107 protein-coding genes, 2 tRNA genes, 1 other RNA gene and 1 pseudogene (2 of these 111 cut by a window edge) are annotated in these 112,261 nt (G+C 65.2%); 51 read left to right on the top strand and 60 right to left on the bottom strand.

Annotated features, from left to right (window positions below; translation table 11 throughout):
* Positions 1-950, top strand: the 3' portion of a protein-coding gene (locus tag ACOQOU_RS13190; protein ID WP_306025229.1) for a permease. The gene continues 94 nt to the left of window position 1, outside the view; the window shows 950 of its 1,044 coding nt (coding positions 95-1,044); its start codon lies off the left edge, out of view; its stop codon occupies positions 948-950.
* A gap of 190 nt (positions 951-1,140) precedes the next feature.
* Complete coding sequence (locus ACOQOU_RS13185; RefSeq protein WP_306025228.1) at positions 1,141-2,016, top strand: hypothetical protein; 876 nt, start codon at positions 1,141-1,143, stop codon at positions 2,014-2,016.
* Between the two features lie 6 nt (positions 2,017-2,022).
* On the opposite strand, the gene ACOQOU_RS13180 is transcribed toward ACOQOU_RS13185, so the two are convergent.
* Positions 2,023-2,724 (bottom strand): RlmE family RNA methyltransferase, encoded by a 702-nt coding sequence (locus ACOQOU_RS13180; protein ID WP_306025227.1) that lies wholly within the window; start codon positions 2,722-2,724, stop codon positions 2,023-2,025.
* A gap of 10 nt (positions 2,725-2,734) precedes the next feature.
* On the bottom strand, positions 2,735-4,261 hold the full coding sequence (locus ACOQOU_RS13175; RefSeq protein ID WP_306025226.1) for a Ppx/GppA phosphatase family protein: 1,527 nt from the start codon (positions 4,259-4,261) through the stop codon (positions 2,735-2,737).
* A 212-nt stretch (positions 4,262-4,473) separates the two neighbouring features.
* Between ACOQOU_RS13175 and ACOQOU_RS13170 the strand changes: the two genes are divergently transcribed.
* Positions 4,474-4,547: transfer RNA gene (locus tag ACOQOU_RS13170), tRNA-Gln, on the top strand.
* 74 nt (positions 4,548-4,621) lie between these two features.
* Here the strand turns inward: ACOQOU_RS13170 and ACOQOU_RS13165 are convergent.
* Together ACOQOU_RS13165 and ACOQOU_RS13160 are read right to left on the bottom strand one after the other, a co-directional pair.
* Positions 4,622-5,626, bottom strand: a complete 1,005-nt coding sequence (locus ACOQOU_RS13165; RefSeq protein ID WP_306025225.1) for a transketolase family protein — start codon at positions 5,624-5,626, stop codon at positions 4,622-4,624.
* A gap of 11 nt (positions 5,627-5,637) precedes the next feature.
* Positions 5,638-6,564 carry a transketolase gene (locus ACOQOU_RS13160; RefSeq protein ID WP_306025224.1) on the bottom strand — a complete coding sequence of 309 codons (927 nt, stop codon included), beginning with the start codon at positions 6,562-6,564 and terminating at the stop codon, positions 5,638-5,640.
* A 251-nt stretch (positions 6,565-6,815) separates the two neighbouring features.
* Here ACOQOU_RS13160 and ACOQOU_RS13155 point away from each other — a divergent pair, with 251 nt between their 5' ends.
* The 5 genes from ACOQOU_RS13155 to ACOQOU_RS13135 all read left to right on the top strand — a co-directional run bounded on the left by ACOQOU_RS13155 (position 6,816) and on the right by ACOQOU_RS13135 (position 13,363).
* On the top strand, positions 6,816-7,361 hold the full coding sequence (locus ACOQOU_RS13155; protein ID WP_306025223.1) for a DUF924 family protein: 546 nt from the start codon (positions 6,816-6,818) through the stop codon (positions 7,359-7,361).
* A 205-nt stretch (positions 7,362-7,566) separates the two neighbouring features.
* Entirely contained in the window at positions 7,567-9,276 is a 1,710-nt protein-coding gene (locus ACOQOU_RS13150; RefSeq protein WP_306025222.1) for a long-chain-fatty-acid--CoA ligase, read from the top strand.
* Between the two features lie 66 nt (positions 9,277-9,342).
* Positions 9,343-9,789: a DMT family transporter gene (locus tag ACOQOU_RS13145; RefSeq protein ID WP_306025221.1), complete on the top strand. Its 447-nt coding sequence runs from the start codon at positions 9,343-9,345 to the stop codon at positions 9,787-9,789.
* A 76-nt stretch (positions 9,790-9,865) separates the two neighbouring features.
* A complete protein-coding gene (gene pgi, locus ACOQOU_RS13140; RefSeq protein ID WP_306025220.1) occupies positions 9,866-11,518 on the top strand; it encodes a glucose-6-phosphate isomerase in 1,653 nt (550 codons plus the stop codon).
* A gap of 45 nt (positions 11,519-11,563) precedes the next feature.
* Positions 11,564-13,363, top strand: a complete 1,800-nt coding sequence (locus tag ACOQOU_RS13135; protein WP_306025219.1) for an IlvD/Edd family dehydratase — start codon at positions 11,564-11,566, stop codon at positions 13,361-13,363.
* A 69-nt stretch (positions 13,364-13,432) separates the two neighbouring features.
* Here the strand turns inward: ACOQOU_RS13135 and ACOQOU_RS13130 are convergent, their stop codons facing one another.
* The 5 genes and pseudogenes from ACOQOU_RS13130 to ACOQOU_RS13110 form a co-directional block, all read right to left on the bottom strand.
* Complete coding sequence (locus ACOQOU_RS13130; RefSeq protein WP_306025218.1) at positions 13,433-14,551, bottom strand: ABC transporter ATP-binding protein; 1,119 nt, start codon at positions 14,549-14,551, stop codon at positions 13,433-13,435.
* Positions 14,552-14,586: 35 nt separating this feature from the next.
* The gene (locus tag ACOQOU_RS13125) at positions 14,587-16,257 is read right to left on the bottom strand and encodes an alpha-glucosidase family protein (protein WP_306025372.1); all 1,671 of its coding nucleotides are present in this window, start codon (positions 16,255-16,257) and stop codon (positions 14,587-14,589) included.
* Positions 16,258-16,287: 30 nt separating this feature from the next.
* A complete protein-coding gene (locus ACOQOU_RS13120; RefSeq protein WP_306025217.1) occupies positions 16,288-17,445 on the bottom strand; it encodes a carbohydrate ABC transporter permease in 1,158 nt (385 codons plus the stop codon).
* Positions 17,445-18,677 (bottom strand): carbohydrate ABC transporter permease, encoded by a 1,233-nt coding sequence (locus ACOQOU_RS13115; protein ID WP_306025216.1) that lies wholly within the window; start codon positions 18,675-18,677, stop codon positions 17,445-17,447. Before ACOQOU_RS13115 ends, ACOQOU_RS13120 begins: the two co-directional genes overlap by 1 nt.
* Before the next feature lie 109 nt (positions 18,678-18,786).
* Positions 18,787-20,144: pseudogene (locus ACOQOU_RS13110) on the bottom strand (ABC transporter substrate-binding protein).
* Positions 20,145-20,415: 271 nt separating this feature from the next.
* Here ACOQOU_RS13110 and ACOQOU_RS13105 point away from each other — a divergent pair.
* Both ACOQOU_RS13105 and ACOQOU_RS13100 read left to right on the top strand, forming a co-directional pair.
* Positions 20,416-21,474 (top strand): LacI family DNA-binding transcriptional regulator, encoded by a 1,059-nt coding sequence (locus ACOQOU_RS13105; protein WP_420578729.1) that lies wholly within the window; start codon positions 20,416-20,418, stop codon positions 21,472-21,474.
* A 65-nt stretch (positions 21,475-21,539) separates the two neighbouring features.
* Positions 21,540-21,614: transfer RNA gene (locus ACOQOU_RS13100), tRNA-Gln, on the top strand.
* 144 nt (positions 21,615-21,758) lie between these two features.
* Here ACOQOU_RS13100 and ACOQOU_RS13095 read toward each other — a convergent pair.
* Entirely contained in the window at positions 21,759-22,052 is a 294-nt protein-coding gene (locus tag ACOQOU_RS13095) for a PepSY domain-containing protein (RefSeq protein ID WP_306025214.1), read from the bottom strand.
* 126 nt (positions 22,053-22,178) lie between these two features.
* Here ACOQOU_RS13095 and ACOQOU_RS13090 point away from each other — a divergent pair, with 126 nt between their 5' ends.
* The 4 genes from ACOQOU_RS13090 (at position 22,179) to ACOQOU_RS13075 (ending at position 24,783) form a co-directional block, all read left to right on the top strand.
* On the top strand, positions 22,179-22,526 hold the full coding sequence (locus ACOQOU_RS13090; protein ID WP_306025213.1) for a PepSY domain-containing protein: 348 nt from the start codon (positions 22,179-22,181) through the stop codon (positions 22,524-22,526).
* Positions 22,526-23,191 (top strand): response regulator transcription factor, encoded by a 666-nt coding sequence (locus tag ACOQOU_RS13085; protein ID WP_109768744.1) that lies wholly within the window; start codon positions 22,526-22,528, stop codon positions 23,189-23,191. Before ACOQOU_RS13090 ends, ACOQOU_RS13085 begins: the two co-directional genes overlap by 1 nt.
* A complete protein-coding gene (locus ACOQOU_RS13080; RefSeq protein ID WP_306025212.1) occupies positions 23,188-24,531 on the top strand; it encodes a sensor histidine kinase in 1,344 nt (447 codons plus the stop codon). Before ACOQOU_RS13085 ends, ACOQOU_RS13080 begins: the two co-directional genes overlap by 4 nt.
* Positions 24,532-24,621: 90 nt before the next feature.
* Positions 24,622-24,783, top strand: coding sequence for a hypothetical protein (locus ACOQOU_RS13075; protein WP_306025211.1), 162 nt, complete (start codon positions 24,622-24,624; stop codon positions 24,781-24,783).
* A gap of 37 nt (positions 24,784-24,820) precedes the next feature.
* Here ACOQOU_RS13075 and ACOQOU_RS13070 read toward each other — a convergent pair whose 3' ends face one another.
* Positions 24,821-25,666, bottom strand: a complete 846-nt coding sequence (locus ACOQOU_RS13070; RefSeq protein ID WP_109768746.1) for an LOG family protein — start codon at positions 25,664-25,666, stop codon at positions 24,821-24,823.
* Positions 25,667-25,819: 153 nt separating this feature from the next.
* Between ACOQOU_RS13070 and dapD the strand changes: the two genes are divergently transcribed.
* Together dapD and ACOQOU_RS13060 are read left to right on the top strand one after the other, a co-directional pair.
* Positions 25,820-26,674 carry a 2,3,4,5-tetrahydropyridine-2,6-dicarboxylate N-succinyltransferase gene (dapD, locus tag ACOQOU_RS13065; protein ID WP_306025210.1) on the top strand — a complete coding sequence of 285 codons (855 nt, stop codon included), beginning with the start codon at positions 25,820-25,822 and terminating at the stop codon, positions 26,672-26,674.
* A 5-nt stretch (positions 26,675-26,679) separates the two neighbouring features.
* Positions 26,680-27,066, top strand: a complete 387-nt coding sequence (locus ACOQOU_RS13060; RefSeq protein WP_109768748.1) for a DUF805 domain-containing protein — start codon at positions 26,680-26,682, stop codon at positions 27,064-27,066.
* 10 nt (positions 27,067-27,076) lie between these two features.
* Here the strand turns inward: ACOQOU_RS13060 and ACOQOU_RS13055 are convergent, their stop codons facing one another.
* The 3 genes from ACOQOU_RS13055 to ACOQOU_RS13045 form a co-directional block, all read right to left on the bottom strand.
* On the bottom strand, positions 27,077-27,661 hold the full coding sequence (locus ACOQOU_RS13055; RefSeq protein ID WP_109768749.1) for a transglutaminase-like cysteine peptidase: 585 nt from the start codon (positions 27,659-27,661) through the stop codon (positions 27,077-27,079).
* 171 nt (positions 27,662-27,832) lie between these two features.
* Entirely contained in the window at positions 27,833-28,129 is a 297-nt protein-coding gene (locus tag ACOQOU_RS13050) for a hypothetical protein (protein WP_306025209.1), read from the bottom strand.
* Positions 28,130-28,169: 40 nt separating this feature from the next.
* Positions 28,170-28,466, bottom strand: a complete 297-nt coding sequence (locus tag ACOQOU_RS13045) for a hypothetical protein (protein WP_306025208.1) — start codon at positions 28,464-28,466, stop codon at positions 28,170-28,172.
* 510 nt (positions 28,467-28,976) lie between these two features.
* On the opposite strand from ACOQOU_RS13045, the gene dapE reads away from it, so the two are divergent.
* Both dapE and ACOQOU_RS13035 read left to right on the top strand, forming a co-directional pair.
* Positions 28,977-30,173 carry a succinyl-diaminopimelate desuccinylase gene (dapE, locus tag ACOQOU_RS13040; RefSeq protein WP_306025207.1) on the top strand — a complete coding sequence of 399 codons (1,197 nt, stop codon included), beginning with the start codon at positions 28,977-28,979 and terminating at the stop codon, positions 30,171-30,173.
* Positions 30,170-30,751, top strand: coding sequence for a hypothetical protein (locus ACOQOU_RS13035; protein ID WP_306025206.1), 582 nt, complete (start codon positions 30,170-30,172; stop codon positions 30,749-30,751). Before dapE ends, ACOQOU_RS13035 begins: the two co-directional genes overlap by 4 nt.
* A gap of 9 nt (positions 30,752-30,760) precedes the next feature.
* Here ACOQOU_RS13035 and ACOQOU_RS13030 read toward each other — a convergent pair whose 3' ends face one another.
* Complete coding sequence (locus tag ACOQOU_RS13030) at positions 30,761-31,981, bottom strand: lytic murein transglycosylase (protein ID WP_306025205.1); 1,221 nt, start codon at positions 31,979-31,981, stop codon at positions 30,761-30,763.
* 69 nt (positions 31,982-32,050) lie between these two features.
* Positions 32,051-32,659 (bottom strand): recombination mediator RecR, encoded by a 609-nt coding sequence (recR, locus tag ACOQOU_RS13025; protein WP_306025204.1) that lies wholly within the window; start codon positions 32,657-32,659, stop codon positions 32,051-32,053.
* Positions 32,660-32,786: 127 nt separating this feature from the next.
* Between recR and ACOQOU_RS13020 the strand changes: the two genes are divergently transcribed.
* Entirely contained in the window at positions 32,787-33,719 is a 933-nt protein-coding gene (locus tag ACOQOU_RS13020) for a DMT family transporter (protein WP_306025203.1), read from the top strand.
* A gap of 2 nt (positions 33,720-33,721) precedes the next feature.
* On the opposite strand, the gene ACOQOU_RS13015 is transcribed toward ACOQOU_RS13020, so the two are convergent.
* From ACOQOU_RS13015 to ffs, 4 genes are all read right to left on the bottom strand, one after another.
* Positions 33,722-34,744: an agmatine deiminase family protein gene (locus ACOQOU_RS13015; RefSeq protein ID WP_306025202.1), complete on the bottom strand. Its 1,023-nt coding sequence runs from the start codon at positions 34,742-34,744 to the stop codon at positions 33,722-33,724.
* Positions 34,745-34,838: 94 nt separating this feature from the next.
* Positions 34,839-35,162: a YbaB/EbfC family nucleoid-associated protein gene (locus ACOQOU_RS13010; protein ID WP_109769304.1), complete on the bottom strand. Its 324-nt coding sequence runs from the start codon at positions 35,160-35,162 to the stop codon at positions 34,839-34,841.
* A gap of 13 nt (positions 35,163-35,175) precedes the next feature.
* Positions 35,176-37,071, bottom strand: coding sequence for a DNA polymerase III subunit gamma/tau (locus ACOQOU_RS13005; protein ID WP_306025201.1), 1,896 nt, complete (start codon positions 37,069-37,071; stop codon positions 35,176-35,178).
* A gap of 76 nt (positions 37,072-37,147) precedes the next feature.
* Positions 37,148-37,245, bottom strand: an RNA gene (gene ffs, locus ACOQOU_RS13000) — signal recognition particle sRNA small type.
* A gap of 71 nt (positions 37,246-37,316) precedes the next feature.
* Here ffs and ACOQOU_RS12995 point away from each other — a divergent pair.
* Both ACOQOU_RS12995 and nudC read left to right on the top strand, forming a co-directional pair.
* Positions 37,317-37,721 carry an HIT domain-containing protein gene (locus ACOQOU_RS12995; RefSeq protein WP_109769305.1) on the top strand — a complete coding sequence of 135 codons (405 nt, stop codon included), beginning with the start codon at positions 37,317-37,319 and terminating at the stop codon, positions 37,719-37,721.
* 42 nt (positions 37,722-37,763) lie between these two features.
* Positions 37,764-38,705, top strand: a complete 942-nt coding sequence (gene nudC, locus ACOQOU_RS12990) for an NAD(+) diphosphatase (protein ID WP_109769306.1) — start codon at positions 37,764-37,766, stop codon at positions 38,703-38,705.
* Here nudC and ACOQOU_RS12985 read toward each other — a convergent pair.
* Positions 38,702-39,568 carry a prephenate dehydratase gene (locus ACOQOU_RS12985; RefSeq protein ID WP_306025200.1) on the bottom strand — a complete coding sequence of 289 codons (867 nt, stop codon included), beginning with the start codon at positions 39,566-39,568 and terminating at the stop codon, positions 38,702-38,704. The two genes, nudC and ACOQOU_RS12985, sit on opposite strands and share 4 nt — an antisense overlap.
* Positions 39,569-39,592: 24 nt before the next feature.
* Positions 39,593-40,318: a 3-deoxy-manno-octulosonate cytidylyltransferase gene (locus tag ACOQOU_RS12980; RefSeq protein ID WP_109769308.1), complete on the bottom strand. Its 726-nt coding sequence runs from the start codon at positions 40,316-40,318 to the stop codon at positions 39,593-39,595.
* Between the two features lie 154 nt (positions 40,319-40,472).
* Between ACOQOU_RS12980 and ACOQOU_RS12975 the strand changes: the two genes are divergently transcribed.
* The 9 genes from ACOQOU_RS12975 to ACOQOU_RS12935 all read left to right on the top strand — a co-directional run bounded on the left by ACOQOU_RS12975 (position 40,473) and on the right by ACOQOU_RS12935 (position 50,549).
* Positions 40,473-41,072 carry a c-type cytochrome gene (locus ACOQOU_RS12975; protein WP_109769309.1) on the top strand — a complete coding sequence of 200 codons (600 nt, stop codon included), beginning with the start codon at positions 40,473-40,475 and terminating at the stop codon, positions 41,070-41,072.
* A 122-nt stretch (positions 41,073-41,194) separates the two neighbouring features.
* Positions 41,195-43,039, top strand: coding sequence for an extracellular solute-binding protein (locus ACOQOU_RS12970; protein WP_306025199.1), 1,845 nt, complete (start codon positions 41,195-41,197; stop codon positions 43,037-43,039).
* Positions 43,036-44,913, top strand: a complete 1,878-nt coding sequence (locus tag ACOQOU_RS12965; RefSeq protein ID WP_306025198.1) for an extracellular solute-binding protein — start codon at positions 43,036-43,038, stop codon at positions 44,911-44,913. The genes ACOQOU_RS12970 and ACOQOU_RS12965 overlap by 4 nt, the downstream gene beginning before the upstream one ends.
* A 49-nt stretch (positions 44,914-44,962) precedes the next feature.
* A complete protein-coding gene (locus tag ACOQOU_RS12960; protein WP_109769312.1) occupies positions 44,963-46,075 on the top strand; it encodes a microcin C ABC transporter permease YejB in 1,113 nt (370 codons plus the stop codon).
* Position 46,076: 1 nt separating this feature from the next.
* Positions 46,077-47,237, top strand: coding sequence for an ABC transporter permease (locus tag ACOQOU_RS12955; protein WP_109769313.1), 1,161 nt, complete (start codon positions 46,077-46,079; stop codon positions 47,235-47,237).
* Positions 47,238-47,285: 48 nt separating this feature from the next.
* A complete protein-coding gene (locus ACOQOU_RS12950) occupies positions 47,286-47,549 on the top strand; it encodes a type II toxin-antitoxin system VapB family antitoxin (RefSeq protein ID WP_109769314.1) in 264 nt (87 codons plus the stop codon).
* Positions 47,546-47,938 (top strand): type II toxin-antitoxin system VapC family toxin, encoded by a 393-nt coding sequence (locus tag ACOQOU_RS12945; RefSeq protein WP_109769315.1) that lies wholly within the window; start codon positions 47,546-47,548, stop codon positions 47,936-47,938. The genes ACOQOU_RS12950 and ACOQOU_RS12945 overlap by 4 nt, the downstream gene beginning before the upstream one ends.
* Complete coding sequence (locus tag ACOQOU_RS12940; RefSeq protein ID WP_306025197.1) at positions 47,935-49,563, top strand: ABC transporter ATP-binding protein; 1,629 nt, start codon at positions 47,935-47,937, stop codon at positions 49,561-49,563. Before ACOQOU_RS12945 ends, ACOQOU_RS12940 begins: the two co-directional genes overlap by 4 nt.
* Positions 49,564-49,589: 26 nt before the next feature.
* Complete coding sequence (locus ACOQOU_RS12935) at positions 49,590-50,549, top strand: 2-hydroxyacid dehydrogenase (RefSeq protein WP_306025196.1); 960 nt, start codon at positions 49,590-49,592, stop codon at positions 50,547-50,549.
* A 6-nt stretch (positions 50,550-50,555) separates the two neighbouring features.
* Here the strand turns inward: ACOQOU_RS12935 and ACOQOU_RS12930 are convergent, their stop codons facing one another.
* The 3 genes from ACOQOU_RS12930 to ACOQOU_RS12920 form a co-directional block, all read right to left on the bottom strand.
* The gene (locus ACOQOU_RS12930; protein ID WP_306025195.1) at positions 50,556-51,419 is read right to left on the bottom strand and encodes an NlpC/P60 family protein; all 864 of its coding nucleotides are present in this window, start codon (positions 51,417-51,419) and stop codon (positions 50,556-50,558) included.
* The gene (locus ACOQOU_RS12925) at positions 51,416-51,766 is read right to left on the bottom strand and encodes a MarR family winged helix-turn-helix transcriptional regulator (RefSeq protein WP_109769320.1); all 351 of its coding nucleotides are present in this window, start codon (positions 51,764-51,766) and stop codon (positions 51,416-51,418) included. The genes ACOQOU_RS12930 and ACOQOU_RS12925 overlap by 4 nt, the downstream gene beginning before the upstream one ends.
* Before the next feature lie 75 nt (positions 51,767-51,841).
* The gene (locus ACOQOU_RS12920) at positions 51,842-53,221 is read right to left on the bottom strand and encodes a leucyl aminopeptidase family protein (protein WP_306025194.1); all 1,380 of its coding nucleotides are present in this window, start codon (positions 53,219-53,221) and stop codon (positions 51,842-51,844) included.
* Between the two features lie 132 nt (positions 53,222-53,353).
* On the opposite strand from ACOQOU_RS12920, the gene ACOQOU_RS12915 reads away from it, so the two are divergent.
* The gene (locus tag ACOQOU_RS12915; protein WP_109766879.1) at positions 53,354-54,169 is read left to right on the top strand and encodes a tetratricopeptide repeat protein; all 816 of its coding nucleotides are present in this window, start codon (positions 53,354-53,356) and stop codon (positions 54,167-54,169) included.
* Between the two features lie 94 nt (positions 54,170-54,263).
* Here ACOQOU_RS12915 and ACOQOU_RS12910 read toward each other — a convergent pair whose 3' ends face one another.
* The 8 genes from ACOQOU_RS12910 to ACOQOU_RS12875 all read right to left on the bottom strand — a co-directional run bounded on the left by ACOQOU_RS12910 (position 54,264) and on the right by ACOQOU_RS12875 (position 62,901).
* Positions 54,264-55,274, bottom strand: coding sequence for a type II secretion system F family protein (locus ACOQOU_RS12910; RefSeq protein ID WP_109766843.1), 1,011 nt, complete (start codon positions 55,272-55,274; stop codon positions 54,264-54,266).
* A gap of 9 nt (positions 55,275-55,283) precedes the next feature.
* Positions 55,284-56,297 carry a type II secretion system F family protein gene (locus ACOQOU_RS12905; protein ID WP_375567831.1) on the bottom strand — a complete coding sequence of 338 codons (1,014 nt, stop codon included), beginning with the start codon at positions 56,295-56,297 and terminating at the stop codon, positions 55,284-55,286.
* A 40-nt stretch (positions 56,298-56,337) separates the two neighbouring features.
* Positions 56,338-57,828 carry an ATPase, T2SS/T4P/T4SS family gene (locus tag ACOQOU_RS12900; protein ID WP_306025193.1) on the bottom strand — a complete coding sequence of 497 codons (1,491 nt, stop codon included), beginning with the start codon at positions 57,826-57,828 and terminating at the stop codon, positions 56,338-56,340.
* Between the two features lie 31 nt (positions 57,829-57,859).
* The gene (locus ACOQOU_RS12895; RefSeq protein WP_306025192.1) at positions 57,860-59,137 is read right to left on the bottom strand and encodes an AAA family ATPase; all 1,278 of its coding nucleotides are present in this window, start codon (positions 59,135-59,137) and stop codon (positions 57,860-57,862) included.
* Positions 59,138-59,202: 65 nt separating this feature from the next.
* Entirely contained in the window at positions 59,203-59,877 is a 675-nt protein-coding gene (locus ACOQOU_RS12890; protein ID WP_306025191.1) for a CpaD family pilus assembly protein, read from the bottom strand.
* Between the two features lie 17 nt (positions 59,878-59,894).
* Positions 59,895-61,394 carry a type II and III secretion system protein family protein gene (locus ACOQOU_RS12885; RefSeq protein WP_306025190.1) on the bottom strand — a complete coding sequence of 500 codons (1,500 nt, stop codon included), beginning with the start codon at positions 61,392-61,394 and terminating at the stop codon, positions 59,895-59,897.
* 74 nt (positions 61,395-61,468) lie between these two features.
* Positions 61,469-62,263, bottom strand: a complete 795-nt coding sequence (gene cpaB / locus ACOQOU_RS12880; RefSeq protein WP_109766875.1) for a Flp pilus assembly protein CpaB — start codon at positions 62,261-62,263, stop codon at positions 61,469-61,471.
* Between the two features lie 128 nt (positions 62,264-62,391).
* Complete coding sequence (locus tag ACOQOU_RS12875) at positions 62,392-62,901, bottom strand: A24 family peptidase (protein ID WP_306025189.1); 510 nt, start codon at positions 62,899-62,901, stop codon at positions 62,392-62,394.
* A gap of 163 nt (positions 62,902-63,064) precedes the next feature.
* Here ACOQOU_RS12875 and ACOQOU_RS12870 point away from each other — a divergent pair, with 163 nt between their 5' ends.
* Entirely contained in the window at positions 63,065-63,547 is a 483-nt protein-coding gene (locus ACOQOU_RS12870) for a pilus assembly protein N-terminal domain-containing protein (RefSeq protein WP_306025188.1), read from the top strand.
* Positions 63,548-63,583: 36 nt separating this feature from the next.
* On the opposite strand, the gene ACOQOU_RS12865 is transcribed toward ACOQOU_RS12870, so the two are convergent.
* Complete coding sequence (locus ACOQOU_RS12865) at positions 63,584-64,483, bottom strand: phosphate/phosphite/phosphonate ABC transporter substrate-binding protein (protein ID WP_306025187.1); 900 nt, start codon at positions 64,481-64,483, stop codon at positions 63,584-63,586.
* A gap of 135 nt (positions 64,484-64,618) precedes the next feature.
* Between ACOQOU_RS12865 and ACOQOU_RS12860 the strand changes: the two genes are divergently transcribed.
* From ACOQOU_RS12860 to ACOQOU_RS12820, 9 genes are all read left to right on the top strand, one after another.
* Entirely contained in the window at positions 64,619-65,857 is a 1,239-nt protein-coding gene (locus ACOQOU_RS12860; protein WP_306025186.1) for a phosphopentomutase, read from the top strand.
* Positions 65,850-66,743 carry a bifunctional DNA-formamidopyrimidine glycosylase/DNA-(apurinic or apyrimidinic site) lyase gene (gene mutM / locus ACOQOU_RS12855; protein ID WP_306025185.1) on the top strand — a complete coding sequence of 298 codons (894 nt, stop codon included), beginning with the start codon at positions 65,850-65,852 and terminating at the stop codon, positions 66,741-66,743. The genes ACOQOU_RS12860 and mutM overlap by 8 nt, the downstream gene beginning before the upstream one ends.
* A 36-nt stretch (positions 66,744-66,779) precedes the next feature.
* Positions 66,780-67,553, top strand: a complete 774-nt coding sequence (locus ACOQOU_RS12850; protein ID WP_109766837.1) for an enoyl-CoA hydratase — start codon at positions 66,780-66,782, stop codon at positions 67,551-67,553.
* A gap of 165 nt (positions 67,554-67,718) precedes the next feature.
* A complete protein-coding gene (gene rpsT, locus ACOQOU_RS12845) occupies positions 67,719-67,985 on the top strand; it encodes a 30S ribosomal protein S20 (RefSeq protein WP_109766836.1) in 267 nt (88 codons plus the stop codon).
* A gap of 998 nt (positions 67,986-68,983) precedes the next feature.
* The gene (dnaA, locus tag ACOQOU_RS12840) at positions 68,984-70,480 is read left to right on the top strand and encodes a chromosomal replication initiator protein DnaA (RefSeq protein ID WP_281004517.1); all 1,497 of its coding nucleotides are present in this window, start codon (positions 68,984-68,986) and stop codon (positions 70,478-70,480) included.
* A 232-nt stretch (positions 70,481-70,712) separates the two neighbouring features.
* On the top strand, positions 70,713-71,831 hold the full coding sequence (dnaN, locus tag ACOQOU_RS12835) for a DNA polymerase III subunit beta (RefSeq protein WP_109766835.1): 1,119 nt from the start codon (positions 70,713-70,715) through the stop codon (positions 71,829-71,831).
* Positions 71,832-71,870: 39 nt separating this feature from the next.
* The gene (gene recF / locus ACOQOU_RS12830) at positions 71,871-73,022 is read left to right on the top strand and encodes a DNA replication/repair protein RecF (RefSeq protein WP_306025184.1); all 1,152 of its coding nucleotides are present in this window, start codon (positions 71,871-71,873) and stop codon (positions 73,020-73,022) included.
* Positions 73,015-73,776 carry a molybdopterin-synthase adenylyltransferase MoeB gene (gene moeB, locus ACOQOU_RS12825; protein WP_306025183.1) on the top strand — a complete coding sequence of 254 codons (762 nt, stop codon included), beginning with the start codon at positions 73,015-73,017 and terminating at the stop codon, positions 73,774-73,776. Before recF ends, moeB begins: the two co-directional genes overlap by 8 nt.
* Positions 73,773-74,708 carry a helix-hairpin-helix domain-containing protein gene (locus tag ACOQOU_RS12820; RefSeq protein WP_420578728.1) on the top strand — a complete coding sequence of 312 codons (936 nt, stop codon included), beginning with the start codon at positions 73,773-73,775 and terminating at the stop codon, positions 74,706-74,708. The genes moeB and ACOQOU_RS12820 overlap by 4 nt, the downstream gene beginning before the upstream one ends.
* Before the next feature lie 42 nt (positions 74,709-74,750).
* Here the strand turns inward: ACOQOU_RS12820 and ACOQOU_RS12815 are convergent, their stop codons facing one another.
* A complete protein-coding gene (locus tag ACOQOU_RS12815) occupies positions 74,751-75,938 on the bottom strand; it encodes a 2-hydroxyacid dehydrogenase (protein WP_109766832.1) in 1,188 nt (395 codons plus the stop codon).
* A 40-nt stretch (positions 75,939-75,978) separates the two neighbouring features.
* Between ACOQOU_RS12815 and ACOQOU_RS12810 the strand changes: the two genes are divergently transcribed.
* Positions 75,979-76,530 (top strand): SH3 domain-containing protein, encoded by a 552-nt coding sequence (locus ACOQOU_RS12810; RefSeq protein ID WP_109766831.1) that lies wholly within the window; start codon positions 75,979-75,981, stop codon positions 76,528-76,530.
* A gap of 48 nt (positions 76,531-76,578) precedes the next feature.
* Here the strand turns inward: ACOQOU_RS12810 and irrA are convergent, their stop codons facing one another.
* Positions 76,579-77,019, bottom strand: coding sequence for an iron response transcriptional regulator IrrA (gene irrA, locus ACOQOU_RS12805; RefSeq protein WP_109766830.1), 441 nt, complete (start codon positions 77,017-77,019; stop codon positions 76,579-76,581).
* Positions 77,020-77,226: 207 nt separating this feature from the next.
* Here irrA and fabA point away from each other — a divergent pair, with 207 nt between their 5' ends.
* The 4 genes from fabA (at position 77,227) to ACOQOU_RS12785 (ending at position 81,488) form a co-directional block, all read left to right on the top strand.
* Positions 77,227-77,733 carry a 3-hydroxyacyl-[acyl-carrier-protein] dehydratase FabA gene (gene fabA / locus ACOQOU_RS12800; RefSeq protein WP_109766870.1) on the top strand — a complete coding sequence of 169 codons (507 nt, stop codon included), beginning with the start codon at positions 77,227-77,229 and terminating at the stop codon, positions 77,731-77,733.
* A 22-nt stretch (positions 77,734-77,755) separates the two neighbouring features.
* Positions 77,756-78,976 carry a beta-ketoacyl-ACP synthase I gene (fabB, locus tag ACOQOU_RS12795; RefSeq protein WP_109766829.1) on the top strand — a complete coding sequence of 407 codons (1,221 nt, stop codon included), beginning with the start codon at positions 77,756-77,758 and terminating at the stop codon, positions 78,974-78,976.
* A gap of 25 nt (positions 78,977-79,001) precedes the next feature.
* Complete coding sequence (fabI, locus tag ACOQOU_RS12790; protein ID WP_109766869.1) at positions 79,002-79,811, top strand: enoyl-ACP reductase FabI; 810 nt, start codon at positions 79,002-79,004, stop codon at positions 79,809-79,811.
* Between the two features lie 90 nt (positions 79,812-79,901).
* Entirely contained in the window at positions 79,902-81,488 is a 1,587-nt protein-coding gene (locus ACOQOU_RS12785) for a putative bifunctional diguanylate cyclase/phosphodiesterase (RefSeq protein WP_306026234.1), read from the top strand.
* On the opposite strand, the gene ACOQOU_RS12780 is transcribed toward ACOQOU_RS12785, so the two are convergent.
* The 11 genes from ACOQOU_RS12780 to rimP form a co-directional block, all read right to left on the bottom strand.
* Complete coding sequence (locus ACOQOU_RS12780; RefSeq protein ID WP_306026233.1) at positions 81,458-82,507, bottom strand: class I SAM-dependent methyltransferase; 1,050 nt, start codon at positions 82,505-82,507, stop codon at positions 81,458-81,460. The two genes, ACOQOU_RS12785 and ACOQOU_RS12780, sit on opposite strands and share 31 nt — an antisense overlap.
* Before the next feature lie 77 nt (positions 82,508-82,584).
* On the bottom strand, positions 82,585-84,720 hold the full coding sequence (pnp, locus tag ACOQOU_RS12775) for a polyribonucleotide nucleotidyltransferase (RefSeq protein WP_109766826.1): 2,136 nt from the start codon (positions 84,718-84,720) through the stop codon (positions 82,585-82,587).
* 284 nt (positions 84,721-85,004) lie between these two features.
* Entirely contained in the window at positions 85,005-85,274 is a 270-nt protein-coding gene (gene rpsO, locus ACOQOU_RS12770; protein WP_109766824.1) for a 30S ribosomal protein S15, read from the bottom strand.
* Positions 85,275-85,416: 142 nt separating this feature from the next.
* On the bottom strand, positions 85,417-85,884 hold the full coding sequence (locus ACOQOU_RS12765) for a GNAT family N-acetyltransferase (protein ID WP_109766823.1): 468 nt from the start codon (positions 85,882-85,884) through the stop codon (positions 85,417-85,419).
* Between the two features lies 1 nt (position 85,885).
* Positions 85,886-87,316 carry an aldehyde dehydrogenase family protein gene (locus ACOQOU_RS12760; protein ID WP_306026232.1) on the bottom strand — a complete coding sequence of 477 codons (1,431 nt, stop codon included), beginning with the start codon at positions 87,314-87,316 and terminating at the stop codon, positions 85,886-85,888.
* 94 nt (positions 87,317-87,410) lie between these two features.
* Positions 87,411-88,349, bottom strand: coding sequence for a tRNA pseudouridine(55) synthase TruB (gene truB, locus ACOQOU_RS12755; protein WP_109766821.1), 939 nt, complete (start codon positions 88,347-88,349; stop codon positions 87,411-87,413).
* Positions 88,349-88,753 (bottom strand): 30S ribosome-binding factor RbfA, encoded by a 405-nt coding sequence (rbfA, locus tag ACOQOU_RS12750; protein WP_109766868.1) that lies wholly within the window; start codon positions 88,751-88,753, stop codon positions 88,349-88,351. The genes truB and rbfA overlap by 1 nt, the downstream gene beginning before the upstream one ends.
* 91 nt (positions 88,754-88,844) lie before the next feature.
* Positions 88,845-91,394, bottom strand: coding sequence for a translation initiation factor IF-2 (infB, locus tag ACOQOU_RS12745; protein WP_109766820.1), 2,550 nt, complete (start codon positions 91,392-91,394; stop codon positions 88,845-88,847).
* Positions 91,391-92,068: an RNA-binding protein gene (locus ACOQOU_RS12740; RefSeq protein WP_306026239.1), complete on the bottom strand. Its 678-nt coding sequence runs from the start codon at positions 92,066-92,068 to the stop codon at positions 91,391-91,393. Before ACOQOU_RS12740 ends, infB begins: the two co-directional genes overlap by 4 nt.
* A gap of 56 nt (positions 92,069-92,124) precedes the next feature.
* The gene (gene nusA / locus ACOQOU_RS12735; protein ID WP_306026231.1) at positions 92,125-93,771 is read right to left on the bottom strand and encodes a transcription termination factor NusA; all 1,647 of its coding nucleotides are present in this window, start codon (positions 93,769-93,771) and stop codon (positions 92,125-92,127) included.
* Between the two features lie 11 nt (positions 93,772-93,782).
* The gene (rimP, locus tag ACOQOU_RS12730) at positions 93,783-94,424 is read right to left on the bottom strand and encodes a ribosome maturation factor RimP (protein WP_306026230.1); all 642 of its coding nucleotides are present in this window, start codon (positions 94,422-94,424) and stop codon (positions 93,783-93,785) included.
* 200 nt (positions 94,425-94,624) lie between these two features.
* On the opposite strand from rimP, the gene ACOQOU_RS12725 reads away from it, so the two are divergent.
* Positions 94,625-95,467: a polysaccharide deacetylase family protein gene (locus ACOQOU_RS12725; RefSeq protein ID WP_109766818.1), complete on the top strand. Its 843-nt coding sequence runs from the start codon at positions 94,625-94,627 to the stop codon at positions 95,465-95,467.
* A gap of 15 nt (positions 95,468-95,482) precedes the next feature.
* Here the strand turns inward: ACOQOU_RS12725 and trmB are convergent, their stop codons facing one another.
* From trmB to truA, 3 genes are all read right to left on the bottom strand, one after another.
* Positions 95,483-96,181 carry a tRNA (guanine(46)-N(7))-methyltransferase TrmB gene (trmB, locus tag ACOQOU_RS12720; RefSeq protein ID WP_109766817.1) on the bottom strand — a complete coding sequence of 233 codons (699 nt, stop codon included), beginning with the start codon at positions 96,179-96,181 and terminating at the stop codon, positions 95,483-95,485.
* A gap of 13 nt (positions 96,182-96,194) precedes the next feature.
* On the bottom strand, positions 96,195-97,469 hold the full coding sequence (metK, locus tag ACOQOU_RS12715; RefSeq protein WP_306026229.1) for a methionine adenosyltransferase: 1,275 nt from the start codon (positions 97,467-97,469) through the stop codon (positions 96,195-96,197).
* A gap of 188 nt (positions 97,470-97,657) precedes the next feature.
* Positions 97,658-98,419: a tRNA pseudouridine(38-40) synthase TruA gene (truA, locus tag ACOQOU_RS12710; protein ID WP_306026228.1), complete on the bottom strand. Its 762-nt coding sequence runs from the start codon at positions 98,417-98,419 to the stop codon at positions 97,658-97,660.
* Between the two features lie 113 nt (positions 98,420-98,532).
* Between truA and ACOQOU_RS12705 the strand changes: the two genes are divergently transcribed.
* Positions 98,533-100,116 (top strand): glycosyltransferase family 39 protein, encoded by a 1,584-nt coding sequence (locus ACOQOU_RS12705; protein WP_306026227.1) that lies wholly within the window; start codon positions 98,533-98,535, stop codon positions 100,114-100,116.
* On the opposite strand, the gene fmt is transcribed toward ACOQOU_RS12705, so the two are convergent.
* Positions 100,113-101,042 (bottom strand): methionyl-tRNA formyltransferase, encoded by a 930-nt coding sequence (gene fmt / locus ACOQOU_RS12700; RefSeq protein ID WP_306026226.1) that lies wholly within the window; start codon positions 101,040-101,042, stop codon positions 100,113-100,115. The two genes, ACOQOU_RS12705 and fmt, sit on opposite strands and share 4 nt — an antisense overlap.
* Positions 101,043-101,063: 21 nt before the next feature.
* Positions 101,064-101,594: a peptide deformylase gene (def, locus tag ACOQOU_RS12695; RefSeq protein WP_306026225.1), complete on the bottom strand. Its 531-nt coding sequence runs from the start codon at positions 101,592-101,594 to the stop codon at positions 101,064-101,066.
* A 74-nt stretch (positions 101,595-101,668) separates the two neighbouring features.
* Here def and ACOQOU_RS12690 point away from each other — a divergent pair, with 74 nt between their 5' ends.
* Positions 101,669-102,898 (top strand): DNA recombination protein RmuC, encoded by a 1,230-nt coding sequence (locus ACOQOU_RS12690; RefSeq protein WP_306026224.1) that lies wholly within the window; start codon positions 101,669-101,671, stop codon positions 102,896-102,898.
* On the opposite strand, the gene ACOQOU_RS12685 is transcribed toward ACOQOU_RS12690, so the two are convergent.
* Both ACOQOU_RS12685 and ACOQOU_RS12680 read right to left on the bottom strand, forming a co-directional pair.
* On the bottom strand, positions 102,899-103,597 hold the full coding sequence (locus ACOQOU_RS12685) for a phosphate/phosphite/phosphonate ABC transporter substrate-binding protein (RefSeq protein WP_306026223.1): 699 nt from the start codon (positions 103,595-103,597) through the stop codon (positions 102,899-102,901).
* Between the two features lie 28 nt (positions 103,598-103,625).
* Positions 103,626-104,621 carry a fatty acid desaturase gene (locus ACOQOU_RS12680; RefSeq protein ID WP_306026222.1) on the bottom strand — a complete coding sequence of 332 codons (996 nt, stop codon included), beginning with the start codon at positions 104,619-104,621 and terminating at the stop codon, positions 103,626-103,628.
* 137 nt (positions 104,622-104,758) lie between these two features.
* Here ACOQOU_RS12680 and ACOQOU_RS12675 point away from each other — a divergent pair, with 137 nt between their 5' ends.
* Positions 104,759-105,619 (top strand): helix-turn-helix domain-containing protein, encoded by an 861-nt coding sequence (locus tag ACOQOU_RS12675; RefSeq protein ID WP_245412705.1) that lies wholly within the window; start codon positions 104,759-104,761, stop codon positions 105,617-105,619.
* 16 nt (positions 105,620-105,635) lie between these two features.
* Positions 105,636-105,902, top strand: a complete 267-nt coding sequence (locus ACOQOU_RS12670; RefSeq protein WP_158585127.1) for a hypothetical protein — start codon at positions 105,636-105,638, stop codon at positions 105,900-105,902.
* Between the two features lie 96 nt (positions 105,903-105,998).
* Here the strand turns inward: ACOQOU_RS12670 and ACOQOU_RS12665 are convergent, their stop codons facing one another.
* The 6 genes from ACOQOU_RS12665 to miaB form a co-directional block, all read right to left on the bottom strand.
* Entirely contained in the window at positions 105,999-106,415 is a 417-nt protein-coding gene (locus ACOQOU_RS12665) for a helix-turn-helix domain-containing protein (RefSeq protein ID WP_109766807.1), read from the bottom strand.
* A 139-nt stretch (positions 106,416-106,554) separates the two neighbouring features.
* Positions 106,555-108,216: an apolipoprotein N-acyltransferase gene (gene lnt, locus ACOQOU_RS12660; RefSeq protein WP_306026221.1), complete on the bottom strand. Its 1,662-nt coding sequence runs from the start codon at positions 108,214-108,216 to the stop codon at positions 106,555-106,557.
* A gap of 74 nt (positions 108,217-108,290) precedes the next feature.
* Entirely contained in the window at positions 108,291-109,463 is a 1,173-nt protein-coding gene (locus ACOQOU_RS12655) for a hemolysin family protein (RefSeq protein ID WP_306026220.1), read from the bottom strand.
* Positions 109,444-109,986 (bottom strand): rRNA maturation RNase YbeY, encoded by a 543-nt coding sequence (gene ybeY / locus ACOQOU_RS12650; protein WP_306026219.1) that lies wholly within the window; start codon positions 109,984-109,986, stop codon positions 109,444-109,446. The genes ACOQOU_RS12655 and ybeY overlap by 20 nt, the downstream gene beginning before the upstream one ends.
* A complete protein-coding gene (locus ACOQOU_RS12645) occupies positions 109,967-110,920 on the bottom strand; it encodes a PhoH family protein (protein ID WP_109766863.1) in 954 nt (317 codons plus the stop codon). Before ACOQOU_RS12645 ends, ybeY begins: the two co-directional genes overlap by 20 nt.
* 91 nt (positions 110,921-111,011) lie before the next feature.
* Positions 111,012-112,261, bottom strand: the 3' portion of a protein-coding gene (gene miaB / locus ACOQOU_RS12640) for a tRNA (N6-isopentenyl adenosine(37)-C2)-methylthiotransferase MiaB (protein WP_306026218.1). 151 nt of this gene lie beyond the right edge of the window; the window shows 1,250 of its 1,401 coding nt (coding positions 152-1,401); its start codon lies beyond the right edge, outside the window; the stop codon is at positions 111,012-111,014.

The following is a 112,261-nucleotide window of genomic DNA, read 5'->3' as shown; positions in this document are numbered from 1 at the left end:
TGCCGCTGATCATCTCGATCCTCGATCCGGAGCGTTTCGAAGCGATCGTCGGCTTTGCGGCGGGCGCGTTTCTGAGCACACTGCCCTATATCGCGTTCGCCGTGATCCTGATCGCATGGCTGAAGGCCGCCGGCGCCGAGGCGAGCATCGGCCGGGCGTTCGAGGGCCGCGAAAACCGCGCCATCGTGCTCGCCGCCCTGTTCGGCGGGCTGGCGCCCTTCTGCTCGTGCGAAGTGATCCCCTTCATTGCCGGCCTTCTGGCGGTTGGAGCGCCTTTGTCGGCGATCATGGCCTTCTGGCTGGCGTCGCCGCTGATCGACCCGCCGACGCTTCTGATCACCGCCGCCGCGCTCGGCTGGCCCTATGCGATCGGCAAGGCGGTTGCCGCGGTCGGCATCGGTCTGGCCGGCGGCTATGCGGTCAAGGCGCTGACGGCGGGCGGGTTGTTCAAAGACGTTGCGCGCGGCGCCATCAAGCGCGGCTGCGGCTGCGGCCCCTCGCCCTTCGATGGCCGCCCGGTCTGGCGCTTCTGGGCCGAGGGCCAGCGCATCGACAATTTCAGTGCCGAACTGCGCGCCAACGCCGCCTTTCTGGCGCAATGGCTGGCGCTCGCCTATGTGCTCGAAGCGCTGCTGGTGACCTATGTGCCCGCTTCGCTGATCGCCGGGCTTGTCGGCGGCGAGGGGCTCGGCCCGATCGTCATCTCGGCGCTGGTCGGCATGCCGGCATACCTCAACTCCTATGTCGCGCCGGCCCTGCTGGCAGGGCTGACCGAACAGGGCATGAGCCCGGGCGCGGCGATGGCGTTTCTGGTGGCCGGCGCGGTCAGCTCGATCCCCGCCATGGCGGCGGTCTGGTCGCTGGTGCGCGCGCCGGTGTTTGCGACCTACCTGGCGCTGGGCGTCACCGGCGCGATCGTCTCGGGCATCGTCTTTCAGATGGTGGTGTGAGAGAGCCATGGAACGGCAGATGACCGCCGATGGCGCGAGCGGCCATGACTTTGCGCCGGTCCCCGGTCACGGCACAGCCGCCGAAGGCACGCGCCAGGCCGCCCGCGTCTGATTGTACCGGCCGGCCTGACATCGCCCTGTCGCACGCAATGCGCTATGCTGAGGCGTCATTTCGGGTGAGGAGGATGACATGGGCGAAGACGTCAGTTTGCCGGAGCCGGTCCAGGAGGTCTTTGACGAGATCGAACGGATCAAGAAGAAGATCGAGAAGCTGGGCGAGATCGACGCGCCCGCCGCCTTGATCGCCACGCTGAACGATGCGCTGAAAAACGCCATCAATGCGGTCAACGAGCATCTGGGAACCGAGGCCAAAAAAGAAATCGGCGCGCTGGGTGGCATGGCGCAGCTCGTCGGTCAGGGCCTTGTTGCCGATGGCGCGGTCGAGAAAAACGAAGACCTTGAGGACCTCGGCGAGGTCGACGATGAAAAGAAGAAGATCGCCGAAAAGCTCAAGGTTGCCCGCAAGCACCGCGATGGCGTTGAAGACGAAAACGACATCCGGCAGGTCGAAAAGGGCGTCGATGAACTGGACGACGCCATTCGCGAAGCCGCCATCGAGGCGGCCAAGCGCGAACTCGATGCGCTGAAGAAGAAGATCGACAAGATCAAGAAGGGCGAACCGGACAAGGACAAAGGCAAGGGACCGGGCGCCAAGCCGACCCCGCCCAAGCCAGACGACAAGAAGAAGGATGGCGGGGGCGGCAAGCCCGACGAAAAGAAGGACGACAAGGACGAGGACAAGAAGAAGGAAATCAAAGCGCCCAAGGTTCACACAATCTATGTGCGCGACCAGACCACCGTCTGGGCGTGGAACCCGAGGACAGGTGAATGGGTGCCGATGGATTTCGGCGGTGAGATCGTCGAGGTCAAGCTGATCAAGGGCGGCATCCTTGCCTTCAGCGCCGAGCGCGCCGCGATCTATGACAGCTATGTCGGCATCTGGCTCGAAGCGCTCGATGTTCCGGGCGGGGAGTTGGTCAAAGGCGATGCCAAGACGGACGACTAAGGCCGGTCAGGAAGCGTCGGGGCGGCCCTTGAAGCCCTTCGCCAACAAATAGAGCTCAACCGACTCCGCCCGGCTGGCGGGCGGCTTGATGTGCATCACCTGCGCGAAACTGGCCTTCAGCCGGTCGAGCAGCGCCTTTTCGGTGCCGCCCTGGAACGTCTTGGTCAGGAAGTGCCCGCCGGGCCTGAGCACCTCCATGGCGAACTCGGCGGCGACTTCGACCAGATACATGGTGCGCATGTGGTCGGTCTTGCGGTGGCCGACGGTGGGCGCGGCCATGTCGGACAGCACGATGTCGGGTGCGCCGTCGAGCGCCGCCATCAGCCTGTCGGGTGCATCGTCGTCGAGAAAGTCCATTTCGAGGATGGTCACGCCCGGCACCGGGTCCATGCCCAGATAATCGATCGCGGCGACAAGCGGTTTTTCGGGCGTCGAGCCGGTGCGTTCGACGGCGACCTGGCACCAGCCGCCGGGCGCCGCGCCCAGATCGATCACACGCTTGCCCGGACCCAGAAGCCCGTGCTTGTCGTCGATCTCGACGAGCTTGTAGGCGGCGCGCGAGCGCATGCCCTCGCGCTTGGCGCGCTGCACATAGGGGTCGTTGAGCTGTCGCTCGATCCAGCGGCGCGAGGACGGTTTGAGCTTCTGCTTGCGCCGCACATGCTGGTTGATCGACCGGCCGCCGGGCTTTGCCGATTTGCGTTTCATGGCCGCCCCCTCATCGCCGCTCGCCCGGCCCGCCGGCGGGGCGCGGCTTGGGCGCCGTGTCAGGCCGTCCGCGCCGGTGATGGCCGCGGCGCCAGACGCCGTCGGCGGCCATCATCTCGGTCAGAAGGCCCTCGCGCAGGCCGCGATCGGCCACCCGCAGGCGTTGCGCCGGCCAGACATTGCGGATCGCCTGCAGAATCGCACAGCCGGCCAGCACGAGATCGGCGCGGTCGCGCCCGATGCACGGGTTGGCGACGCGCTCGTCGAACGACCAGGACAGGATCCGGTCGTTGATGCGGTCGACCTCGTGGTCGCGCATCCAGAGGCCATCGACACGCCGGCGGTCGTAGCGGGCAAGGCCCAGATGAATTCCAGCCAGCGTCGTCACCGTGCCCGAGGTGCCGATCAGGTGGAACGCGTCGTCGGAGACGCCGTTGCCGCCACGCCGATGTTTTTCGGCGAACTCGCCCAGAAGCGCCTCGGCATGGGCGACCATCGCCGAAAAGCTCTCGGCATCCACATGGGTGCCGCCGAAACGCTCGGCCATGGTGACGACACCGACCGGCAGCGACGTCCATGCGACGATGTTGTCGGAGAGGTTGCGGCGGCCGGCATGGGGCAGATCGATGACGGCAATCTCCGACGATCCGCCGCCAATGTCGAACAGCACGGTCGAGCGCGCCGACCGGTCGACCAGAGATCCGCAGCCCGCAACCGCCAGACGTGCCTCGGTCTCGCGGTCGACGACTTCCAGCTTCAACCCGGTCTGGTCGCGGACGCGATCAAGAAATTCGGCGCCGTTTTCGGCCGAGCGGCAGGCCTCGGTGGCGATCAGGCGGGTGCGGCCGATCGGCCGGGCGGTCAGCTTGTCGCGGCAGACGGCGAGCGCGCCGACCGCGCGGTCCATCGCCTCGTCCGAGAGGCGGCCCGACGCGCCCAGCCCCTCGCCCAGACGCACGATGCGCGAGAACGCATCGACCACGCGGAACGACCAGGGCTTGGTCGGCACGGCAACCAGAAGGCGGCAATTGTTGGTGCCAAGATCGAGCGCGGCATAGGCGGTGGGCGCCTCGCGTTCCCGGCGGATGGCGGGCGCCGGCGGCGACGGCTTGTCCTTGCGCTGGCCGCACGGCGTTCCGTGCTGGCCGGCTGTCGTCGCCATGGCGTTATTGTCGGATCGGGTGGCATTGCGCTTGCGGCGGCCGCGCCGGCGCTTGCCGCGACCGGCTACCGGCTTTTCGTCGGCCGCGCCGGCCGCACGGTCACGCCCATCGTCGGGCGTGGTGTCCGGTGCGGCGCTTTTCGCCGCGCCATTGCGGTCGCTGCGGCGGCGGCGGCGTCCGCGTTTGGAGGGCCGTTTGGCGAACGGATCGTGATCGTCCGGGCGGGCGGCCTCGTGGCTCGGCGACGTTTCCCGGTTGCCGTCAGGCTTTGATGTGGCGGAGCGCGGCGCCGCATGGGCGCCCGTCTCGACAGGGCCGTCACCGGGTCCATCGGCGGCTGTCTCGCCACGGACATGGGGGCCTGAGTGGGACACGTCAGTGTCCGGACCAGGCTTGGTCACATCATTTCTCCCGCGCGGCGCAGCCTTGGGGCGCAGCTCGCGCGCTGTGTGTGAAGTTGAGCAAAGCGTATCAGGGGCGCGGAAAAACGCCAAGGCAAAATGCGCGCAAGACAATTGCATTGGCGCGCCAAACGCCATATATCGGCGCCTGTCCGCCTGTTCGGTCAGCCACCGGCGCGGCCTGTTGGGGAATAGGTTAACGGTAGACCCACGGACTCTGACTCCGTTAGTCCTGGTTCGAATCCAGGTTCCCCAGCCACCTCTCCAAATCTTCAAGCGTCTTGCAGGTCGCCGGTCTCGCCGAGCGTCCGGTTTTGAAGGGCCAGCGCCCGATCAGAGCGCTTCGGCCTTGACCAGCGAATGCACCGCATCGACGCGCGCCGCGTCCAGATCGTCCTCGCCGATGCCGAACGACTGGCCCACAAGGTCTTCGATGCCGCGCACAAGGGCGAGCGCGTCGAGCCCGTAATAGCGCATCAGATAAGCGCGCGATCCGCCATGGGCATAGGTGTCCCTGAGACCAAGCCGCACCAGACGCTTGCCGACGCCGGCATCGGCCATGGTTTCGGCGACAAGGCTGCCGACGCCGCCCTCGGTGACATGGTTTTCCAGCGTGATCACGCCGTGCCGCACCGAGCCGATATGGTCGAGCAACGCTCCATGGTCGAACGGCTTGATCGTGTGCAGATGAAGGTGGCGGATCGACAGGCCGGCCTTTTTAAGCGCCGAGCGGGCACGCAGCGCCTCTTCGGTGCAGATGCCGGACGTGACGACCAGAATGTCATCGCCATCCGCCAGTTCGCGCATCTCGCCGACGCGGATGGGAGTGTCGAACAGGCGCGGCACCGACCCGCGCAGAACGCGGCACCAGACCGGGCCGTCAATGGAGTCCGCAGCCTCGCAGATGCTTTCGACCTCGGTGGCATCGCCCGTCTCCAGGATCGTCATGTTCGGGATCGAGCGCATCACCGAAATGTCCTCGATCGACTGGTGTGTCATGCCGCCCGGCGTGGTGACGCCCGGCAGGAACCCCATCAGCCGGACCTTGCGCCTGGGATAGGCGATCGAGGCCATCAGCTGGTCGTAGGGCCGGCGATACATGAAGACGCCGAATGTGTGGATGAAAGGCCGGAAGCCGGCCAGCCCGAGACCGCCGGCAAAACTCATCATGTTCTGCTCGGCCATCCCGAGAGAGACGAACTGGTCGGGGTGCCGGTCGCGGAAACCGTCGATCTCGCAGGACGATGTCAGGTCGGCGGACAGGCACAAAATATCCGGATTGCCGGCGGCGAATTTCTCGAAGGCCGACGCATAGGGGCGGTTCACCATCTCAACCATGATCGCGCTCCTCAATGCGTATAGTTGATCGGCTCGACGCCGAGATCGGCGGCGATCGATGCGTTCATGCGCGCACGTTCGTCCTCGGACTTGAAGCGCACATAGTGAAGGCGCGGAAACCGTTCCTGGAGAATGCTCATCGTGTGGAACGGGCTGGTGTGCGCCAGAATGATCAGCGGTCTGCCCTCATGCGGCTCGCGCACCGCATCGCGCATGGCGCCCAGATCGTGGCCGTCGATCTCGACGCAGGCGGCACCAAAGGTGAGGAATTTCTGACGGATGTCGCCCACTTCCATCACCGAATCCATGGCGCCGTCGCATTGCTGGGCGTTGACGTCCATGATCGCGTAGAGATTGTCGATGCCGTGATGGGCGCAGGCCTGAACCGCTTCCCATGTCTGCCCCTCCTGCACCTCGCCGTCGGACATGAAGACCCAGGTGCGGCCCGGCTCGCCCTTGCGTGCCCGGCCCCAAGCGAGGCCGGCGGCGGTCGACAGGCCGATGCCGAGCGTGCCGTTGTGCACCTCCATGCCCGGCGAATGTTCGGCGCCGATCATTTCGACCGATGAGCCGTCCTTGTTGAACATGTCGAGACCCTCGGGCGCCATGCGGCCGACCTCGATCAGCGTCGCATAGGCGACCAGCGCATAGTGGGCGGGCGCGATGAACAGCCGGTCGTAGCCGGGTTCGGCAGGTCCGTTGTAGCCGGCGCCTGTGTGATAGCCCGGATTGCCGGCAGAAGGCACGCCGCCGAACGGCTCGGGAATGGGCGGAAGTGTCGGCGGCCCGAGATTGAGCTCTTCATTGTAGAGCCAGGCCAGTTGCTCGCCGGCCGAACAGGCCTGCGACAAATATCCGCCATTGTTGCGCATGGCGTGCTCGAAGACGCGCCGCCGGATTCCCAGGGCGACATCCTCGGACGATCGTTCATTCCGCATGAGAACCCTCCTCATGACCTTACATATGTCACTGCCCTTGTCACATGTAAACTCGATTTCGCCGCAAAGCCTGTGTGCACCACGTATTGCAGGCCGCAACGGGGCCAAACGGGCGGCGGCACCGCATCGCCGGGAAGGTGCGGTCAACGTCTTTGATCCGGCTGACACTTGCGATTGCCCGAAGGGCGCGGTCTGTGCTTTCGTCCAGCCTGAACGCGCCGGCTTCCGGCGCCGAAAGGGGAGGCCCCACGATGGCGCAAGACTGGATCGAACCGGTGCTGGACTTCTGGTTCGGCGAACTCGAACCCGCCCAATGGTTCAAGCGCGACGATGAAGTCGACGAGGTCATCCAGACCCGGTTCGCCGAGACCTATGAGGGCTTGCGCGCCATGCCTTCGGCCGAACTCGTAACCGATCCGCGCACGACGCTCGCCGCGGTGATCGTGCTCGACCAGTTTCCGCGCAACATGTTCCGCGACAGCCCGCGCGCGTTCGAAAGCGATGCCCACGCGCGCGCCGTCGCCGATAGCGCCATTTCGGCGGGTCACGACGCGTCAATGACCGGCGACGAACGGCATTTCCTCTACATGCCGTTCATGCACTCGGAAGCGCTGGCCGACCAGGATCGCGCGATCGAACTCTTTCAGGCGCTGGGCAAGGAGGACGGCATCAAGTATGCGCACCTGCACCGCGACGTTATCGTCCGCTTCGGACGTTTCCCGCACCGCAATGCGGTTCTGGGCCGGCAAAGCACAGACGAAGAACAAAAACATCTCGATGTTCACGGCGGATTCTGACCGGCGCGAAGCGGGCCAGAAGTCGACATGGTGACATTGACGTATACGTTAGAATTGCTTGCGACTTTCGGCTAAGTTCATTATGACCGATCCATGACAGATTCCCGCCATGCGGGAAGATCGGGCGGCCGGACGCGGCACCCGAAACCACAATGTGGTCCGGCATCGCGGTGCTGCGTGTCACATCACAGTCTGGGAGGACACCATGGCAAAACCTGCCGCCGAGCGCGCACCCGCACCAACAGATGCGGACAACGACCGCATCTGGCTGAAATCATACCCTGACGGCACACCCGCCGAGATCGGCGCGCTCAGCCACACATCCATCGCCGCCCTGTTCGACGATGCGTTTGCACGCTACGCCGAGCGCCGCGCGTTCTCCTGCATGGGCAAGGCGATCAGCTATGGCGAACTCGACGCCGCCTCGAACGCCTTTGCCGCACACCTGCAGTCGCTGGGACTTCAGAAGGGCGACCGCGTCGCGCTGATGATGCCCAACATATTGCAGTATCCGGTGGCCATGGCCGGCGTGCTGCGCGCGGGCATGACGGTCGTCAACGTCAACCCGCTCTACACGCCGCGCGAACTGGAGCACCAGCTCAACGACAGCGGCGCCAGGGCGATCGTGATCCTGGAAAACTTCGCCAACACGCTGCAGCAGGTGATCGACGACACCCAGGTCGAGCATGCCATCGTCGCCACCATGGGCGACATGATGGGATTCAAGGGCCATATCGTGAATCTGGTTGTCCGCCACGTCAAGAAGATGGTGCCAGCCTGGCACATTGACGGGCACAAATCGTTCAAGGCGGTTCTGGCAGAGGAAAAGGGCAAGACGCCGAACCGGCCGGAGATCGGACCTGAGGATGTCGCCTTCCTGCAATATACGGGCGGCACGACCGGCGTCTCCAAGGGCGCCACGCTGACCAATGCGAACATTCTGGCCAATATCGAGCAGTGTTCGACCTGGCTCGATGTGGGCTACCGCGCCAAGGGCAAGCCGGACAGCATCAACTATGTCTGCGCGCTGCCGCTCTATCACATTTTCGCGCTGACGGTGAACGCGTTCGTCGGCATCAAGGAGGGCGGGCACAACATCCTGATCCCCAATCCGCGCGACATTCCGGGCTTCGTCAAGGAACTGGGCAATCACGAATTTCACTTCTTTCCGGGCTTGAACACGCTGTTCAACGCGCTGTTGAACAATGACGACTTCCGCAAGCTCGACTTCAGCCATCTGCGCATGACTTTCGGGGGCGGCATGGCCGTTCAGAAGCCCGTTGCCGAACGCTGGCGCGAGGTAACCGGCTGCATGGTCACCGAAGGCTACGGCCTGTCGGAGACCTCGCCGGTTGCCACCGGCAACCGGCTGGACGCGACCGAGTTCACCGGCACGATCGGCCTGCCGATGCCGTCGACCGACATTTCGATCCGCGACGATGACGGCAAGCCGCTGCCGCTTGGCGAAGTCGGCGAAATCTGCATTCGCGGCCCGCAGGTGATGGCCGGCTACTGGAACCGGCCCGACGAGACCGAAAAGGTGATGACCGGGGACGGCTTCTTCCGCTCCGGCGACATGGGCTTCATGGATGAGGGCGGCTACACGAAGATCGTCGACCGCAAGAAGGACATGATCCTGGTCTCGGGCTTCAACGTCTATCCCAACGAAATCGAGGAAGTTGCGGCCGGCTGCGAGGGCGTGGTCGAAGCGGCGGCCGTCGGCGTGCCGGACGAACATTCCGGCGAAACGGTGAAGCTGTTCGTCGTGCGTGCCCATGACGGCGTGACCGAAAAGGACGTCAAGGATCACTGCGCGCAGCATCTGACCAACTACAAGCGGCCCAAGCACATCGAGTTCCGCGACGAGTTGCCGAAGACCAATGTCGGCAAGATCCTGCGCCGCGAACTGCGCTGAGCCCTTCCCCGCCGCGCTGGCCAAGCGGGCACAAATCGCGATAGGTGGCGGGCCGGAGGGCCCGCCATGTCGTTGAACTATCTGCTTCCCATCGCCGTCGTCGTCTTCGGCGGCATGCTCTTGTCCACGCAAGGACCGATCAATGCGACGCTCGGCCGGCTGGCCGGCGATCCTGTCGCTGCCGCCGCGATCTCGTTCGGTGTCGGCTTCGTTATCCTGACCGCGGTCACGGTCGCACGCGGGGCCGTCCCCGCCGGATCGGCCCTCGCCGCGATGCCCTGGTGGGCATGGACCGGCGGATTGCTCGGCGCCTATTACGTTTTTGCCATCCTGTGGGCCGTGCCCAAGCTCGGCGTGTTGACCGTCGTCAGCGCCACCGTATTCGGCCAGCTCGTCGCGGCGCTGGCGCTCGATGCGATAGGCGCGTTCGGCGTTCCGGTTCAGCCGATATCGCTGGCGCGGATCGCCGGCGTTGCCATGGTGTTCGGCGGCGTTTTGCTGTCGCGGCTGTGACCGGATTGTCACGCCAGGACCGGTGACCTCCGCGCGCCTGTTTGCTAAAGCGCGTGGGCATCAAGGGAGCCCCGCCATGACCAGCAAGACCGACGCCATCAAGGCCCTCAAGGCGCACGCCGCGACCGGCGCGCCGACCGACATGCGCGCCGCGTTCGCCCGCGACGCCAACCGGTTCGAGACCCATTCCGCCCGGCTCGACGACATGCTGCTCGACTGGTCCAAATGCCGGGTCGACGGCGAGACGGTGGCCTTGCTCGAAGCGCTGGCGGACGCCTGCGATCTCGATGGCCGACGCGCGGCGATGTTCGCCGGCGAAGCGATCAACACGACCGAGGGTCGCGCGGTCCTGCACACCGCGCTCCGCAACCGGTCCGGCGATCCGGTCATGGTCGACGGCGCCGACGTGATGCCAGCCGTCAATGCCGTGCTCGCCGCGATGGCCGATTTCTGCCACGGTGTGCGCGACGGCGCGATCCGCGGCGCCACCGGCGAACCGATCGCCGACGTCGTCAATATCGGCATTGGCGGCTCCGATCTGGGACCTGCGATGGCGGTGCGCGCGCTTTCGCCCTTCCATGACGGACCACGCTGTCATTTCGTCTCCAATGTCGACGGCGCCGACATTGGAGACACGCTCGCCGGGCTCGACCCGGCCCGCACCCTTTTCATCATCGCCTCGAAGACCTTCACCACCATTGAGACGATGACCAATGCGGCGACCGCCCGCAAATGGCTGGTCGGCCAGCTTGGCGAAGATGCCGTCGGGGCGCATTTCTGCGCGGTCTCCACGGCGCTCGACAAGGTGGCCGATTTCGGGATCGGCGCCGACCGGACCTTCGGCTTCTGGGACTGGGTCGGCGGGCGCTATTCGCTGTGGGGCGCGATCGGCCTGCCGATCATGATGGCAATCGGGCCGACGCAGTTCGGCCGGTTTCTGGACGGCGCGCACGCCATGGACACCCATTTCAGGACCGCGCCGATGCGGCAGAACCTGCCCGTCATGGCCGGACTGATCGGCTACTGGCACAGGGCGATCAGCGGCTACCCGTCCCGCGCGGTGATCCCCTACGACCAGCGGCTGGCGCGTCTTCCGGCCTATCTGCAGCAACTCGACATGGAAAGTAACGGCAAGGGCGTCGCACTCGACGGCACGCCCATTGCCGGCGTGTCGGGGCCGATCGTGTGGGGCGAGCCGGGCACCAACGGCCAGCACGCCTTCTTCCAGCTGCTGCACCAGGGCACCGACATCATCCCGGTCGAGTTCCTCGTCGCCGCCAACGGGCACGAGGACGATCTGGCCAATCATCACCATTTGCTGCTGGCCAACTGTCTTGCCCAGTCCGAGGCGCTGATGAAGGGCCGCACGCTGAAGGAAGCGACCGACCAATTGCTGGCCAACGGCATGGAAGAAGCGGCGGCCAATGCGCTGGCGCCGCATAAGGTGTTCACCGGCAACCGGCCCTCGACCACGTTGGTCTATGACCGGCTCGACCCCTTTACGCTGGGACGGATCATAGCGCTTTACGAACACCGCGTCTTCGTCGAGGCGCAGCTTTTCGGCATCAACGCGTTCGACCAGTGGGGTGTGGAACTGGGCAAGGAACTGGCGACCGCCCTGCTGCCGGTGGTCGAAACCGGCGACGGAGCCGACCAGCGCGACGCGTCGACCGCCGCGCTGGTGGCCCATGTCCGGGCTTTGCGGGCGGGCGGGCAAGCCGACGCTTGATCGGCGTCCCCTTTGCCCATACCGGTAGGGCAAAGGGGAACGCATATGAACAGCAAGCGCACCACCAGACTGCGCAGCCAGGCCTGGTTCGACAATCCGGACAATCCGGACATGACCGCGCTCTATCTGGAGCGCTATCTGAACTACGGCATCACGCGCGAGGAGCTGCAGTCGGGCAAGCCGATCATCGGCATCGCGCAGACGGGTTCTGACATCGCGCCATGCAACCGGCACCATATCGAACTGGCCAAGCGGGTGCGCGACGGCATCATCGCGGCGGGCGGCGTGCCGCTCGAATTCCCGGTCCATCCGATCCAGGAGACCGGCAAGCGGCCGACCGCGGCACTCGACCGCAATCTGCAATATCTGTCCTGCGTCGAGGTCCTGTACGGCTACCCGATCGACGGCGCGGTTCTGACGATCGGCTGCGACAAGACCACGCCTGCCCTTCTGATGGCCGCCGCGACCGTCAACATCCCCGCCATCGCCCTGTCGGTCGGCCCCATGCTCAATGGCTGGCATCGCGGCGAACGGGCCGGGTCGGGCACCATCATCTGGAAGTACCGCGAAAAGCTCGCTGCCGGCGAGATCGACTATGACCAGTTCATGGACGCGGCGGCGGCCTCAGCACCGTCGGTCGGTTATTGCAACACGATGGGCACGGCGACGACGATGAATTCGCTTGCCGAAGCGCTTGGCATGCAGCTGCCCGGGTCGGCGGCGATTCCGGCGCCCTATCGCGAGCGCGGCCAGATGGCCTACGAGACCGGGCGCATGGCGGTCGAGGCTGTGCTTGAACAACGCACACCCTCGGCCATCATGACGCGGGAAGCCTTTGAGAACGCCATCGTCGTCAACTCGGCGATTGGCGGGTCGTCCAATGCGCCGATCCATCTGAACGGGTTGGCTCGGCATCTGGGTCTCGAACTGACGCCGGACGACTGGCAGCGGCTCGGCCATGCCGTGCCGCTTCTCGTCAATCTGCAGCCGGCCGGCGAGTATCTGGGCGAGGATTATCACCGCGCCGGCGGCGTGCCGGCGGTGGTGGCCGAACTGATCCGCAACGATCTTCTGCCGCATCCGGGCGCGATCACCGTCAATGGCCGGACGATGGCCGACAATTGCGCCGATGCCGAGAACCGGAACGAAGACGTCATCCGGACGGTCGCGACCGCGCTGAAGAGCGAAGCGGGCTTCATCAACCTGAAAGGCAATCTGTTCCGCTCGGCGATCATGAAAACCTCGGTCATCTCCGAGGACTTCCGCAAACGCTATCTGTCGAACCCTGACGACCCGGACGCGTTCGAAGGCAAGGCGGCCGTGTTCGACGGGCCGGAGGACTATCACGGCCGCATCGACGATCCGGCCGAAGGCATCGACGAGAACACCATACTCGTCATGCGCGGGGCGGGGCCGATCGGCTACCCGGGCGGGGCGGAAGTGGTCAACATGCGGCCGCCGGACGCGCTGATCAAACGCGGCATCACCTCCCTGCCCTGCATCGGCGACGGGCGCCAGTCGGGCACGTCCGGTTCGCCCTCGATCCTCAACGCCTCGCCCGAGGCGGCGGCTGGCGGCACTCTTGCGCTGCTCGAAAATGGCGACCGGCTGCGGGTCGATCTGAAAGCCGGCACGGTGAACGTTCTGCTGGATGATGCTGAACTGGAAGCGCGCCGCGCGGCGCTCGACGCGAAGGGCGGCTATGCCTATCCGGCGTCCCAGACGCCGTGGCAGGCGATCCAGCGCTCAATGGTCTGCCAGTTCGACGAGGGCATGGTGCTGGACCCGGCGGTTGAATTTCAGCGCATCGACGAGACCAAAGGGCTGCCGCGCGACAGCCATTGACGGACTGCTAGCGGACCGGCGCGCCCTCCCACATTCACAGGGACGGCGGCTTTATCCCGGAGATGGGCGTCAGGCCGCTTCCTTGGCCTCGGCCTTGCGCGCCATGGAATGGCCGTCGGAGTCGAACAAATGGAGCTGTTCGGCATCGGCGGTCAGGGAAATGGCGGTTCCGCGCTCGACCTGATGGTAGCCGGGCAGCTTGGCCAGCACGGCTTCCTCGTGACCCTCGACCTGCACATAAAGCAGCGTGACTTCGCCAAGCGCCTCGACAATGTCGATCGTGCCGTTGACGATCGGCGTTTCGCCTTTTCCGGCGATGCGCAGGTCCTCGGGACGGACGCCGAGCTTGACGGCGTCGCCGGCCTTGGCGCCCGCTCCGGCGATCGGCACCGTCGCCTTGCCGCCGCTTTCGACGTCGACGGCGATCTTGCCGCTCGAAGCCGAAGCGACCGAGCCATCGAGAATGTTCATCGCCGGCGAACCGATGAACTGCGCGACGAACAGGTTGGCGGGCTTGTGGTAGAGGTCCATCGGCGCGCCGACCTGTTCGACATAGCCGCCCCGCAGGACGACGATCCGGTCGGCCAGCGTCATCGCCTCGACCTGGTCGTGGGTGACGTAGATCATCGTCGTGTCGGGCATGGTTTCGTTCAGCTTGGCGATCTCGATGCGGGTGGCAACGCGCAGCGCGGCATCGAGGTTCGACAAAGGCTCGTCGAACAGGAACACCTTGGGGTCGCGGCAGATGGCGCGGCCAATGGCGACCCGCTGGCGCTGGCCGCCCGACAGCGCCTTGGGCAGCCGGTCAAGGTAGGGTCCGAGCTGCAGGATGTCGGCGGCGTTCCTGACGCGATCCTCGATCTCCTGCTTGGACTTCTTGGCCAGCCGCATGCCGAACGCCATGTTGTCGTAGACGGTCATGTGCGGGTAGAGCGCATAGGTCTGGAACACCATGGCGATGCCCCGCTCGGACGGCGGGATGTTGTTGACGACGCGCCCGTCGATTTCCATCGTGCCGGCCGTGATCCGCTCGAGCCCGGCGATGGTGCGCAAAAGGGTCGACTTGCCGCAACCCGACGGGCCGACAAAGACGACGAACTCGCCGCTCTCGATTTCCAGATCGATGCCGTGCAGCACCTCGACATCGCCATATGACTTGACGATCTTCGTCAGTTTCAGGTCAGCCATAGTCTCCTCCCGCCGGCAGCCGGTTGCGCCGGTTCCTATGCTTCCATGGTCGCGAAAAACGCGCCAAAGGGCGCCAATTCGAGTGTGTCGCCCTGGCGCGGCACATCGCCGTGCGGGCTGTTCTCGACGGCCTGCCAGCCCTTGTCGTCGAGTTCGACCGAACGCGGCCGGTCGCTCATGTTGATGACGACAAGCATCCTGGTGCCCTGATGCTCGCGTACGAACATCAGCACATTGTCCGGCGCATCGGCAAAGGCGATCGAGCCCTTGGCGAAGACCTGATGGCGTTCGCGGAAGGCGAGCATCCGGCGATAGTGCTGCAGAATGCTGTCGTCGTGCTCCGCCTGCAGGTCGGCCGTGCTGGTCAGATGTTCGTAGGGCACCGGCAGCCAGGGCTTGCCCTCCGAAAAGCCGGCATTGGGCTCGTTGTGGCTCCACACCATGGGCGTGCGGCAGCCGTCGCGCCCCTTGAAGGTCGGCCAGAACTGGATGCCGTAAGGATCCTGCAAATCCTCGAAATCGAGCACCGCCTCGGTCAGTCCGAGTTCCTCGCCCTGGTAGAGGCACACCGATCCGCGCAGCGTCAGGATCAGCGTGGCATTCATCTTCAGAAAGCCGTTGCGGTCGACGACATGGTCGGCCCACCGGCTGCCGTGGCGGACCACATCATGGTTCGAAAACGCCCAGCAGCACCAGCCTGTCGGCGCCGCATCCTCGAACTCCTGGACGACCTCGCGCACACGTTCGGCTGTCAGCCGGGTCGAGGACAGAAAGTCGAACGAATAGCACATATGCATGCGGTCGCTGCCGGCAGTGTAGTCGGCGACGATCTGCAGGCCGCGCTGCGCATCGCCCACCTCGCCGACTGCGGCAGCGGCGGGATATTCGTCCAGAAGCGCGCGGAAGCGTTCCAGGAAGGCGAGATTCTCCGGCTGGCTCTTGTCGTACAGATGGTCCTGATGATTGTAGGGGTTGACGTCCGGCGCGATCGTGGCGTTGCGCAATTCGGGCGCCAGCGGCGGATTGTTCTCGAGGCCGGTCGAGTGAAAGTAGAAATTCACCGTGTCCAGCCGGAAGCCGTCGACACCGCGATCGAGCCAGAAGCGCACATCGGCCAGCAGGGCTTCCTGCACGTCGGGATTGTGGAAATTGAGGTCCGGCTGGCTCTTGAGAAAGTTGTGCAGATAATACTGCCGCCGGTTGGTGTCCCACTCCCAGGCCGAACCGCCGAAAATCGACAGCCAGTTGTTGGGCGGCGTGCCGTCATCCTTGGGATCGGCCCACACATACCAGTCCGCATAGCGGTTGGTCTTGTCCATGCGGCTGTGGCGGAACCAATGATGCTGGTCCGAGGTGTGCGACAGAACCTGGTCGATCATCACCTTGAGGCCGAGCCGGTGCGCCTCGGCGATCATCGCGTCGAAGTCGGCGAGCGTGCCGAACATCGGATCGACGGCGCGGTAGTCGCTGACATCGTAGCCGAAATCGTCCATCGGCGACTTGAAGAAGGGCGAGACCCAGATCGCGTCGACACCGAGCGAGGCGACATAGGGCAGCCGGCGCGTGATGCCGCGCAGATCGCCGATGCCGTCATTGTTGGTGTCCTGGAACGACCGCGGATAGATCTGGTAGATCACCGCGCCGCGCCACCAGTCGCGGTCGGTTTCGTGGCTCGTGACAAGTCCGGGGGCCTTTTCGGCCGGCATGTCGTATATGACGTTCACGGATCGATTTTCCTATTTCACCGAGCCGGCCAGAAGGCCGCGCACCAGATAACGTTGCATGGCGAAGAAGACGGCGAGCGGCACCGAAATCGAAACGAACGCGGCCGTTGCGAGGATTTCCCAGTTGCCCCCGCGCGTGCCGAGCAGTTCGACGATCTGCCGGGTCATCACGGTCGTCTCGCCGGTCGCATCGATCAGGAAGACCAGCGCGACGAGCAGGTCGTTCCAGGTCCACAGGAACTGGAAGATGGCGAACGAGGCGAGCGCCGGGAACGAAAGCGGCAGGATGATCCGCACGAAGATCTGGAAGTCGGTCGCGCCGTCCACGCGGGCGTTTTCGATGATGTCGCGCGGCAGGCCGACCATGTAGTTGCGCAACAGGTAGATCGCCAACGGCAGGCCGAAGCCGGTGTGCGCCAGCCAGACACCCAGGTAACCCTTGCCGATGCCCACCGCATTGTGAAGCTGAAGGAGCGGGATCAGCGCCAATTGCAGCGGCACGACAAGTAGCCCGACGACCGCGGCGATCAACAGCGCTCTTCCGGGAAACTCCATCCATGCCAGCGCATAAGCGGCGAAGGCGGCGATCAGGATCGGGATGATCGTCGCCGGTATCACCACGGTCAACGTGTTGAAGAATGCCTTTGCCATATTGTCCTGGCCGGTGCCGGAGAACAGTACGGTCTGATAGTTCTGGGTCGTGAAATCGGGCGGCAGAAGCGCAGTGACGAAGACGCGCTGGCCGCGACGGCCCGGCTCCTCGACGCTGGTGTAGAGATAGGTGCCGTCGGCGTTCAGGATCAGCGTCTCGCCGTCACCGAACTCCGCCGTCTCGCCGATCTCATAGGCACTGACCGCGCGCGAGGAAACGCCATAGCTGACCAATTCAACGGCGCCGGGCGCGTCTTCGGCATCGGTCAGAATGTTGCCCTCGACGACGAACACACCATCTTCCTGCCGCGCGGCATCGCGGCCGCCGGTGCGCACCTGGATGACCTGCTCGGAGGTCGACAGCGAGGCCCACCAGCCCGATGCCGAAATCTGGTCGGCGGTGCGGAACGAGGAGATCAGCAGGCCGACGGTCGGGAACAGCCAGAGCAGCACGAGCGCTGCCACCGACAGGTGAACGGCCCAGCTCAGAGCGGATTTGGTACCGACGGTGTCACTCATCAGCGCATCTCCTTGCGGGCGTTGTAGACGTTCCAGACCAGGATTGGCGTCACCAGCAGCATGATCACCATCGCACTGGCCGAACCGACGCCCCAGTCATTGGCGCGGAACAGCTTGTCGTACATGTAGTTGGCGAGAACCTGTGTCTCCCACTGGCCGTTGGTCATGGCGAACACGATGTCGAAGACCTTGAGCACGGTGATGGTGATCGTCGTCCAGACGACGACGATGGTGCCCATGATCTGCGGGATCTTGATCTTGAAGAAGATCTGGAACGGATTGGCGCCGTCGATGATCGCCGCTTCGATGGTTTCCTCGGGAATGCCGCGCAGCGCCGCCGACAGGATGACCATGGCAAAGCCGGTCTGGATCCAGATCAGCACGACCATGAGGAAGAAATTGTTCCAGAAGGGCAGCGTCAGCCATTGCTGCGGCTCGCCATAGGGCGGCTGGGCCGTCCAGACGCCGACCAGGGAGGACAATGACATCCAGACCAGCCAGACGCCGAGCAGCGCGCCGATCAGCCGCAACGGGATGAACGGAACCGCCCTCCTGCCTTCGCGGTCGATGATCGGATTGACCAGCAGAAAGGTCGTGTAGCCGACAATGCCGGCGAACCCGAGCAGCACGATGGTCGGCAGCAACTGAAGCACGAACAGCGAGCCGAAGCCGCCGTCGAACTGCATCCAGATGGCGTTCAGAATGCCGATCTGGGCGGTTTCGGCCGGACGGGCGTCATAGATGAGCTTGAAGATGACCGAGGCGCCGACAAAGGAGATCGCCATCGGCATGAAGATCAGCGACTTGGCGATGTTGCCCCAGGAGATGCGGTCGGTGAGCTGGGCGACCAGAAGGCCGAAACCGGTGGATGCGGCGGGTACGACGATCAGCCAGAGCATGTTGTTGCGGATCGCTTCCCAGAATTTGGGCTCCGCCATCATCTGGTTGTAGTTGGCAAGCCCGACGAAGGCGCCGCCCTGGGTCCTGTCGGTCAGCGACAGACGCAGCGTTTCGAAGACGGGATAGCCGAGATAAAGCCCGAGCGCGAAGATGGCGGGAAACAGGAACAGCCAGGGGCGCACCTGGTTGGCGCGGTTGATGTTGTCGCCGGCTTTCGGTCCCTTGGCGGGAAAGATCACCTTGTCGAGGATCTGGTTGGAAAAGTAGAAATATCCGACGCAGCCGCCGACGCCCACCAATATCGTGATGAGACCCTGCAATGCTGGGTTCATGGTGCCCTCCCGGCGCTGGACGACCGGCGCGATGTCCGGCGTGCGCTCGTTGTCTTTGGCGGCGGGAGGCGGCGAACCGCCCCCCGCCCAGCTTAGGTGGATGCGGCGCTTATTTCAGCGCCTCCCAGCTGGCCTGGATCTCGTCGGCCACGGCCTGGGCATCCTTGCCGCCCGTATAGTCGACCATGCCGGTCCAGAAGGAACCGGCACCCACGCCGCCGGGCATCAGGTCGGACCCGTCGAAGCGGAAAGTGGTGGCGTTGACGAGAATCTCGCCCTGCCCCTTCAGCGCGTCGTTCATGTAGGTGTCGGCATTGACACCCTTGTGCGGTGTCAGGAAACCGGTCTGCGCCATCATGATCTCATGGGCGATCGGCAGCTTGAAGAACTCCATGAGGTGGTTGGTCGCCTCGGAGGGATCGGTGATCGACATCAGCGTGCCGCCGCCCAGAACCGGGTTGCCCAGATCCTTTTCGGCAAAGGCGGGGAAGTAGAAGAAGTCGACATCTTCACCGAACTCGATGCCCTCGGGGAAGAAGGCCGGCACGAACGATGCCTGGCGGTGCATGTAGCACTGCGGCGGCGATGCAAACAGACCCTTCGGCGAATCGCGGAAGTCGGTCGAGGCCACCTGGCCTGCACCGCCGGAGACGAAGTCGTCATTGCGGGCAAACCAGCCGAATTCCTCGATGGCGGCCACCACGCGCTCGTCGTTGAAGGGAATTTCGTTCGTCGTCCATCCGTCATAGACTTCCGGCGGCTGGGTGCGCAGCATGATGTCCTCGACCCAGTCGGTTGCAGGCCAGCCAGTGGCGGCACCCGAACCCAGACCGATGCACCAGGGCGTTTCGCCGTCGGCGGCGATCTGCTCTGTCAACGCCTTGAGCTCTTCCATCGATTCAGGGACTTCATAGCCGGCATCCTCGAAGTTCTCCGGCACGTACCAGACCAGGCTCTTGACGTTGACATTGTAGAAGAAGCCGAAGAGCTGGTCGTTGCCGTCCTGGTCGGGATAGGTGCCCAGATCGACCCAGCTTTCGCCGGCACCGTAGTTCTCGGCAACCCACTCTCCCATGCCTTCGGGCAGCGGAGACAGAAGGCCGCGCGAGGCCATGTCGGCGGCAAGGCCCGGCTGCGGGAAGACCGCAACGTTCGGCGCAGAGCCGCCTCGGCATCGATGACGATCTGCTGTTCGAACGAATCCGAGCCCGTGTAGATCGCCTCGGCGCCGGTGGCGGCGGCAAAATAGGCGATCGCCGAACGGAATACCTCGTCCTCCGGCTGCAGCCAGGGGCCGGCGATCGTCACGGTCTGGCCGCTCAGATCAGGCGCCGATTCAGCCCATTCATTGTAGCTTTCCCAGCTGAAATCGCCTTCCCCAACGGGGAAAACGAGGTCCTGAGCCTGCACGCTGCCGGCGGCCAGCACGGCAAGACCGGCCACGCCGGCCAGAAGAGTTCTTTTCATCGGTGATCCTCCCAGATCGATGTCGCGCATTGGTACGATACGAACAACCACGCGCAGTCAAAGCGCTTTGGCTTGCCCGACTTTGGTCGTGGAAGCGCAGCGAGTCAAGCGCTTTGTCCCGCCTGCAAGTTCCCTCGCGGCAAACGTGACGGGTCGGCCGGCCGCGAAGTAACCGCGGCGTACCGGCAATTGCCGCAACAGGCTTGCCTAACGCGCCAATGTGCGTCTTGATATCGACCTCAAAGCCCTTTGAGCCGATGATCGGGAGGAGATGTTGGCCAATTTGAAGGAGCTTTCCGAGAAACTCGGGCTCTCACAGACGACCGTCAGCAGGGCGCTGAACGGATATCCGGAGGTCAGCGAGACAACGCGGCAGCGGGTCATCGATGCGGCGCGCGAGCACAATTACGCGCCCGATTCAAGCGCACGCCGGCTGGCGACCGGCAAGACCCGGACGATCGGCCATGTGGTGCCGATCTCCAAGCACGACATGATCAATCCGCACTTCACCGATTTCATCGCCGGCGCGGGCGCGGTCTACAACCGGCGCGGCTACGACATGCTGATTTCGGTGGTCGATGCGGACAAGGAGACCGAGACGTACCGCGCGATGAAGCGCAATCGCCGGGTCGATGGCGTGATCGTGCACGGGCCGGTGGCCAGCGATGCCCGCCCGGGGCTCCTGCACAGCCTGGGCCTGCCGTTCGTCGTGCATGGCCGCACCCTGCAGGACGACGACAGCTATAGCTGGGTCGACGTCAACAACCGCCGGGCCTTTGCCGAGGCGACACGATATCTCATCGGCCTGGGACACCGGCGGATCGCGCTGGTCAATGGCTGGGAGCACATGGTGTTCGCCCGGCGCCGGCGCGAGGGCTATGAGGAAGCGCTGCGCGAGGCGGGCATCGCCGTCGATCCGCTGCTGATGTCGAGCAACGAGATGATCGAACCTGTCGGCCATGAGGCGATGACCGCGTTTCTTGCCAGCGACGATCCGCCGACAGCGGTTCTGGTCGCCAGCGCCCTGTCGGCGCTTGGCGTGATGGGCGCGGTGCGCGAACACGGCCTGGTGCCCGGAACGGATATCTCCATCATCAGCTATGACGACAAGCTGTCGTTCCTCGACATCGGACCGGACGGGATGGGTCTGACCGTGATCCGCTCGGGCATCGGCGAAGCGGGCCGCCACTGCGCCGACATGCTGATCGACATGATCGAGGGGCGGCGCGGCATCGTTCACATGCTGCTGGAGGCAAGTCTGGTGCCGGGCACGAGCACCGGGCCGCCCGCCGGTGTCGCGGTCTCGGGAAAATCCGCGGCGGGCCGTTGACAGGCGGCGCGCTTCCGGCTTTACCCCGTCTTCATCGCGGCCAGGGCACGAACGGGCCGACACGTTGGGGCGTAGCCAAGCGGTAAGGCAGCGGTTTTTGGTACCGCCATGCGCAGGTTCGAATCCTGCCGCCCCAGCCACCTACCGCCACTGATCGGGTTTGCCGCCAACTGGGGCCATGTGGGCGTTCAAGCCCGTGATCGGACAAGACCGGCGGCCGGTCGAGCGGGCCTGGAGGCGGAACGGCTTTCGCCAAATCCGCCCCTTGGGACGCGCAAAAGGCGTCAGTCGTCGATCTTCCATTCCAGGACCTTGCCGGTTACCGGATGGATGTCGGCGTCGATGTCGCGCCCGTCGGCATCATACAGATCGACATCGTAACAGCCGTCGTCGTCGAACTCGATCTCGTCGACCCGGTAGCCTTCCGCCTCGAGCTTGGTGATGACTTCTGACATGCTCATCCTTTCGCCGGTTGCCGGGATGCCCTGGAGAGCCTCGCCGCCGGACGCCTGTGCGGTCACGGCGAAGCTGCCAAGGGCGAGGATTGCGGCGGTTGCAAAGAGGGTTGTGTGTTTCATGATCGATATCCCTTTCCGAGGTGCGGCGGTTGCCGCGTTGACGGTCCGCTTTTGCACCATCGGCCCTGATGGCGGCCTGACGGGCCTTGTCAGCGAATTGTCAGCACGGCAGGTCTAGAGTTACCCATGCGCAAGATTTTGCTGCCGCTCCTCGTCGCGATGGCCGTCCTTCCCGGGACGGTCGATGCCGACGATCAGGATCGCGCGCTTCAGGCCGTCGAGCGCGGCGAAATCCTGCCGCTCGCCAAAATCCTCGCCATCGTCGACGAACGGTTCGGCGGCCGCGTGATCGAGATCGAACTGGACCGGGACGATGGCGTCTATGTCTACGAGATCGAACTGGTCAGCGCGCAGGGCCGGCTCTACGAGGTCTATGTGAATGCCGCGAACGGGCGCATCATCGAACTGGAAGCCGAAGACGAGTTCTACGACGACGATTATGATGATCATGACGATTACGATGATTGGGACTGATGCGGGCACTCGTCGTCGAGGATGATCAGCGGATCGCTGCGGATCTCGACGCGGCGCTTGGCGCGGCGGGGTTCGTCGTCGAAACCTGCGCGGACGGCGAGGACGCCTGGTTTCTTGGCGACACGGAAGACTATGCGCTGATCGTGCTCGATCTGGGCCTTCCGGCGATGGACGGTCTGAGCGTGCTCAAACGATGGCGGGCGAACGGCCGCAACATGCCGGTGCTCGTGCTGACGGCGCGAGGCGCGTGGATGGAGCGCGTCGAGGGCATCGAGGCCGGCGCCGACGATTATCTGCCCAAACCGTTTCGGATGGAGGAACTCGTCGCAAGGGCGCGGGCGCTGGTGCGGCGCTCGGCGGGCCAGGGCGCGGCGGTACACAGCATCGGGGCGCTGACGCTCGATACCAACAGGATGAGCGTTGCCCTTCGCGGCGTTCCGGTCCGGGTGACCGCGCTTGAATACAGGCTTCTGGCCTATCTGGCGCTGAGCAACGGCCGCGTGGTGCCGCCCGGAGAACTGCTCGAACACCTTTACGGCGATGACGACGCGCGCGAGGCCAACGCGCTCGAAGCCGTCGTCGCGCGGCTGCGCCGCAAGCTGGGCGCCGGAGTCATCGGCACGCGGCGCGGCTTCGGCTATTTCCTCGAAGGGTCGGCGGCTTGACGCGGCTGTCGCTGCGCTGGCGCCTGGTGGTTGCGGGCGCAGCCGCCATTATCGTCGCGCTCGGCCTTGCCGCGGCCGGACTGGCCGCGCTGTTCGCCGGCCATGTCGAACGCCGTGCCATCGCCGAGCTGGAAGTGCATCTGGACCAGGTGCTGGCCGGGCTGACGCGCGACCAATCCGGTCGTCTTCTGGTCGCGCCGCCCGCCGATCCGCGCTTTCGGCGCCCGTATGGCGGGCTCTACTGGCAGATCGATCTGGCCGGCGACACGCTGCGCTCGCGGTCGCTTTGGGACCACCGTCTCGCCCTGCCGCCGGACGAGGTCGCCGACGGAGCCGTCCATGTCCACAGGATCGGCGGGCCCGGTGACGCGCCGCTACTGGCGCTGGAACGCATGGTCTCGCTGCCCGCGCCGCTCGGCGGCGGGCGCGTCCGCGCGGCGGTGGCGCTGAACGCGGCCGAACTCGATGCCGCGCGCAACGCCTTCCTCGCCGATCTGGCGCCTTATCTCGGCCTTCTGGCCGCCGCGCTGATCGCGGCGGGCTGGGTCCAGGTCGGTATCGGCCTCAGGCCGATGCGGCGCATCGGCTCACGCGTCGCCGCCATCCGGTCGGGCCGCGCGCACAGGATCGGCGAGGACTGGCCCGCCGAGGTACGGCCGCTCGCCACCGAACTTGACGGTCTTCTTGCGGCGCGCGAGGCCGACATCATGCGCGCCCGCGCCCGCGCCGGCGATCTGGCGCATGGTCTGAAGACGCCGCTGCAGGCGCTGATGGGCGAGGCCGGGCGCCTTTCGCAAGCAGGCGATGCGGCGCACGCCGAGAGCATTGAGGCGATCGCGCGCGCCATGCAGCGTCATGTCGACCGCGAACTGGCGCGCACGCGCGTCGCCGCCGGAGCAGCCGCCTCCCGGTGCGATCCGGCCGAGGTCTGCGGGCGGGTCATCGAGGTGGCCCGGCGAACGGCTGCCGGCGAACGGCTGGCATGGCATCTCGATGGCGGAGCGCAAATCCCGATGGCGGCGATCGATGCGGCCGACCTCGCCGAGGCGCTCGGCGCGCTGGTCGAGAACGCGGCCCGCCACGCGCGCAGCCGGGTCGAATTGGCGGTGCGGTACGCGGCCGGAGAGGTGAGCGTCGCGGTGCGCGACGACGGGCCGGGGATCGAGCCCGATCTGCTCGAAAAGGTCACCGCGCGCGGCATGCGGCTGGACGAGGCCGGCACGGGGCTGGGGCTGGCGATTGCGGCCGACATTGCCGAGGCGGCCGGCGGCCGGCTGGTGCTCGCCAATCGCGAAAAGGGACTTGAAGCCAGTCTTCTTCTTCCCGTTGCAGCGCCCTGATTCCCGCCAGCCGATTTCGTCAGCGGACTGTCAGCAAGGGGCCGTTAGAAGGATCGCACACCGGCGCCGATCGGCGGCGCCGGAACTCTCATGGAGACAAGGATGGAACAGATCGACGTGACCCCGAACGGCAACGAACCGCGCCGCCCTATGGACTGGCTCAAGGAAGAGATCACCGTGTCGCTTCCGCGCTACTGGCTGGTGCTGGCCGCAGTCGCCGCGCTGGTGCTCGTCGCCGTGGCGTTCGACTGAAAGGCCGCGCCCCGGCGGCAAGCGGTCGGGGCGCCGCTCACGCCAGCGCGTAGAAATCGGCGATCACCGCCCAGGCTTCGTCGGCGGTGTCGACAAACGAGATCAGTTCGACATCGCCCGGCGAAATCGTGCCCTGTTCGGCGAGAAAGTCGAGATCGATCGCGCCGCGCCAGAACGCCTTGCCGAACAAGAGGAACGGCACGCGCTCCATCCGGCCGGTCTGGATCAGCGTCAGCGCCTCGAACAGTTCGTCCATCGTTCCGAACCCGCCCGGAAAGACTGAAATCGCCTTGGCGCGCAGCAGGAAGTGCATCTTGCGGATCGCGAAATAGTGGAAGTTGAAGCACAGTTCCGGCGTGACATATTCGTTGGGTGCCTGCTCGTGCGGCAGGACGATGTTGAGCCCGATCGAGGGCGCGCCGACATCGGTCGCGCCGCGATTGCCCGCTTCCATGACGCCGGGTCCGCCGCCGGTGACGACCACGAACTCCTTGTAGAGGCTGGCGGCCGAATGGCGAGAACACTGGCGGGCGAATTCGCGCGCCTGTTCGTAATAGACCGCGTTGGCCTCGAGATTCTTCTTCTGCGTTTCGTTCTTGGCCGCCCATGCTTCGCCGCCCGGCTCGGGAATGCGCGCGCCGCCGAACATCACCACCGTCGAGCGGATGCCGCGCTCTTGGAGCAGCATGTCAGGCTTGAGCAGTTCGAGCTGGAGCCGCACCGGGCGCAGTTCCTCGCGGCACAGGAACTCCGGATCGTCGAAGGCGAGCCTGTAGGCCGGCGCGCGCGTCTGCGGCGTATCGGGCACCTGCTTCGCCCGCTCCATGTCCTTTTCGGACGGAACCAGCGGATCCCAGACATCGTCGCGGCGGCGTGCGCTCATCGCGTTTTCCCTTCCCCTGCGTCCGGACCGGCATTCAGACCGGCGCGATTGACCTTCATGCCCGGTCTCGCATAGGTCTTGCACCGATAAACGCGATCGCCGGGCGGTGCCTGATAGCACCGTGCCGGCTGCCCCACAATCAAAGGATGCACCATGTCCGGCCACGACCTCGCCGCCCTCGAACAGACGATCGAAACCGCCTTTGACGCGCGCGACGGGGTGAGCACCGAGACACGCGGCGAGGTCCGCGAGGCGGTCGATGAGGCGCTGAACCTTCTCGATGCCGGCAAGGTGCGCGTCGCCTCGCGCGAGGCGGACGGCACATGGACCGTCCATCAGTGGCTGAAGAAGGCCGTTCTGCTGTCGTTCCGGCTCAACCCGATGGAGATCATCAAGGGCGGACCTGGCGATGCCACCTGGTGGGACAAGGTGCCATCCAAATTCGACGGCTGGTCGGCCTCCGAATTCGAGCGCGCGGGCTTCCGCGCCGTGCCCAACTGCACCGTGCGCCGGTCGGCCCATGTCGCCAAAGGCGCGGTGCTGATGCCGTGTTTCGTCAATCTGGGCGCCTATGTCGACGAGGGCACCATGGTCGACACATGGGCGACGGTCGGCTCGTGCGCACAGATCGGCAAGAACGTGCATCTGTCCGGCGGCGTCGGCATTGGCGGCGTGCTGGAGCCGATGCAGGCCGGCCCGACCATCATCGAGGACAATTGCTTCATCGGCGCCCGCTCGGAAGTGGTCGAGGGCTGCATCGTGCGCGAAGGCTCGGTGCTCGGCATGGGCGTCTTCATCGGCAAGTCCACCAAGATCGTCAACCGCGCGACCGGCGAGATTTCCTATGGCGAAGTGCCGCCCTACTCCGTGGTCGTCGCCGGTTCGATGCCGGGCAGACCGTTCCCGAACGGCGAGCCGGGCCCGAATCTTTACTGCGCGGTGATCGTCAAGACGGTCGACGAGAAGACCCGGTCCAAGACCGGCATCAACGAGCTTTTGAGAGACTGACGATCATGAGCGGCGCGCCCGACCATCCGCTGACGGTGAAATGGGTCCTGTTCGGCTTCAGGGGCCGGATCGGACGCAAGAGCTTCTGGCTCGGCGCGCTCGGCATGATCCTGATCCAGGCGGCGATCGTCGCCCAGATCGCAGCGGCGCCCGAAGACAGCCCGAGCCTGGCACTCTGGGGCCTTGTGATGCTGGCGGTTTGGATCGCGTCGGCCTGGGCGGCGCTGGCGCTCGCGGTCAAACGGCTGCATGATATCGGACTGCCGGGCGCGCTGGCGGTGTTGCTGCTGATCCCGGCGGTGGCGTTCTTCACCTTCGTCGTTCTGGCCGTCTGGCCATCGGCACAAGAGGCCAACGAGCACGGCCCGCCGCCCTTTCCCCGGCCGAACTGAAGAGAATCGATCAGCGCAGCGTAACGCGGGCCGGATCGCCGGTGCGGCCGGTGACGCGCACCCATTGCGACGCGTCGGTCGCCGATTGCAGCTTGGCGAAGCGCATGCGCGAACGGTTCACCGGCAGAACCTCGTCGGTGTTGTTGTCGAGCACGAAGTCGCCCTGCGTGGTGCGCACGACCAGCACGGCATGGACCTCGCCGCGGCTGCGGCCGACCGCGATGCGCAGATGGCCGGGCTTGAAACCACGGCGCAGCAGCTGGTTGCGCTTGGCCAGAACATAATCCTCGCAGTCGCCGGCGCGCGTGCTGGCAAGCCAAATCTCGCGTATGCCGTGCGCCTTCTGGTCGGACATGGGCTCGATGGACCGGTTCACGGCAAGATTGACCTGGCTCAGCGTCGACAGCCGTGCATCGGCGAGCCCGCTGACGCCGCCGTGGCGTCCGCAATCGTTGCGGTTGCGCTTGCAATATTCCATGTGTCCGAAGGGAATGGAGGCACTGCGGCCGGTGGTCAGCCACGAGGAAGCGAGAGCGGTGGAGGCGATAAGGGGCGATAAGAACAAAGCGATCGACAATCCGGCCTTGATCAACATCGTCCTACCCCCTGCAGGTTGACCCCGTTAAGGGCTTTTCCAGCAAAACATCGCACCTGCATTAGGTAAAGTGTCCGGCCCGGTGGGTGCCAATCACATTCGGGTTACTGCGGGACCGCGCGCCGGGGTGGAGCGTGCGGTCCCGTCTTGGAAGGCCCATCAGGCGAGCCGTCAGTTGTAGACGGGCGAGCCGTCGCCGAGGCGCAGGCCCAGTTCTTCCGAAGCGCCGCCGATCGAAGCGGTGGCGCGGAAGTCGATGCCGCGGGCTTCGCTGGTGAAGACCGGCGAACCGTCGCCCAGACGCGGGCCCAGCTCTTCGCTCATGCCGTTGCCGATGCCGGCGGTGGCCGAGAAGTCGATGCCCGGCTGGCTGACTTCGGGGGTGAACACGTCCAGCGCTGACGACTGGGCGAAGGCGCCCGTGGTGGCGGTGACGGCGATGGCTGCGGCGAGAAGGATCGTTTTCATGTCATTTCTCCTGTGAGTTCGGTCGGTTGGTGTTGGGAAATCAGTTGTAGACGGGCGAGCCGTCGCCGAGCCGCGGGCCCAGTTCTTCCGGAGCGCCGCCGATCGAAGCGGTGGCGCGGAAGTCGATGCCGCGGACGTCGTTCGTGTAGACCGGCGAACCGTCGCCCAGACGCGGGCCGAGCTCTTCAGTTGCGCCGTCGCCGATCGAGGCGGTGGCGGAGAAGTCGACGCCGGACTGGCTGACTTCGGGGGTGAACACATCCAGAGCGGACGACTGGGCGAAGGCGCCGGTGGTGGCGGTGACGGCGATGGCTGCGGCGAGAAGGATCGTTTTCATGTCAGGTCTCCATTTGGTCCGTTGTTGATGCGGCCCCTTCCGGGTACCGGGCTTCGGCGGAGCGTTCTGCGTTGCCGCCTTGGCTGACCGGAAGATGGGGGACGGGGTGCGGTAACTGCCAATTACAAAAACGTAAGCAGACTCACGCAGCTGTGATCTTGAAGGGTGTGAAACAGCACCCTAGAGCCATATTTTTTTCAACATTTTCATATGCTTACAGAAACGGAACGATTCACGTGTTCCGTGATCGAAGCGCCATTGTTCACGCAGTTGAACCGCTGCGTTCAGGGACGTGTGAACGATGGACCGGTTTTCGTGACCGGCTGAGGGTCAGATTTCGATCCCGACGGCGTTGCGACGGTAACCCCGCCGCGCCGATCTCACGCGTTTCGTGAGGTTTGTGATCGCAGTTTGCGACCATGCCGCCCGGTGCGACGGACGATTCCCCGCCGCGCAATCCCTCAAATCAGCGGGCGTGACAGGGTCTGCGTCATTGGCTAAGTGCGCTGCATGACCCGATTGCCCACAGACCCGGCGGCGAATCTGGCCGCGCTGATCCAATGCCCGTCCGTGACCCCGGACGATGCCGGCGCGCTCGACGCACTGAGCGCGATGCTGGCGCCGCTCGACTTCGTCTGCGACCGGCCGGTGTTTTCCGAGCCGGGCACGCCGGACATCGACAATCTCTATGCGCGGCGCTCGGGCAACGGCCCGCATCTGATGTTTGCCGGTCACACCGACGTGGTTCCGCCGGGCGATCCGGACGCCTGGACCCACGATCCGTTTGGCGCATCTGTATCGGGGGGCGCCATGTATGGGCGCGGCGCCGTCGACATGAAGGGCGGCATCGCCTGTTTCGTCGCCGCCCTTGCCCGGGTTGTCGAAAGCGGGCGGCCGGTGCCGGGTTCGGTGTCGCTTCTGATCACCGGCGACGAGGAAGGGCCGGCCATCAACGGCTCGGTCAAGCTGCTCAAATGGGCGGCCGAGAAGGGCGAAAGCTGGGACGCGTGCCTTCTGGGCGAGCCGACCAATCCCGATGCGATGGGCGACATGATCAAGATCGGCCGGCGCGGATCGCTGTCCGGCACGATCATTGTCGAGGGGACGCAAGGGCATGTCGCCTATCCGCATCTGGCCGACAATCCGGTGCGCTCCATCGTCGCCTTGTGCGCGGCGCTGAACGCGACGCCGCTCGATGCGGGCACCGACGATTTCCAGCCATCCAATCTCGAAGTGACGACGATCGATACGGCCAATCCGGCGGTCAATGTGATTCCGGCGCGCGCGTCGGCCAGCTTCAATGTTCGGTTCAACGACAGTTGGACGGAAGAGACACTGAAGGCGGAAATCATGGCGCGGCTCGCGCGCGGCGCCGCGTCCGGCCGCGACGATCGCCCGCCGGCGCGTTTTGGCGTCGATTGGAAAGAACCGGTGAGCCAGGTTTTCCTGACCCGCAACGAAGCCCTGACCGGGGCGCTGGCCGCCAGCGTGACCGCGGTGACCGGGCGCGATCCCGTTCTTTCGACCTCCGGCGGCACGTCCGATGCGCGGTTCATCAAGGATTACTGCCCGGTGGTCGAATTCGGCCTCGTAGGCAAGACCATGCACATGGTCGACGAGCATGTCGCGCTTGCGGATCTGGAAACACTGACGGCGATCTATGCCGACTTCATCATCCGCTGGTTTGCGGGAAAAGCGGGCCGATGATCAATCTCGACTACGCCTTCCACCATGTCGAATGCGTGGCTGCGGCGATCACGGGGCGGCCCGGCGCCATCGAGCGGATGGACATTTCGGCGGACGGGTTCTGGCGCTCGTTCACCGCGATCGCCGTCGCGCTGCCGGCCATGTTCTTCGTCTGGGTGATGAATGCGCGGGCCAACCAGGCCGAAATGCCGTCAATGGGCGTTGCGCCGCTCGTTGCCGGCGAAGCGGTGTTCGAACTCGTCGTGTGGCTGCTGCCGATCCCGGTCTTCGCGCTCGTCCTGCGCCCGCTCGGGCTCGGCCACCGTTTCGTGCATCTGGTGATCGCGCGGAACTGGGCCAATGCGCTGTTCAGCTATGTGATCGCCGCGCTCTATGTGCCCTATCTGGTCGTTGCCGACGACAATGGGGCGATGATGATGCTCGGCGGCGTGCTGATGGTGCTGATCCTTGTCGCCGCCGTCCGGCTGACACGCGCCGCGCTCGACAGCTCCGTGTCGCTGGCCATGGCCTTCATCGCCGGCGAGTTCATCGTCAGCATCGCGCTGGCGATCGCCTATCTGGGCATGCTCGGGCTTTGACCGGCGAGCCTACCTGATCGCGCCGATCAGCGCCTTTGACGGAAAGCATGTGGGCTGCCGGCCGTTCTTTTGCTGCCAGTCGCCGATGGAGCGGCGGGTCTTGAAGCCGGGCAGCCCGTCGGCGCCGCCGACATCATAGCCCTTGCCTTCGAGCACGCGCTGCATGGCGGCGATCTCCGAGCGGTAGAGCGTGTCGACCCGGCCCCAGGCGGCCTTGAACCGGCCCGAGCCCCATTCGATTCGGTCGCCCGCATGGCCGACGAACAGGGCGTAGAGATCGCTCTCATTATACTGTTTGAGCACGTAGAAGTTCGGCGTGACGATGAAGGCCGGGCCGCTGCGGCCGGCGGGCATCATCAGATAGGCCTCCAGATCCATCTCGTGGGCCGGAAAGGGGCGGCCGGAAATGCGGGTGATGCCCATCGCCGCCCAGTCGCGGATCTTCAGGCCCTGATCCGGCCCCTCGAAGCTGCATGAGATGTCGGCGGGCACACTGACTTCGAACCCCCAGTCGCGTCCCGAAACCCAGCCGAAATGATCGAGATAGGCGGCGATCGAGCCCAGCGTGTCGGGCACGGACGTCCAGATGTTGGGCTTGCCGTCGCCATCGATGTCGACGGCGTGCTCAAGGAATGATGTCGGCAGGAATTGCGGCTGGCCGAGCGCGCCCGCCCAGGACGATTTCATCTGCGCGGGGGTGGCGTTGCCGCGCTCGACCATCTGAAGGGCGGCGACCAGTTCGGTACGGAAGAGTTCGGGGCGGGTCGACATGAAGGCCTTGGTGCCAAGCACCTGGAAGGCATCGTGCGGAATATCGACGCGGCCGAAGGCGCTCTCGCGGCCCCAGATGGCCAGAATGATGCGACCGGGCACGCCGTAGCGCCGCTCGAGCGCCGCCAGGGTCGACGCGTGCTGGCTGGCCAGACGGCGGCCCTGGCTGACGATGGCGCCCAGATTGTTCTCGTTGAAATAGCGGGCGGGCGCGGAAAACTCCGCCTGGCGAATGCGTTGCGGCGTCGTCTGGCCGGGTCGGACGAGGCCGGGAATGTCGGTGTTCAGGCGTTTGGTACCCATTGCGCCGTCGAACGTCGCGCGCGAGACGCCGGCGGACCTTGCCTTGGGCCACATCGTGTCTTCCAGAAAGCGCTCATACTGGCCCTGGAGATCGGCGCGGGCTGCGCCCGTCAAGGCGAGTACGCAAACAAGGACAAGGGCTGCAAGGCGGACCATCTGTCGTTCCCCGATCAAAGCGGTGGCGTCACGCTAGCAGGTGATTCTGGTGTGAAACAGGGCGCTGGTTCAGAAGTTGGTGCGCGCGCGCAGGGCAGCCGACAGCGTGCCCTCGTCGAGATAGTCGAGTTCGCCGCCCACCGGAACGCCGTGGGCGAGCCGCGTGATCTTCACGTCCGTGTCCTCGAGCTGTGCGGTGATGTAGTGGGCGGTTGCCTGCCCCTCGACGGTCGCGTTGACCGCAAGGATCAGTTCGTGCACGGCACCCCCCGCAACCCGATCGATCAGGCCTGAAATGTTCAGATCGTCAGGGCCCACGCCGTCTAGCGGCGACAGCGTGCCGCCAAGCACATGATAGCGGACGTTCATTTCAGCGGCGCGTTCGAGCGCCCACAGATCGGCGACATCCTCGACAACGATGATCGTTGCGTCCTCGCGGCGCGGATCGGTGCACACCGAACAGGGATCGGCGGTGTCGACATTGCCGCAAGTCGAACAGATGGTCACCTTGGCCGCCGCCTCGGCCATCGCACCGGCGAGCGGCTCCAGCAGTTGCTCGCGCTTCTTGATCATGTGCAGTGCCGCGCGCCGCGCCGAGCGCGGGCCCAGACCCGGCACCTTGGCCAGAAGCTGGATCAGCCGTTCGATCTCGGGGCCTGCGATTCGTTTCGATGACATGGCATTGATTTAGGCCGTCCGGCCCGGCGTGCAAAGCCGGAACGCCAGCGCGTCAAGAAACGGGTGGCGGGCGACGCGGCTCGGCATTAGTGGAGATCGAATCCGCCTGTCGCCAAGAATGCCCCGCATGTCGCAGCCCGCCGCCGTCAACGTCGCCATGTCGCCCGCGCAGTGGGCGATGCTGATCACGCTTTCGATCGTGTTCGGCGGATCGTTCTTCTTCAACGGCGTGATCGTGCGCGACCTGCCGCCGTTGACGATCGTGTTCTTCCGGGTCGCCCTCGCCGCCGTCGCGCTGCACCTCTATCTGCGGGCGACCGGCCGTGCGTTGCCGTGGAGCGGCGCCGTCTGGCGCATGTTCTTTGCGATGGGCGCGCTGAACAATGTCATCCCGTTCACGCTGATCGTCTACGGCCAGACGCAGATCGCGTCGGGCGTCGCCTCCATCCTCAACGCGATGACGCCGCTCTTCACCGTCGTCGTCGCGCATTGCTGGACCGACGACGAGAAACTGTCGGGGCCGCGCATCGCCGGCGTCTTTGCGGGCCTTGGCGGGGTGGCGGTGATGATGGGCGGCGCCACGGTCGGCGGCGGCTGGGGCACGGTGGCGGCCTATATGGCCTGTCTGGGCGCGGCGCTGGCGTACGGGTTTGCCGCCGTCTATGGCCGCCGCTTCCGCAAGGCGGCGATCGATCCGCTGGCGGTCGCGACAGGACAGGTGACCGCATCGAGCGTCCTGATGCTGCCGCTTATGCTCGCGGTCGACCGGCCATGGACGCTCGCCATGCCGGAGGTCGACAGCGTACTGGCGCTCGTCGGCCTTGCCATCGTCTCGACCGCCTTTGCCTACCTGCTTTACTTCCGCATCCTGTCGGGCGCCGGCGCGACGAACCTGTCGCTGGTAACGTTCCTGGTCCCGGTCAGCGCGATCCTGCTGGGCATCGCCTTTCTCGACGAGGTGCTGCTGCCGCGCCACATGATCGGCATGGCACTGATCGGCGTCGGGCTGGCGCTGGTCGACGGGCGACTGTTCCGGAGGCGTATCCCGCCGGTGCCATGATGCTAAACCGCAGGTTGCTCGCGCGTTGCGCAATGGATGCCGCCGCCCACTTCGCCCACCGGATCGACATCGAGCATCACGATTTCTCGTTCGGGATAAAGGTCGGCCAGTGTTTCCCGGGCCATCGCGTCGGCTTCCCGGTCACCGAACCCGGCCGCGATCACTGCGCCGTTGCAGACATAATAGTTGACGTAGGACGCGACGAATTCGGGACCATCCACCCGAACATCCAACGGCTCGGGCAGGACCACAAGTTCCAACGGTTCGCCGCGTGAATCGGTTGCCGCCGCCAGAATGTCATGGGTTTCAAACGCAGCCTTCGACCACGGATCGTCCGGCACGATATCCTCGGGCATCTGGATCAGGATCGTGCCGGGCGCGACGAACCGCGCCAGCGCATCGATGTGGTAGTCGGTGATGTCGGCGCCGGCGATTCCGGGCGCCCAGATCATCTTGTCCGCCCCCACCGCATCGAGCAGCAGGCGTTCGACCTCCGCGCGCGAACCAGTGTTGCGGTTCGGGTTCACCCAGGAGCTTTCATGGGCGATCAGCGTGCCGTGGCCGTCGGTCTCGACGCCGCCGGGCTCGCCGACGAGCCCGTTGTCGAACAGCTCGAGCTGCATGATCTCGGCAATCCGCCTTGCGATCGAACCGTCATGGCGGTGCACCTGCTTGCCGCCCCAGCCATTGAAATTCAGATGGCTGACGGCAAGCCCGCCCTGGCCGTCGACAACGAACATGGGGCCGGAATCGCGCGCCCACAGATCGTCGGTCGGCACGTCCCACACTTCGACGGCGTCCGACAGTCTGCGCCGCGCCGCCCGCTCGTGGCTGGCGTCCATCAGCATGACGACCGGCTCGAACTCGGCAATCGCGTTGGCGATGTCGGCGATCGCCTGCTGCACCATGCCGAGAAACACCGGATCGGGGTGCACCCGGCGGCTGACCGGCCATTGCATGAAGGTGCGCGCGTGCGGATCGTCCTCGGCCGGAAGATGGAAGCCCGCTGCGCGCGCGTTGGTCATGTCGGTTGCCCCTGCAATCTTCGGCATCAGCGATGCCGCGCCCGCCAAGGCCGCGCCCTTCGAGAAACGGCGACGCGACAGCATGATGCCGGGCTCAGAACGGCAGTTTCATGCCGGGCGGCAGGGGCAGGCCGGCGGTCATTTCCTGGGTCTTTTCGGCGACGATCTGCTCGATCTTGGCCTTGGCGTCCGAATGGGCGGCGATAATCAGGTCTTCGAGGATCTCGACATCGTCTTCGGAGAACATGGAGGAATCGATTTTGAGGGCCTTCATCGCGCCCTTGCCGGTGAGCGTGACGGTGACCATGCCGCCGCCGGCCGTGCCGTCGGCGGTCATCTCTTCCATCTCGGCCTGCATGGCCTGCATCTTTTCCTGCATTTCCTTGGCCTTGCTCATCAGGCCCATAATGTCGCGCATGGTTGTCTCCAGATCAGTCGGTATCGGTCGGATCGTCGGGGTCGGCGACGACGTCGCTCACGTCCATATCGGTATCGCCGGCGATTACGTCCAGCGGGCCGGCATCGTTGACGCGCACATCGACGACGCGCGCGCCCGGAAAGGCGCCCAGGATCGCCGACACGTCGGGATCGCGCGCGGCATCGGCGAACAGCGCGTCGCGTTTTTCGCCGTCGACCTCCTCCAGCGTCCGTCCGCCGGGTTCGCGGCTGACCGACACGATCCAGCGCGTGCCGGTCCAGTCGCCGAGCTTGCGCGACAGATCGCCGAGCAGCGTCGGCGGGGCATCCTCGGTCAGATTGACCGACAGCCGGCCCGGTTCGATGGAGACCAGCCGCACGCATTTGCGGATGATCACCTTCATCAGCGGGTCGCGGTGCCGGTCGGCCAGATCGGCCAGGTCCCGCAGGCCGGCAACGGGTACGGATGGCTGTGCCGGTTCGGGTGCGGCCATCGGCGGCTCGGGCGCTGGTGCCGGTTCCGGATTTTCGGCGACGAGACGCATGGCCGATGCTCCACCGCCGGGGTGCGGCTGAACGGCGGTCATGGTGGTCGCCGGCTGCGCGGCTTGCGGCACGGGGTCGAGCGGTTGCCGCTGTCCCATTGCCGGCGGTGTTTCCGATGAGCCCGATGATGCGGAGTGCGACGGCGCCTGCGTGCCGGGTGGAGGCGCGTTGGCGGATTGCGCCGGGCCGGCCGGTGCGCTGTCGAGCTTCTTCAAGGCCTCGTCCAGCGTCGGCAGCGTCGATGCATGCGCGAGCCGGATCAGCAGCATTTCGGCGGCCGCGAAGGGCCGCGCCGCGCTCTCGCATTCGCCGATGCCCTTGAGCAACATCTGCCAGGCACGGGCCAGCACCGTGACCGGAAGCTTTTCGGCAAAGGCGATGCCCCGCTCGCGCTCGTCGGGCGACAGGGACGGATCGTCGGCGGCGGCGCCGGGCACATAGCGCAGCCGGGTGACCAGATGGGTGAACGAGGCCAGATCGTTGAGGACGACGACCGGGTCGGCGCCAGCCCGATAGAGCGACGAAAACCCGTCCAGCGCCTCGGTGACGCGGCCGGCCATCAGATGCTCGAACAGGTCTACGACGCGGGTGCGGTCGGCAAGGCCGAGCATGTCGCGCACGGCGCTCGCATCGACCGTGCCGTTGCCGTGGGCGATGGCCTGATCGAGGATCGACAGCGCGTCGCGCACCGAACCCTCGCCGGCGCGGGCGATCATGGCCAGCGAGGTGTCGTCGACGGCCACCTCTTCGGTGTCGGCAATGGAACGCAGGTGCGCGGTCAGTTCGGCGATCTCGATGCGGCGCAGGTCGAACCGCTGGCAGCGCGACAGGACGGTGATCGGCACCTTCCTGATCTCGGTGGTCGCGAAGATGAACTTGGCGTGGGGCGGCGGCTCTTCGAGCGTCTTCAAAAGCGCGTTGAACGCCTTTTCGGACAGCATGTGGATTTCGTCGATGATGTAGACCTTGTAGCGGGCCGACACCGGCGCGTAACGCACCGAATCGATGATCTGCTTGATGTCGTCGATGCCGGTGTGGGACGCCGCATCCATCTCGACCACATCGACATGCCGGCCCTCCATGATCGGCTGGCAATGGATGCCCGGCACGGTGAGGTCGATCGTCGGCTTGTCGATCGTGTCGGACTGGTAGTTGAGCGCGCGCGCCAGGATGCGCGCCGTCGTCGTCTTGCCGACACCGCGCACGCCCGTCAGCATCCAGGCCTGGGCGATCCGGTCGGCGGCGAACGCGTTGGTCAGCGTGCGCACCATCGGCTCCTGCCCGATCAGCGCGGTGAAATCGGCCGGCCGGTATTTGCGCGCGAGCACGCGATAGCCGGCATCTTTCGGGGAAGCATCGCTCATGGAGAAGATGTAGCGCAGTTGCGACCGGCTTGACCAGCGAAGCGGGCGGGATTCGACGCCTGATGCAAAAGGAAAGGCGGGAGGCTGGCACGGTGACCCGTGCCGGATCTCGTTAGGGCTGCTTCCTTCCGGACCTGACCCGGTTGGCGAGTGGCGCGTCCACCACCAACCTCCCGACCCTCATATCGACCTTCGGCCTAGCATTTGCAAGTCGCTTTCGGGGGCAAACCTGCTATCGTCGCCCGATGACGGACTTCGAACTCGATCCGACGCTCGAACGCGACAGCTTGTTCGTGACCGATCTGGGGCTGACCCAGTTGCGGCTGATGAACGATTCGCGCTTTGCATGGCTGATCCTCGTTCCGAAGCGTTCCGGCATTACGGAGATTCACGAACTGACGCCGCTCGACCAGACCATGCTGACCTTCGAGACGACGCAGATCGCCCAGGCGCTGGCCGATGTCACCGGCGCCGACAAGATCAATGTCGCCGCGCTCGGCAACCAGGTGCGGCAGTTGCACATGCATGTCATCGCCCGGCACCTGGGCGATCCGGCCTGGCCCGGTCCGGTCTGGTGCGCCGGAACGCCGACGCCTTACCAGAACGGTGCCGCCAAGGCCTTTATCGAGCGGTTCTCAAACGCGTTCTGAGGCGGTAGGTAGTCGGCTGAAACTGCCCCCTTCGGAGCCCTCATGGCCGACCTTTTTTCCGATGCTGCCGCGCCCGAACCCTCGGCGCTGACCGGCTTTGCCGGCAACCGGCTGCAGCGCTGGTCGGAAAAGCGCAGCGAGACATCGGTGCCCGAGGCGTTGGCCGATCCGCGCGCCCGGCTCTTGCTGGTCGGTGCGGGCCGCGCCGTGCTGCGGCCCAACGGAACAACGGCCGATCCATGGTTCGATGTCGCTTCGGCGAACACGCTTGGCGCGGACACCGACGGGGCGGTGCTGCTGGGCTACGAGGATGACGGCACGCCGGTTCTGGCGGCCTATGCCGATGTCGAGGCGCTGCCGGACGATCTGAAGGCGATCGATTATCGCTCGATCTATGTGCAGGGCCTGCTCGACGCGCCCGCGCTCGGCGCGCTGGCGCAGGGCGCCGCTCTGATATCCTGGCACGACACCCACCGCTTCTGTTCGCGATGCGGCCATAAGAGCGCGATGGCCGATGGCGGCTACAAACGCGTATGCCCGCAATGCGACGGCCAGCATTTCCCGCGCACCGATCCGGTGGTCATCATGCTGTCGGTGAGCGTTGACAATCAGCGGTGCCTGCTCGGCCGCAGCCTGCATTTTCCCGAGGGCATGTATTCGTGCCTTGCCGGCTTCGTCGAGCCTGGCGAGACGATCGAGAACGCTGTGCGGCGAGAGACCGAAGAGGAAGCGGGCATCACGATCGGCCGCGTGGCCTATCATGCCAGCCAGCCATGGCCGTTTCCGCATACGCTGATGATCGGCTGCTATTGCGAGGCTTTGACCGAGACGATCCGCATCGACGACGAACTCGAGGATGCGCGCTGGTTCACGCGCGGTGAGGTTCGCAAAGTGCTGGACGGGCGTGGCGGGGACGACTTCAAAATGCCGCCGCGCGGCGCCATCGCGTCACTGCTCGTCCGCAACTGGGCCGCGGCCGGTTAGCCTGGCCGGCTTTTCTGACGCTGGTCGGCGCCACGATAGACGCCCAGAACCCGGAAATGGTCAGAGAAGAAGCCGATCTCCTCGAAGGCCAGCTTCACATTGTCATCGTCCGGATGCCCCTCAATGTCGGCATAGAATTGGGTCGCGACGAACGCGCCGCCGATCTGGTAGCTCTCCAGCTTGGTCATGTTGACGCCATTGGTGGCGAAACCGCCCATGGCCTTGTAGAGCGCGGCGGGAATGTTGCGCACGCGGAAGACGAATGTGGTGATGATCAGTTCGTCGTCCGAGCGCCGCGCCGGGATGAACGGCGCCTTGGACAGGACGACGAAGCGGGTGATGTTGTTGGCCTGATCCTCGACGTCGCGCTCGAGTATGCCCAGGCCGTACATCTCGGAGGCCAGTTCGGGCGCCAGCGCCGCCATGGCCGGATCGCCGCTCTCGGCGACCAGTTTGGCAGCGCCCGCCGTATCGCCCGCGATCACCGCTTCCCAGCCATTGCTTCTGATGTAGTTCCGGCACTGTCCGAGCGCGTGAATGTGACTGTGGACAGTGCGGATCGCCGAGCGGTCCGTGCCCGGCAGCGCCATCAGGTGAAAATGGATGGGCAGAAAGTATTCGCCGACAATGTGCAGATCGGATTCGGGCAGAAGATGGTGGATATCGGCCACCCGGCCGGCGATCGTGTTCTCGATCGGGATCATCGCCAGGGCGGCCGCGCCCTTGTCGACCGCGGTGAACGCATCCTCGAAGGTCGGGCACGGCATCGGCGTCATCGCCGGATACATGTTCCGGCATGCCGTGTCGGAATTGGCTCCGGGCTCGCCCTGAAAGGCGATCAGCGTTCTGGCGTTCTCGTCCATGGGTTTGGTTCTTCCTGTTCGCGCTCACGCCAAAAGAGTGCGCGCCCGCTCCAGATCGCGCGGTGTATCGACCCCGAACGGCACGGTGTCAACAAGCCGGGCATGGATGGTCATGCCCGCCTCGAGCGCGCGCAGCTGTTCGAGCCGCTCGCGCTGTTCCAGCGCCGAAGGAGGCAGGCCGACGAAACGGGCAAGCGCCGCGCGCCGATAGGCATAGATGCCGATATGGTGGTAGAGCGGGCCGTCGCCCCAGGGCGCCGTGGCGCGCGTGAAATAGAGCGCGTTGAGCGTATCCCGGGCCACGGGCGTACCGACGATCTTGACGATGTTGGGATCGGTCTTTTCGCCCTCGTCGGCGATTTCGTTGCCGAGCGTCGCGATGTCGCAGGCGGCGTTTTGGAGCGGGGCGATCGCGGCACGGACCATGGCCGGATCGAGCGTCGGCAGGTCGCCCTGAAGATTGATCACCACATCGATATCGCCGCTTGGATCGACCGCCTCCAGCGCCTCGAAGATGCGGTCCGAGCCCGAAGGGTGATCGGGCCGCGTCATCACCGCGCGATGGCCATGCGCGGCGACCGCTTCGGCGATCCGCTGATCGTCGACGGCAACCACGACATCGGCGCAATCGGCGTCGCGCGCCCGGTCGGCGACATGGACGATCATCGGCTTTCCGGCAATGTCGGCCAGCGGCTTGCCCGGCAAACGGGTCGAGGCCATGCGCGCGGGAATGAGGATGATCGGTGTCATGAAGGCCTGAACCGGGGGTCGGAATGGTGGCAAAACGTCTCAGCGGGTTCGACCTTATAGGTGTTGCAAGCCCCGGACAAAAGACATAGGAAACGGCCACTTCGCGCGTGCACGAAAGGTGCGCCGGCGGCTGATGATCGGGTAGAGGCTTTTTATGAACACCACCATGTATGCAGGCGCGTTCCTGGGGACCGTGTTTGTCGTGATGACCGTCGGACTGGCGAGCGACGCGATCTTTTCGCACCAGGCGCCCGAGCAGGAAGGCTTCGCGATCATCGTCGAGGAAAGCGAAGGCACCGCGGTGGCGGTCGAAGAGGTGGACGTGCCGATCTCGGTTCTTCTCGCCAGCGCCGATGCGAGCAATGGCGAAGGCGTCTTCCGCAAGTGCCAGTCCTGCCACAACATCGAAAGCGGTGCAGGCCACAAGACCGGACCGAACCTGTGGAACATCGTGGGCAAGGAAGTGGCCCTTTATGACGAGTTCCGCTATTCGCAGGCCATGCAGGACTATGCCGAAGGCGGCACGGTGTGGGACTTCGACTCGCTCAACAACTTCCTGGCTGCCCCCAAGGATTACATCGACGGCACCTCGATGAGCTTCGCGGGCCTGCCCCGCGACGGCGAGCGCGCCGACCTGATCGCCTGGCTTGCAACGCAGAACGACAGCCCGGTCGCGCTGCCCGAGCCCGAAGCGGCCCCGGCCGAAGAAGCCGCCGCCGAGGGCGATGCGGCTGAAACGACGGCGACCGAATAGGCCCAACTGACGCACAAGTGAGCCAGGTCGGCCCGGTTTTCGCCGGGCCGATCGTCGTTTGGGGCTTTGAATCGCCGCAAACGCCCCTACTGTGATTGGCAAGATCAATCGCGGAGGTGCCCATGAAGTTGCTGATCGCCAGCGCCGCTTGCCTGATGACCATGATCGCAATCGGCGATGCCGAGGCCCAGGAGGCCAGTGGCTGGGTGACCACCAGTTCCCTGATCGAACCGAGCAAATATGGCGACGACTTCCGGCACTATGACCATGCCGATCCCGATGCGCCCAAGGGCGGCACGGTGAACCTTGCCGTTCAGGGCACGTTCGACAGCTTCAATCCCTACATCATCCGCGGGACGCCGGCTGCCGGCCTTGCCGGGTTCGGCGGCGGCCTCCTGTACGACACGCTTCTGTCGCAGTCGATCGACGAACCGTCGACCAGCCATCCGCGCCTTGCGGCGGCCTATACCTTTCCGCAGGACTATTCCTTCGTCGTCTACCGGCTCGATCCGGACGCGCGCTGGCATGACGGAGAACCGGTCACGCCCGACGACGTCGTCTGGACGTTCGACGTCCTGACCGAGCACAGCCAGCTCTATCGCGAGTACTACAAGAACATCACCGGGACCGAGATCCTCAACGCGACCGACATCAAGTTCTCGTTCGACCAGACCGGCAACCGCGAACTGCCGCAGATCATTGGCGACATGCCGGTCCTGCCCAGGCACTGGTGGGAAGGCACCGGTGCAGACGGCAACCCGCGCGACGTCAGCCAGCCGACACTCGAGCCGCCGCTGGGTTCCGGCCCCTATCGCATCGGCGAGTTCGACGCAGGCAGATCGATCACCTGGGAGCGGGTCGAGGACTATTGGGGCGCCGATCTGGGCGTCAATCTGGGCCGGAACAATTTCGACCGCATCGCCTACACCTATTTTCTCGATGCCACGCCGATCTGGGAAGCCTTCAAGAAGGGCGGAATCCAGGATTTCCGCACCGAAACACGGTCGTCGCGATGGGCCGGCGAATACAATTTCCCAGCCTTCGAGGAAGGCCAGGTGAAGAAGCGGGCCTTTCCGACGACCAGCCCGAAGCCCATGCAGGGCTTTGCGATGAACATGCGGCGCGACAAGTTCGCCGACCGGCGGGTCCGCCAGGCGCTGGCGCACCTGTTCGATTTCGAGAGCATCAACCGATTGCAGCTGGCCGGCCAGCGTACGCGCACCGACAGTTTCTTCGAAGGCGGCGAGTTGCAGGCGTCCGGCGTGCCCGAAGGCCGGGAACTGGAAATCCTGGAGGAGTACCGTGACGAACTGCCGGCCGAACTGTTCACGATGCCATTCGAAAACCCGGTCGGCGGCGATCGCGCCAGGAACCGGGAGAACCAGCGCATCGCGGCGGGGCTGATGCGCGAGGCGGGCTGGGAGCCGCGCGATGGCGCATGGGTCAATGCCGAAACTGGCGAACCCTTTGCCATCGAGATATTGGGCGCCTCTGAAACGACCAACATCATTGCCGGCCAGTTCACCGAGGATCTGCGCCGCTTCGGCATCGACGCGCAGATTCGCATTGTCGATGCCAGCCAGTACATCGCCCGGCTCGAAGAGTTCGATTTCGACATGACGACGGTCGTTCTCGCCCAGTCGCTGTCGCCGGGCAACGAGCAGCGCGACTTCTGGTCGTCTGCGGCGGCAGACAGTTCGGATTCGCGCAACATGTCGGGCATCGAGAACCCGGTCGTCGACGCGCTGATCGAAAAAATCATCTTCGCCGACGACCGTGACGAACTGGTGGCGGCCACCCGCGCGCTCGACCGCGTGCTCTTGTGGAACCACTATTACATCCCTCAATGGCACTCGGCGGACGAATGGATCGCCTGGTGGGACAAGTTCGGATTCGTCGACAGCCAGCCGGCCTATGCCGGTATCGACTTCCAGTCCTGGTGGGTGAGGCCGGAGGCGATGCAATGATCATCGACCGGCGGCGGTTTCTGGCCGTCGCAGCAGGCGGCTTTGCGGCCTCGGCGATGTTTCCGAGACTGTCTCCGGCGGCCAATGCGCGCGGCACGCCTCTGCACGGCCTGTCCGCCTTCGGCGACCTGAAATACCCCGCCGGATTTGCCCGGTTCGACTATGCCAACCCGGACGCGCCGGCGGGCGGCGTGTTCAACTTCCAGCCCTGGTACTTGTACTTCAACCAGAACTACCAATCCTTCAACACGCTCAACACTTTCGTGCGCAGGGGCGATGCGCCGCCGCGCATGGAGATGTGTTTCGACACGCTGATGGTGTCGGCCCATGACGAGCCCGACGCGATCTACTGCCATGTCGCGGAGACTGTGACGATCTCCGAGGACGGCAACCGTTTCACCTTCCTGCTCCGGGACATTGCGCGCTTTCACGACGGCGCGCCGATCGCCGCCGGCGATGTCAAATTCACCTACGATACGATCAAGGCGCAGGGGCACCCGGACCTGTCGCTGCCGCTGCGGCCGCTCGCCGAGGTGATCGCCGAGGACGCGCGGACCGTGACGCTGGTGTTCGACGGCACGCAATCGGCGCAGGCCATCCTGACGATCGCATCGACCTATCCGATCCAGTCGGCGGCCTATTACGCCGACCGGACGTTCGACACATCGACGCTCGAGCCGCCGCTCGCGTCCGGCCCCTACAAGGTCGGCCGCTTCAATGCCGGCAGCTTCATCGAGTTCGAGCGCGTCGAGGACTATTGGGCCCGGGCGATCGGCACCGGTGCGGGGCAGAACCATTTCCAGACGATCCGCATCGAGTTCTTCACCGAGCGACAGGCCGGGTTCGAGGCGTTCAAGAAGGGCGAGGTGACCTGGCGGCGCGAGTTCACGTCCAAGACCTGGGCGACCGAATACAATTTTCCGGCGATCACGGACGGCCGGGTGGTCCAGTCCCTGATCGACGCCGATGTGCGGCCATCCATGCAGGCCTGGGCGCTCAACCAGCGGCGCGAACGGTTCGCCGACCGGCGGGTGCGCGATGCGATCGCGCTGTGCTTCGATTTCGAGTGGACCAACCAGAATCTGTTCTACGGGCTCTATGAGCGCAGCCATTCGCTGTTTGCCGGATCGCAATATGAGGCGTCGGGCCTGCCGGACGTTGCCGAAACCGCGCTGATCGACAAGCTTGCAGCCGATCACGACCTGCCCGAAGGCATCCGTGATGAAGCCCACATGCAGCCGGCCGCCGACGGGTCGGGCCGCGACCGGGCGCGGCTGCGCGAGGCGACCCGCCTTCTCGCCGAGGCCGGCTGGAGGGCGGACGGCGAGGGCCGGCTGCGCAATGCCGGCGGCGAGACGCTGGACGTCGAGATGCTGATCCGGTCGTCCATCTTCGAGCGCATTTACGGCCCCTATGTGCGCACCATGAACCTGGTCGGCATCAATGCCAGCCTGCGACTGGTCGATCCCGCGCAATATCAGGCGCGCACCAGCGACTTCGATTTCGACATGGTTGGGCGCGCCATTGGCTGGACGCCGACACCGACGCAGAGCAGCCTCGAGGGCGTGTTCGGCGCAGCATCGGCCGACCTGCCCGGCTCGCGCAACTGGACCGGCGCGGCCGATCCGCTGGTCGACGCGCTGATCGCCGAAGTGGGCGCGGCCCCCGATCGCGACGCCTACCGCACGGCGATGCGTGTTCTGGACCGGGTGTTGCGTTTGCGGCGCGACTGGATTCCAAATTGGCGCGCAGCGAATCAGTTCATCGCCTACTGGGACATGTTCGGTTTCGACGACAAGCCGGACTATTTCTGGCCGATCGAGGCGCTGTGGTGGATCGACGAGGAAAAGGCGCGCGCGATTGGCAAGGCATGAGGCGATAACGATTCCGACCCTCGACCCGCGCGCGCGGAGACGCTGAGCAATGGGCGCCTATATCCTTCGCCGCATTCTGCTCATGGTTCCGACCATTTTCGGAATAATGGCGATTTCCTTCGTCATCGTGCAGTTCGCGCCGGGCGGGCCGGTCGAGCAGGTCATCGCGCAACTGACCGGCCAGGGGGGCGATGCGACCGAGCGCTTCACCGGCGGCGGCAGCGAGGTTTCCGGGGCCGATGAGTTCGGCAGCAGCGTCGAAGGCGGCGGGGCCAGTTCGCGCTATCGCGGCGCGCAGGGGCTCGACCCCGAGTTCATCGCCGATCTCGAGCGCCAGTTCGGCTTCGACAAGCCGCCGCTCGTCCGGTTCGGCAACATGATCTGGGACTATCTGCGGTTTGACTTCGGCGAGAGCTATTTTCGCGACATCACCGTCATCGACCTGATCCTCGAAAAGATGCCGGTGTCGGTGTCGCTGGGGCTCTGGATCACGCTGATCTCCTATGCGATCTCCATTCCGCTCGGCATCCGCAAGGCGGTGTCGGACGGTTCGCGCTTCGATGTGTGGACGTCGGGCGTGATCATCGTCGCCTATGCCATCCCCGGCTTCCTGTTCGCAATCCTGTTGATCGTCCTGTTCGCCGGTGGATCGTTCTTCGACTGGTTCCCCCTGCGCGGGCTCGTCTCCGACAATTGGGCCGAACTGTCATGGCCGGAACGGATCGTCGACTATTTCTGGCACCTGACGCTGCCGTTGACCGCAATGGTGCTGTCGGCGTTCGCGACGACGACGCTTCTGACCAAGAACTCGTTCCTCGACGAAATCCGCAAGCAATATGTGATCACCGCGCGGGCCAAGGGCCTGACCGAGCGCCAAGTGCTTTACGGCCATGTGTTTCGCAACGCGATGCTGATCATCATCGCCGGCTTTCCGGCGGCGTTCATCTCGGCCTTCTTCACCGGATCGCTCCTGATCGAGACGATCTTCTCGCTCGACGGGCTCGGCCTTCTGGGCTTCACCTCGGTCGTCAACCGCGATTATCCGGTGGTGTTCGCAACGCTCTACATCTTCTCGCTGATGGGACTGCTGGTCAGCCTTCTGTCGGACCTGATGTATACGTGGATCGACCCGCGCATCGATTTCGAAAGCCGGGAGGTCTGACATGGACCAGACGGTTGACGAACCCACTTTCGGACGGGACGGCGCCATACCGCGACGGCGGCGGCCGTTCCTCTCGCCGCTCAACCAGCGGCGCTGGCAGAACTTCAAGGCCAACCGGCGCGGCTACTGGTCGCTGTGGCTGTTTCTCGTCCTGTTCGTCCTGTCGCTGTTTGCCGAATTCATCGCCAACGACCGGCCGATCCTGGTCTCCTACAAGGGCGAACTTCTGACGCCGGTCTTCGTCAACTATCCCGAGGAGAAATTCGGCGGGTTCCTGGCGCGCACCGACTACACCGACCCGTTCATCCAGGACGAGATCAAGGCCAATGGCTGGATGGTCTGGCCCCCGATCCGCTATTCCTACAGGACCGTCAACAAGGAGGTGCCGACCACCGCGCCCTCCAAGCCGGCCTTCATGTTCGACAGCCGCGAGGAGTTGTGCGCGCGCTATGCCGGCGGCATCGACGATCCGAACTGCCACTGGAGCAATTTCAACTGGCTCGGCACGGACGACCAGGCGCGCGACGTCCTGGCGCGGACGATCTACGGCTTCCGCATATCGGTCCTGTTCGGGCTGATCCTGACGATCGCCTCGGCGGTGATTGGCGTCACCGCCGGCGCGATCCAGGGCTATTTCGGCGGCTGGACGGATCTGATCTTCCAGCGCGTGATCGAGATATGGTCCTCGATCCCGGTCCTCTACATACTCTTGATCATGGCCGCCGTGCTGCCGCCGGGCTTCTGGGTGCTGCTCGGCATCATGCTCATCTTCTCATGGGTCGGCTTTGTCGGCATCGTCCGTGCCGAATTCCTGCGCGCACGCAACTTCGAATATGTCAACGCGGCGCGCGCGCTCGGCGTGTCGAACCGGACGATCATGTTCCGCCATCTCCTGCCGAACGCGATGGTGGCGACGCTGACCTTCCTGCCATTCATCCTGAACGGGTCGATCACCACGCTGACCTCGCTCGATTTCCTCGGCTTCGGCCTGCCGCCGGGATCGGCTTCGCTCGGCGAACTCATCCTTCAGGGCAAGAACAACCTCCAGGCGCCGTGGCTCGGCTTTTCCGGCTTCATCGTCATTTCGATCATGCTGTCGCTGCTGATCTTCATCGGCGAGGCGACGCGCGACGCGTTCGATCCCAGGAAGACGTTTGGGTGATGCGACAGGCGTGCTATATGAAGGTAGAATTCTACCTCGGAGACCACGATGGGTCTGAACATCAAGAATGAGCGCGTGCATCAATTGGCGAAGGAACTCGCCCTCAAGCGCAATTCCACCATGACGGCCGTGATCCTTGACGCGTTGGAAAGCGAGCTGGAACGAGATCAAGCTCGCTCCGATGAGGCTCAACGGCATCGGATCAAGGCGCGAGAGCAGTTTCTCGCACACCGCGATTCGATGAAGGAACTGCCGGCAGGCTACACCAGCAGTCATGACGACCTTTATGATGAAGACGGCTTTCCGGCATGATTGTCGATGCGTCAGCGATCGTGGCGTTTGTCATGAAGGAAGAGGGCAGCGGCATCTACGAGCCTTACCTGTTCAGCGACACGGTTCCGCTTTTCATATCCGCCGTCAATTGGTGGGAGGTCCATGCCCGCATAACCAGGCATGACAAGCCCGACGTCACACGATCATTGCAGTTCTTTCAACGAGGAACGCGCTTGAAGTTCGTCGCAGTAGACAAAGACCAAACCAACATGGCTATCGAAGCGTTCCGCCGCTTCGGCAAGGGACACCATCCCGCCAAACTCAACCTCGGCGATTGTTTCGCCTACGCTCTGGCCAAGGTTCGAAACGAACCGCTGCTCTTCAAGGGGAACGATTTTCACCATACCGATGTGCGGGCCGCGCTGTGACAGAACCACTCCTGTCCGTCCGCGATCTTTCCGTCGACTTCACGCAAGGCGGCCATGTCATCCATGCGGTCAGAACGATCTCGTTCGACATCGGTGCGCGCGAAACCGTGGCGCTCGTCGGCGAGAGCGGGTCGGGCAAGTCGGTCTCCGCCCTGTCCGTGCTCAAGCTGCTGCAATATCCGGCCGCGTCGCACCCGTCGGGTCAGATCATGTTCGGCGGGCAGGATTTGCTGGCGGCGTCGGACGACGAACTGCGCACGGTCCGCGGCAACGACATTTCGATGATCTTCCAGGAGCCGATGACGTCGCTGAACCCGCTGCACCCGATCGAAAAGCAGGTCGGCGAGGTGTTGCGGCTGCACCAGGGCATGGGCGAAGCGGACCAGCGAGCCCGAACGCTCGAACTGCTCAACCAGGTCGGCATTCGCGAACCCGAAAAGCGCCTTGGCGCCTATCCGCACCAATTGTCCGGTGGCCAGCGCCAGCGCGTGATGATCGCCATGGCGCTCGCCAACACGCCCAGGCTGCTGATCGCGGACGAACCGACGACGGCGCTCGATGTGACCGTTCAGGCGCAGATCCTCGAACTGCTCGACGATCTCAAGCGGCAGCAGGACATGTCGATGCTGTTCATCACGCACGATCTGGGCATTGTGCGGCGCATCGCCGACCGCGTCTGCGTGATGACCGATGGGGAGATCGTCGAGACCGGGCCGACCGAGGCGATCTTCGGCGACCCGCAGCACGTCTACACCCGGCACCTGCTCGCGGCCGAACCGAAGGGCCAGCCGCCCCGCGCCGACCCCGACGCGCCCGTCGTGATGGAAGGCGACCAGATCAAGGTCTGGTTCCCGATCAAAAAAGGCTTCCTGCGCAAGACGGTCGATCACGTCAAAGCGGTCGACGGGATCGACGTGACGGTGCGCGCAGGCCAGACGCTCGGCGTCGTCGGCGAGAGCGGGTCGGGCAAGACGACGCTTGGGCTGGCGCTCAGCCGGCTGATTTCGTCGGACGGCCGTATCCGGTTTGCTGGCGAGGCCATCGATGCACGCTCGTTCCGTCAGATGCGGCCGCTTCGCAAGGATCTGCAGATCGTCTTCCAGGACCCGTTCGGATCGCTGAGCCCGCGCATGTCGATCGCCGAGATCGTCGCCGAGGGCCTTGCGATCCACGAACCGGGCCTGAGCCCCGACGAACGCGACGATCGCGTCGTCGCCGCCCTCGACGAGGTCGGGCTCGATCCCGAGACGCGGTTCCGCTATCCGCACGAATTTTCCGGCGGCCAGCGCCAGCGCATCGCCATTGCCCGGGCGATGGTGCTCAAGCCGAAATTCCTGATGCTGGACGAGCCCACTTCGGCGCTCGACATGAGCGTTCAGGCCCAGGTGGTCGACCTTCTGCGCGATCTGCAGAAGAGGCACAATCTGGCCTATCTGTTCATCAGCCACGATCTGAAAGTGGTGCGGGCGCTCGCCAATCACGTCATTGTCATGCGCGGCGGCCGAATTGTCGAACAGGGGTCGGCCGACACCATTTTCGACGCGCCGGAAACCGATTACACAAGGGCGCTGATGGCCGCCGCCTTCGACATCAAGACGAGCGCGGCCGGCGTCGTCAGCCAGTAGGCATTTTTGGCAAGCGAGTTCGCACGATGGCACCCTCCCCCGGCTCGATCCTTTTGTCCGTCACCGGCTTCGATCCCGCCGTGTGGCGTGACGAGATCGAACGGGCCGCACCCGGCCGGACGGTTGTCACCGAACCGGACGGGCCCGAAGACGCATCCATCCATTACGCGGTCGTGTGGAAGCAGCGGCCCGGCATTCTCAACCGGCTGCCCAATCTCAAGGCGATCTTTTCGATCGGCGCCGGCGTCGACCACATCTTCGCCGATCCCGATGTTCCGGACGTGCCCATCGTGCGCGTCGTCGCCGACGACCTGACCGAGCGGATGAGCGAATATGTGGTCTGGCAGGTGCTCGACCATCACCGCAAGGGGCCGCGCTACCGGCGCCAGCAGGCGGAGAAAATCTGGCATGAAGACCGGATGCAGCCGGCCGCGCGCGACGTGACGGTGGGCATTCTGGGTCTCGGCGTACTCGGGCTCGATGCGGCGCGCAAGCTTGCCGCGCTCGGCTTTGAAGTCGCGGGCTGGAGCCGGACGGCAAAGAAAATCGAAGGCGTAGCGACCTTTGCCGGCGATGACGGGCTCGACGGTTTTCTGGCCATCAGCGACATCGTCGTGTGCCTTTTGCCGCTGACGCCGAAGACAAAGGGCATCCTGTCAAAACCGCTGTTTGCGAAGATGAAACGGCGCGGACCGCTGGGGCCGGCCGTGCTGATCAATGCCGGCCGCGGCGATCTGCAGAACGAGGCCGACATCCTTGCGGCTCTGGAAAATGGCTGGCTGGGTGCGGCCAGCCTCGATGTGTTCCAGGCCGAGCCGCTGCCCGAAACCAGTCCGCTCTGGACCCATCCGCGCGTGACGATCACGCCGCATGCGGCGGCCACATCGGTGCCCGCCGCACTGATCCCGCCCATGATTGCCCAGATTGAATCACATGAGCGCGGTGAACCGCTGACCAATCTGGTCGATCGCGACGCCGGCTACTGATCGCCGTCAGGGACGCCGATAGCCGGTCGGTTGCCCGTAGAGAGCCGCGATGCGGTCGATGGCCTGACCGAGCGGTTCGCTCGAAACCGCCATCGCATTGGCGTTGGCATGCAGCAGCGTCTCGGCGTCACGCATGATGCCGACATGGCCGATCCAGAAGACGAGATCTCCGCGCCGAAGACCGTTTGCGGGATCGGCCGGTTCGCCCAGTTCCGCTTCCTGCATGTCGCTGTCGCGCGGCGCCGCCCGACCGGCCATCAGCATGGCCAGTTGCACAAGGCCCGAACAGTCGATGCCGAAGGCGGACGTTCCGCCCCACAGATAGGGCGTGTGAAGCAGCGTTTCGGCGGCGGCCGCATAGTCCGGCTCATGGTCATCCGCCTCGCGGATGTGCCCTGCCGGGCAATAGCGGCCGTCGTCGAGGCGCGCATAGGCGACATTGCGGCTCTCGACGAATTCAGCGACCGAAATCAATGAGCCCATCGAAAGGCAGTCGGCCGGGGGACGCTTGAAATCCGGCTCATCGAAAAGGAACGTCCGTGGCGCCGCGATGCGGTGGGTGCCGGACGCCGTGCCCAAGGGTCTGCTCAACGCACGCTGAGCGACATAGCCGACATATCCGTCCCGCTCGGCCTGAACCCAGGCCCAGCCCTCATCGGACTGAAACATGCGAACCCGGTCGCCGTGGAGCAGTTGTGTGCCCAGACCGGCCTGCGGCATCGGTTGCGTGCGCATATCGACCACGGCGTCCCGGACGACCAGTTCCTCGCCATCAGCGAAATGGTTGGCATCGACCAGACCGCGCAACCGGGCGTCGGCCAAGTCGCGGCGAAAGGCGTGCAGGCGCGGATCAAGCGGCTTTTCGGTCATGCGGGCAGTTCCCTCGCCTTGGCGATGATGACGTCGGCGAACCGTTCCAGATAGAGCGCGCCGTCAACGGTGCGGGCGATGACCACATTGCGCCGATCCCGCGGATCGCGATGCCGGGTGACCAGCTTCATGGCACCCATCGTGTCGAGTGCGCGCGTGATGACCGGCTTGGTGACGCCGAGATGTGCGGCCAGCCCGCGCACCGAATGGGGCGGCGGTTCGAGGTAGATCGTCAGGAGGATGGCAAGTTGGCGCGTCGTCAGGTCCGGCGCGCTGTCGCGCACCTCGGCAAGCGATACATGGTGCCAGAGCGCGAGCGCCTGGCTGGGCCTCAATGTGACCGTCATCGTCCGCTGGTCGCACACAAACGTTTCGGAACCGTTTCAATATGACGGTCCGAGCCGTGGCACACAAGGGCGAGGTCACCGGTCGCCGTAACGATGTTCCAGAACCGCGAACAGGGCGCGGATCGCCTGCGCCTCGCCGCCGACCGGCGCGTGCAACTTCGGCTTCGGCGTCCACGCGAACAGGTCGAGATGGACCCAGGGCGTCTTGTCGGCCACGAACTTCTGCAGGAAGAGCGCGGCCGTCACCGATCCGGCGAACCCGTCGGCGGTTACATTGGCGCAGTCCGCCACCGTCGATGACAGGTTGCGGGCGTATGGCTGCCAGAGCGGCATGCGCCAGAGCGGATCTCGCTCGGCTTCGGCGGCCCTTGCCAAAGCGCCGGCCAGCGCATCGTCTCCCGTGTAGAAGGGCACGATATCGGGGCCGAGCGCAACGCGCGCCGCACCCGTCAGCGTTGCCATGTCCACGATCAGATCCGGCTCTTCCTCATCGGCCAGTGCCAGCGCATCGGCCAGCACCAGCCGGCCCTCGGCATCGGTGTGGCCGATTTCCACGGTCAGGCCCTTGCGCGTCGGATAGACGTCACCGGGCCTGAACGCATTGCCGGAGATCGCGTTCTCGACAGCGGGGATAAGCACACGCAGCCGCACGCCCAGTTCCATCGACATGATCATGGCGGCCAGGCCCAGAACGTTGGCCGCGCCGCCCATGTCCTTCTTCATGTTGCGCATCGAGCCCGAGGGCTTGATGCCGACGCCGCCGGTGTCGAACGAGACGCCCTTGCCAACCAGTGTCAGCTTCGGTGCGGTCTTTTTTCCCCACCTCATGTCGATCAGGCGCGGCGGCGTTGCCGAGGCACGACCGACCGCATGGATCATCGGCAGCTTCTTGGCGATCAGTTCCTCTCCGGCGATCACCTTGACGACCGCCTTGTGGCCGGCTGCCAACGTCCGGGCGGCCGCCTCGATCGCCGCCGGCCCCATGTCATTGGCCGGCGTGTTGACGAGATCGCGGGTCAGCGAAACCGCGCCCGCAACCGCTTCGAGACGCGCGCGATCGACCGCTTTGTCGGGCACGAGCCGGATGCGTTTGGCCGGCGGCGTACGGTACAGGTCAAAACGATAGGCGCCCATGCAGAAACCCAGCGTCGCCTTCCCGATATCGGTCTCATCGGGATTGGCGACGAACCAGTCACCCGCCGGCAGCTTGCCGGCGAGCGCGCCAAGCGCGAACGGATCGGCCGGTTCGCCCAGGGCGATGGCCGCCCCTGCCACGCCGCCGCCGTCCGGCGCGGGCACGAGGGCGACGGCCCCGGCCTCGGCTTCGAAGCCCGTTGTCTCCAGCCATGCCGCGACCGGCGCGGGGACGCCTGATGCGCCGCCCCCGGCGATCCACACCGGACGGGCGTCGGCTCGCGCTTCGTCAGGAGCCAGCATTGTCAGTCGATCAGCCATCATGTCCTCGGCGCCGGGGATTAACCATCCGTTAGGGTTAACAGATTATCGCTGGTTAACAGAGGTTAATGCGGAGTTACGCCCGCAAAAGGACGCATGCCGCGTGCCGGCCCTGCTTCGTGGAGTATCGCGATGTCCAAGCCTATCGGTTCATCGAACCTGCACCGGCCCGCCCGCCTCGGTGTCGCTGTGCTGCTGGCCGGTCTTCTGGCCGGGTGTGCCAACAGCAACCTGACGACCGGATCGATCGGGCCGGCGGGCAACAAGCCGATCGCGCAATTGAGCGGCACGGAACTGCAATCGGCGCTGGCCAGCCACCGCCGCCAGTACGAACGCAACCCGAACGACAAGTCGGTGGCGATCGCCTATGCATCCGTGCTGCGGATGAACGGCGCGAACGAGCAGGCGCTGGCCGTGATGCGCAAGGCTGCGATCACCCATTCGCGCGACAAGCAGGTTCTGGCCGCCTACGGCAAGGCACTCGCCGGTGCCGGTCAGTTTCCGGCCGCGCTCGACGCGATCCAGCGGGCGCAGGACCCGACGCAGCCTGACTGGGAACTGCTTTCGGCCGAGGGCGCGATCTACGATCAGACAGGGCGTCCGGACGAGGCGCGCCAGCGCTATGAAAAAGCGTTGCAGATCCGCCCGAACGAACCCTCGGTCCTGTCGAACCTTGCGATGAGCCACATGCTGCAGGGCGATCTGCCGACGGCGGAACGGCACTTGCGCACGGCGGTGCAACAGCCCGGCGCGGACAGCCGCGTGCGGCAGAATCTGGCGCTGATCGTCGGTCTTCAGGGCCGGTTCGCCGAAGCCGAGGACATTGCCCGCCGCGAGATGACGCCCGACCAGGCCGAGACCAACATCGCCTATCTGCGGCAGATGCTGGCGCAGCAAAATGCCTGGAACCTGATCGAGCAGGAAGACCGGCAGAACGCCGCCAACTGACGATCCGTCCGCCCGCCCCCCGCGAACGACCGCAACCCCCGACAAAAAACCCGCCATTTGGCGGGCCCTTTTTGTCGTGTCGGGCGCGATGCGATCACCCTCCGCCGAAGATGCCGCCCTGTTGCGAGACCTGGATGCCGGCCGGGCCGAGAATCACGCCGAACAGGACCGGCAGGAAGAAGACGATCATCGGAACGGTCAGCTTGGGCGGAAGCGCGGCCGCCTTTTTCTCGGCTTCGGTCATGCGCTGTTCGCGGCTTTCGTTGGCCAGAACGCGCAGCGCGGAGCCGATGGGCGTGCCGTAACGTTCGGCCTGGATCATCGCCTGGGAGACGGCCTGGACCGAGTCGAGGCCGGTACGCTTGGCCAGGTTTTCGTAGGCTTGCCGGCGTTCGCTGAGATAGGACAGTTCCGCGCCGACCAGCACCAACTCTTCGGCAAGCGGCACCGATTGCGTGCCGATCTCCACGGACACGCGCTTGAACGCGGCTTCCACGGACATGCCCGACTCGACGCATATCAGCATCAGGTCGAGCGCATCGGGCCAGGCCTTGCGGATGGAGTTGCCGCGCTTGCCTGCGAGGTTGCTGACATACAGATTGGGCGCATAAAAGCCCGCATAGGCGGCGCCGACGCACATGAACGAACGCATCATGGTCGAGTGTTCGCTGAAGTTGCCCAGGCCGAAAATGTAGAAGATGGCCACGGCCAGAAACAGAAACGGCAGCACGAAGCGGGCGAACAGGAACATGTTCAGCGGCTGCTGGCCCCGGAAACCGGCCATCCGAAGCTTCTTGACCGTCGCATCGTCGGCCAGCGCCTTGCGCAGATCGAGCCGGTCGACCACGCCTTTGATGCCGGCGAACCTGGACTCATCGACGCGCAGCGACCCCTTGCCCTGAACCTTTTCGGTGGCCAGCCGAGCGCGCTCGCGGGCGCGAATCTCGTCGCGCTCGGTTGCGACCATCTTCATCCGGCTCTTGAGCTGGCTGCCGCCGGTCACCGCCGTGAGCAGCGTGAGGATGGTGGCGAACACGGCGACCGAAACGAGCACGGCGAAGACGAACTGCGGTGACGTGGCGGTCTGGACAATGGTCGATATCATGGCCGGACCTCACACCTCGAAATTGATCATCTGACGCATGACGAAGATGCCGATCGACATCCAGACAAGCGACACGCCGAGAATGAACAGCCCCGTATCGGTCGTGAACAGCAGCATGATGTACTCCGGGCTCGTCAGATAGACGAGAAACATCACGACGGGCGGCAGGGCACCGATGATGACGGCGGACGCCTTTGCTTCCATCGACATGGCGGCGACCTTGTTCTTCATCTGCTTGCGCGCCCGCAGCACCTTCGACAGGTTGCCGAGCGCTTCGGACAGGTTGCCGCCGGCCTGCTGCTGGATCTGGATGACGATCGCAAAGAAGCTGGCCTCGGGAACCGGCATGTGGTTGTACATGCGCATGCACGCTTCGGGCGTCGGCACACCCAGTTGCTGCGCCTCGACGATCCTGCCGAACTCCGTACGGACCGGCTCCTTGGCCTCGCCCGCGATCAGGCGGATCCCGTCGTTTAGCGGCAGGCCCGACTTGATAGCCCGGACGATGACGTCGATGGCATTGGGAAACTCGTCGAGAAACTGCTTCATGCGGCGCTTGCGCAGAAACGCGACGATCCAGCGCGGCACGCCAAAAGCGCCGGCGAAAAACACGGCCGGCACGTAGATGAGGCCAAGGCCAGCCACCAGCGCCATGACCGCCAGGGCACCGCCGAGGCCGGCCGACATCAGATAAAAGGTCCGCATCTCGATATTGAGGCCGGCCTGCTTGATCTGCATCTTCAGCGACGGCTTGGTGATGTGCTTTTCGCGATCCTTGTTCCGTTTTTCGAGATCATCAAGGGATTCGCTGACCTGCTTGCGGCGCTTCTGGCCTTCATTGAGGCGTTCGACAGCGGCCTTGCGCACCTTGGTGTCGGAGCTGCGACTGCTGATGGCGGCAAGGCGCTTGCCGGATTTCTCCTCGATCTGCACCCTGTTGTACAGCAACGCATAGAGCACGCCGCCGACACCGAGGGCGGCGAGCGCGAAGATGGCAATCACGATGACGGGAATGCCCATGATCGTCATGGCTGCCTATCCCTGCCTGCTGTCCACTGCACCATCAGTTCTGGACCGTTTCCATGGAATCGAGCGCCGCCGCCAGACGCTGCTCCTCATTGTAGTAACGGGCCCTGTCCCACATGGCCGGACGGCCGATGCCGGTCGAGCGGTGCTTGCCGAGGATCTTGCCGTTGGTGTCCTCACCCTGCATGTCGTAAAGCATCAGGTCCTGGGTGATGATCACGTCGCCTTCCATGCCGACCACCTCGGTGATGTGGGTGATCCGGCGCGAGCCGTCGCGCAGGCGTGCCGCCTGAACGATGACGTCGACCGAGCCGACGATGATTTCGCGCACGGTGCGCTGGGGCAGCGAAAAGCCGCCCATGGCGATCATCGATTCGATACGGCTGAGACATTCGCGGGGCGAGTTGGAGTGGATGGTGCCCATGGACCCGTCATGGCCGGTGTTCATGGCCTGCAGCAGGTCGAACACTTCCGGTCCGCGCACCTCGCCGACGATGATCCGCTCGGGACGCATGCGAAGGCAGTTCTTGACGAGATCGCGCATGGTGATCTGGCCTTCGCCCTCGAGGTTGGGCGGGCGGGTTTCAAGCCGCACGACATGCGGCTGCTGCAGCTGCAGTTCTGCCGAATCCTCGCAGGTGATGATGCGCTCATCCTCGTCGATGTAGCGCGTCAGGCAGTTGAGAAGCGTCGTCTTGCCCGAGCCCGTGCCGCCGGAAATCACCACATTGCAGCGCACCCGGCCTATGATCTGGAGCAGCGTGGCACCCTCAGGCGAGATCGATCCGAAATTGACCAGCTGATCGAGCGTCAGCTTGTCCTTCTTGAATTTGCGGATCGTCAGTGCGGTGCCGTCGATGGCCAGTGGCGGGGCGATGACGTTGACGCGGCTGCCGTCGGCGAGACGCGCGTCGCAGATCGGGCTCGATTCGTCGACACGCCGGCCCACCTGGCTGACGATCCGTTGGCACACGGAAAGCAATTGCTGGGCATCGCGGAACTTGACGTCGGCGTGTTGGACCTTGCCGTCCACTTCGATATAGGCGCTGTCCGGCCCGTTGATCATGATGTCGGCGATATCGTCGCGGGCCAGCAGAGGCTCGAGAGGGCCGTAGCCCAGAACGTCGTTGCAGATGTCTTCGAGCAGCTCCTCCTGCTCGGCGATCGACATCGCATAGTTCTTGATCGCGATGATGTCGTTGACGATGTCGCGGATTTCCTCGCGCGCACTGTCACCATCAAGCTTGGCGAGCTGCGACAGATCGATCGTTTCGATCAGCGCGGAGAAAACCTGCGTCTTGGTGTCGTAATAGGATTCGTTGCGCTGGGACTGGGAGCGCGCAGCCGGCTTGGCGGGCGTGACGGCCGGTGCCGGCTCGGGTTGAGCGTCGGGCGTTTCCGGCTCGGGAGCGGGAGCCGTGGCGACCTCGACGGGGTCGGGTGCTGCCGGCCTTGTCGGGGCGTCGTGCGTCGCTCCTGCCGAACCGCCCGGTCCCGCCGTTCCCGCTGTGCCTCTCTTGCCGAACATCAATTTGCCCCCGTGGTCAAACGCGTTGCCGTCATGACTTCTTCAGCCGCGCCAGCAGCGCCTGAAGTCCGGGCTTGTGTTTGGGCACGGACACAGAGCGACCCGTCACCAGATGAGCGAGCTGGCCCAGCGTCGCCACCACGGGGCTCGCGGCGTCGGTTTCGGCCAGCATGCGGCCCGAATTGGCGGCGTTGCCGAAAAGCTGCGCATCGAACGGAATGACGGCCGCCGGCTCGATCTCGAGCGGATCGCTGAAGTCACCGACGGAGATCTCCGGACGTTTGGGCACGCCGACCTGGTTGATCACCAGCCGAGGCGGCGAGTCGTTGGGGCGCAGTCCGCGCAACGTGTCGATCAGGTTCTTGGTGTTGCGCAGATTGGCCAGTTCCGGAGCGGCGACGATCACCACTTCATCGGCATGGGTGAGCGTCGCCTTGGTCCAGCCGTTCCAGCCGTGCGGTACGTCGAGAACGACCGCCGGCGCGGTGCGCTGCGCGATCTCGATCAGATTGCCGAAGGCATCGGCGCCAAAATCATAAGAACGGTCGAGCGTCGACGGCGCCGCCAGAAGCGACAGATGCTCGGCGCAGTTGGCGAGAAGCCGGTCCAGATAGACCTCGTCGAGGCGCTCGGGCGAGAACACCGCTTCGGCGATGCCCTGCGCGGGATCCTGGTCGAAATTGATGTTGGCGGTCCCGAATGGCAGGTCCATGTCGACGACCAAGACCTCGTTCTCGAACAATGTCGAGATCGCCCAGGACACGTTGTGGGCGATGGTCGACGCGCCGACGCCGCCCTTGGCACCGACAAAGGCGATCGACCGTCCGATCGGATCGGCCTCGGGATCGGCGAACAGGCCGGAAATCGTGCTCATCAGGTCGGCAAGCGAGACCGGCGCGACCATGTATTCGGAAATGCCCGCGCGGATCAGCTCGCGGTAGAGCGCGATGTCGTTGTGATGGCCGATGATGACGACGCGGCTGGACGGATCGCAGACATCGGCCAGCTCGTTCAGCCGGGTCATCAGTTCGTCGCGGCCGCAGGCGATTTCAATAAAGATCAGATTGGGCGTGGGTGCGGTCTGGTAGAATTCGACAGCCGCGGCAAGACCGCCCATGTAGACGCGCGTCTGCGCCTTCGACATCCGCCGGTCTTCGGCCATGCGCTCGATGGTCGATGCCACGGCCTGGGTCTCGCAGAACGCCTGCACGGAAATGCGCGGCACCGGCCGGACCTGCTGAAGCGCATCGGCCTCTTCGGGCGCCGCCGCCAAGGGCTCGGCATCAAGATTAAGAGCGGTATCGGACATGTCACTTGCTTCCGCTTCGGTTTCTGGACTGCCCGCGATCGCGCGGGCAGTGTTCTGTGTCATCGTCAATAGGTGACCTCGGAGGCCTTTCCGGTCGGCCCGCTCTGATAGGTGCCGATCACCACACCGCGCTGGGCGGCGTCGATCGGCGACATCGCACGGGGCCCAAGAAGGTCGTTCGGATTGTCGATCTGAGCGGCGAGGTTTTTCTGGGTGGAGCAGCCGAAATCGCTGTAGTGGCGGTTCTGCGCAGTCTCGGCCAGGTTCCCGGTCCACTGACCGCAGGGTTTCGGAACGTCGGCGGTGACACCGTGGAAGGACAGCCGGACCGGAGCGGCGGCGCCATGCCCGCTGGCATCATAGTGCTGGATCGACACGTCGTTGCGGCTGGCGCCGCCTCGCTCGATCGCATCGATGATGGTTTCGCGCACACGATCGGCGGCGTGCTCGTTGGGCGAGTTGGACGGCAGTAGGACATGCAGAACGCCGGTCCGCGACTGTTTGAAGGTGCGAGCGAAGGCCGTGATGTTGCTTTGCGTCGCCGGGTTGAGCGTGCGGGCGCCGCTGGCCACGGCCACGTCGAGCGTCTGCTCCCGCTCCGAGATGACGATCGGATGGTTGGTGCGATAATCGTCCGAAACCGAACTGACAGCGATATTGTCGGTGCCGGTCGCGCAACCGGCCAAAAGGCTCGCCGCGACCAGAAGTCCGCCGACCGTTTGAAGCTGTTTCAAGGACATGGCTGGCTGAACTCCGGTCACTTGTAGATGAAGCCGATCGCGCCGTGGTAGCGGCCGGGCGGCGGTTCTTGGGACTGGCTGCCATAGATGCGGTTGACGCGGGTCAGCAGTGCGGCCTGGGCATCGGATGGCGGATTGAAATTGTCGGTCGGGCGCGCGAGTTGCGATGCTGCGACCGGCCGCGACAGATAGGGCGTGACAACGATCACAAGCTCGGTTTCGGCGCGGATATAGTCCTGGCTGCGGAACAGCGCGCCCAGGACCGGCACCTTGGACAGTCCGGGAAAGCCAGAGACGACCTGGCGGACATCGTCGCGCAGCAGGCCGGCAATCATCATCGAGCCGCCCGACGGCAGCTCGACGGTCGTGTCAGCGAGCCGCTTGCGCAGCGAAAGGACGCTGACATTGCCGGCAAGGCCACTGACCGAGCCTTCCGAAGTGGGCTCGGAGACCGAGGTGCGGATCTGGAGGCTGATCCGGCCCGGCGACAGGACGACCGGCGTGAATTCGAGGCCGACACCGTAGTCGATCTGCCGGTAATTGACGATGACGCGGCCATCGTCATCGACGCTGGAGCCATTGACGATGTTGTATTCGCCGCCGGCGCGGAAGATCGCCTTTTCGCCCGACACGGCGGTCAGGGTCGGTTCGGCGAGCGTCTTCATGACGCCGGCTTCTTCCATGGCGCGGAACTGGGCGTTGAGATTCACACTGCCAAAGCCGCCGCCGCTGAAATTGCCGCCAAGGCTCAGTCCGTTGCCGTTCAACGGCTTGCCGTGGGCACCGTAGCTGCCCTCGTTTACGACGCCGAAGGTGATGTCGCCGCTCGAGCCGGTCACCGAAAGGCTGGTGCCGAGCTGCTTCATGACCGAACGCTGAATTTCGGCCACCGTGACCTTCAGCGTCACCTGGTCTCCGCCGGTGATTTCGAGCAGATTGACGATCTGGCTGTTGCCGAGCCGGCCGAAGAAGAAGCCGGTTTCCTGGGTGGTGGCATCGCCGCCCTTGACGAAGATTTCCGCAAGCTGGGCCGCCTTGGCAGCGTCCTGCGGCGTCTGGACCGTGCCGGTCAGGACGATATTGTCGTTGATGATCTCGGTCTTGATGTCCGACCCTGCAATGAACCGCTCCAGATAGCGGTCAAGCCCGGCGACATCGCGTTCGACGCGCAGATCGAGACTGACCAGCTGTTCGCCATTGCGGTCGAAGACGAAGATGTTTGTTTCGCCGACGGACTTGCCAAAAAGGTAGATGCGCCGCGCGGTCCGGGAGACCGCGTCGGCGACCGCCGGATTGGCGACCAGAATGTCATGGGCATCGGCAGGCAGGTCGATCACCAGCGACTTGTCGAGTCCGAGCATGATGCGCTCGCTGCCCGAGGTGTTGCGGCCGACGGAAACCACGCTCTGCGCCTGTGCCTGTGCAAGGCCCGGCAACCCGGACTGGCCAGTCGGCGAAAGCAGCATGGCGACGGCGGCGGACGCCATCAGCAAGAATTTGAACGGATGAGCGGCCATGAGCGGATGCCTGTCGGTTCGTGTCACGTATGCGCGGTCGTTCCGCGCGCGATTGTCGTGGGGAGATGATTTGGTCATGGCGCTGACGTCACTCTCTGGCCGCCCTTGATGACGGTGATCGTTCCGCCCGGACCCGCGCCGATCAGATGGTCGGCGGCGTTCTCGGCCTCGGCCGGGCTGACATCCTTCACCGAGCGCAGCGCAAGCGTCAGCCGGTCGGCCATCTGTCGCGCAACGGTGATGATCTCGGCCTGTTGGGGCGTCAGTTCCAATGTGGCGGTCTGGCCAACCTGGACGAGCCGGCCTTCCTCATCCTCGCGAATGGTCTGGTCGATGGCCAAGATGCGGATGGAGTTCAGGATCGTTTCCGTCCGGAACCCGCCATCGTTCTCCCGGCTGACCATGATGACATCGACATAGTCGTCCGGAAGGATGAAGCCGCCCGCCGATGTGTCGGCTGCGATCTCGGTGGCCACGGCGCGCTTGCCGGCCGGCAGGATGGACGACATGAAGCTCTGATCAGCGCCCAGCAGCTTGATCGGCCGGATCGGCTCGCCCTGAGAGATGGTGGCCCGAACGACGGAATCAGAGAGTTCGCTGATCGCGTCCGGCCGGCTCGAGCGGGTGATGAAGTCGGGCGAGAGCGCGCCGGTCGGCCAGTCTTGCCAGCGGATTCGGTTTTCCACCCGAGCGCCGGTCGTCAACGTCTCGGTGGCGACCAGTACCTCGTCGAGCTCGATGGCCGGGGCGGAGGGCGCGACCACGACAGTCTCGGTCGGGCCGGACGCTCCCATCATGTTCATCGCCAGGAAACCCGCGGCACCGGCCGCGAGCACCGCAACAGCCATAATCACAAAACGCATCGACATGAGCACACCCGATCTCTGGACGGACCTCGCCGCCATGGGGCGCATTTTCAGTCGTCAATGGTGTACTTATGGTTAACGGTCGCTGCAGCGGTATGCTTAACAAACGGTGAAGCGGCGAAGTGCTCTCGTCATGCCTGGCCGAGTGCCCAAACCATGGCCGGCGACAGGCCGAAAGAGGCGAGCCCGCCGACGGCCAGCGCAATGCCGTAGGGAATGTCCTTCTCGTCGATGATCCGACGGAGCACGCGCACCTCGCCCGCATAGGTGGCAAGGGCCGACTTGCGGAAGACCATCAGGAACAGCGTCAGCGCTCCTCCGGCAACCGTGGCGATCAACAGATAGTTCATCAGCGCCGGACCAAGCCCGAGCCACAGAGCCGTCGAGGCCATCAGCTTGGCATCGCCACCGCCCATCACGCCGACAGCGAACAGCCCGAACGTGACCGTCAGGACGAGGGCAAACGCGGCCAGATGCGTGGCGAACTGCATCCACGTCAGCCCGATGAACGGTGCGATGGCGAGAAATGTCACGATCAGCAGCAAGGAGATCCGGTTGGCGATCGTCATGGTGAACATGTCCGACAGCGCCGCGTAGATCATCGCGAAAGGAAAAACGACAAAGATGATGGCCGAGATCATGACGGTTTCCGTGGCTCAATGCATTGCATGGGCCAAGGCTAACACCGCCTCGTTAAGACTTCCTGAGGCGCGCGGGGCCTGATCCGGACACGCATGGTTAATGCTTCCTTCACGATTGTCGCCGAAGATGGGCGCGGAAAGATCAATGGTCCGGAGTCCGATCATGGCCCTGCGTGTTGCCGGTGTTGTTGCCCTGTCGCTGATGTTCGCTGTGCCTTTGGCGGGTCCGGCAAACGCCGAACCTGTAACCGATGCCGGTGTCGAGGTCGTGCTCAACCAGGCCAAAGTGCTCAAGCTGTCCAGGGCTGCCTCGACGGTTATCATCGGCAATCCGGGCGTCGCCGACGCAACGGTGCATGATGCCAACACGATCGTGTTGACCGGCCAGGGGTTCGGGCGCACGAACATCGTCGTGCTCGACGGTGCCGGCACGCCCATTCTTGACGAACAGGTCGCCGTCGTCCGCGACGACTCGTCGACCTTGCGCATCTACCGGCGCTCGATCGTCGAGACCTTGTCGTGCGAGCCCTTCTGCGAATGGGCCTATCAGACACCGGCCGAAATCGAATCCACCCGCGAGCGCGCCCGCGTGAATGCCATGTTCGAGGCTGGTGCCGGAGGCGACGCAGACCTGTTCGGCAACTAGCCCGCCAATGCATCCATCAGGCCTGTTGGCAGCCGATCATCGCAGCGCCGACACGCTTCGAACCAGTTCGATTGCATAGTCGTAGTCACCCGGAGCCGTTGGCCGAAACGCACCGGCCAGCGATGGCGAGATCGCATCGAACGCCGCCGGCGAAGCCTCGTCGAGCGCCACCAGCATCGAAGTCAGCGCCTGCCTTACCTCTTCGGGAACATCGTCACGCACGGCATGGGGCCCGAACGGCACCACGCCTGATCGCCAGGTGATTTCCGCAGCGCCGTCGCCGAGCGCAACCACCGTCGCGGCCAATCCGCCGCCGGGCCGGGGCGCGCCGTCGGGTGCGGCATAATCCCACGCGAAAAACGCAACAAGGTCACCGGCGACAAACGCATCGCGCGCCGTCTCGAAACTGGGTTGGACCGACAGATCGAGGCCAGCCTCGCGCAGCGGCTTGCCCCCAAAGCGGAACGATACCATCGGCGCCAGATCGCCGGTCAGCGATCCGGTGGGGCCATGGCCGACAGGACCACCGGCCAGTGCCGTCCGGCCATCACCCTCCCCCGGCCTTACGACGAGCGTCGACTGGACGCCAAAGGCGCCCGAAGCGGCGGTGGGCGCGGCCAGCGGCACCAGGCACGCGCACGTCTCCTGGGCCGTCGCAAAGCCAAGCGCCGAAAGGACGGCATATTCGATGCGGCCGGCGGTCTGCGCGTCGATCAGGCTGGGCGCATCGCGCAGCAGCAGAACCTCCACCGGCATTCCGATGGCCGCACTGACCGCATCGCGGAACAGCGCATAGTGTTCCGGCGACCCGTCGCCGGCGCCGCTTCCCACCACTCCGACACGAAAGACGCCGGTTTCCGTGCGCCAGTCGGCCACCGCCGGAGAAGCGGACACAAGCAGAGCCAGCGTCACAGCCAGCCTCGACAGATGTTTCATCTTGCAGGCACCCCAACCCGTCAACGACATGGACCTGGACCACACTCAAGCTTATAAGACGCCGTTGGCGCAAGCGGCATGCCCGATCACGGCCGTGCTGAGGCTGCGGCAACCTGTGGCAAGCGAGGCAGGCACATGGCGCGCGCAATTCTGGTGGTTCTGGATTCGGTGGGCATTGGCGGTGCGGCCGATGCGGCGTCTTTCGGCGATGAGGGCGCCAACACGGTCGGCCACATCATCGACAGGGCGGCCGCCGGCGAAGCCGAAAATGACGATCGCAGCGGCCCGCTCGACTGCCCGAACCTGGCCCGGCTTGGCCTCTTCCACGCGGTCGAACTGGCGTCCAGCCATGCGGGCGCGGCCGCGCTGAAGCCGGCGCGCGTGGACGGCTTCTGGGGCGCCGCGCAGGAGGTCTCGCACGGCAAGGACACGCCGTCCGGCCATTGGGAGATCGCCGGCGTGCCGGTTCTTTTCGACTGGGGCTATTTTCCGCACGAGGTGCCTGCTTTTCCGCAATCCCTGCTCGAGGCGATCTACGCCGAAGCGGGCATTGAGGGCTCGCTCGGCAACCGGCACGCATCGGGCACCGAGATCATCGCCGACCTGGGCGAGGAGCATCTGCGCACCGGGCTGCCGATCTTCTACACATCGGCCGACTCGGTCTTCCAGATCGCCGCGCACGAGACCCGGTTCGGACTCGACCGGCTTTATGCGCTCTGCGAGACCGTCCGGACGCTGGTCGACGATATGAACATCGGCCGGGTGATCGCGCGGCCGTTCGTCGGCGAGAACGCAGCCAGCTTCGAGCGGACCGGCAATCGCCGCGACTATTCGGTCCTGCCGCCCGCACCGACCCTTCTCGACCGCACCGTGGCGGCTGGCGGACGGGTGATCGCGGTCGGCAAGATCGGTGACATCTTCGCCCATCAGGGGGTCAGCGAGGTTCGCAAGGCATCGGGTAACGCGGCGATCGGCGAGACCACGCTGAAGGCCGTCGACGACGCCGGCGACGGCGACCTGGTGTTCGCCAATTTCGTCGATTTCGACATGCTGTACGGCCATCGCCGCAACGTCGCCGGCTATGCGGCCGCACTCGAGGCGTTCGACCGCTATCTGCCGCAACTGACCGGCAAGCTGCGCGACGGAGACCTCTTGCTGATCACCGCCGATCACGGCTGCGATCCGACATGGAGCGGCACCGACCATACGCGCGAGCGGGTGCCGATCGTCGGGTTCGGACCGGGCCTTGCCGCGACCGGCGTCGGCATCCGCCCGACATTCGCCGACATCGGCGAAACGCTGGCCGACCATCTGGGCATCGGCGCCGATGACGACGGCACCTCGTTTCTGGGTGAGCTGACGGACCGTGCCTGAGCTGCCCGAGGTCGAAACCGTCCGGCGCGGCCTGCAGCCGGCGATGGAGGGCGCACGGCTGGCGAGGCTCGAACTGCGCCGGGCCGACCTGCGCTTTCCCCTGCCCCGCGATCTGCCGGCGGCGCTCGAAGGCCGGACGATCACGTCTGTCGGCCGGCGGGCGAAATATCTGACGTTGCATTTCGACAGCGGCGCGGTGCTGATCAGCCATCTGGGCATGTCCGGCTCCTACCGCGTCGAGGACGGCGCGGACGCCGCCATCCCGGGGATGTTCCACCACGAGCGCTCGAAGCTTTCCGCGCACGACCATATCGTCTTTCATCTGACCCGCCGGGACGGGACCACCCGGCGCGTCACCTACAACGACCCGCGCCGCTTCGGCTTTGTCGATCTGGACCGCGCCCGAACGCTGTATCGGAACCGGTTCCTGCGGGACCTCGGGATCGAGCCGACGGGCAACGCGCTCGACGGCGCACGGCTGGCGGTGATGCTCGCCGGCAAGGCGGCACCTCTGAAAGCCGCCCTTCTCGACCAGCGGCTGATCGCGGGCCTGGGGAACATCTATGTGTGCGAGGCGCTGTGGCGTGCGCGGCTTTCGCCGCGACGCAAGGCCGGAACGCTTGTCACGCGTGCTGGCCGACCGACGCCCCGCTGCCACTCCCTGGCCGACGCCGTGCGCGACGTCATCGCCGACGCGATCGCAGCGGGCGGCTCGTCGCTGCGCGATTATGTGCACACCGACGGATCGCTGGGCTACTTCCAGCACAGCTTCGCCGCCTACGGGCGGGAGGGCGAACCGTGCCGCCATGACGGCTGCACGGCCCCGATCCGGCGCATCGTCCAAAGCGGGCGGTCGACATTCTACTGTCCGGCATGCCAGAGATAGCCGGCCATCAACCCCGATCCACGGAGCGCATCTGCCATGGCCTATGACACGATCATCGTCGAGAAGCGCGGTGAAGCCGGTTTGATCACGCTGAACCGGCCAAAGGCCATGAACGCGCTCAACAAGGCGCTGCTGGACGAGATGATCGACGCTCTTGCGGCGATGCGCGACGATGCCAAGATCGGCGCCGTGGTGATCACCGGCTCGCAAAAGGCGTTCGCCGCCGGCGCCGACATCAAGGAGATGTCGGAGTTCGCGTTCGCAAGCGCCTACATGCACGATGCGCTGGGCGGCTGGGAAACCGTGGCCGGGTTTCCCAAGCCGATGATCGCTGCCGTCAGCGGCTATGCGCTGGGCGGCGGGTGCGAGCTGGCGGCCATGTGCGATTTCATCATCGCCGGCGAGAGCGCCAAGTTCGGACAGCCGGAAGTCACGCTCGGCATCATGCCGGGCATGGGCGGCACACAGCGTCTGGCCCGCTCGATCGGCAAGGCCAAGACGATGGATCTGTGCCTGACGGGCCGGATGATGGACGCCGAGGAGGCCGAACGGTGCGGGCTCGTGGCGCGGATCGTACCGGACACGGAGTTGATCGAGGAAGCCATCAGCGCCGCGCAGAAGATCGCCAGCTTCTCATTGCCTTCGGTGATGATGGCCAAGGAGACCATCAACCAGGCGTTCGAGACGGGCCTCGCCGAAGGGCTGCGGTTCGAAAGGCGGCTGTTTCACGCCATGTTCGCCCTCGAGGACCAGAGCGAGGGCATGGCCGCGTTCATCGACAAGCGCACGCCGAGTTTCCGCAACCGGTGAGGCGGGGCAAAGCGCCATCCGCCGTTGACTGGCAGAGCATTTGAGATTATAGCCACGCAATCTTGGCGGCAGATTTGCCGCCATAATTGTTCAAGGCCGTCCAGCGATCGTCCATCCGGTCCGGCGGCCGCTTCCGGGTTCCGGACCAGATCGAGAGAGGCAAGCATGGCCAACACAAGGTCAGCCAAGAAGGCAACGCGCAAGATCGAGGCGCGCACCGAAGTCAACACCGCGCGCCGCTCGCGCGTGCGCACCCACATCCGCAAGGTCGAGGAAGCCATCGCGGCCGGCGATCAGGCGGCTGCAACCGAAGCTTTGAAAGTCGCGCAGCCTGAACTTATGCGTGCAGCGTCCAAGGGCGTGATGCACAAGAACACGGCTTCGCGGAAGGTCTCGCGCCTGGCAAGCCGCGTGAAGGCAATCGCCGGCTAGTTTTGCTTCGTCGGCTCAGCTTTTGAACAACCCGGCCTCGGCCGGGTTTTTTCGTTCTCCGGCTAACAAGAAAATTCCCGTTGGGCGACAGCCATTTAGCGTGGCTGTCCGATATCGAACGGACCTGCCGTGCCGCGGCGGCGACAGCGGATTTGCATGGCGCTGCCCAATATTTCCCTTTGTTTTCAATACCTTACGAAACAACGCCTCCGAGAGGCCACCGCGCTCCCGCGAAACGGAATCTGCGCAAGAGTCAAGCCTTCACATGCGAAAAAAAATTTGCCGAAAGCTGCATTTTTTGTCGTTTCGAAAGAAGCTGTGGAATCCCAATCGCTTATCTTTTGCAAAGCGAATCGGGACACATTTTGTTCCCGAAATCCGAGGCGCAGCTCGGTTAAAAATGCCCTAACGGGCCTTGTAACAACGGCTCGGATGGGGCTAATTTGTCCTCACTGAACGGGCGCGCGTTCCTGCTGAAAATAGCGAGCCGACAAGCCGATTGCGACTATAAGTTGCATTCGCGGCGGGTGCGTGCGTCCAGCGGTCCCGGGGCAGGGCCAATTCGGGAGTTGAGCGATTGCGCAGTGACGGGACCCTGCGGTTCCGGCAGCGGGGGAGTATTGCCCGGATTTGAGAAGGTGTCCGTGGTGGCGACAGATCGTCGCCATGTCCGCGGGCGTGGATGAAGACGATGGCGGCCAGCGGCCGGCAGACATTGATTGCGGGACATAACCGACGCCTGTTTGTGTTTTGCGTCGGTCCACACGGGGCACATGACCGTCATGGCCCGCAATGTTGAAAACAGGGCGGCCTTGGCGTGTGCGCATGCCGTTGCAGGTCAGAAGGAGGCGAACATCGACATGCGAGGGGAAGCCAGCAGGGTGGCGCAATCAACGACGCAGCCCGCACCACTGTTTCACACATCCGAACGAGATCCGTTTCCCGATCGACAGCCCGGCCAGCAGCCGGTTGCACAGTCGAGAAAGGGGAGCGAGATCGTGAGCAAGAAGAAAAGCGAAGAAGGCGGCAGGGCGGGCCAGCCGACCGGAGACGGCAGGACGACATTCGACAAGGTGTGCCAGCAGCTTCGCGCCAAGCTGGGCGGCGAAGTCTACCAAAGCTGGTTCAAGCGCCTCAAGCTTGAGGACGCCTCCGGCCCGGTCATTCAGCTTTCGGTTCCGACACCGTTCCTGCGCAACTGGATTAACAACCACTATCTCGATACCATCCTCGACTTCTGGCGGGAGGCAGACGGCAACGCGTTGAAGATCGACGTGGTCGTTCGCAGCGCCACGCGCGGCGCGGCCGTCTCGGAACGCGCCGGCCAAGTCGCGGACGCCGCCCGAGCCAGCGCGGAGAGGGCCAAGGCCAATGCAATGGCCAAGTCGGACCGCACGCCTGCGGCGGCGGCCGCGCGCCAGGGCGTTGCCGAAACCGGCCGCAATGGCGAGATGCTCGGATCGCCCGTCGACAGCCGCTACACGTTCGACAGTTTCGTGGAGGGCCCGTCCAACCGCGTATGCCTTGCGGCCGCCCGGGCCGCGGTCGAGCAGGGGCCGAACGCGGCGCGTTTCAACCCGCTCTTCTTCCATTCCAATGTCGGGCTGGGCAAGACCCATCTGCTGCAGGCGATCGCCAATGCGGCCAAGGCGAAGGACCCCACCAAGCGCGTCGTCTACCTGACGGCGGAATACTTCATGTGGCGGTTCGCCAGCGCGATCCGCGACCAGAGCGCGCTGCGCCTCAAGGAGACGCTGCACGAGATCGACCTTCTGGTGATCGACGACATGCAGTTCCTGCAGGGCGAGAAGATCCAGTCCGAGTTCTGCCACCTGATCAACACGCTGCTCGACAGCGCCCGGCAGGTGGTCGTTGCCGGCGACCGGCCGCCGTCGGAGCTGGAATCGCTCGACCCGCGCGTGCGCTCGCGCCTGCACGGCGGCGTTGCGCTGGAGATCCAGGCGCCGGACTACGACATGCGGCTGTCGATGCTGCAGCGGCGTCTCGAGGAAGCGCGGCGCGACGACACCTCGCTCGACATTTCCGAGCAGGTGCTCGCCCATGTCGCCCAGACGGTCTGTTCGAGCTTCCGTGAACTTGAAGGCGCGTTCAACCAGCTCGTCTTCCGCCATTCGTTCGAGCCGGACATCGCGCTCGACCGGGTCGACGACATTCTGGGCCATCTGGTGCGCATCGACGACGACAAGAAGATCCGCATCGAGGACATCCAGAAGACGGTGGCCAACCACTACAATGTGGCACGCGGCGAGATGCTGTCGAACCGGCGCACCCGTTCGGTCGTGCGGCCGCGGCAGATCGCCATGTACCTGTCCAAGACCATGACGCCGCGCTCGCTGCCTGAGATCGGGCGACGGTTCGGCGGCAAGGATCACACGACGGTCCTGCATGCGGTCCGCAAGGTCGAGTCACTGATCAAGGACGACCCGAAGCTGGCCAAGGAAATCGAGCTTCTGCGGCGGCTGATCAAGGAATAGGCCTGCAGCAAGCGCCTCGCACACGGCGTGCGCTTTATCCCCAAAGTTTGCCGTGGCCGGCCCGCAAGGGCCGGCCATCGCACTTGCATTTCGACGTTCGAGCCGCCACATTCGCGATCCCGAGGGGACGACGATTTGCGGACGGACAACCGGCCGGAGCGGCGCCCTTTCCATTCGCCGGCCTCGTGTCTCCGGGCCGGCCCTCTGATATGCCAGACCGGATCATTCGACCATGCGCGTGACCCTTGAGCGAGCCAACCTTCTGAAATCCCTCAATCATGTGCATCGCGTCGTCGAGCGGCGCAACACGATCCCGATTCTGTCGAACGTGTTGCTGAAAGCCGATGGCGGAAGCCTCGCCATGACTGCGACCGACCTGGACCTTGAGATCAACGAGGCGGTGCCGGCGCATGTGGAACAGGCCGGTGCGACCACCGTCCCTGCGCACCTTCTCTATGACATCGTCCGCAAGCTGCCGGACGGCTCGGAGGTCATGCTGTCGACCGATGCGGACGGCGCTACGATGAGCGTCGTCACCGGCCGGTCGCAGTTCAAGCTGCAGTGCCTGCCCGAATCCGACTTCCCGCAACTGGCGGCCGGCGAATTCGACCACAGTTTCCGACTGGACAGCGCCGTGCTGCGCCGGCTGATCGAGGCGACCCAGTTCGCCATCTCGACCGAAGAGACGCGCTATTATCTGAACGGCATCTATCTGCACACGGCCGAAGCCGACGGCGACATCGTGCTGCGCGCGGTTGCCACAGACGGCCATCGCTTGGCCCGTGCCGAAACCAAGGCGCCGGACGGCGCCGAGAGCATTCCCGGCGTGATCGTGCCGCGCAAGACGGTGGGCGAACTCCAGAAGCTGGTCGACGATCCGGACGTGTCGGTGCAGATCGAACTGTCCGACAGCAAGGTCAGGTTGACCATTGGTTCTGTCGTGCTGACATCGAAGCTGATCGACGGCACCTTTCCCGATTATCAGCGCGTCATTCCGGTCGGCAACGACAAGGACATGGTCATCGACCGCAAGGTCTTCACCGAGGCCGTCGACCGCGTATCGACGGTCTCGTCGGAACGGGGCCGCGCGGTCAAGCTGGCGCTGTCGGACGGGCAGTTGACGCTGGCCGTCAACAACCCCGATTCCGGTTCGGCGACCGAGGAGTTGCCGGCCGGTTACGACGCCGAGGCGATCGAGATCGGTTTCAATGCGCGTTATCTTCTCGACATCGCCAGCCAGCTCGGCAGCAACGAGGTGAAGTTCTCGTTCGCCGATGCCGGCTCGCCGACGCTGATCGAGGACCCCGAGGACAAGAACGCGCTCTATGTGCTCATGCCGATGCGCGTCTGAAGGCGCTGCGACGCCGGCGCCACGGGCGGCGGCACGCCGATGAGCACGCTTGTCCGCCTGTCGGCCCTGACGCTGACCGATTTCCGCAACCATGAACAGACGACGCTTGCGCTCGACGGGCGCCATGTGGTGCTTTCGGGCCCCAATGGCGCGGGCAAGACAAATCTGATCGAGGCCGTGTCGCTGCTCTCTCCGGGGCGCGGGCTGCGCCGGGCCAATCTGTCCGACATGGCGCGCAAGGGCGCCGACGGGTTTTCGGTGTTCGCGAAGCTCGAACGCGACGGCGATGGCTATGCGGTCGGCACCGGGACGGCGGGCGTGACGCCAACGGAGAACGGCGCGCGGACAAGGCGGGTGCGCATCAACGGAACCAATGCGGCCAGCGCCGAAGAACTGCTCGATCTGGCGCGCATTCTCTGGCTGACACCGGCCATGGACGGGCTTTTCACCGGACCTGCGGCGGATCGGCGCCGCTTCACCGACCGCATGGTGCTGGCGATCGATCCCGGGCACGGGCGGCGCGCAAGGGACCATGAAAAGGCAATGCGGCAGCGCAACCGGCTGCTGGAGACGCCGCCGAACGCCCAGAACGATCTGATGCTCGATGCGATCGAAGCGCAACTGGCGGCGCTGGGCACGGCAATCGTCATCGCGCGGCAGGAGCTTGTCAGCCTGCTGGCCGCGCTGATCGCCGAAACGCCGCAGGGCGCTCGTTTTCCCATGGCGGACCTGTCGATGGCGGGCGAACTCGAGGCGCGGCTGGCGGACGGCATGGCCGCCGGCGACCTTCAGGCTTGGCTTGAAACCGACATGCGCGGCAAGCGCGGGCGCGACCGGGCGGCGGGCCGCACGCTGACCGGGCCGCACCGGGCCGATCTCGTCGTTGAGCACCGGCAAAAGGCCATCGCCGCGTCGCTGTGTTCGACGGGCGAGCAAAAGGCGCTCCTGATCGGCTTGCTGCTCGCCCATGCGGCGCTGACGGCATCGGTCAGCGCGATGACTCCGATCCTGCTGCTCGACGAGGTCGCTGCCCATCTCGACCCTGAACGCCGCGCGGAGCTGTTCGACCGGGTGCACGGGATCGGCGGCCAGGCCTTCATGACGGGCACCGACCGGAACCTGTTTGACGCGCTCGGAGACCGTGCGCAATATCTGCGGGTCGAAGACGGAACCGTCACCGCCGATGGCTGAGCCCCCTGCCCTGGATGCCAAACAGATCGAACGCTATGCGCGGCACATCGTGCTGCCGGAGATCGGCGGCGCGGGCCAGCAAAGGCTCGCCGGTGCGCGCATCGCCATGATCGGCGCCGGCGGCCTCGGTTCGCCGGCACTGACCTATCTGGCCGCGGCCGGTGTGGGGACGCTGACCGTCATCGACGATGATGCCGTGTCGCTGTCAAACCTGCAGCGGCAGACGCTGCATATGACCGACGCGGTCGGGCAACCGAAGGCGAAAAGCGCCGCTGCGCAGATTGCCGCGATCAATCCGCATGTTCGGGTCGATGGCCGGGCCGAGCGGCTGGCACCGGACAATGCCGAATCGCTTCTTACCGGTCACGATGTGATCATGGACGGGTCGGACAATTTCGAAACGCGCCGCCTTGCCGCCGATGTGGCCGAGCGGCTCGAAACGCCGCTCGTTACCGGCGCGATCCAGCGCTTTGACGGATCGGTCACTGTGTTCGCGCCCTTCAGGAACGATGAGGAGGGCAAGCCGTTGCCGCGCTACCGCGATCTTTATCCCGACCTGCCCGCGCCGGGAACGGTGCCGACATGTGCCGAGGCCGGCGTTCTGGGGGCGCTGGCCGGCGTCATCGGATCGCTGATGGCCACCGAAGCGATCAAGCTGGTGACAGGAGCGGGAGAGCCGCTTTTCGGCCGCCTGCTGCTTTATGATGCGCTGTCGACACGGTTTGAGACGATGCGATATGGCCGGCGCGCTTGACCGGGATCGGCGCGCGCGTCATTAGGTCTTCAGACGGATGTTGTCACGGCGCCGGGACGTTTCCGGGCGCGTGTAGAGCAAGGGGGCCTTCGATGTTTCTGTTCTTCATACTGGTTTTGACCGCAATCGCGATCGCGATCGCTGTCTGGCTTTACCTCTACCTGTCGCGCCGCGCGCTCGACAAATCCATGTCGGGGGACAATGCGGCCAAACCGCTGGTCCGTTCGCCACGCACCGCCGGCGGCAAGGCGTGGGAAAACCCCGTCTCCGCCGGTCCAGGCTCCGTCGCGGCGCCGGCGGCCGGCGTCGCGCCAGCAACCAGCACAAAACCGGCGGCGTCGAAGGGGGCGGCTGCGGCAACCGGCTCGGCATCGACCGCGGCGGGCGCAAAAGCGCGAAAGGCTGGCAAGCCATCGAAGTCGGGCACCAAAGCGGCTGGCGCCAGTTCGGCTTCGACCTCCACCGCGGCAGCGGGCAGCGTGTCCGGCAAAGGCAGCGTGTCCGGCAAGGGCCGCGGGTCTGGCAAGAGCGGCGGCAAGGCGTCCAAGTCGGGCGCCACGGCCACAAAGGGAGCCGCAGCAACCGGATCATCGACCGCCTCGTCCGCATCCGGCAAGGACGGCAAAGCAGGAAAAGCGGCAAAAGGCGGCAAGTCGGAAAAACCCGGCAAGCCGTCAAAGGCCGCGTCGGAGACGCCGCCCAAGGCGCCTGACGGCCCGCTTTTCGCCGCACCCTCCGGCACCAAGGACAAGCTGACCGACATCAAGGGCATCGGCCCGGTCGCCGAGCGTCAGCTCAACGAGCAAGGCATTACCACCTTTGCGCAGATTGCCGGGCTGAGCGCATCGGACATCCAGCGCATCGACGATTACATGCCGTTCAGCGACCGGCAGATCCGCGACTGGCAGAAACAGGCCAAAAAGAAGGCCTGATGCCCACCGACGGGGCCGGCGTCGTACCGCCGGCCCGCTGCTTCACACCATCGATGGCAGGATGCGATCGGGCGGCCGATCTCCGCTCGCCACCATCCGGATGTTGATGATCACCTTCTCGCCCATCTCGATGCGGCTTTCGATGGTGGCCGAACTCATGTGCGGCAGAAGCACCACCTTGCCCTGGGCGGCCAGCTTGCACAGCCGGTCGTCGACCTTGGGCTCATGCTCGAACACGTCGAGCCCGGCGCCGGCGATGCGGCCGTCTTCCAAGAGCCTGATCATCGCATCCTCGTCGATGATCTCGCCGCGCGCGGTGTTGACGATAAAGGCGGACGGCCGCAGCAGTTCGAGCCGGCGGGCCGACAGCAGATGGAAAGTCGCCGGCGTATAGGGGCAATTGACCGAGACGATGTCCATATGGGCGAGCATCCGGTCGAGGCTTTCCCAATAGGTTGCGCCCAGCTCCTTTTCGATGACCGGCGCGGCCCGGTTGCGATTGTGATAGTGAACGGCCAGTCCGAATGCCTTTGCGCGGCGCGCAACGGCGATACCGATGCGGCCCATGCCGACAATTCCGAGCCGCTTGCCGTGAATGCGGCGCCCGAGCATCCATGTCGGCGACCAGCCGTCCCAACGGTCTTCGCCGAGAAGATAGCCTGCGCCCTCGACGATCCGGCGCGGCGCGGCGAGAATGAGCGCCAGCGTCATGTCGGCCGTGTCTTCGGTCAGGACGTTCGGTGTGTTGGTGACGAAGATGCCGCGCTCATGGGCGGCGGCGATGTCGATATTGTCGACGCCATTGCCAAAATTCGCGATCAGCTTGAGGCGCTTGCCGGCGCCCGCGATCAGGTCCGCATCGATGCGGTCGGTAACGGTCGGCACCAGCACGTCGGCTTGGGTCATGGCGCGCGCCAGATCGTCACGGCCGAACGGCTTGTCGTCGCCGTTCAGGCGGACGTCGAACAGCTCCCGCATGCGCGCCTCGACCCGGTCGGGAAGACGGCGCGTGACGATCACGGTCGGCTTTGTGTCCAAGACGTGGCCCTTTCCCCTGAATGTTCCGGCCAACCCGATACCGACGCCCGATGGCCGGGCAAGGGTGTCCGTTGATCGCTCGTTAACCAACAAATGCGACGGTGTGAAAAGCCGTGCGGACGCATCATCTCTAGCAAGCGCGCCCGCCGGTGCAAAGGGGTCTCGACGGCCGCGGCCCTGGTCGCGCGCCATGGTTCGCGCCGCCGCCGGCCGACAAACGGACAGGTGACACATGCGTTTGGTACTGGCCGTGGCACTGGCATTGACGATGGTTCCGGCAGGCGGCGCCCCGACGGCGTCCGCGCAGACGACGAGCTCGGTCTCACGCGGCCCCAGCGGCCTTCCGCTGCCGCGCTTCGTTTCGCTGAAGGCCGAGCGGGTCAACATGCGGGTCGGACCGGGCAAGCAATATGCGGTGGCCTGGCGCTACGTGAAGACCGGTCTGCCGCTGGAGGTCATCCAGGAGTATGACAATTGGCGCCGGGTCCGAGATTCCGAAGGCGATACGGGCTGGATCCACGGCTCGCTCCTGTCGGGCACGCGCACGGCGATCGCAACGCCATGGCGCAATGCCCGCGATGCGCGCAACGTCATCACGCTCTATGCGGAATCGCGCGCCGGCGCGGAAGCGGTCGCCAAGCTGCAGCCGGGCGTGGTCGGCAAGATCGAGCGTTGTGACGGCGCCTGGTGCGAACTGGAAGTTCGCCACAAGGACCGGACGCTGAGCGGTTTCGTCGCGCAGGCCGACCTGTGGGGTGCCTACCCCGACGAAATCATCGAATAGGGGCGAACCGACTCGAACGTTCGGGGGCGGGCGATATCGCCCGCGCGGTCAGCGTGCCTTGCGCGTCGGACGCAGCCGGATCACCACATCCACGTTGGCGATCTCCATGCCTTCGGGCGGCGTGGGCAGATCACCGACCGTGACCGTACCCTCGGGCACGTCCATCACCACGTTGCTCTCCTCGATGAAGAAGTGGTGATGATCGGACGTATTGGTGTCGAAATATGTGCGCTGGCCCTCGACGGCGAGGATGCGCAATAGCCCCGCATCGGTAAACTGGTGCAGCGTGTTGTAGACGGTCGCCAGCGATACCGGAATGCCGGCGTCCAGCGCCTGCCGGTGGAGATCTTCTGCGGCGATGTGCTGATCGTGCTCGCCGAACAGCATGGACGCCAATGCAACGCGCTGCCGGGTCGGCCGAAGGCCGACCGACTGGAGGAGATTGCGTGTGTCGGAGCTGTGTGCCCCGGCGCTTTCAGTGCGCGCCATCTTCGATCCCAAAAACAGCCGTGAACACAGGGATTTTCCCTGTTGTTGCAACTCATTTTCATATATTCGCATTGGCGCTGAATGGCAATAGCTCCGCCCGGCGCGACCGCAGCGTCAATTTGACCGGGCCGCAGGGGATCAATAAACAGACGCGGCCGGCGCCAAGGCTTGGGCCGGCAGTCAAGAACGCGGAGGACGCCCACCGGCATGGCCGAGCAGAAATCAAGCTACACCTACGAGGACATCCTGGAATGCGCGCGCGGGGACCTGTTCGGCCCGGGCAATGCGCAATTGCCGGCGCCGCCCATGCTGATGCTGCATCGCATCACCGACATATCCGAGACCGGCGGTGACCATGACAAGGGTTATGCCCGCGCCGCGTTCGACATCACGCCGGATCTGTGGTTCTTCGAGTGCCACTTCATCGGCGACCCGGTGATGCCGGGGTGTCTGGGCCTGGACGCGCTGTGGCAGCTCACGGGCTTCTACCTTGGCTGGCTGGGCGAACCGGGCAAGGGCCGGGCACTGTCGACCGGCGAAATCAAGTTTACCGACATGGTCACGCCTTCGGTCAAGCTGCTCGAGTTCGGCATCGATTTCAAACGCGTGCGCCGCGGGCGGCTGGTGCTTGGCATCGCGGACGGCTGGATGAAAGCCGACGGCGAAACCATCTACCAGGCTACCGACCTCCGCGTCGGGCTCTTCAAAGCCTGACGCAAAACAACGGGAAGCGAACATGAAACGCGTCGTCGTCACCGGCATGGGGATCGTCTCGTCGATCGGCAATGATACGGACGAGGTGCTGACCTCGCTGCGCGAAGCGCGGTCGGGCATCAGCCATGCGGCCGAATATGCGGAGCTGGGCTTCAAATGCCATGTCCATGGCGAGCCGACGCTCGATCCGTTCACGGTTCTCGACCGGCGGGAGTCGCGGTTCCTGGCGCGCGGATCGGCCTGGAACTACATCGCCATGCGCCAGGCCATCGCCGATGCGGCGCTGGGCGACGATCTGGTCTCCAACGAGCGGACCGGCATCATCATGGGTTCGGGCGGCCCGTCGACCCGCACCATCTTCGAGGCGGCGCTGCTGACCCAGAAGAACAACTCCCCCAAACGGATCGGGCCTTTCGCGGTGCCCAAGGCGATGTCATCGACCGCTTCGGCAACGCTCGCAACGCCGTTCAAGATCAAGGGCGTGAACTATTCGATCTCGTCGGCCTGCGCGACGTCGAACCACTGCATCGGCAATGCCTATGAGACCATTCAGATGGGCAAGCAGGACATCGTCTTCGCCGGCGGCAGCGAGGATCTGGACTGGACGATGTCGAACCTGTTCGACGCGATGGGCGCCATGTCAACCAAGCACAATGAAACGCCATCGACCGCATCGCGCGCCTATGATGCCAGCCGCGACGGGTTCGTCATCGCCGGCGGCGCCGGCGTTCTGGTGCTCGAGGAACTCGAGCATGCCAAGGCCCGAGGCGCGAAGATCCATGGCGAGGTCGTCGGATACGGCGCGACATCGGACGGCTATGACATGGTCGCTCCGTCCGGCGAAGGCGCGGTGCGCTGCATGAAGATGGCGCTCGCCACCACCGAAGGCTCGGTCACCTATATCAACACGCACGGCACCTCGACGCCGGTGGGCGACGAGCGGGAGATGGAAGCCATACGCACCGTCTTCGGCGACGCGCTGCCGCACATCTCCTCGACCAAATCGCTGACCGGCCACTCGCTGGGTGCAACCGGCGTGCAGGAGGCGATCTACACGCTTTTGATGATGAACAACCGGTTCGTCGGCGAAAGCGCCCACATCACCGAGCTCGATCCGAAGTTTGAAGGCATGCCGATCGCGCGGCAGCGGATCGACGATGTCGAATACGACATCGCCATCTCCAATTCGTTCGGGTTTGGCGGAACCAATGCGACGCTGGCGTTCCAGCGGTTCGCCGACTGATGCGGCCGAGGGAAGGGACACGCCGATGACAGGACTGATGAGCGGCAAGCGCGGCCTGATCATGGGCGTCGCCAACGACCATTCGATCGCCTGGGGAATAGCCAAGGCCGTTGCCGAGCAGGGAGCCGAGCTCGCCTTCACCTATCAGAGCGAAGCGCTCGGAAAACGGGTCAAGCCGCTGGCCGGAGAACTCGGCTCGTCGCTGGTCATGCCCTGCGATGTCGAGGATGTCGGCACCGTCGCCTCGGTGTTCGAAACGCTGGGCAGCGAATGGGGCAGTCTCGATTTCATCGTCCATGCGATCGGGTTCACCGACCGGTCGCAGCTCAAGGGCCGCTATGTCGACGTGACGACGCGTGAGAACTTCACGCGGACCATGGTCATCTCGGCCTATTCGTTCACCGAGGTCGCGCAGCAATCGATGGCTCTTCTCAACCCCGGCGCCTCGCTTCTGACGCTGACCTATGGCGGATCGACACGGGTTATGCCCAACTACAATGTGATGGGCGTGACCAAGGCCGCGCTGGAAGCCAGCGTGCGCTACATGGCGGCCGACTTCGGCGCCCAGGGCATCCGCGTCAACGCGCTTTCGGCGGGTCCGGTACGGACGCTGGCCGGCGCCGGCGTGTCCGATGCCCGGCTGATGTACAATTTCCAGCAAAAGAACTCGCCGCTGGCCCGGGCGGTCAATCTGGACGATATCGGCGGCGCCGGGCTTTACCTTCTGTCCGACCTTTCCGGAGGCGTGACCGGCGAAATCCACTATGTCGACAGCGGCTACAACATCATGTCGATGCCGCGCCTCGACGAGCTCAGGCGCACCGACCAAAAATAACCCACACGAGGCCGCAACCACAGCGTGCCGCAATGCTTCATTTCACCCCTTTTTAGGGTTTTGCTGCGAATTTGCCCGCAAGGGGGCAAAATGAAGCGCAACAAAGTACCCAAGCAGACCCGCGTCTTCCGCGCACTGACCATCTTCTCCAGCGGCATGGGCGCGGCAATGCTGGCGCTTTGGGCGCTGGACATGGCCGGCATGACGCTGAGCAGCTATCGCGAAGCGGCAACCTTCGGGGCCATCGTTCTGGGCCTGGCGTCGCTCGCGGGCGCGGGCACGGCACACGCCTATTTCGCCGGCGGCGACGATGCGAGCCAGACCTACGAGGCCTTGCTGAGCGTCGATTCGGTGACCGGCCTTTTGTCACGCAGCGGCCTGGCGGAAAGCCTCGACGGCTATGTCTCGAAAGGCGGCGGCCCCAGCCGGATGAACCGCTTCTTCCTGATCAGCCTCGACTTCGATTCCCTGCGCGATTTCAACGAAACCTATGGTCTGGAAACTGGCGACTCGCTTTTGCGCGTGTTCGGCGACCGGCTGCAGCGCGTTGTCGGCGATACCGGCCTTGCCGCACGCACAAGCGGCGGCGAGTTCGTGATCGTCCTGGCCGCCAATCATGACGACCGGGAGCTGCGCGCGGCGACCGAAGCGCTACTCGGGATCCTGTCGCTGCCGGTACGTGTCGGCAATGCGTCACATTCGGTCTTCTGGAACGCGGGCGTCGCCGAGATTCACAAGAACAACCCGCCGATGGAACGCATCCTGCGCCATGCCAATCTGGCGCGCACGACATCGCGCGCCACCGGCCGCGGCACATGGTCGATCTACCATCCCGAGATGAGCCAGGTCGCCGCCTACCGCCACTGGATCGAAGCGGAATTGGGCGGAGCCCTGCAACGGGACGAGCTGATGCTGCACTACCAGCCCAAGGTCCACGCCGTTACCGGCGAAACGGTTGGCTATGAAGCCCTGTTGCGATGGAACCACCATCAGAACGGCTCGATCCCGCCATCGGAGTTCATCCCGATCGCCGAACAGTGCGGGCTGATCCAGCAGATCGGCGACTTCGTCCTGCGCCGCGTGTGCGAAGACCTCGAGCAGCTGCCCGACAACATCTCCGTGTCGGCCAACGTTTCGCCGGCGCAGTTCAACCGGGACGATTTCGTGGCCAATCTCGGCCGATTGATCAACGGCACCGAAATCCGGCCCGACCGGCTGGAGATCGAAGTCACCGAAACGCTTCTGATCCGCAACCACAGCGAGGTCAGACGGCTGCTCGCCCAGCTGCGCGAGCTCGGCATCCTGCTGGCGATCGACGATTTCGGGACCGGCTATTCAAACCTTTCGACACTGAACGAGCTGCGCTTCAACACGCTGAAGATCGACAAATCCTTTGTCGACCGTCTCACCGACAAGGACCCCGCCGCCAGCACCATGGTTGCATCGATCGTCGGCATGGCGCGGTCCATGGGAGCATCCGTGGTTGCCGAAGGTGTGGAAACCCAGGACCAGGCGACACTCTTGCGCGCGGCCGGATGCACGATCATGCAGGGCTATCTGTTCGGCAAGCCGCAGCCGCTGTCGGCCATCAAGCATCATCACCGCGACAGCGAAGCGGGGCCGGCCGGCGCGCTGCCTGCGGTGCCTCAGCCCGAGTTTCTCGCGGCAGCATCCTGACCGCCGGTTCTGCGTGGCCGGGATGCCTCGATCAGCTTGAAACCGTCGCGGACCTCGCCTTCCACAAAGGCTGCGAAGCGATCCCGAAGTGTTTGCTCATAGGGCAGGCGCCGATTTGCGACCAACAAAAGCCGGCCCGAAGGCTTCAACGCCCGCGCGGCGGCCGCGATGAAGGCGCGGCCGAGATCGGGTTCGCTCGCACGACCCGTGTGAAAAGGCGGGTTCATCACGACCCAGTCGAACGGTCCGGGCAGCGGCTCGGTCGTCACGTCCAGCCAGCGGCCGGTGACGGGTACTTCGCCCCTGAGCGGTGCGAGATTGGCAAGTGCCTGGTCGAGCGCAGGCCTGTATGCTTCGACCAGATCGAGCGAAGCCGGCCTTGCCTGCGTCAGAACCGCGCCGGACAAATAGCCCCAGCCCGCTCCGAAATCGGCGACGGTGCCGGCGATGCGGCCATCGATGTGCTCGGCGAGCAGCGCCGACCCGATATCGATGCGGTCGGACGAGAACATGCCGGGCGCTGCGGCAAAACCCGGCGCCGGTTCGGTTACGGGCAGCGCAACGCCTGCAAACGCATCTTCACTGGCCGGGAACCAGAATGCGATGCCGTGATGCTTGGCGAGCGAGCCACCGAGCGGTACCTGCCCGCCGGCCCATTTGCGAGCGCTGGCCGCCCCCAGCGCCTTGTCGCCCGCGACGAGGACCAATCCGCCGGGGCGAACCGCATCATTGGCCTCGGCGATCATCGCCTCATTGAGACGCCGATGCTTGCCGAGCAGCACGAGCGCGCCGTCAAACGGATCTTCAGGCGCTTCGGGCCAAACCTCCTGTCCGGCCCGTTCCAGTGCCAGAAACGCCGGACGTGACGGCTGCACGCAGCAAAGCCGGCCCTGTGCGAACAGATCGCCGGCGGAACCCGGATCGGCGGCATTGAGGAACAGCCACGCGCTTCCGGTCTCCGGCAACGGGACCTCACCCGCCTCAAACGGCGCAAGCAGCGTCTTTACCGGTCGATCCATGACAACGCCCCAAAAGAAAAACGCGGGGCCTGGAATGCATCCAGCCCCGCGTTTCCGGTTTCATTGGCCGATGACGATCAATCGTCGGCCTTTTCCTTCTTGCGCTCGATCTCCTTGCCGGTCTCCTGATCGACGACCTTCATCGACAGGCGAACCTTGCCGCGCTCGTCAAAGCCCATCAGCTTGACGAACACCTTGTCGCCTTCCTTGACGACATCGGTGGTCTTGCCGACACGCTCCTGGGCGAGCTGGGAGATGTGCACCAGACCGTCCTTGGGACCGAAGAAGTTGACGAAGGCGCCGAAATCGGCGGTCTTGACGACGGTGCCCTGATAGATCTCGCCCACTTCGGGTTCGGCAACGATCGTGTGGATCCACTGCTTGGCCGCCTCGATCTCCTTGCCCGAGGATGATGCGATCTTGACCGTGCCATCGTCTTCAATGTTGATCTTGGCGCCCGTCTTCTCGACGATCTCGCGGATGATCTTGCCGCCCGAGCCGATCACGTCGCGGATCTTGTCGACGGGAATGTTCATCACTTCGATGCGCGGGGCGAACTCGCCCAGCTCCTCACGGCTTTCCGACAGTGCGTTGGCCATCTCGCCCAGAATGTGCGCGCGGCCGCCCTTGGCCTGGTCGAGCGCGATCTTCATGATCTCCTCGGTGATGCCGGCGATCTTGATGTCCATCTGCAGAGAGGTGATGCCCTCGGCGGTGCCCGCGACCTTGAAGTCCATGTCGCCCAGATGATCCTCGTCACCGAGAATGTCCGACAGGACAGCGAACTCGTCGCCTTCCAGGATCAGGCCCATGGCGATGCCGGCCACGGGCGCCTTGATCGGAACGCCGGCATCCATCAGCGCCAGCGAGGTGCCGCAGACGGTCGCCATGGAGGAAGAGCCGTTGGATTCGGTGATCTCGGAGACGACGCGCAGCGTGTAGGGGAATTCTTCCGCTTCCGGCAGCACCGGATGGACGGCGCGCCAGGCCAGCTTGCCGTGGCCGATCTCGCGGCGGCCCGGCGATCCCATGCGGCCCGCTTCACCGACCGAATAGGGCGGGAAGTTGTAGTGCAGCATGAAATTCTCTTTGTAGGTGCCGGTGAGCGAATCGACGAACTGCTCGTCCTCGCCGGTACCCAACGTGGCAACGACCATGGCCTGGGTTTCGCCGCGCGTGAACACGGCCGAGCCGTGGGTGCGCGGGAAGACGCCGACTTCCGAAACGATCTGGCGGACCGTCGACAGGTCGCGTCCGTCGATGCGCGTCTTGGTCTTGAGGATGTTGCCGCGCACGACCTTGGCCTGCAGGTCCTTGAAGACGGACTTGATCTGCTCGGGGTTCCAGGCCGGGTTCTCGGCGCCTTCGGGGTAGAGCGTCTCGAAGACCTTGGTCTTGGCGGCGTCGATGGCGGCGTAGCGAGCGCCCTTGTCGGTGATCTTGTAGGCCTCGGCCAGTTCGTCGGAGATCAGGCCGCCCATCGTCGCTTCGAGTTCGCTGAGATCCTCGGGGGCATAGTCGCGCGGTTCCTTGGCAGCCACTTCGGCGAGCTTGATGATCGCGTTGATGACCGGCTGGAACGCCTGCTGGCCGAACATGACGGCGCCGAGCATGGCTTCCTCGTCCAGTTCCTTGGCTTCCGATTCCACCATCAGAACGGCATCGGCGGTGCCCGCAACGATGAGGTCGAGATCGGATTCCTCCATCTCGTCGACATGCGGGTTGAGCACGAATTCGTCATTGATGTAGCCGACGCGGGCGGCGCCGATCGGGCCCATGAAGGGCACGCCGGAGATGGTCAGCGCGGCCGACGCGCCGATCATGGCAACGATGTCGGGATCGTTTTCCAGATCGTGCTGCAGAACGGTGAGGACGACCTGCGTCTCGTTCTTGTAGCCGGGGGCAAAAAGCGGGCGGATCGGCCGGTCGATCAGGCGTGAGGTCAGCGTCTCTTTTTCCGACGGACGGCCTTCACGCTTGAAGAAGCCGCCGGGAATCTTGCCGGCGGCAAAGGTCTTTTCCTGATAGTTGACTGTCAGCGGAAAGAAGTCCCGGCCCTCACGCGGGCTCTTCTCGGAGACGACGGTGGCCAGAACGACGGTTTCGCCATAGGTCGCCAGAACGGCGCCGTCGGCCTGCCGGGCGATCTTGCCGGTTTCGAGCGTAAGCGGGCGACCGCCCCACTCCAGTTCCACTTTGTGGTGATCGAACATGTCTTGTCCTTCAATAAGGGCGCAATGCCGGCCAAGGGCCAGCGCGCCAGGCTTGGGTTTTCGAACCTGGGCCCGGGCAAGACGACTGGATGCTTGTCTGTGGTCGGCGCGGCATGTGCGCCCTGGTCCCTGCAAGCAACCGGCAATCCTGCCCCGCGGCTCCAACGCGGTTCTCGGGCGGCCGGCGCGCCGCTGTCTTCAACGTTCGCGCCGGCCTGACAGGCGAAATGTCCCCCGCCTGAATGGGGCAAGGGCGGACCCTTCAAGAGCCCGCCCGAATTCGTTCAGCGGCGGATGCCCAGTTCCTTGATCAGGGTCTGGTAGCGCGCCTCTTCCTTGCCGCGCACATAGTCCAGAAGCTTGCGCCGCTGGGAAACCATCTTCAGAAGGCCACGCCGTGAGTGGTTGTCCTTCTTGTGGTCCTTGAAATGCTCGGTGAGGTTGTTGATCCGTTCGGTGAGGACCGCGACCTGCACTTCGGGCGAACCCGTGTCGCCGCTTTTGGTCGCAAACTTCTGGATCAGCTCGGCCTTGCGCTCGGCAGTGATCGACATCGTGTTTCCTTTCACAACTTACAAGGGGTTTGAAGACGCCCGCTGCCGGGATGTCGTCCAGCAGGGGCCGTTGGCGCGGCCGAAAAGGCCGGCGCTGGGCGCGCTATAGTCGAAAAGCGCTGCGAACGCAAACGCCATTCGCTCAGTCCAGCGCCTTCGTCATGAAGTAGGAATGCGGGTCGGGGCCGTAATCGCCGAACGGTCCTGTTTCCTCGAAACCGAAGCGGCGGTAGAGCTCCTGCGCCGGCCGGAAATGCTCCGTCTTGCCCGTTTCGAGGCTGAGCCGTTTCATGCCGCGAATGCGCGCCTCATCGATCAGGTGCGCGACCAGCGCCCGGCCGATGCCGGCGCCGCGCCGTTCGGCCACGGTATGCGCCGATTTGATCTCGCCATGGCCGCCGCCGATGTCCTTGAGGGCGATGCAGCCGACGAGCTCGCCGTCGAGCCAAGCGCTCCAGAAGGTGATCTCCGGTACGCGCAGCGCGTCGAGATCGAGCGCGTAGACGCTGCCCGCCGGCGTGATCGCGAACATGTGGTCGAGATGCCGCCTCAGCAAGGCGGCGATCTCCGGACCGCGCAGATCGTCCTGTCTGATCTCGATGGCCGGCATGTCAGTAGCGCTGGCTGAGCACCTTGACCTCGGTGAAGTCCTCGAGACCCCAGACGCCGCCCTCGCGTCCATTGCCGGACTGCTTGTAACCGCCGAACGGATGGCCCGCCGAAAGCCCGGCGCCGTTGACGCGCACCATGCCGGCGCGCAGACGGCGCCCGACGCGGTCGCCCTTGTTCGCGTCTCCGGTCCACAGATAGGCGGCGAGCCCGTAGGGCGTGTCGTTGGCGATCCGAACGGCTTCGTCCTCGCCGCCCGAGAACGGGATCATCGTCAGGACCGGGCCGAAAATCTCCTCGCGCGCGATGGTCATCTCGTTGGTGACATCGGCAAAGACGGTCGGCCGCGCATACCAGCCGCGGTTGAAGCCTTCGGGCCGGCCCGGACCGCCGGTGACCAGGCGCGCGCCCTCGGCCATGCCGGTCTCGATCAGGCTTTGCACCTTGTCGAACTGGGCGGCCGAGGAGAGAGGGCCGATATGGCCGCCCGCATCGCGCGGATTGCCGACCTTGACTGCCTCGGCGGCTTCCTTGGCCAGTTCGACCGCTTCGTCATAGACGTCCTGCTCGACGATCATGCGCGAGGGCGCGTTGCAGGATTGGCCGGTGTTTTCCATCATGTGGGTGACGCCGCGCCTGATCGCCCTGGGCAGATCCGCATCGGCGAAGACAATGTTGGGCGACTTGCCGCCGAGCTCCAGCGTGACGCGCTTGATCGAAGCGGCCGAACCGCGCATCACCGCGCTGCCGGCGCGCGTCGAACCGGTAAAGCTCATCATGTCGATATCGGGATGGTTCGACATGGCCTCACCGACCGTCGGCCCATCGCCATTGACCAGGTTGAAGACGCCCTTCGGGAAGCCCGCCTCGTCCATCAGTTCGGCCCAGACCATGGCCGACAGCGGTGCGATCTCGGACGGTTTGAGCACGCAGGTGCAGCCGGCGGCGACCGCCGGGATGACCTTCAGCGCGATCTGGTTGACCGGCCAGTTCCACGGGGTGATCAGGCCCACCACACCGACCGGTTCGCGGATAATCGTCTCGCGGTCGGTGAACTTTTCTTCCCACGCGAACTTGTCCATCGCGTCGAGAAATCCCTTGAGGTGCCACGGGCCGGCGCCGGCCTGCTCGCCCCTGGCGAAATCGATCGGCGCGCCCATTTCCAGCGAGATCGCTTCTGCCAGATCGTCATGGCGGACCTTCATGACGGCACCCAGACGTTCGAGCACGGCCCGGCGTTCGGCGACCGGCGTTGCGGCCCAGCGCTCAAAGGCCGCCTTGGCGGCGGCGACGGCTTTGTCGACATCGGCGGACGATCCCAGCGAAATCACCGCGCAGACGTCCTCGGTGGCCGGATCGTGGACCTCCAGATCGTTGGCCTCGGCCGCGTCGACCCACTGGCCGTCAATGTAGAATTGCCGCTGTTCGCGCATCGGGCGCTCCTGTCATATCGGAATGGTTTTCGGCGACGTTGGCGCCAAGATCGAACAAATGCAATCACCCTTGCGGGCTAAACTTGTCACCGTGTCAAAGGCGGAAGACGCGGCGCGGGCGGAAGGCGCCCTGCGCGATCTCGCCGATCGCCACCAGGCGCCCGCGATGGAAGGCGCAGGCCTCTTCCTCGGCGACCGGCGCGTCGCGGCCGCGCAGGATCGCCGGGTTGCCAAGACGGATGCGGTGCGCCTGCTCGTCGCCCAGATCGACACGCGGAAACCCGTCCATCGCCTCGCCCGTGTCGAGCAGGAACGCATCGAGCGCCCCATGGCGCGCCGCTTCGTCGTCGCCGGCGGCCTCGACCGCGGCTTCCAGTTCGGCAAGGGTGACGGCGTCTGCCTCGTCGAACGGTTCGACGAAGGTTCGGCGCAACGCGCTGACATGGCCGAAACAGCCAAGCTCCCGTCCCATGTCGCGGGCGAGCGAGCGGACATAGGTGCCCTTGCCGCATTCGACTTTGAAAATGGTCGTGTCGCCGTCATGGGCGATGATGGTGAGCGCGTCGATCTCGACATCGCGTGCCGTCACCGCCGCCGCCTCGCCCTGACGGGCCAGCGCATAGGCGCGCTCGCCATCGACCTTGACGGCGGAGAATTGCGGCGGCGTCTGGCTGATCGTGCCGGTGAAGCGTGGCAGAAGCGCCTCGATGGCGGCGCGGTCCGGCCGCATATCGGACGTTTCGGTCGCCTCGCCTTCCAGATCGTCAGTCGTCGTCTGTGCGCCCCAGCTCACGGTGAAACGGTAAGCCTTTGTGCCATCCATCACGTAGGGAACAGTCTTGGTCGCTTCACCCAACGCAATCGGCAGGATGCCGGTCGCCAGCGGATCGAGCGTTCCGGCATGGCCGGCCTTTTGCGCGCCGAACAGCCATTTCACCTTGGAGACCGCCTTGGTCGAACCCAGCTCAAGCGGCTTGTCGAGCACCAGCCAGCCGGAAACCGGCCGGCCCTTCTTCGTGCGCTGGCGCGCCATCAGTCCTGGTCTCCGTCCAGATCCCGCGCCACATGCGGCGATTTGAGCAGCGCGTCCACCTTCTGGAAATTGTCGAAGCTCGTGTCGGCGCGGAAGCGGAAATCGGGCATGTATTTCATCTGGCCGAGTTCGCGCGACAGCCGGCCGCGAATGAACTTGGCGTTGCGCGCAAGCGCCTTGACCAGCGGCGCCATGTCCTCGTGCCCAAAGGCGGTGACATAGGCGGTGGCGATCTTCAGATCGGGCGACATGCGCACCTCGGTCACCGACAGGACGACGCCGTCAAGCTCCGGATCGGCGACTTCGCCGCGCTGCAAAAGCTGCGTCAGCGCATGCCGGACATGCTCGCCAACGCGAAGCTGGCGCTGGGAGGGGCCTTGGTCGGCCCCGGCAAAACGGGACATGGTTCCATACCTTTCTCGCGACGGGCGGGATGGGACCGCGCCGTCCGATCGGTGGCCGTGGCCATTGGCCACGGCATATTGAGATTGTGCCCTAAAGCGTCCGCGCGACTTCCTCGACGCGGAAGCACTCGATCACGTCGCCGGCGCGGATGTCTTCGTAATTTTCGAAGGCCATGCCGCATTCCTGTCCGACGGGGACTTCCTGCACTTCGTCCTTGAAGCGCTTGAGTGTCTTGAGCTTGCCCTCGTGGATGACGACGCTGTCGCGCACCAGACGCACGCCGGCGCCGCGCTCGACCTTGCCTTCGGTCACCTGACAGCCGGCGACCTTGCCGACCTTGGTGATGTTGAAGACTTCGAGGATCTCCGCATTGCCCAGGAACGTCTCGCGGCGTTCGGGCGAGAGCAGGCCTTCCATCGCCGCTTTCACATCATCGAGCAGGTTGTAGATGATGTTGTAATAGCGGATCTCGACGCCGGCCGCTTCGGCCGCATCGCGCGCCTGCTTGTTGGCGCGCACGTTGAAGCCCATGATCGCCGCACCGGTCGACTCGGCCAGCGAGACGTCGGTTTCGGTGATGCCGCCGGCACCGGAATGGATGATCCGCGCCTTGACCTCGTCGGTGCCCAGCTTTTCGAGCGCACCGAGGATCGCTTCCACCGATCCCTGCACGTCGCCCTTGACGACCAGCGGGAACTCGGCGGTTTCGGCGTCCTTGGCTGCCGCCATCATCTGTTCGAGCGAGCCGCGCGCGCCGGCCTGGCGTGCCACGGAAATCTCGCGCGTCTTGCGCTGGCGATAATCGGAGACCTCGCGGGCGCGCGCCTCGTTTTCGACCACTGCGACCTTGTCGCCGGCCTGCGGCGTGCCGTTGAGGCCGAGGATCTCCACCGGCAGGGACGGTTCGGCTTCATCGAGGTTTTCGCCGCGATCGTTGATGATGGCGCGGACCTTGCCCCATTCGTCGCCGGCGACGACGATGTCGCCCGTCTTCAGCGTACCGGCCTGGACCAGCACGGTTGCCACCGCGCCGCGGCCCTTGTCGAGCTTGGCCTCGACGACGACGCCCTCGGCGGTGCGGTCGGGATTGGCCTTCAGTTCGAGGATTTCGGACTGCAAGAGGATCGAATCGAGCAGGCCGTCGAGATTGGTGCCCTTGAGCGCCGAGACCTCGACATCCTGGGTTTCGCCGCCCATGGATTCGACGAACACTTCATGCTGCAGAAGCTCCGTGCGCACCTTGCTGGCGTCCGCTTCGGGCTTGTCGATCTTGTTGATCGCCACGATCATCGGCACGCCGGCCGCCTTGATGTGGGCGATGGATTCGATCGTCTGCGGCATCACGCTGTCGTCGGCGGCAACCACGAGGATGGCGATGTCGGTCGCCTGGGCGCCGCGCGCGCGCATGGCGGTGAAGGCGGCGTGGCCGGGCGTGTCCAGGAAGGTGATCTTCTGGCCGTCCTTTTCCACCTGATAGGCGCCGATATGCTGGGTGATACCGCCGGCTTCGCCGGAGACCACATTGGCGTTGCGGATCGCATCGAGCAGCGACGTCTTGCCGTGATCGACATGGCCCATGATGGTGACGACCGGCGGACGCGGCTTCATGTCCTCGGGCTTGTCGTCAATGCCGAACAGGCCCTCCTCGACATCGGATTCCGACACGCGCCGCACCGTGTGGCCGAATTCCTCGGCGATCAGTTCGGCGGTGTCCGCATCGATCAGGTCGCCGGGCTTCATCATCTGGCCCTGCTTCATCATGAACTTGACGACATCGACCGCACGTTCGGTCATGCGCTGCGCCAGTTCCTGGATGGTGATCGTCTCGGGCAGGCGCACCTCGCGCGAAATCTTCTCGCGCGGTTCGGACATGCCCATCTGGGCACGCTTGATCTTCTCCTGACGGCGGCGCATGGCCGACAGCGAGCGCGAACGGCCCTCGCCGTCGCCGGTCACGTTGGCGAGCGTCAGCTTGCCGCGGCGGCGATTGTCGTCACGGCCGCGCGACGGCTTGGGCGCGGCATCGGTCTTGGCCGGCCGCTTGGCGGCGGCGCCGCGGCGGGCATCGCCATCGTCGGTACGGCCCGGCGCGGCCTTTTCGGCCGGTGCGCGGCGCGCGCCTTCCTGTTCGGCCTTCTGGGCGGCCTGCGCCTTGGCTTCGGCCTCGGCCGCCAGACGCGCCTGTTCGGCCTGCTCGGCTTCCTCGCGCTCGGCCATCTCGCGCTCGCGGCGCGCTTCATCTTCCTTGCGCCGCTGCTCGTCGGCCTGGAACTTCTCGCGGTCGTCAGCCTCGCGCGCCTTTGCTTCCTCGAGCGCGCGGCGGCGCGCCTCGATCTCGCTCTGCGACAGTTCCTTGAGCACCGCGCCGCTGCGGTCGGCGGCCCCGGCATCCTGCGCGGGCGCGGGGGCCGGCGTCGGCGCTTCGGCAGCGGGCTTCGCGCGCGGCTTCAGGCCGCCCGCAAGCGATCCACCTGCCGGCTTGTCGCCCGGCTTGGTGAACTTGCGCTTGCGCGTTTCGACGACGACGGTGTTGGTGCGCCCGCCGCCCATCTTCTGGCGAACGGTGCCCGTGCCGCTATCGCGCCTCATCGAGAGCGTGCGGCCAGCCGTCTTCTTGTCGTCCGAACTTGTATCACTCATTCCTGATCCGTTTCCTTCGCGGTCACATGCCCGCCGGCCGTTCCGGCCAAAAGACCGGCGCCTGCGTCCGGCGAAGCCGGTCGCATATCTGGCCCAGTCCTGTAGTCGCGCAGCGCTTCAAGCCGCCGCAATGCGGCATGGCCACCCCTGCCGTCAAGCACGGCTGCATGTATTACATTACCGCCCCCGAATGCCAAACCCATTTGTTCGTCATCAAGGAGCATGAAAACCGGCACGTCCGGGCCGCCCAGATGCACCGTGGCGCGGCGCGCCTGGTCGAGCTTGCGGATGCCGTCGGGCGCCGCATGCAGGGCATGCAGCAATGCGGTGGCACGGCCCGCGCGCACGGCCTTGTCGACCTGCATGGCGCCCGAAACGAGCGCGCCCGCCTTGCGCGCCATCGACAGTGCACCGGTTGCCTGCCTGACCAGCAGACGGTCGACCAGAGCGCCCAGATCGTCTGGCACGTCTACCTTGCGGCGCAGCGCCCGGGCGAACAGCTTTTTGGACACGGCCTTGTCGACCATCGCCCGCCGGGCGGTCACCCAGCAGCCGCGGCCCGGCAGGGTGCGCTTGAGATCGGGCACGACCATGCCGTCGGGCCCGGCAACGAAGCGGATCAGCCCGTCAGCGTCGGCGCTTTCGCCGGTCACGATGCAACGGCGTTCGTTCATCGCGATGTCCGCTTCGTTCAAGGTCATGCCGGGGTGCCATCCTCGTCACGCCGGCGTTACGCCGGAGCTCCCGCGGGGGCATCGGCGTCGGCGGCAACGGCTTCAGCCCCTTCGGCCAGTTCCGCGCCTTCCTCTTCATAATCGGCGGCAAGGTCTTCTTCGGTGATCCAGCCAACGGTCAGACGCGCGGAAAGGACCATTTCCTCAGCTTCGGCACGCGTGGTGCCAAACGGCGTGAAGATGCCGTCGTGGATCTTGGTTTCGCCCTCGACGCGCTCGCGCCAGCCGACAAGATCGTCGACCGCGCATCCGGCAAAATCTTCCATTGTCTTCACACCGTCCTCGCCGAGCGCGACCATCATTGCGGTGGTCACACCGGGGATTTCGCGGATTTCGTCGACGACGCCCAGTTCGATGCGCTTGGCGTCGTTCTCGGCCTCGATGCGTTCGAGATATTCGCGTGCGCGCGTCTGGATCTCGGCGGCGGTGTCCTCGTCAAAGCCCTCGATCGACGAGACTTCCTCGGCGTCGACATAAGCCACTTCCTCGATTGACGAGAAGCCCTCCGACGCCAGCACCTGGCCGACCATCTCATCGACGTCGAGCGCTTCCATGAAGAGTTGCGTGCGCTCGGTGAATTCCTTCTGGCGGCGCGCGGACTCCTCGTCCTCGGTCAGGATGTCGATGTCCCAGCCGGTCAGTTGCGAGGCAAGGCGTACATTCTGGCCACGGCGGCCGATGGCGAGCGAAAGCTGCTCGTCGGGCACCACCACCTCGATGCGCTCGGCATCCTCGTCGAGCACAACCTTGGCGACTTCGGCCGGCTGCAGCGCGTTGACGATGAAGGAGGCCGCATCGGGCTGCCAGGGAATGATGTCGATCTTTTCGCCCTGCAACTCGCCGACGACCGCCTGGACGCGGCTGCCGCGCATGCCGACACAGGCGCCAACAGGGTCGATGGCGCTGTCGCGCGAGATGACGGCGATCTTGGCGCGCGAACCGGGGTCGCGGGCGACCGACTTGATCTCGATGATGCCGTCATAGATTTCCGGCACTTCCATCTGGAACAGCTTGGCCATGAATTGCGGGTGCGTCCGCGACAGGAAGATCTGGGGCCCGCGCTGCTCGCGGCGCACGTCATAGATGAAAGCGCGGACGCGGTCGCCATAGCGGTACATTTCGCGCGGGATCAGTTCGTCGCGGCGGATGATACCCTCGCCGCGTCCGAGGTCCACGACCACGTTGCCATATTCGACGCGCTTGACCGTTCCGTTGACGATCTCGCCGACGCGGTCCTTGAACTCTTCATACTGCTTGTCGCGCTCGGCCTCGCGCACCTTCTGGACGATGACCTGCTTGGCCGACTGGGCGGCGATGCGGCCGAAATCGAGCGGCGGCAGCGGCTCGGCGATGAAATCGCCGATCTGGGCGTCCGGGTTCTTGGCGCGCGCATCTTCGAACGCGATCTGGTTGTCGGTGTTTTCGAGTTCCTCGACCACTTCCATCAGCCGCTGCAGCTTGATCTCGCCGGTCTTGGCGTTGATGTCGGCACGCACATTGGTCTCCTGACCGTAGCGCGATTTCGCCGCCTTCTGGATCGCGTCGGCCATCGCGCCGATCACGATCTCCTTGTCGATCAGCTTCTCGCGCGCGACCGCATCGGCGATCTGCAGGAGTTCGAGCTTGTTTGCACTGACTGCCATCTTGGTCTCCCTCAGGGCGTTTCGGCATCCGGCGCGTCGCCGGAAAAATCGTCATGTTCGGTTTCAAGTCCGCGTGTGGCGCGGGCGGCCTTGTCGGCCGTCAGCGACGCGCGGATCAATTCGTCGGTCAGGATCAGCCGCGCATCGGCGATCGCCGAAAACGGGATCACATTGGTGTTCTCGTCGCCCATGGACGGCTGGTCGCGGAACAGCGTGACCATATCGGTATCGACATCGGTGATGGTGCCGCGGAAGCGCTTGCGGCCGTTGACCAGGACCGATGTCTCGAGCTTGGCCACATGACCGCGCCATTTGGCGAAATCGGTCTTGCGCACAAGCGGCCGGTCGATGCCCGGCGAGGACACTTCCAGATGATAGGCGCGGTCGATAGGGTCTTCAACATCGAGGATCGGCGAGACCATCCGGCTCAGCGTCTCGCAATCCTCGACGGTCATCGTTCCGTCGGCGCGCTCGGCCATCACCTGCAAGGTCGCGCCGTTCTGACCGGACAGGCGCACACGCACCAGCCGGAAGCCTTCGGAATTGAGCACAGGCTCGATCAGCATGGCGACACGGGCATCGATCCCGGTCTCGGTGACCAGGCGCGGTTCGTCTTCGGTTATGGGCGCGAATTCGCGTTCGTTCGTCGTCAATTCCGTCTCGAATATAAAAAAGAGCGGGTCCGGCGGGCCCACTCTTCGTCTACGACCAAGATTTGATTGTCATATACGCCCGCCGACAGCCGGTTGCAAGGGGCGACGGTCGTCCAGGGCCGGCCCGAGGGCTCGCACTTCGTTAACCATCGCCGTTTACCATAGCGCGCAGATACTCTTTGTACTGCGTGGTGTCTCCGATGGCCGCATCCTTGCTGCGTCGCTTTCTGCCCTCCTTTTCCCTGCTGATCGCCGTGGCCGCTCTTGGCGGGTGCGCATCGCTCGCGCCATCGGCCGATCGCGACGCTGAAACCACGCCACAAGCGGTGGCCTTCGCACCCAGCGCGTCGGACCGGTCAAGCCTGCGTGAAACCGCCGGCAGCCTGCGCCGCACAGCGCTGACCGGCCGCGTCATGCGGGTCGACACGATCGACGACATCCGGCTCGGTCCGAAAGAAGTGATCCTCACCTTCGATGACGGGCCCGCGGGCCAGAACACGCGGCGCATTCTCGATGCGCTCGATGCCAAGGGCATCAAGGCGACCTTCTTCATGGTCGGCGAGATGGCGCGCAACAACCCGGCGCTTGCCCGAAACGTGATCGCGCGCGGACACACGGTCGGCAGCCACACCCATCGCCATCCCAATCTTGCGGCGATGAGCCATGCCGACGCGGTCGCCGAAATCGCACGCGGCGAACGGGCGCTGCGCGAGGCCGGCATCCCCGATCTGCCCTTCTTCCGCTTCCCCTATCTCGCCGACACGCCGGCGCTTCGCGGCCATCTCGCCGCCCGCGGCATCGTCGTGGTCGATGTGGATATCGACTCCAAGGACTATTTCCGCATCAGCCCGGTGCGCGTCGCCACGCGCACGATGCGGGACCTGCGCCGGCGCGGCTCGGGCATCATCCTGTTTCACGATCTGCATGCGCGCACGGCATCGATGCTGCCGACCTTCCTCAACATGCTCGAGCGCGAGGGCTACAAGGTGGTCGCCCTGCAACCGGCGCGCGGAAACCCGGCGCTGGTCGCCTCGGCGCGCTGACGAAATCGGAACAGGCTACGATCTGGCGAAGGTCAGGTAGACCGGCGTGCGGCCCTCGCGCAGGGCCTTGGCCTCGTAGCGCGTACCCGGCCAGTGCGGATAGGGATTGCGCCAGTCGGCGGCGCGGCGGGCGGTCCATGCGAAATCCGGATGCCGGTCGATGTGCTGCAGCGTCCAGTTGACATAGCTGTCAATGTCGGAAGCGAAACGGAACAGGCCACCGGGCTTCATCACCCGGGCGAACCGGTCCAGATTGCGGTCGCTGACGAACCGGCGCTTGAAGTGTTTCGGTTTCGGCCATGGATCGGGATAGAGCAGGTCGATCTGGTCGATCGAGGCGTCCGGCAGCCAGTCAAGCAGTTGCGTGGCATCGTCGTCGTAAAGCCGGATGTTGCCGGCCGGATGCACATCCAGCGCCGTGACCAACTTGGCCATCGAATTGACGAAGGGCTCGACGCCGACAAAGCCCACCTCGGGCCGACGCCGGGCATGGGACAACAGGTGCTCGCCGCCGCCAAAGCCGATTTCAAGGACGATGGTCTCCGGCGTGTGTGGAAACAGCGTTGCCGGGCTGGCCGGCGCCGGCGCTTCCAGATCGATCAAAAGATCGGGCAGCAGGCACCGCATCGCCTCGGCCTGCCGGCCGCGCAACGTCTTGCCGCGCCGCCGGCCATAAAAGGCCTCGGTGGCGCGCGTCGGATGATCGGCAGCCATGACGGTCGGCGGGTCAGGCGGCCTGCTTGACCGCCTGCTTGAGCGCCTTGACCAGATCGACCTTTTCCCAGGAGAAGGAGCCGTCACGGCCGGGCTTGCGGCCGAAATGGCCGTAGGCGGCGGTCTTGGCGTAGATCGGCCGGTTCAGATTGAGGTGCCTGCGGATGCCCGACGGCGACAGGTCGATGACATCGCGGATGGCGTCCTCGATCGCCGCATCGGCGACCGTGCCCGTGCCATGCGTGTCGACATAGACCGACAGGGGCTGGGCAACGCCGATCGCATAGGAAAGCTGGATCGTGCAGCGGTCGGCCAGCTTGGCCGCCACGACGTTCTTGGCCAGATAGCGCGATACATAGGCGGCCGAGCGGTCGACCTTGGTCGTGTCCTTGCCGGAGAAAGCGCCGCCGCCATGGGGCGAGGCGCCGCCATAGGTGTCGACGATGATCTTGCGGCCGGTCAGGCCGGCATCGCCATCGGGACCGCCAATGACGAACTTGCCCGTGGGGTTGATGTACCAGTTGCAGTCGTCGGCGATCGGCAGGTCGCCCAGCGCCTGGCGGATATAGGGCTCGACGACCGAACGAACCTTCCTGGAATCCCAGCTGTCGTCGAGATGCTGCGTCGACAGGACGATGCTGGTCACCTCGGACGGCATGCCGTCGCGGTAACGCACCGTGACCTGCGACTTGGCGTCCGGGCCGAGCCGGGCGGCCTCGCCCTCGCCGCTCTTGCGCGCGTCGGCGAGAAGCTCGAGAATCTTGTGCGAATAATAGATCGGCGCCGGCATAAGTTCGGGCGTTTCGCGGCAGGCATAGCCGAACATGATGCCCTGGTCGCCGGCGCCCTCGGCGCCCTGCGCATCCGATGCACTGTCGACACCCTGCGCGATGTGCGCCGACTGGGCGTGCAGCAGCACGTCGATGCGGCATGTCTTCCAGTGGAACCCGTCCTGCTCATAACCGATGTCGCGGATGGCGCGGCGCGCCGCTGACCGAAAGCGGCCGGGCGCAATGACGGGTTCGCCCGCATCGTCCGTGACCACATTGCCGGCCTTGTCCTTCTTGAAGAACGTATCCGGGACACGCACTTCGCCGGCGATGACCACGCGGTTGGTCGTCGTCAGCGTTTCGCAGGCAACACGAACCTTCCAGAGCGCGTCGTCGCCCTGCTTGCGCGCCTCGCGGTAGATCATGTCGACGATCTCGTCGGAGATGCGGTCGCAAACCTTGTCGGGGTGGCCCTCGGACACCGACTCGCTGGTGAAGAGATAATTCTGCCGTGCCATGATCTCGCCCTGCTGGCTGGATTTGGAAAGGAAGACCGCCGGGCGGTCAAACGGACGCGCTGTCGTTACGGGACGAGGCCGGCAACGTCAAGCAAAGACACATCAATAGAAAGATATAAGCATAAGTGCATATCCTGCCACGGGCTTCCGACGCCATTGACGGCCGGAACCGGCGAGGACAGCGGGCGTCAAACCCCGGCATCGTCCGGATAGTCCACCCGCAGCAGATAGAGCCCATGCGGCGGCGCCAGGGCGCCGCACTTCTGGTGGTCGCGCGCTTCGAGTGCGGCTTGCACGTCGTCTGCCGTCCAACGGCCCTCGCCGACCAGCTTGAGCGTGCCGACCAGCGAGCGGACCTGATTGTGCAGGAACGAACGCGCCGAGACATGCACGTCGATCCGCTCGCCATCGCGGGAAAAGGTGATCGCGTCGAGCGTCTTGACCGGCGATTTCGACTGGCACTGGGCGGCGCGGAAGGTCGTGAAATCGTGGGTGCCGATCAGGATCTTCGCAGCGGCATTCATCGCATCGACGTCGAGAGGCCGCTTGCACCACCAGGCCCGGCGATGGTCGAAGGTCAGCGGCGCCGGCCGGTTGTGGATGCGGTACAGATAGTGCCGTGCTTGCGCCGAAAAGCGGGCATGGAACGTGTCCGGCACCTTTTCTGCATCCACGACGCAGATGCGTTCCTCGTCGAGCACAAGATAGGCGTTGATCGCCTCGCGCACCCGGACCGGATCCCAATCGCGTTCCAGATCCACATGGGCCGTCTGGGCGATGGCGTGAACGCCGGTGTCGGTGCGGCCGGCCACCTGCAGCGTCACCTTCTGCTTGGAGAACTCCAAGACCGCCTTTTCCACAGCTTCCTGAACCGCGTGACCGTTGGTCTGCCGCTGCCAGCCGACATAGGGCGTGCCGTCATATTCGATTGTCAGGCGGTAACGGGGCATGGTCGTCCGGTGCCGGGAACGGGCGGCTGCTTAAGCCCGGAGGCTGGCCATGTCCAGCCGTCACGACACGGGCCGATTGACGCCGGAGGCGAAAACTCCGATGAGGCGGAACCATGAACGATGCCGCCTCGTCATCGCCGGAACCCCGTTCCACGGACACCGATGCGCCGCTGGCGTACTGGACACGACCGATCGTTGTCGCCGGCTTCGTTTGCGTCCTGATGGCGATCAAGCTGGTCATGGCAGGCACGACGGAGCTGATCCGCGACGAAGCCTATTACTCGCTGTGGGCATTGCATCCGCTGCAGGCGAGCTATTTCGACCACCCGCCTGCGGTCGCCTGGTTCATCAAGGCCGGCTATGCGCTGCTGGGCCCGAGCGAGTTGGCGGCACGGCTCCCTGCGGTCCTGTCGGTGGGGCTGGTGTCGCTGGCCGTCTTCCGGACTGCCATGCTGGTTTTCGGCGATCGCCGCATCGCGGCCTATTCGGTCTACGCTTTCAATCTGACGCCCGGCGCCATGCTCGGCCTTCTGGTGATCACGCCCGATGCGCCGTCCATGCTGTTCTGGATGCTGTCGATCTGGTCGGCTGCGGAACTTCTGCGCTCAAACGACGGACGATGGTGGCTCGTCTTCGGCCTGTTTGCCGGCCTGGGGCTCGCAGCAAAATATACGGGCCTCTTCCTGGGTGCCGGCGTGGTGCTCTGGCTGCTTTTCGACCGGCGCAACCGGCACTGGTTCACCTCGCCCTGGCTTTATGCCGGCGGCGCCGTCGCTCTGGCGATTTTCGCGCCGGTTATCGCATGGAACCTCAACAACAGCCTTTCATCCTTTGAATTCCAGTTCGGTCGCTCCGCGCGCGGACTGCAATGGTTCGACTGGACCGATACGAAGCATCTGCCGGAATTCCTGGCGGGCCAGATCGCGCTCCTCCTGCCGGGCCTGTTCATCATGGGCGCCGCAGCCCACTGGCGGTTTGCGCGGCATCGTTCCGAACGCGGCAATCGCGGCTTTGCCCTGCTGATCTGGACCGGCATTCCGGCGCTTGTCTATTTCATCACCTTCAGTCTCCACTCGGTTACCCAAGGCAACTGGACGTGGCCGCTTTACGCGCAGTGGTCGATCATCGGCGCCTGGGCCATTTACGCGTGGAAGCCGGAATGGGCGTGGCTGCGAACCATTCAGCGCTGGACAAGGCGCGCGCAGGTTCCTGTCGGCGCACTGGTTGCTGCGGTGATCTTCGCGCAGGCGCAGTTCCAGCCTGTCCGGCTGCCGTTCGCCGACCAGACGCTCACAATGCACGGATGGACCGAGGTCGCATCGAACATCGAAACCGAGCGCCGCCGTGCCGGTATCGGTACGATTCTCGCCCGCGGATATGGGCTTTACGGATACCTCGAGACGTATGGCCGTTTCGCCGGGCACGGCTACCGCGTCCTGCCGCTGGACGAATTCCACCGCTACGGGTTCGTCGACTTGCCGGCCAGCGACGACGCGGTCGACTGGCCCGTGCTTGTCGCCGTTCACGTCAGCGGCACCGAGCCTCCGACCGGACCGCCGGCGGCCATCGCCAATGCCAATCCGCCGGCCCAATGGTTCACGCGGATCGTACGGCCGGCCGCCGACGGCGCCCCCGCCAGCGCCATCGATCTCTACCGGCTGGAACGGCCGGAGACGCCGCTGTTCGGGTCCGACTAGCGAATGTCGCCTGTTGCCAGCGGATTGCCGCGCAGGAACGTTTCGGCGTCGAGCGGCCTGCCGCCCGCTTTCTGCAGACGTGTCAGCCGCACGGCACCGGTGCCGCACGCCACGGTGATCGGCGCGCCGACTATCGGCGCACCCGGCTTGCCCGATCCCGGCGCCTGGGTCGAGGCCAGCAGCTTCACCCGCTCCCATTTGCCGCCAAAGCGCATTTCGCACCAGGCACCGGGAAAGGGCGACAGGCCGCGAATGTGATTGTGGATGTCGGCGCCATCTCCCGCCCAATCGACGCGCGTTTCGTCCTTGGCGATCTTGGCGGCGTAGGTGACGCCGTCGTCCGGCTGGGGCACGAGTTCCAGAACACCCTGCTCGAGGGCGGCCATGGCGCGTACCATCAGGCTCGCGCCGGTCCGCGAGAGGGCGTCGTGCAGTTCCCCGGCGGTCATGTCGGGGCCGATGGCGACCTTTTCCGTCATGGCGACCGGGCCGGTGTCCAGCCCCTCGTCCATCTTCATGATCATCATGCCGGTTTCCGTATCGCCGGCCATGATGGCCCGCTGGATCGGGGCGGCACCGCGCCAGCGCGGCAGAAGCGATGCGTGGCCGTTGAAGCAGCCAAGGCGCGTGCCTTCCAGGATGGGCTTGGGCAGAAGAAGGCCATAGGCGACGACGACCGCCACATCGGCGCCAAGCGCGGAAAAGGCCGCCTGCTCATCGGCGGCCTTCAGCGTTTTGGGGGTGCGCACTTCGATGCCGAGCGCTTCGGCCGCCTCGTGGACCGGCGATTTTCTGAGGCTCAGCCCCCGCCGGCCGGCCGGCCTCGGCGGCTGGGTGTAGCAGGCGACGATGTCATGGCCGGCGGCGTGCAGCGCGCGGAGTGTCGGCACGGAAAAGTCCGGCGTGCCCATGAAGATGATGCGCATGATCCTGCGGTTCCGGAAACGCTAGGCCATCACGGGGCCGTCGCCGCGCTGTCTGGCGAGCTTGCGGAACTTCTTGAAGACCATGTCGCGCTTGAGCTTGGAGATGTGATCGACGAACAGGACACCGTCGAGATGGTCGATCTCGTGTTGCAGGCATGTGGCCAGAAGCCCGTCGGCCTCGAGCGTCTGATCGGCGCCGTCGCGGTCGACATAGCTGACGGTGATCGCCGCCGGCCGCTCCACATCGGCGTAATAGTCCGGGATCGACAGGCAGCCTTCCTCGTAAAGGCTGCGCTCGTCCGAGCGGGCGACAATGGTCGGGTTGATCAGGACGCGCGGGTCCCTGCCATCTTCCTCCTTGGCGACATCGGCGACAAGCATGCGGACCGGCTCGCCGACCTGGATCGCCGCAAGGCCGATGCCCGGCGCGTCATACATCGTCTCCAGCATGTCGTCGGCGAACGCGCGCACAGCATCGTCGACGCGTTCGAGCGGTTTGGATTTCTCGCGCAGGATCGGGTCGGGAATGAGAACGATCGGTTTGATGGCCATGACGCCTTCCAGTTAGGAAAGACCGCACGATGCGTCAATCGGCATGGCGACCGCGAATCGTCTATGCTGGGTTCATGGAACCCGCATTCAGCCTCGATCAAACCGCCTTCATGTTCGCCGGACGGGCTGTCTCGATCGGCGAGAGCTTGGCGGCCGGCGCGCTGATCCTGGCAGCGCTTGTGCTGCTTGCATTGCTGCTGGTCTGGCGCAACGGCATTGCCGGGCGGCGCGATCTTCGGCAGGCGCATGAGCGGGCCGAGCGCGCCGAAGCGCGGGTCGACGACATTCTGAAGGCCCAGGCCGACATGCAGGGCCGGCTGGCGGCGATGACCGACATGTTCGGCGCGCGCCACACGGAGATGAGCACGACGCTGTCGCAGCGGCTCGATGCGATGACCTCGCGCATCGGCCAGTCGATCAACGAACAGCAGAAGTCGGCGCATGCCAATCTGAGCAAGCTGCACGAACGCCTCGCAGTCATCGACACGGCGCAGAACAACATCCAGCAGCTCGCCGGCCAGGTGGTCGAACTGCAATCGATCCTGTCCAACAAGCAGACGCGCGGCGCCTTCGGCCAGAGCCGGATGGAAGCGATCATCGAAGACGGGCTGCCAATGGGCGCCTTTGCGTTCCAGACGACGCTGTCGAACGGATCGCGGCCCGATTGTGTGATTTCCATGCCCAACGGTGCGCCGGATCTGGTGATCGACGCAAAATTCCCGCTCGAAGCCTGGAATGCGGTGCGCGAGGCCAAGAACGAGGCGGACGCAACGGCGGCCGCCAAGCGGTTCCGCGCCGACATGGACGTGCACATCAAGGCGATCGCCGACAAATATCTGATCGCCGGGGAAACTCAGGACACCGCGTTCCTGTTCGTGCCCTCCGAGAGCATCTTCGCCGACATTCACGAACACCATGAGGCGATCGTGCAGAAGGCGCATCGCGCCCGCATCGTGATCGTCTCGCCGTCGCTCCTGATGCTGTCGATCCAGGTGATCCAGGCGCTGCTGAAAGACGCCCGCATGCGCGAGCAGGCGCATCTGATCCAGGGCGAAGTGATGCGCCTGATGGAGGATCTGGGGCGACTCGACGAACGGGTGCGCAAGCTGCAAACCCATTTCGGGCAGACGGCCAAGGATGTTGACGACATCCTGATCACGACGGGCAAGCTGACCAAGCGCGGCCAGAAGATCGAAGGGCTGGAGTTCGACGAGCGGCCGACCAAGGAGGACGCGGCGGAACCGGGCGCCGAAAGCAAGACCGGCCATCTGCGCCTGCGGGTCGTCGATGGCGATCCCGACTGATCAGCGCTCGGTCGGCGGATCGAGCACGACGGCGGGCATGGCCGCGGCGGCCGCGGTGCGCAACCGCGCCATGTCCGCGTCGCTCGTGGCGGCGTTGGTGATCAGCGGCAGGCCGGGCCGCTCCGCCGTCCATCCGATGACGTGCACCTTTTGCGCGGCGGGCTCATGGTCTTTGGCGATCTGCCAGGTCACGCAGTCGATTGCGGCGCAGGCCGCTTCACCGTCCGCGACGGCGCGGATCGAGGCCCGGTGCGATCCGGTCCAAAGGGTCGGTTCGGGGAACAGCCGTCCGGCGCGCGCCATATCCCGTCGCAGCGCGACAAAGCCCGACATTGATTCCGGTGCGTTCGCGGCCAGAGGACCTTCCAGCGATGTGGGCAGGATCGACCCGGCATTGGCGGGTGGCGCCGCATCGTCTCCCCTCCCCCGCGCGACGATCACGCTGCGATAGGTGCCGTGGCCGCAGCCCGGCGCGTCATGGATCGGTGTCGCGACATAGCGCACGCGGCCCCGGAGCACGGTTTCGAGCGGATAGGAGCAGGTCTCGCCGACAAGGAGGTCCGGGCTCAGCCATGCCCCTTCGAGATCGCCGGCGCGGGTCAGCGCGTCGGGTGCATCGAAGCCTTCATCCCTGAGCGCGTCGCGCAGACGGGTCCAGAGAGCGTCGGTCTCGGCCCGGCGCTCGGGCCAGTCATACATGGGCAGACATGCGATCATGACCGGGCGGTCAGCGGTCGGGCCTTGCGGCGACCGGCATTGCATCGCGGGGACCGGCGGCAGGTGCCGCCGATGCCGGCTGGAACGCGCCGGGCGCCATGGCCGGCGCGTCGGCCCGTCGGCGCACCGGATGCACCACTGGTTCCTTGGCCGACAACGCATAGGCGCGGAAAATCTGCCAGTAATTGCGGTACACATAGGTCTTGTTGGCGGCCAGCCACTCGGCACGGCGCTCGCGATAAAGGCGCGGCAGTTCGTACCAGGGCACGGCGGGCCGCTTGTGATGGACGATGTGCAGATTGTTGTTGAGGAACAGCCAGGACAGGATTCGGCTGTCTTCGACGACGACAGTACGGCCGTCCGGCGTCTGGTCCCAGCGATGTTCGCAATAGGTCCGGATTGCGATCAGCGCCATGCCGCCATAGGCAACCGTGCCGACATAGACCAGCAGGTTGATGCCCATACCGCCCCAGACGATCGCGACGAGCGCGGCGAGCCCAAGCGCGTGGTGCGCCCAGGCGCGACGCACGCCGGGATTGCCGGCAGCGAAATTCCGCGCATCGTCGCGCCAGAAGCCGAACGTCATCAATGGCGGCCCGATCACGAGACGGCCCACGAAGGTGTTGTTGGCGGCGAGCAGCGCGCGCATCGGCCAGCCCAATGCCGCATGGTCGCCCTGGGCGCGATACCAGCTTTCGGGGTCGTCATAGGGGTCGGTCAGGTTCTCGTCACGGTGATGGCGCAGGTGCAGCGCCTTGAACCGCCGGAACGGGAATGCCACGGCCAGAGGCAGCCCAACGAGCAGTTCGTTGACGGCGGCGCTGCGGGTCGGATGGCCATGCAGCACCTCGTGCTGCAGCGAGGTATGAAAGCCGGCGGCGACCGCCATGAGCGCCAGCGCAAGGACCGGCACCACCGGAAATAGCCCAAAGCCGGCCGCCAGCCATACACCGTAGCACAGCGCCATCATGACCATTGTCGGCCACTCAATCGTTTGTTTTCTCATTATGATTCGTTTCCCCTGACACAAGGATGTCAGGAGCGGCGACGGCTGGGAACGCGGCAATGCGCACTAAAGGTTGTTTCCGGTCATCAAATTCCGCATATGTTGATAATTGTCATCAAACGTCGGAGTTGATCCGCATGGTTGCTGCGCAGGCCGACACAATCGACAAACGCGACGCGTCCCGTCTGTTCCGTAACCGGCTGGCCGGACTGCTCTTCCGTTCGGGCCTGAACCGTTCGCAGTTTGCTGCCGCGGTCGGGTTGGACCGGTCGGCCCTGTCGCAGCTCCTTTCGGGCGAAACCGCAAGGCTGCCGCGCGCCGAAACGCTGATCCGCATCGCGGCGACGCAATCGGTCAGTCTCGACTGGCTGCTGGGCCTGAGCCAGGACGAAGGCGTGTCCGCCGAGATCCGGCCGGCGCTTGAACTGGAGGAGGCGCAGGATTCGCGCAACGATGCCGCACTTGTGCAGTGGCATCAGGAGGCGGCCGGCACCAAAATCCGCTATGTGCCCGCGACCATTCCCGATTTTCTGCGGACCGAGGCGGTGATCGCGTTCGAGACGCGCGACAGCAAACCGCCCGTCGCCGTCCAGATCGATGACGCACGCGAAAGGCTGGCCTACAGCCGCAAGCCGGAGAACGACACCGAAGTGTGCATGCCGCTGCAAACATTGCAGGCGCTGGCCGAAGGCAGCGGCGCCTGGACCGATCTGGACGCACCCTTGCGGCACGCGCAGATCGAACAGATCGCAGCGCTGACCGATGACCTCTATCCGGGCCTGCGGCTGTTCCTGTTCGATGCACGGCGTACCTTTTCAGCGCCTTACACCGTGTTCGGACCGATGCGCGCGGCAGTCTATATGGGCGACATGTATCTGGTCTTGAACGCCAAGGATGCCGTCGATGCGCTGACGCGCCACTTCGACCAGCTCATCCGCGCGGCGGTGGTGCGGCCGCACGAGGCCGGTTCCTTCATAGGCGATCTGACCCGGTCATGATCGGTGCGACGGTGACATGGGCATCGACCCGGCCGGCGCTGATCAGGTTTTGCGAATCCGGCTCGGCGCACTGGCCGCCATAGGGGCAGTCGATGCAGGCCTTGCGTCGCCGCGATGCCTTGCGCATCGCCTGCATCGCAAGCGCGATGATGCCCGCCCGCCGCCCGTGCGCGCGGGTGTGTTCCCGCTGCATCCCGCACAATGCGCGAAAGCAAATCTGGTTGTCGGCCTGGACAAGACGGTCGTGCATGGGCGGAAGTCTGGCCGCTTTCGCGTTGGCTGACGTTGATCGGTGTCAACCAAGACTTACACATCATGCTCCGGCGCGCGAGTCCTTTCTCCGATGGCGGCCTTGTTCGATCGGCGTCGGCGATCGGCGTCAGGCATCCTCGTCGGCCAGCGACTTGACCAGGTCGATGATGCGCCGGCGCACCTTGGGATCGGCGATCTTGACGAAGGCGCGGTTGAGCTGAAGGCCCTCCGAACTCGACAGGAAGCTGACCACATAGGTGGACGAATTCTCTTCGAGGCCCGACGGGGCCGATGCTGCGCTGCCGTCCGGCGCGTCCTCGAAAAAGAACGACACGGGCACGTTGAGGATCGATGCGATGTTCTGCAGCCGGCTGGCGCCGACACGGTTGGTGCCCTTTTCGTACTTCTGCACCTGCTGGAACGTGATCCCCAGGCTCTCGCCGAGCTTCTCCTGGCTCATTCCGAGCATGGTCCGTCGCAGGCGGATGCGGCTGCCGACATGGATATCGATGGGATTGGGCTGTTTCTTCTTCTTGTCGTTCATTCTGTGTCCCCGCCGCCCGGACGGCGGCCATTGCTCAAATCAGGACCAGAAGCCGTCCTTGCGCGTCCCCCAACGCGGTCCCCAAGTGCGGCGCGCTACCTATGAGCCCCGACGAAGGCCCCTGTCAACAAAGTGCGGCCTAATTCCCGCCGAAAGCGCGCAACCTGATGCGCGCTGTGATCGCTATAGCCGAAAGTATGGAAAGGAACAACCAGAAGTTGATCTCTCGTTGCCGCTCGGGGAACAAGGGTTGTGCGGCGTCCGGCAGCAGTGCATCGGCCACCGCGCGCACATCGTGGCCGATCCGGGCAACGATACGGCCCTGCGGATCGACGACAGCCGAGATGCCGTTGTTGGCCACACGGATGATCGGCAGGCCGGTCTCGACGGCGCGCAACCGTGTCTGGTGCAGATGCTGCCACGGCCCCGGCGTCCGGCCGAACCAGGCATCGTTGGTGACATTGACGATGGCGTCGACCCGCTGGCCGGAGGGCGGCACGGCCAGTTTCGGAAAGATCGACTCGTAGCAGACGAGCGGCAACACCGTCAGACCGCCCTGGAGCGTGATTGTCGTTCGGGCGGGCGCAGCCGAATAGCCGCGGTCGGCGGCGGCGACGGCGCGCAGACCGATGGCAGACAGCAGATCGGCAAACGGAAGATACTCGCCGAACGGGACGAGATGCACCTTGTCGGCGGCGCCGGCGATCACGCCGCCGGTCGTCACCGCCATCACCGAATTGTAGTAGCGGCCAGTCACCGAGCCGGCTTGCTCTCCCGGCTCCTCGCGCACCGCGCCGGCGAGCAGCATCTGTTCCGGCAACAGTGTCTCGCCGATCGAGGCGAGCGCTGCGGCATCGCGGGTCAATAGGTAGGGCACGGACGTTTCGGGCCACACCACGATGTCGGGAGCACGCCCCGACGCCGGGCCCTGCGCCTCGGCCTGATCCCCGACCGCCGGCGCCTCGTCAGGGGCCGCGTCCAGCGCGGTCAGGTCGAGCAACGTTTGGAACGTGGCCGCCCGCGCCTCCCGGTCCATCTTCTGTTCCTGGGCAATCGCCGGCTGAACGAGGCGGATGACGGGCGCATCGTCGCGCGCGACCGCCAAATCGCCTGCCTGTGCAAGACGCCAGATACCGAAGCCGGCATGGGCGCCGACCAGCACAACGCACAGCGCCACCGCCGTGATCGCCGCGCCGCGCCGCGCAGCCAGTTGCGCGGGAAGCGCAAAGACCAGCACCGCAAACGCGCTCACGGCGAAAATGCCGCCGATCGCCGCCGATTGCATCAGGACCGGCGATGGCATCAGCGCATAGCCGATGGCGTTCCAGGGAAAGCCGGTCAGGATGAAGGAGCGGGCCCATTCGGCAAGGCCGAAGGCGGCGGCCAGCGCGGCGATCCGGCCGACGCCGTCGGACCAGGCGAGCCGCGCGAGCGCGCAGGCCGCGCCGTAGAAGACAGCCAGAACAGCCGGCAGGCCGAGCACGGCCAGGGGGATCGCCCAGGCGAATTCCGGCGCCTCGACGAGCAGCGCATTGGCAAGCCACCAGATGCCGGCGGCGAAATAGCCAAGGCCAAACAGCCAGCCGATCCGGAATGCCGCGCGCAGCGCCCCAGACGCCTTTCCCGGCGTCGTGCCAACCGCGCCGTCCAGAAGCCAAACGAGGAGCGGAAAGGTGACAAAGCCGATGGCAAACAGATGGAAGGGCGCCTGCGTCAGCGCGGTCAGCGCACCGAGCGCGACCGACAAAGCCGCACGGCGCCAGCCGGACAAGAGCAGGATGCGCTGGGCGAAATGTTCCATGGAGCCCCGGGCCGAATCACGTCGCCCAAAGCCTTATCAGGCTTGCCGGGCCGGCGCGACGCCGGCGCATCGGGTCAGACGTTGACGGGTTCGGCTTCCGGCGTGCCGGGCTGTACGGGCCCGGGCGCGGGAAGACGGGGCGGCGCGCTCGAAGCTTCGCGGCGCCCGGCGCCGCGGCGCTGGTGCTGGCGCAGACGAACAACGCGCACGCGGCGGATGCGTCGCGGATCGGCGTCCAGCACTTCCATCTCGTAACCGGCGAACGCCGGGATCACCTCGCCGCGCACCGGCACATGGCCGAGCAGCGAAAAGATCAGGCCGCCAATGGTGTCGACATCGCCCTCTTCGCGGCGCGCGGCCTCGACGAAGGCGGGGCCGAGTTCGCGGGCGGCTTCCTCCAGTTCCAGACGGGCATCGACGATGACGGTGTTCTCGTCCACTCGCTCGATCTGCACCTCGACCTCGTCGTGCTCGTCCTCGATATCGCCGACGACCATTTCGACAATGTCCTCGAGCGAGACGAGACCGTCCGTGCCGCCATATTCGTCGATCACGAGCGCCATCTGGATTCGCTGCGTCTGCATGCGGCCCATCAGGTCCGAGGCCAGCATGGAGGGCGGCACGAACAACACGTCGCGCATCAGCTTGAGATCGCCGATGGTGCGGGAAAAATCGATCTTGGAGAAGTCGAGCGCGGTCTTGGCCGCGCCGTTGGCACGACCGTTCGGCGCGCTCTTGGCGGCCGCCGCTCCGGTTGGCTCGTTCTTCGGGCGGCGCGTCCGGCGGCGGCCGGTGCGCGTCAGATAGGCGACCACGTCGCGGATGTGGACCATGCCGCGCGGATCGTCGAGCGTTTCATTGTAGACCGGCATGCGGCTGTGGCCGGATGTCTCAAAGAGCTTGAGGAGATCGCCCAGCGACGTCGACAGGTCCACCGCCTCGATGTCGCCGCGCGGCACCATCACGTCGACGACGCGCACTTCGCGCAGCCGCAATATGTTGTTCAGCATGGCGCGTTCGTCGGCGGAGATCGTCTGGTCGCCCGCGGCGCTGGAGGCGGCGAGCGCGTCCTGCAAATTCTCGCGGACGGTCACACTGTCCTGCGGCCGGAACAGATAGGCCAGGCGCTGAAAGAAGCCGGGCGGCTTTCTCGGGGGGATTATAGCGGGTAAGCCCGGACTCGAAGGTTCGGGCTCCGGTTCGGGCGGCGCTTCCTGCACCTTTGCGTCAGCTTGTCGGTCTTCCATCGTCTTTCATGTCGTCCGATATCGGCGTGTAGGGATCGTCGATCCCGAGATCGGCCAATATTGCACGTTCGAGGCGCTCCATTTCGTCGGCGTCGTCGTCCAGTTCGTGATCATAGCCCAAAAGATGCAAGAAGCCATGAACAATCAGGTGGGTGAAATGGGCATCGATGTTCTTGCCGTCAATGGCTGCCTCGCGCTCGATCGTCTCGCGCGCCAGAACCACATCGCCCAGAAGCGGGCCGGGCGGATCGCCGGCGGTCATCGGATAGGCCGGAAAGGACAGCACGTTCGTTGCCTTGTCGTTGCGCCGCCATTTGGCGTTGAGCGTGCGGATCGTCGCATCGTCTGTCAGGACGACCGACAGTTCCGACGTCTCGCCTGCCAGGCCCAGAACGGTGGCCGCATGGCGAAGTGCCCGTTCGATCATCGGCCGCAATTCGTCCTCTGGCGGCCAGTTGCCGCCTTCGATCGCGATGTCGATATGCAGGTGCATGGCGCCGGTTTCAGCCGCCGTCGCGGTCATAGGCCGCAACGATGCGGGCAACCAGCGGATGGCGCACCACATCGCTGTCGCGGAAACGCACGGTAACGATGCCCTCGACGTCGCCGAGCAGGCCGAGCGCCTCGACAAGGCCCGATTTCTGGCCCGGCGGCAGGTCGACCTGGCTGGGATCGCCGGTGACGATCATGCGGGCATTCTCGCCAAGCCGCGTCAGGAACATCTTCATCTGCATCGATGTGGTGTTCTGCGCCTCGTCCAGAATCACCGCCGCATTCGACAGGGTCCGGCCGCGCATGAAGGCGAGCGGCGCGATCTCGATGACACCGGCCGCAAGCGCCCGCTCCACCTTGTCTCCGGGTATCATGTCGTAGAGCGCGTCATAGAGCGGCCGAAGGTAGGGATCGACCTTCTCCTTCATGTCACCGGGCAGAAAGCCGAGCCGCTCGCCTGCTTCGACGGCAGGCCGCGACAGGATGATCCGGTCGATCTGGCCGCGTTCGAGCAGCATGGCCGCATGGGCGACGGCCAGATAGGTCTTGCCGGTGCCGGCGGGGCCGACGCCGAAGACAAGCTCGGCCCGGTCGAGCGCCCGCATATAGGCGTCCTGATTGGGGGTGCGGGCCATGATGGTCCGCTTGCGGGTGGCGATCTGGGCGGCCGCGATGCGCCCGGCGCCGTCCATGGTTGGCAGCGACAGTTGATCGTCGGCGGCCATCGCCATGCGCAGCGCGCCCTCGACATCGGAGGCTTCCGGTTCCCTGCCGCCCTCCTCGATCCGGTCATAGAGCCAGTCGAGCGCACGGCGCGCCTGTTCGGTCGCCAGCGGATCGCCCTTGATGGTGACCTGATTGCCCCGCGCCCGCACATCGATGCCGAGCATCTGCTCGATCAGGGCGAGGTTCTGGTCGAACTGGCCGAACAACGCACGCGCATGGTGGTTGTTGTCGAAGGTCATGACAATGTGGGCGAGATCGGACGCGCCGTGAGGCGCGGTCTGCGTTTTGACACCTGTCTGCGTCGTCAAGCGCTCTGTCCGTCCTGTTGGTTCATGCCGCCCGCCTGCGGTTCGCCGCCTCCGACGAAATCAGGCTGTTGGCCGATGCCCGTTCGATTCGCACCGTGACACTGTCGCCGATCTTTCCGACAGTTTCATCACAAATGACGGGCTGAAGCCATGGCGACCGGCCGACAAGCTGGCCAGCGTCGCGGCCGGGCTTTTCGAGAAGCACCGCGATCTCCTGCCCTTCAAGGCTTTTCATGAAGGCGGCCTGCTGCTCGCCGAGCAATGCCTGCAGCCGCTGCAGGCGCTCGGACTTAGCGCTTTCCTCCACATGGCCGTCCATCGTCGCACCCGGCGTACCGGGGCGCGGCGAATATTTGAACGAGAAGGCCTGCGCATATCTCACATCGCGCACGATCCGCATCGTGTCCTCGAAATCGGCGTCGGTTTCGCCGGGAAAGCCGACGATGAAGTCGCCGGACAGGGCGATGTCGGGCCGCGCCTTGCGGATTCGATCGACCAGCCGGCGGTAATCGTCGCCGGTATGCTTGCGGTTCATTGCCTTGAGCACCCGGTCCGAACCGGCCTGCACCGGCAGGTGCAGATAGGGCATCAGCATGTCCAGATCGCGATGGGCAGCGATCAGCGCGTCATCCATGTCGCGCGGGTGGCTGGTCGTGTAACGCAGCCGCGCAAGGCCATCGATCCGCGCCAGCTCGTGCAGCAACTCGCCCAGGCCCCACTGGCGCCCGTCCTGCGCTTCCCCGTGCCAGGCGTTGACGTTCTGGCCCAGAAGCGTGATCTCGCGCACGCCGGCATCGACCAGGCGACGCGCTTCTTCGACGATCTGTGCGACCGGCCGCGAGACCTCGGCGCCGCGCGTATAGGGCACCACGCAGAAGGTGCAGAACTTGTCGCACCCCTCCTGGACGGTGAGAAATGCGGTGACGCCGCGGCTGCGGACCTGCCGCTTTTGCTGTTCTGGCAGGTGCTCGAACTTGTCCTCCACGGCGAACTCGGTCTCGACGACCTTTTCGCCGCCGCGGGCGCGCGCCACAACGTCGGGCAGGCGGTGATAGGTTGTCGGGCCGATGACGAAGTCGACCGCCGGCGCGCGCGCAACGATCTCGCGCCCCTCGGCCTGGGCGACGCAGCCGGCGACGCCGATCATCAGGTCGGCACCGGCCTTTTGCCGCCGCGCGCGCAACTGCCGCAGGCGCCCGATCTCGGAATAGACCTTCTCGGCAGCCTTCTCGCGGATATGGCAGGTGTTCAGCAGCACCATGTCCGCATCGT

It is taken from the genome of Oceaniradius stylonematis, from assembly GCF_965223445.1.
GTDB classification, from domain to species: Bacteria; Pseudomonadota; Alphaproteobacteria; order Rhizobiales; family Rhizobiaceae; genus Roseitalea; species Roseitalea stylonematis.
This window is presented reverse-complemented; position numbering and strand designations above follow the sequence as displayed.

Bases quoted from the DNA above. Each gene is read 5' to 3' on its own strand.
- ACOQOU_RS12920 (WP_306025194.1), bottom strand. From the start codon at position 53,221: ATGGCTGATCGACTGACAATGCTGGCTCCTGACGAAGCGCGAGCCGAC.
- ACOQOU_RS13085 (WP_109768744.1), top strand. From the start codon at position 22,526: ATGCGGGCACTCGTCGTCGAGGATGATCAGCGGATCGCTGCGGATCTC.
- ACOQOU_RS12765 (WP_109766823.1), bottom strand. From the start codon at position 85,884: ATGCCGGCCATCGAGATCAGACAGGACGATCTGCGCGGTCCGGAGATC.
- ACOQOU_RS13060 (WP_109768748.1), top strand. From the start codon at position 26,680: ATGAGCGGCGCGCCCGACCATCCGCTGACGGTGAAATGGGTCCTGTTC.
- ACOQOU_RS12995 (WP_109769305.1), top strand. From the start codon at position 37,317: ATGACGGACTTCGAACTCGATCCGACGCTCGAACGCGACAGCTTGTTC.
- ACOQOU_RS12685 (WP_306026223.1), bottom strand. From the start codon at position 103,597: ATGTATGACTGGCCCGAGCGCCGGGCCGAGACCGACGCTCTCTGGACC.
- ACOQOU_RS13070 (WP_109768746.1), bottom strand. From the start codon at position 25,666: ATGAGCGCACGCCGCCGCGACGATGTCTGGGATCCGCTGGTTCCGTCC.
- ACOQOU_RS12870 (WP_306025188.1), top strand. From the start codon at position 63,065: ATGGCCCTGCGTGTTGCCGGTGTTGTTGCCCTGTCGCTGATGTTCGCT.
- ACOQOU_RS13090 (WP_306025213.1), top strand. From the start codon at position 22,179: ATGCGCAAGATTTTGCTGCCGCTCCTCGTCGCGATGGCCGTCCTTCCC.
- ACOQOU_RS13015 (WP_306025202.1), bottom strand. From the start codon at position 34,744: ATGACCAACGCGCGCGCAGCGGGCTTCCATCTTCCGGCCGAGGACGAT.
- ACOQOU_RS12985 (WP_306025200.1), bottom strand. From the start codon at position 39,568: ATGGACGAGAACGCCAGAACGCTGATCGCCTTTCAGGGCGAGCCCGGA.
- fabI (WP_109766869.1), top strand. From the start codon at position 79,002: ATGACAGGACTGATGAGCGGCAAGCGCGGCCTGATCATGGGCGTCGCC.
- ACOQOU_RS12975 (WP_109769309.1), top strand. From the start codon at position 40,473: ATGAACACCACCATGTATGCAGGCGCGTTCCTGGGGACCGTGTTTGTC.
- nusA (WP_306026231.1), bottom strand. From the start codon at position 93,771: ATGGCAGTCAGTGCAAACAAGCTCGAACTCCTGCAGATCGCCGATGCG.
- ACOQOU_RS12935 (WP_306025196.1), top strand. From the start codon at position 49,590: ATGGCACCCTCCCCCGGCTCGATCCTTTTGTCCGTCACCGGCTTCGAT.
- ACOQOU_RS12930 (WP_306025195.1), bottom strand. From the start codon at position 51,419: ATGACCGAAAAGCCGCTTGATCCGCGCCTGCACGCCTTTCGCCGCGAC.
- ACOQOU_RS13030 (WP_306025205.1), bottom strand. From the start codon at position 31,981: ATGGTCCGCCTTGCAGCCCTTGTCCTTGTTTGCGTACTCGCCTTGACG.
- ACOQOU_RS12950 (WP_109769314.1), top strand. From the start codon at position 47,286: ATGGGTCTGAACATCAAGAATGAGCGCGTGCATCAATTGGCGAAGGAA.
- ACOQOU_RS12780 (WP_306026233.1), bottom strand. From the start codon at position 82,507: ATGGATCGACCGGTAAAGACGCTGCTTGCGCCGTTTGAGGCGGGTGAG.
- ACOQOU_RS12810 (WP_109766831.1), top strand. From the start codon at position 75,979: ATGCGTTTGGTACTGGCCGTGGCACTGGCATTGACGATGGTTCCGGCA.
- fabA (WP_109766870.1), top strand. From the start codon at position 77,227: ATGGCCGAGCAGAAATCAAGCTACACCTACGAGGACATCCTGGAATGC.
- ACOQOU_RS13125 (WP_306025372.1), bottom strand. From the start codon at position 16,257: ATGCCGGCCGAAAAGGCCCCCGGACTTGTCACGAGCCACGAAACCGAC.
- nudC (WP_109769306.1), top strand. From the start codon at position 37,764: ATGGCCGACCTTTTTTCCGATGCTGCCGCGCCCGAACCCTCGGCGCTG.
- ACOQOU_RS12965 (WP_306025198.1), top strand. From the start codon at position 43,036: ATGATCATCGACCGGCGGCGGTTTCTGGCCGTCGCAGCAGGCGGCTTT.
- ACOQOU_RS13105 (WP_420578729.1), top strand. From the start codon at position 20,416: ATGTTGGCCAATTTGAAGGAGCTTTCCGAGAAACTCGGGCTCTCACAG.
- ACOQOU_RS13075 (WP_306025211.1), top strand. From the start codon at position 24,622: ATGGAGACAAGGATGGAACAGATCGACGTGACCCCGAACGGCAACGAA.
- rpsO (WP_109766824.1), bottom strand. From the start codon at position 85,274: ATGTCGATCACTGCCGAGCGCAAGGCCGAGCTGATCCAGAAGTTTGCG.
- trmB (WP_109766817.1), bottom strand. From the start codon at position 96,181: ATGGCTGCCGATCATCCGACGCGCGCCACCGAGGCCTTTTATGGCCGG.
- ACOQOU_RS12885 (WP_306025190.1), bottom strand. From the start codon at position 61,394: ATGGCCGCTCATCCGTTCAAATTCTTGCTGATGGCGTCCGCCGCCGTC.
- ACOQOU_RS13020 (WP_306025203.1), top strand. From the start codon at position 32,787: ATGTCGCAGCCCGCCGCCGTCAACGTCGCCATGTCGCCCGCGCAGTGG.
- ACOQOU_RS12900 (WP_306025193.1), bottom strand. From the start codon at position 57,828: ATGTTCGGCAAGAGAGGCACAGCGGGAACGGCGGGACCGGGCGGTTCG.
- ACOQOU_RS13005 (WP_306025201.1), bottom strand. From the start codon at position 37,071: ATGAGCGATGCTTCCCCGAAAGATGCCGGCTATCGCGTGCTCGCGCGC.
- pgi (WP_306025220.1), top strand. From the start codon at position 9,866: ATGACCAGCAAGACCGACGCCATCAAGGCCCTCAAGGCGCACGCCGCG.
- recF (WP_306025184.1), top strand. From the start codon at position 71,871: ATGAGCACGCTTGTCCGCCTGTCGGCCCTGACGCTGACCGATTTCCGC.
- ACOQOU_RS12980 (WP_109769308.1), bottom strand. From the start codon at position 40,318: ATGACACCGATCATCCTCATTCCCGCGCGCATGGCCTCGACCCGTTTG.
- ACOQOU_RS13145 (WP_306025221.1), top strand. From the start codon at position 9,343: ATGTCGTTGAACTATCTGCTTCCCATCGCCGTCGTCGTCTTCGGCGGC.
- ACOQOU_RS12670 (WP_158585127.1), top strand. From the start codon at position 105,636: ATGGGCATCGACCCGGCCGGCGCTGATCAGGTTTTGCGAATCCGGCTC.
- ACOQOU_RS13035 (WP_306025206.1), top strand. From the start codon at position 30,170: ATGATCAATCTCGACTACGCCTTCCACCATGTCGAATGCGTGGCTGCG.
- ACOQOU_RS13055 (WP_109768749.1), bottom strand. From the start codon at position 27,661: ATGTTGATCAAGGCCGGATTGTCGATCGCTTTGTTCTTATCGCCCCTT.
- ACOQOU_RS12725 (WP_109766818.1), top strand. From the start codon at position 94,625: ATGGCCGCATCCTTGCTGCGTCGCTTTCTGCCCTCCTTTTCCCTGCTG.
- moeB (WP_306025183.1), top strand. From the start codon at position 73,015: ATGGCTGAGCCCCCTGCCCTGGATGCCAAACAGATCGAACGCTATGCG.
- metK (WP_306026229.1), bottom strand. From the start codon at position 97,469: ATGGCACGGCAGAATTATCTCTTCACCAGCGAGTCGGTGTCCGAGGGC.
- ACOQOU_RS12705 (WP_306026227.1), top strand. From the start codon at position 98,533: ATGAACGATGCCGCCTCGTCATCGCCGGAACCCCGTTCCACGGACACC.
- fabB (WP_109766829.1), top strand. From the start codon at position 77,756: ATGAAACGCGTCGTCGTCACCGGCATGGGGATCGTCTCGTCGATCGGC.
- ACOQOU_RS13160 (WP_306025224.1), bottom strand. From the start codon at position 6,564: ATGCGGAATGAACGATCGTCCGAGGATGTCGCCCTGGGAATCCGGCGG.
- fmt (WP_306026226.1), bottom strand. From the start codon at position 101,042: ATGCGCATCATCTTCATGGGCACGCCGGACTTTTCCGTGCCGACACTC.
- ACOQOU_RS13045 (WP_306025208.1), bottom strand. From the start codon at position 28,466: ATGAAAACGATCCTTCTCGCCGCAGCCATCGCCGTCACCGCCACCACC.
- ACOQOU_RS12690 (WP_306026224.1), top strand. From the start codon at position 101,669: ATGGAACCCGCATTCAGCCTCGATCAAACCGCCTTCATGTTCGCCGGA.
- ACOQOU_RS12890 (WP_306025191.1), bottom strand. From the start codon at position 59,877: ATGTCCTTGAAACAGCTTCAAACGGTCGGCGGACTTCTGGTCGCGGCG.
- recR (WP_306025204.1), bottom strand. From the start codon at position 32,659: ATGTCATCGAAACGAATCGCAGGCCCCGAGATCGAACGGCTGATCCAG.
- ybeY (WP_306026219.1), bottom strand. From the start codon at position 109,986: ATGACCGCGACGGCGGCTGAAACCGGCGCCATGCACCTGCATATCGAC.
- ACOQOU_RS12850 (WP_109766837.1), top strand. From the start codon at position 66,780: ATGGCCTATGACACGATCATCGTCGAGAAGCGCGGTGAAGCCGGTTTG.
- lnt (WP_306026221.1), bottom strand. From the start codon at position 108,216: ATGGAACATTTCGCCCAGCGCATCCTGCTCTTGTCCGGCTGGCGCCGT.
- ACOQOU_RS12875 (WP_306025189.1), bottom strand. From the start codon at position 62,901: ATGATCTCGGCCATCATCTTTGTCGTTTTTCCTTTCGCGATGATCTAC.
- ACOQOU_RS12740 (WP_306026239.1), bottom strand. From the start codon at position 92,068: ATGAACGAACGCCGTTGCATCGTGACCGGCGAAAGCGCCGACGCTGAC.
- truA (WP_306026228.1), bottom strand. From the start codon at position 98,419: ATGCCCCGTTACCGCCTGACAATCGAATATGACGGCACGCCCTATGTC.
- ACOQOU_RS12960 (WP_109769312.1), top strand. From the start codon at position 44,963: ATGGGCGCCTATATCCTTCGCCGCATTCTGCTCATGGTTCCGACCATT.
- ACOQOU_RS13155 (WP_306025223.1), top strand. From the start codon at position 6,816: ATGGCGCAAGACTGGATCGAACCGGTGCTGGACTTCTGGTTCGGCGAA.
- ACOQOU_RS12955 (WP_109769313.1), top strand. From the start codon at position 46,077: ATGGACCAGACGGTTGACGAACCCACTTTCGGACGGGACGGCGCCATA.
- ACOQOU_RS13165 (WP_306025225.1), bottom strand. From the start codon at position 5,626: ATGGTTGAGATGGTGAACCGCCCCTATGCGTCGGCCTTCGAGAAATTC.
- ACOQOU_RS12925 (WP_109769320.1), bottom strand. From the start codon at position 51,766: ATGACGGTCACATTGAGGCCCAGCCAGGCGCTCGCGCTCTGGCACCAT.
- ACOQOU_RS13120 (WP_306025217.1), bottom strand. From the start codon at position 17,445: ATGAGTGACACCGTCGGTACCAAATCCGCTCTGAGCTGGGCCGTTCAC.
- ACOQOU_RS12645 (WP_109766863.1), bottom strand. From the start codon at position 110,920: ATGACCTTCGACAACAACCACCATGCGCGTGCGTTGTTCGGCCAGTTC.
- cpaB (WP_109766875.1), bottom strand. From the start codon at position 62,263: ATGTCGATGCGTTTTGTGATTATGGCTGTTGCGGTGCTCGCGGCCGGT.
- truB (WP_109766821.1), bottom strand. From the start codon at position 88,349: ATGGCGCGCCAGCGCACGAAGAAGGGCCGGCCGGTTTCCGGCTGGCTG.
- dnaN (WP_109766835.1), top strand. From the start codon at position 70,713: ATGCGCGTGACCCTTGAGCGAGCCAACCTTCTGAAATCCCTCAATCAT.
- pnp (WP_109766826.1), bottom strand. From the start codon at position 84,720: ATGTTCGATCACCACAAAGTGGAACTGGAGTGGGGCGGTCGCCCGCTT.
- ACOQOU_RS12785 (WP_306026234.1), top strand. From the start codon at position 79,902: ATGAAGCGCAACAAAGTACCCAAGCAGACCCGCGTCTTCCGCGCACTG.
- ACOQOU_RS13185 (WP_306025228.1), top strand. From the start codon at position 1,141: ATGGGCGAAGACGTCAGTTTGCCGGAGCCGGTCCAGGAGGTCTTTGAC.
- ACOQOU_RS12895 (WP_306025192.1), bottom strand. From the start codon at position 59,137: ATGTCCGATACCGCTCTTAATCTTGATGCCGAGCCCTTGGCGGCGGCG.
- ACOQOU_RS12865 (WP_306025187.1), bottom strand. From the start codon at position 64,483: ATGAAACATCTGTCGAGGCTGGCTGTGACGCTGGCTCTGCTTGTGTCC.
- ACOQOU_RS13010 (WP_109769304.1), bottom strand. From the start codon at position 35,162: ATGCGCGACATTATGGGCCTGATGAGCAAGGCCAAGGAAATGCAGGAA.
- ACOQOU_RS12915 (WP_109766879.1), top strand. From the start codon at position 53,354: ATGTCCAAGCCTATCGGTTCATCGAACCTGCACCGGCCCGCCCGCCTC.
- ACOQOU_RS12970 (WP_306025199.1), top strand. From the start codon at position 41,195: ATGAAGTTGCTGATCGCCAGCGCCGCTTGCCTGATGACCATGATCGCA.
- dapD (WP_306025210.1), top strand. From the start codon at position 25,820: ATGTCCGGCCACGACCTCGCCGCCCTCGAACAGACGATCGAAACCGCC.
- ACOQOU_RS13050 (WP_306025209.1), bottom strand. From the start codon at position 28,129: ATGAAAACGATCCTTCTCGCCGCAGCCATCGCCGTCACCGCCACCACG.
- ACOQOU_RS13130 (WP_306025218.1), bottom strand. From the start codon at position 14,551: ATGGCTGACCTGAAACTGACGAAGATCGTCAAGTCATATGGCGATGTC.
- dapE (WP_306025207.1), top strand. From the start codon at position 28,977: ATGACCCGATTGCCCACAGACCCGGCGGCGAATCTGGCCGCGCTGATC.
- ACOQOU_RS12680 (WP_306026222.1), bottom strand. From the start codon at position 104,621: ATGAGAAAACAAACGATTGAGTGGCCGACAATGGTCATGATGGCGCTG.
- ACOQOU_RS12760 (WP_306026232.1), bottom strand. From the start codon at position 87,316: ATGCGCGAACAGCGGCAATTCTACATTGACGGCCAGTGGGTCGACGCG.
- ACOQOU_RS13150 (WP_306025222.1), top strand. From the start codon at position 7,567: ATGGCAAAACCTGCCGCCGAGCGCGCACCCGCACCAACAGATGCGGAC.
- ACOQOU_RS12665 (WP_109766807.1), bottom strand. From the start codon at position 106,415: ATGAACGACAAGAAGAAGAAACAGCCCAATCCCATCGATATCCATGTC.
- ACOQOU_RS13180 (WP_306025227.1), bottom strand. From the start codon at position 2,724: ATGAAACGCAAATCGGCAAAGCCCGGCGGCCGGTCGATCAACCAGCAT.
- rbfA (WP_109766868.1), bottom strand. From the start codon at position 88,753: ATGTCCCGTTTTGCCGGGGCCGACCAAGGCCCCTCCCAGCGCCAGCTT.
- ACOQOU_RS13095 (WP_306025214.1), bottom strand. From the start codon at position 22,052: ATGAAACACACAACCCTCTTTGCAACCGCCGCAATCCTCGCCCTTGGC.
- ACOQOU_RS12655 (WP_306026220.1), bottom strand. From the start codon at position 109,463: ATGGAAGACCGACAAGCTGACGCAAAGGTGCAGGAAGCGCCGCCCGAA.
- ACOQOU_RS12815 (WP_109766832.1), bottom strand. From the start codon at position 75,938: ATGGCGCGCGACCAGGGCCGCGGCCGTCGAGACCCCTTTGCACCGGCG.
- ACOQOU_RS12910 (WP_109766843.1), bottom strand. From the start codon at position 55,274: ATGATATCGACCATTGTCCAGACCGCCACGTCACCGCAGTTCGTCTTC.
- irrA (WP_109766830.1), bottom strand. From the start codon at position 77,019: ATGGCGCGCACTGAAAGCGCCGGGGCACACAGCTCCGACACACGCAAT.
- rpsT (WP_109766836.1), top strand. From the start codon at position 67,719: ATGGCCAACACAAGGTCAGCCAAGAAGGCAACGCGCAAGATCGAGGCG.
- infB (WP_109766820.1), bottom strand. From the start codon at position 91,394: ATGAGTGATACAAGTTCGGACGACAAGAAGACGGCTGGCCGCACGCTC.
- def (WP_306026225.1), bottom strand. From the start codon at position 101,594: ATGGCCATCAAACCGATCGTTCTCATTCCCGACCCGATCCTGCGCGAG.
- ACOQOU_RS12675 (WP_245412705.1), top strand. From the start codon at position 104,759: ATGGTTGCTGCGCAGGCCGACACAATCGACAAACGCGACGCGTCCCGT.
- ACOQOU_RS13115 (WP_306025216.1), bottom strand. From the start codon at position 18,677: ATGAACCCAGCATTGCAGGGTCTCATCACGATATTGGTGGGCGTCGGC.
- ACOQOU_RS12945 (WP_109769315.1), top strand. From the start codon at position 47,546: ATGATTGTCGATGCGTCAGCGATCGTGGCGTTTGTCATGAAGGAAGAG.
- ACOQOU_RS12860 (WP_306025186.1), top strand. From the start codon at position 64,619: ATGGCGCGCGCAATTCTGGTGGTTCTGGATTCGGTGGGCATTGGCGGT.
- ACOQOU_RS13135 (WP_306025219.1), top strand. From the start codon at position 11,564: ATGAACAGCAAGCGCACCACCAGACTGCGCAGCCAGGCCTGGTTCGAC.